The organism is Paenibacillus selenitireducens (assembly GCF_002021565.1).
GTDB lineage: Bacteria > Bacillota > Bacilli > Paenibacillales > Paenibacillaceae > Paenibacillus_K > Paenibacillus_K selenitireducens.
The window spans coordinates 403,699-506,289 of sequence record NZ_MSZX01000005.1; the positions used below are offsets into that span (position 1 = coordinate 403,699).

Below are 102,591 nucleotides of genomic sequence, written 5' to 3' on the forward strand. Positions count from 1 at the left end.
TCGCATCAATCCGCGTTGAATTTTGCCTCCTTATTGTATATGCTGCCGCTAAGTATTGCGATGTCATTAACGATATTAATAGGTTTTGAGGTTGGAGCCAAACGATATGAAGACGCGAAGAAATATGCGAGATTAGGGATCATTACGGCGATCGGTTTGGCATGTGTGTGTGCGGTGTTCCTCGTGATGTTCCGTACCAACGTAGCCGGATTGTATACCATTGATCCAACGGTCAAAACAATGACTGAAACGTTCCTGATCTATGCGATATTCTTCCAACTATCGGATGCCATCGCCGCTCCCATCCAAGGTACGCTGCGTGGATATAAAGATGTTAATAGTGTCTTTATCATTGCCTTGTGCTCATATTGGGTCATTGGGTTACCGGTAGGATTTGTCCTTGCTAGATTCACAAGTCTAGAGGCTTATGGATTCTGGATTGGTCTAATAACTGGCTTAGCACTTGGAGCCATTGCGCTATTCATTCGTCTAGGAATGATCGAACGTAAGGTGAAGCGCGGGATTGTACCATCTAATTAATGCGTGGAAAATAGGAAGTCTACCTTCGGATAGAAGGTAGACTTCTTTTGTGCTTTCTGGACTCCGCAATCTGCAAGATGACACCAATAGTTGATGTCGATCGTCTACATATCGGTTAAAGGATTCGAAGCATCTTGCTCCAGATAGAGATACTTAGCCTGTTCGTTGTAAGCGAACAATTCGGCATATCTCCCCCAATCAATGATGATATCTAACTGATGTTCAGCTTCTTCTGATCCGTAATGTTTCTCAAAAACTTCAAGGAAAAATTCACGCGCCATTTTGTTGTTCGACTTGGATTCCAGAATCCAAGTGATTTTCTCCATCATTGGCACATGCGTGACAACTTGGGTTCGGAATATTTCTTTACGATCCAGCACACGGGCTATCGCAAATTCCGCGCCTGTATCTGTTAAGGCAATATCACCATGGTGAATCGTCGCAAATCCAAGCATTTGAGCCGCCTCTACAATAGGTAAGAAATCCTCCAACGTAAGGTTTAATTGCTCGGCTAATTTATAGAGATCAACGCTGTTCCCAAGGTCTTCAATCAATTCGATGAAACCCGTTAATGCCCCTGCATAAACTTCAGGCACCTTCTCCATCTTTCGTTTCTGCTCCTCGATGTGCTCCTGCTGTTGGGGTTCCCGTTTCTTCGTGAGAATCGAATAGATCCGATCGACTAACGAAGAGAAGGCTGAGTCTTGTTTATCGCGCCAGTGCGGCATGCGAATGGAAATATCCGCAGTAACGCATGCGGGGTCTCGTGATAGAATAATCGCACGATCGGACATATATACAGCTTCTTCGATACTGTGTGTAACCATAATGATCGCTTTCGTTGGGATTTTTTTCTCGGTCCATAACTCGAGCAAATCTCGTTTCAGGTTTTCTGCTGTTAGGACGTCCAACGCGGAGAAGGGTTCATCCATCAGCAGGATATCAGGTTCCATGACGAGCGCGCGCCCGATCCCAACACGTTGTTTCATACCGCCTGACAATTCCTTCGGATAGGCACCCTCAAATCCGTCAAGACCTACCATGTCGATGATCGAGAGCGCTTTACGCATTTTCTCAGCTTCCGTCCATGGTTTGTTTTCTAGTCCTAACTTGACGTTCTCAAGCACCGTGAGCCAAGGGAATAGGGCAAAGGACTGGAATACCATACCTACCCCCGGGTTCGTTCCTTCAATTGTCTGCCCGTTATACAAGACTTTTCCTCGAGTAGGAGGGATTAGACCAGCGATAATCCGCAACAGCGTCGATTTTCCTGACCCTGAGGGTCCAAGGATCGATACGAATTCACCTTCATGGATGTTAAGATCGATATCTTCTAAGACATTCATATGTGTTCCATTCGGTAGATCATAACCCTTGCAAATTTGTTGTAGTTTGATCAATGTATTTTTCATCGTGCTGCACCTCAATCTAATTTGAATTTTTTCTCCGAAATCGCGTATAATTTGCGCCACATCAACCGGTTTAGGACAACAACCATGATACACATGACGATAATTCCCCAGATAATCTGCGGCCAATCTCCATGCGTCGTTGCTTGGGCGATATAAGAACCTAGGCCAGGAGCCTCTAGAACGTCGGTTTTCCACGAGACAATCTCCGAAACAATACTTGCATTCCATGCCCCGCCACTAGCGGTGATGCACCCTGTAATGAGGAAGGGGAAAATGCTGGGTAAAATTAACTTTTTCCAATATTGCCATCGTGTTAAGCCTAGAATGGTCGAAGCTTCCTTCAAATCGGATGGAATGGCCATGGCACCGGCTATGACGTTGAATAAGATATACCATTGTGTGCCTAACATCATTAATGGAATCGATCCGATATTCATGGAAATGCCGAATTTAAGATATAGAATGATAAACAATGGGAAAGCCATGTTCGCTGGGAATGAAGCTAGTACTTGAATAATGGGTTGGGCAATCCGTGAAAATTTGGGATTCAAACCGATCATCACGCCCACAGGTACGGTCCATATCACCGCAAGTAGGGTGGATACGAATACACGGAAAGCTGTAAGGAGACCGAGTACTAGGACATCAAGCAATTCATGCCAACTGAGTTGAACAATTTCATAGACCGCTTGATAGACATAGATGGATACGAACCCCAGTACGATTGCCCAAATCAACCACGTAATGCCTTTGGACACGATAGCCGGTGGTTGTGGCCAATGAATCGTTCTACTCTTTTTTTGAATTTTTATCTTCGTATCATGGAGGAAGGTGCTTATTTGCTGCTGAATATATTGAATGAAGTGAGCTCGCTTCAAAATATTGAACGCCCATGATTTCGGCACTTCATTCGCTTCCGTCTGTTCGTTCTTAAACTTCTGCGACCAAGCGACAATGGGACGCCAGAATAGCTGGTCGACAAGGATGATCATGATGATCATTGTTATAATCGAATAGATTATAGCGGGAATATTTCCGTGATCCGCGGCCATTGCCATATACGAGCCGATTCCCGGTAATTGGATATCCTGATTCAGAACACTGATGGATTCACTCGCTGCAAGAAAGAACCAACCGCCTCCAAAGGACATCATGCTGTTCCACACAAGTCCGATCATGGAGTACGGCACTTCAAGTTTAGTGAAACGAGACCAGCCGCTGAGGCGTTGAATGTCCGCGGCTTCGGCGAGAGGACGGGGAATGGATTTTACAGCGTGATAAAAACTGAATGTCATATTCCATACTTGCCCGGTAAAAATAGCGAAGATCGAGGCGAACTCTACACCGAGAAGACTGCCTGGAAATAATGCCATAAACATTAAGACAGTAGCCGAGAGGAAACCAAGTACCGGCACAGATTGTAGAATATCAATTGCGGGAATCATGATCTTCTCAGCTGTACGATTATAGGCCGCTATGCGACCATAAATAAAGGTGAACAATAGGGAAGCGCCAAAAGCTATGAACATGCGGAGTAAGGAGCGTCCAGCATAATAGGGCAGCATGGATGGATCGAGACTAATGCTTGGTTCATGCTGCGCAGTGAAAGGGACTTGCATCCCTTCGCCAAAATGAGCAGTTAAATATAAGACAGATAATAAGACGAGTATGACCGTAATATCGGCCCAACCAAATTTTTGTTTGTTACTCATTGGGATAAATCCGTTCCATTTCATCGTAAAAACCTCCTTTTAAGCATAAAAAAAGCTCTCCTCTGCTTGAGGAGAGCGTGATGATTCCATCGTCAAATCATCCGATATGTATCTTGGCATAACAAATCAAGCCCATAGGGAAATAAAGCCCTGGATTTGGATGTTGATACACTGTAGGCATACCGTTCGATGGGAATACACTTTTCCTAGAAAGCACAGTTTCATCTAATTCATTCCATTGTCGTATTCGATCCCTACTACTGTCCATTTCCAGTATCCCCCCTTTGTACATACATATGAAAGCCCCCAGGGTTTGGTCCCAGGGGGCATACGTTCGCAGCGAAAAAAACGATTCCCCCTAGTCCAGTTTTAGCACTATGCAACGTAAAGAGTGAAAAGTTCATTCTCTTAGCCACCTTATGAAAAGCCTTAATCCGACAATTCCTGGTCTACCCATTGGTATCTTTCGATATTTCTGGGCAGTGGCCTATGTTTGCATAGGAGCCTCACCTAACGAGGACATATTCATGTTCGAACACATCTTAACGTGAAACGCAAAGAATTGTCAACCTCATCCCGCACTTTTTCAGAAAAATCTTTGAAAATAACGCATTAATGGGGTTAAATAAATTGCGTGAAATACATATTTCATGCAATTTGCGTTTAAATAGCCTAATCTAGTATGATTATAGGCAATGATATGAATAGTTAACGGAGTAAATTGACTTTTGTGGGGGGATATTGGGTGTTAACGACACAACATGAAATCATAGATACCTATGACATGGAAGTTGAGCTGTTCTCGATATGGATGAAAAATCAAGGGATGACCAAAGCGACACAGCAAGCTTACTTGAGTGATACAAGAAGCTTCTTGCATATGATCTATCCGAATGAAATTGCGAAGCTTGGCAAAATCGATGTGATGCGGTTTTTGTCTGACCGCCGTGAACGTGGAGCAGGAGATGAAGCGAGGAATCGTAAATTGTCATCCTTGCGGGCTTTTTTCAAAGCCTTGAACGAAATGGAACATATCCAGATTAATCCAGCAGCTCTGATTGCCAAATCCAAACAAGAAAAAAATCGGATCCCGACCTATTTGGAGGAAGATCAATTAGAATCCTTCTTCCAATCCATTGCAGGAAAGTATCAGCATCGGAATATGGCGATCTTATTGCTTATGGCGTTTGCGGGTCTACGGGTGGGAGAAATTCACCGCATGAATATCCAAGATTTGCATCAAGACGGATCTATACATATTTTGGGTAAAGGGCGGAAATGGCGGGTCATCCCGCTTCCGGAATCCATGCATCAGGTGCTGATCCGATCCCTGGATGAACGTATAGAGCCGAAGCAAAGCAAGGAGCAGGGGTTTTTCATTTCCCAGTTCGGAAGAAGGTTGTCAGTCCGCATGATTCAGACCGTGGCGGATCAGACGTTTGAGGTCTTGCAGCAGAAGATGCCTGCTTTGAATGGGCTGAAGTTGTCGAGTCATAAGTTGCGGCATTCCTTTGCAACGATGCAAATTCGGAGTGGAACGGATATACGAACATTGCAAGAGCTGCTAGGCCATTCCAGTATTGAAACGACGCAAATCTATACGCATATTGATAACAAACAGATGAAAATGGCGATGGACAAAGTGTCCAGTAAGATTCCTTTGAGCATCAGTTCTCGTAATTAGTGTACATAATAATTATTATGTTAACAAAATAATAGTTATGTAGGCTGAAATACGAATCAATGGGACCGACATTACGAGAAAATGAAGTTGATGTGCATGTCTCGGTGAAGATATTGCATGGGTTAGGCAAGGTTCACTAAATTTTTCCTACCCATCTAGAAAACATTATGCTATATTGTAAATAACTTAATACGCAATGCACTAGGGGAGCCCGTACGGGCTGAGACGGAAGTTTCCGGACCCTTCGAACCTGATCTGGATCATACCAGCGTAGGGAAGTGTTGAGAATGGCTTCATCGTGATGGATGATTTATTTATGGAGCTTGAACAACCACTTTTCTATGGGAAAGTGGTTTTTTTGCGTTGCGGAATGGAGATGTGGATGTGCGTGAATTACATGTCATTTCAACTGGAGATATGCCATTAGCCCAGTTCACCCGTATTGCGGCTGCGATTCATCCAGATGTGCATGCGATTCATATTCGCGAAAAACGGCGTACCGCTAGGGAACTAAGGGATTGCGTTCAGGAACTTCTGCATCGCGGCATACCTGCACACAAAATTTACGTGAATGATCGCTTGGATGTCGCTTGGGCAACAAGGATCGGTGGCGTTCATTTAGCTCACCACAGTCTCCCTGTTAAGGAAGTCGCTGCGCTGTCGCATGCGTTGCGCATTGGTTGTTCCGTCCATTCTGTAGCAGAGGCGAAGCAAGCGGCAAACGACGGTGCGGATTATATGTTCTATGGACATATTTATGACAGTCCATCCAAGCCAGGCATTCCTTCCCGCGGGTTAGCACAGCTTCAAGCGGTTGCTAACGTTGTCTCCATCCCTGTCATTGCGATCGGTGGGATTCAACCGGAAAAGGTCACGGAAATCCTTCAACACGGTGCGCAAGGCATCGCCGTCCTCAGTGGCGTAATGAAAGCTCATGATCCTGTGGGGCGTGTGCGTCAATATGCCGAAAAGTTAAACGAAAGAAGGTAGATATATGCAACGTACGGTTGATGTGGTCATCATCGGTGCTGGCGTGATCGGTTGTTCTATCGCGTATCAATTAGCCCGGAGAGGCATATCTACACGGGTATACGACAAGAATCAGATCGGTGCAGAAGCTTCAAGCGCAGCTGCGGGCATGTTAGCGGCCCAAGCCGAATTTATGGATTCACGGCCATTATTTGATTTAGCTCGTCAGAGCCGATCTTTATTCCCAGCTTTAGCAGAAGAATTAAAGGCATGCAGCGGCGTTGATATCGGGTTCGTCCATCACGGGTTGTTACGTGTGGCTCGAACTCCTGAAGACGTCTTGACCTACCAGAACATGGCGTCGCAGCATGTGGGGTTAGGAGAGGAAGCCCAGTGGCTATCGCCGGAACAAGCGCTTGAACTGGAGTCAGGATTATCTCCATCCATTCACGGGGCATTGTACTTTCCGCAGGATGGTCAAGTCTATGCATCCCAATTAACGCTAGCCTATGCGCAAGCTGCTGCATCATATGGTGCCGTATTTCAGGAATTTGCTGAGGTGCAGGAGATCATCGAAGATCATGGTTGTGTCACCGGGGTCCGCTTGCAGGGTGAGGTGATTCCATGCAGCAATGTCATCGTAGCCTCCAGCATGTGGACCCAAGAGCTGCTCAGCAAAAATGGACTGCATGTTCCATTGTTTCCTGTGAAGGGCGAATGTATCGCGGTAAAATCCATGAAGCCATTATTGCGCCGTACAATTTATACCGACGGTTGTTATCTGGTGCCTAAATCGAATGGCGAGATCTTCATCGGCGCCACCGTACATCCTCACTCGTATGATCGCAAGGTAAGCATCGGAGGCATCGCTGCCTTGATTCAAGCGGCTGAAGAATTGATCCCTTCGATTCGATCGGCAGAGTTCAGTCGTGCGTGGAGCGGGTTGAGACCGCAGACCCCTAGCGGATTGCCTTACTTAGGGGAGCATCCGATGTTGAAGCATGCATTTATTGCTTCAGGACATTATCGGAACGGCATCTTGTTAAGTCCGATAACAGGCATGTTAATGGCGGATCTCATCGAAGGAAAGCCACCTGCCGCGGATCTTACACCTTTTGCCATTCCAGCTCTTCCGAAGCAACAAAGGGTTAAAGAAGAACTCATTACTGGGGTGTAGAGACATGAAGTATATCGTGAATGGTCAATCGGTGGAGGTTCCCGATCGTATTGTGACGGTTCGTCATTTGCTGGAGCATTTTGGATTATCGAACAAAATCGTGGTTGTAGAAGTGGAGCATCACATTGTAGATAAGGATCTCTATGCGAGTTATACATTGCAAGAAGGCGTTCGTATTGAGCTTGTACATTTTGTAGGTGGAGGGTGATGAAAGATGTCTAATTTTCCAAACAGTCAAAAGGTTTATGTAAAGGGTTCCCGTGAGGATATTCAAGTTCCCATGCGCGAGATCACGTTAAGTCCGACAGAAAACGCCCAAGGGGTTGAGATCAACGAGCCGATTCGTGTCTATGATACAAGCGGACCTTATACCGATGAAGCCATACATACGAATTATGAACAAGGACTTGCACCGAATCGACTTCCTTGGATTATCGAACGTGGTGATGTGGAGTTCTATGAGGGGCGTGACGTGAAACCGGAGGATAATGGATTGCGCTCTATGGAGTCCAAGGAACAGGCGGCGATTTTTCCCGGGCTGAATCGGCGGCCGCTGCGGGCGAACCCTGGCGCGAATGTCACGCAGATGCACTATGCACGACGCGGTATCATCACATCCGAGATGGAGTATATTGCGATTCGCGAAAATGTATCAGCAGAATTCGTCCGGAGCGAAGTGGCAAGCGGGAGAGCGATTATCCCTTCAAATATCAATCATCCGGAGAGCGAACCGATGATTATCGGGCGGAATTTCTTGGTGAAAATCAACGCCAATATCGGAAATTCCGCGGTATCCTCTTCGATTGACGAAGAAGTGGAGAAAATGACTTGGGCTACGCGCTGGGGTGCGGATACCGTCATGGATCTATCCACTGGGAAGAACATCCATACCACGCGTGAATGGATCATTCGTAACTCGCCTGTGCCGATTGGCACTGTCCCATTGTATCAAGCTTTGGAGAAAGTAAACGGCAAAGCGGAAGATCTGTCCTGGGAAGTGTATCGCGATACCTTGATTGAACAAGCGGAGCAAGGCGTCAGTTATTTCACGATTCATGCGGGTGTATTACTGCGTTACATCCCGCTCACGGCGAATCGGCTAACGGGTATCGTGTCTCGAGGCGGCTCGATCATGGCAGCGTGGTGCCTTGCCCATCATGAAGAGAATTTCTTGTACACGCATTTCGAAGAAATCTGCGAGATCATGAAGACGTACGATGTGGCTTTCTCCTTGGGGGATGGACTACGTCCGGGCAGTATCCAAGATGCGAATGACGAATCACAGTTCGCGGAGCTGGATACGTTGGGCGAACTGACGAAGATCGCATGGAAGCATGATGTCCAAGTGATGATCGAAGGTCCTGGGCATGTCCCGATGCATATGATCAAAGAAAACGTGGATCGTCAAATGGAAATTTGCCAAGAGGCGCCATTCTATACGCTCGGTCCATTAACAACAGATATTGCGCCAGGTTATGACCATATTACGTCTGCGATCGGCGCGGCGATGATTGGTTGGTTCGGCACGGCCATGCTCTGTTATGTGACACCGAAGGAGCACTTGGGGTTGCCCAATAAAAACGATGTTCGCGAAGGCGTGATCGCTTATAAAATCGCGGCACATGCCGCAGATCTCGCGAAAGGCCACCCTGGGGCGCAAGAGCGCGATAATGCATTATCCAAAGCACGATTTGAATTCCGTTGGCGTGATCAGTTTCATTTGTCCTTAGATCCAGAACGGGCATTGGAGTATCATGACGAGACCTTGCCTGCGGAAGGTGCGAAGACAGCACACTTCTGCTCGATGTGCGGACCGAAGTTCTGCAGTATGCGCATTACACAAGATATTCGTGACTACGCTGCGAAGGGCTTGCAGGAGAAATCCGATGAATTCAAAGCGTCGGGCAGTAAAATCTATCAATAATAACGTCAATTTTTCAATTTACCAGAAGGATGGAGGGAACGTTGCATGTTACGCATTGGACCGCATTCATTTCAATCCCGATTATTACTGGGTACCGGTAAGTTTCCAAATTTTGAAATCCAGAAAGAAGCAGTGCAGATTTCGGAGACGGAAATTTTAACGTTCGCTGTGCGGCGTATGAACATTTTTGAACCGCATCAGCCGAATTTTTTAGAAATGCTTGATTTGGAGAAATACACGCTGCTTCCCAATACTGCAGGTGCATCAACGGCAGAGGAAGCTGTACGCATTGCTAGACTAGCCAAAGCTTCAGGGTTATGTGATATGATAAAAGTGGAAGTGATTGGAGACCCATTGACCTTATTGCCTGATCCGCTAGAAACGGTGAAAGCTTGCGAAATCTTGCTGGAAGAAGGCTTTATCGTGTTGCCTTACATCTCAGATGATGTATTGCTAGCCAAGCGGCTTCAGCAATTGGGCGTGCATGCGGTGATGCCGGGAGCTTCGCCTATAGGTTCGGGTCAAGGGATATTGAATCCCTTGCATTTAAGCTTTATCATTGAGCAAGCCACGGTACCTGTCATCGTCGATGCAGGTATCGGAAGTCCGTCCCATGCCGCATATGCCATGGAGTTAGGCGCGGACGGTGTCTTATTAAATACGGCGGTCTCTGGCGCGAAGCATCCGGTACAGATGGCTCAGGCAATGAATTTAGCCATTGAAGCGGGAAGATTAGGTTATGAAGCGGGTCGAATCCCTGCCAAACGATATGCGACGGCCAGCAGCCCCACTGAAGGAATGGTTACCACATGAATGAAGAACACAGCGAGCATGCATCTAATGAAAGATATTCAAGACAAGCACGATTCAAGCCGATAGGCTGGACCGGTCAACAGCAGCTTGCTCGCAAGCATGTTCTTATCGTAGGAGCTGGCGCACTCGGAAGTGCAAGCGCAGAAGCATTGGTGAGAGCCGGTGTCGGTCAAGTTACACTCGTGGATCGTGATTATGTAGAATGGAGCAATCTGCAGCGGCAGCAGCTCTACACGGAAGATGATGTTCGGGAACACCTGCCCAAGGCCATCGCTGTCCAGCAGCATTTGCAGCAGATCAATAGCGAAGTGAAGATTCATGCCCATGTACTTGATGTCCGAGGGGATGAGTTGGAATCCTTAATCCCCGGTGTCGATGTGATCCTGGATGCGTGCGATAATTTCGATACACGATTCGTAATCAATGATGCAGCTCAGAAACATCGGATCCCTTGGATTTATGGCGCATGTGTCGGAAGTTATGGTATCTCGTATACGATATTGCCGGGAGACACGCCTTGCCTTAGCTGCATGATGGAAATAATCCCTGGCGGTGGCGAAAGCTGTGATATCGATGGAATCATTGCCCCTGCGGTGCAAATGGTTGTCGCGAATCAGACGGCTGAAGCGCTGAAGATTTTGACAGGGCATATGGACGCATTACACCGCAAATTGATCTCATTTGATCTGTGGGCCAATCAATTCTCGCGAATCGATATTCAAGCAATGAAGAAGGAGACATGCACATCCTGTGGGCCGCATGCCACGTATCCTTTTTTACATCGCCATGAAACGGTGACGCAGGAAAAAGCTGCTGTATTATGTGGACGGGATACCGTACATATACGGCCTCATACCTCCATGAAGCTGAATATGACAGAACTCGTAGACAGGATTCGTTCGAACCACCAAAGGCGTATCCAAGTGGAAGCATCCAATTCTTTTCTACTAAGCGCAATTATGGAAGATTTACGGATTGTTTTATTTGCGGATGGTAGAGCGCTGGTACACGGCACAAGTGAAGTGCCTCAGGCCGCGTCTGTCTATAAACAACTTCTAGCGATGGCGTAATGCTCAGGTTTATCTAAGACTCTTCGATCTCTTGAAATGGGAGATGACGAAGAGTCTTCTTGTTTTGGAAGGATTTCGGATGGAACGAATCTATCAAAGCTGATATACTAGTTGAATGTATTCTGCACCTATCAAAATTATTGTGGTTTTTAGTAGAAAAGGAGGGATATGGTGAATACGAGAAGAGTTACTGTCCCCATATTCTTTTGGGCCTTTATCTGTGCTTTTCTGAAATTAGGCTTGCTTCGTTACTTTTATTTTCATGGCATGACGATTCGAGAATTGGCGACAGATGCATTTGCTGCTTTAGCGATCGTAGGGATTTTTGAGCTAGTATTCCCAGGACGCTCGAAGCGATATGCCTATTGGATATTGGGCTTCGTGATGTCGTTCATGTTATTTGCTTCAACGCTGTATTTTGACCACTTTGGTTACGTTCCCACATATACCGCGTTAACGGCGCTCCATCAAGTTGCACAAATCGGGGATAGCGTGAAATCGACAATCCGTCCCATTTATTATGTGTATTTCTTGGATGTGGTCATCATGTTCGTTATTTGGCTGCTGCGTATTCGGAAGAAACCGAACCGTACAGCAACAACGCGAGCTTGGAAGATTGGCATCGCCGTTGTGACGGTTATGAGTCTTTTCCTATCCGGAAGAACGATTCTCGTGCACCAATCGATTGACAATGAGCTTGTCAAAGCCGAGACGATGGGGTATCTCAATTATCAAGTAGCAGCCGGATTAAAGGCGCGCGAAGAGAATAAAGCCGTTGCAGATGGCAGCTTGCAAGAGACGGTGAAGAAGATCCAAGATCTACAATCTACGTTCGCTTATCAAGATCAAGCAGCAAGCACGGGTAAACCGGTGCAGCCCGTTTATTTCGGCCAAGCCAAAGGCAAAAATTTGATCGTGATTCAGATGGAAGCTTTTCAGAATTTCCCGATCAATTTAAAGATTAATAATCAGGAAGTAACGCCTGTACTCAACAACTTAGCAAAAGAAGGCTTATATTTCCCAAATGTGTATCAGCAAATTGGTCAAGGGAATACATCGGACGCGGAGTTCATGTCGAATACCTCGATTTATCCTACCGGCACAATTGCCATGTCAACGGGGTACGGAGATCGGGAGCTTCCGAGCTTACCGCGATTGCTTCAGAAGAATAATTACGTGGCGAATACGTTCCATGTGAACGACGTGAAATTCTGGGATCGGATTCGGTTATATCCTGCCCTAAATTTTGATCATTATTATGACAAGCCGTTCTATACGAACGATCATTTTAATGAGTTTGGCGCATCGGACAAAGAATTATATCGAGTGGGTATGGAGAAATTGTCCGAATTGGATGCGAAAAATCAGCCGTTCTATGCGCAGTTTGTCACGGTGTCAAGCCACTTTCCATTTGCCGTACCAGATCAGGCCAAAACCTTGAATTTGCCAGAGAGTATGCAAGGGAAGCAGATTGGTGAATACCTCCACGCCGTTCATTATACGGATTATGCGATTGGAACCTTAATCGATCAATTAAAGGCAAAAGGCATGTGGGACAATACGGTTATGGTTCTGTATGGAGATCACTTCGGTCTGCAGCCGCAGGACAATGATCCTACAGAATTAAGCAATGAATTAGGCATCAAATACAATGAACATATCAGCCGATTCAATATTCCTCTTTTGATCCACGTACCTGGGTTAAAGGAAGGCAAAGTCGTTGATCGTGTCGGCGGACAGCTAGATATTATGCCTACGGTAGCGAACCTTATGGGAATTTCATTGAAGGATGAGCATTTTACCGCCTTTGGTCATGATCTCTTAAATATTGATCACAATGTGTTCGGTATGCGGTATTATATGCCGACAGGAACCTTCTTCACCGATGATATTCTGTTCATTCCTGGCAAAGGGTTTGAGGATGGCAAGGCGATTTCCTTAAAAACCTTCGAGCCTATTGCGGATATCACGCCATTTAAGAAGGACTATGACTACGTCATGAACTATATGAAATTATCGGATGAATACGTGAAGCTGCTGCCCAAACGTTCTCCATAGAAGAGGGTTATCAGCATGAAGATATTCACGATACGAAAGTTAACGGTTGAGGATGCTGATACCCTATGGGCGCTTCGCTTACAATCGATTCGTGAGCATCCTACGATGTTCTTCTCCTCTTATGAAGAGATGACGGATCGTAAGCTCGATGAGTTCAAGAAGACGTATCCCGCTTCGGAGGATCAGTTTATCCTTGGCGCATGGGGAGAATCCGAGCAATTGATAGGAATGGTCGGTTTTCGCAAAGCACCCGTATCCAAGAACATCATGAACCATGGAAATCTATGGGGATTGTACGTTCAAGCATCTTATCAGAATTTAGGAATCGGCAAGCAGTTGATTGAGGCGATGTTAGATGCGTTACAAGAAATGAAAGATCTAACTGCGGTCACGCTTGGCGTCATGTCGCATAATGAAGCGGCCATCCATGTATATCAGCAGTTCGGATTTGAATTGTATGATGTGGAAAAAGATGCATTCACTTATAAAGGACAATCCTATGATCATCAACTGATGATTCGCTGGATGTCATGAAATCCTCTGGAGCTAAGGCTTCAGGGGATTTTTTTATGCTAATAGTAACAATTTTACAATCATATTACATTTGTTCATACAAAGAACCTGTGAAATCTCCATGTTAGCAAGATATGTCCAATAGGAATCTTCAGGTCTGCTCGCTACGATAAATCATGGGAAGGCTTTCATGAATCCCTAGGAAAGGAGGTTATCGATAAGAACGTATCGTTAGTGATCTACATAAAAACAATCCATTGAAAACAGGAGGATTATTCATTAATGACATTAAATTCTATCCGAAGTCAAGCTTGGATGATTGCACTTCTCACTGTTTTATCGTTGTTCCCCTTATCCTCATTTGCAGCTGCAGCAGGGGATGAAGATGTTACGGAGCAGCAGTTGAAGGATAACGACTACATTCTTTATTTCGTCAATGCGGGTGATCCAACACCGAATACGCTCGAAGGTACGGATAAAATGGGGTTGTATAACAGCGTGACAGAGCAAGTATTCGGTCCTGATGGCGTAACGGGTAAGAGGTGGGGGCTGGAAACGACGACGAGTAAAACTAGTGTATCCGATCCAACGAACAAAAAAGGATCTCTTCGGTATTACTCGGGCGAACAAGTGAGAGATAAGGCCCTTGCTTACAAATTTGAGCTCCCGACATCCGGTGATTATGATGTTACCATTGGTTTTAAAAATCCATGGAGTGGCCGAAGCGTTAATATTCTTTTAGAAGGTAACAATGTGTCTGGTGGTGATTATGACATTGGCAGTTATAATGTGGAAAAAGAAGTTACCTACCGTAACATTCGTGTGGACGACGGCATGTTAAACGTTCGCATCCAAGGACCGGCAACCGCAGCGCTAACGAACTATAATGATCCATTAGTGAATTATCTGTTGGTGCGCAAAAGTGTCATCCTGCCGATTTCAGTACTCGAAGCAAAGATTGCGGTCGCCCAAGCTGAAGCGAACAATCCGAAGTATACCCAATATAGTGTAGATCAACTGAAAAAGGTGATTTCGACCGCGCAAACTCTTGTTAAGCAGGTGAACGAAGAAGGAAAAGATATTGCCCAGCTTCAATCCGAACTCCGTGAAGCAATGGATGAATTGGATGCGGCAATGGCGGGGCTAATCTTAGCAACGTCATATGATTCATTTACGCCGGGATCGGTGTGGACGGATACGAGTGGAGCTCCGATTCAAGCGCATGGCGGCGGGATTCTCTATGATGCAGCATCGAAAACCTATTTTTGGTACGGGGAAGATAAAACAAATGGATACCTTCCCGCAAGAGGGGTTCGCGTCTATTCCTCGACAGATCTCTATAATTGGAAGGATGAAGGTCTTGCGCTGACGGCCATCGAATCCATGGATCAATTTGATTCTGACCCGCTTATTGCTGAGTTGTACGCGGGTAGAACGGATCGAGCTGATATTTTTAATGATATCGGTACACAGCGAATCATCGAACGACCTAAGGTCATTTATAATGACAAAACCAAGAAATACGTTATGTGGATGCATACCGATGGTCCCTCCGAAACTTCCAATGCCAATTATGCGAAGGCTGAAGCGGGTTATGCACTAAGCGATTCGCCTACAGGCCCGTTCGTCTATCAAGTTAGCCATCGTATGGATCGCGTTCCGCCGGGAGCGGATTACGACGGTCAACCCAATCAACCGGGGATGGCTAGGGACATGAATCTGTTCAAGGATGATGATGGGACGGCCTATCTCATCTATTCCAGCGAAGAGAACATGACGATCTATATTTCGAAACTTAATGAAGCTTACACCGATGTGGTCGGATGGCATAAGGACGGCAACGAAGCGAGAGATACGACGTACAAAGCAGAATACGGCAAGGATTATATCCGGGTGTTCCCTGGAGCACAGCGCGAAGCACCTGCAATGTTCAAATATCAAGGCAAATATTATCTCATTACGTCGGGAGCAACAGGATGGGCACCTAACCGCGCAGCGTATACGGTTGCCGACAATATCTTCGGCGAATGGAAGGCGATGCGCGATCCTTCCGTGGGGTCACAAGCTTCCACGACGTTCGATTCTCAAAGTACGTATGTTATTCCAGTCGATCCTGCTAAGGGGAAATTCATTTTCATGGGGGATCGCTGGAAATCCAGTGATTTGAAGGATTCAAGATACATTTGGTTGCCGATTGAATTCGGGCAGCAGGATGAGATTCTGTTGAAATGGTATGATACATGGAATCTAGGACTTCTTGATGGGATGGGCAAAATAACCGTTAATACGAAGTTACCTGAGAAGGTAGCTGTCGGCGAAACGCCAGCCTTACCGAATATGCTATCGGTTACTCAAGCAGATGGTACCGTACTCAGTACGCCTGTGAGTTGGACGATCAAAGCTTCTGATTTTGATAAACCAGGTACGGTATTTGTCACAGGGCTCTTAACCGAATTAGGCAGAAAAGAAATTCGTACATCGATTCACGTCATTCCGGAACATGTCCAATATTTGGTTCATGCGGGCGGCGCGGCAACCGCGGACTATAAGTTATGGTCATCCTATATGCAAGATTCGCTTGTGAATAAGCAAGCAATTGATCAAAAGTATGATCCTGCGCAAGGCCATACCTGGGGTTACATGGGAAATGGTACAAATACATCAGGCGGAGCAGATGGCAATATGTTCAGCTCATTACGATATTTGCTCTCAAATTCAGGAGATGACATCACCTATACATTCGATACAATCGATAACGGTCATTACACCGTCTACTTAGGGATGTACGATCCTTGGTATCAATATACCAAAGGAACTCGCAAAGCCAATATCCTGATAAATGGGGATATCAAAACCAGCGGATATGCCTTCACGGATGCGTATGATGTTTTGTCCTACAAGAATATGAATGTCACGACAGGGAAACTCGATATTACAGTGAGGAGAGCCGTACCCTCTAGTCCAGATCCTCAAATAAGTTGGATTATGATTGTAGATGAGGATGCAGCGACAAGAGAGGGCGCACGGATCACAGGCCCCGCTTCCATAAGTCCCGAAAGTGAATTGGAATTGATCTACGGGATGGCCAATGTCGCTACAAGCGTGTATGCGCACGAAGTTATGGTGAATTATGACCCTGCGAAGCTGAAATATGTGGATGCTGCTCCCGCGATAGAAGGCTTCCAGATCGTTGCAAGTTCTGAGGCGACAGCGGGGAAAGTTCGCTTGATTCAAGCAAGAACAGACCCAGACCAGATGATCACAGGGTCGATGGATGTAGTTAAGCTGCATTTTCAAGTGAAGTCTGCGACAGAGAGTGTATCTACCTCGGTCTATGCCACGGATGCAATGATCGCAGATGCGGCGGGAAATGAGGCTTCATTGAAGTCATTATCAACATATAATGTCCATATCAATGTACCTGTCGTAGATAAATCTAGTCTTCGAGCAACCATTGCCCAGGCGGAAGGCTTGAAACAAGCTGCTAAAATCAGCGATAAGAGATGGGGGTATTACCCACAAGCTGCCATAGACGCCTTCGCGACGGCGATCCAATCTGCAATACGTGTGGAGAATTTATCTTCGGCATCGCAAGCGCAGGTGGATCAGGCAGTAGACAGTATGCAAGCAGCGATTCACGTCTTCAAAGCATCCATCAATACAAAAGCAAGCATTGGCGATTTAGCCTTGATTGCGGCACGTTATGGCGCAACATCTGCTGCTAGTGATTGGTCAGATCTCCAGATGTATGATTTCAATCAGGATGGGAAATTGGATATTGTAGACCTTTCGGCGATGGCACAGCAAATTATGGGGCAATAAAGAAATTAGAAAGAAAAACGACGATTATAGAAAAGGCTTTTGGCGGGCTTCCCTGATGGAATATCCGCCAAAAGTCTTTCTTTTGTTGCAGGAGACTCATCCTTAGGTACGTAAGTAGCGGCAAATATCGATCCAAAATGACGAAGAAGGTACACCTCTTGTCCAATCGGAGCGGAACGCATCGAATCTTGCGCTCGCCTGGGAAATAATTTAATTATTTCCTTAGCTTCATCATCCCCGCATGCTTCAGAGATACTTTGATATCGACTTGATCGAGCATGTCTAGGCTTAATGGGATACCCTGGCCTTGTTGATGACTTTTCCAATAGTTCACATGTTGGCGGTAAATCTCTTTGCGAATGGAAAATAAATCTACGTTTTTCTGAACACCGTCACGGAACGTGGTTTGAACTTCTTTGCGAATTTTTTGTTCAGCAAGCTTCTCCATTTGGTGTGGCAGCATATCTGTCAGCGTTTCATCAATAGAACCATCTATGTTCAAGCGCAGCGTGATCTTTGGGCGTTGCCCTTGTATCTTCACGATGATCTTACTAGCGGGCACGTTCAGAGACAGCATGGCCACAGGCTTCTGATGCGGTTCGATTTGAAGCGCGGTGTGTATAACATTCTGGAAGTTCCACCGCAGTCCCGTGATATCTTTTTTGCCCCACCATCCATGGAAATGGTTTTTTTCGATCGCAAAGATGCCATCCATTTCATATTGATCCGTCGGTTTGGTATCTTCAAACCATTGATGATGATTGATCGAAATGGAGGGAAGCAAGAGCGTGGATCCTGGTCGTAGCAAATGAATGAACATTTCCCTTAAAGAGATGGGATGAATATAAGATTGCTGAGTATAGACATCTTGCGGTTGATGGAGGATGGAATTTAACGGTGATAAATTGAACGCATTGGGTGCTGCGAACAGTTCTTTCATATTGCTCCGCGTGCCGAACACCCAAGGCGTAAATCGAATCTCGTGATATCGCAGCATCGTATCGATCATTTTCCGGAGATCTTGTTTCATAGATCGCTCATGGAAGACAATGGCGCCAATATGTTCCCAAATGATGGGCAGCTGTGAAGCGGTATAAATATCATTCACAGCCGCGTCTAGCGTAACTCCTTCACCCCGGCCTAGCCATACGGGAACATGTTCTTTAGATTTGGTCGTATCTTGTCTGGCGACATTCGTAAAATCCAGGGATTGTGAATAGACAATATATTTGTTATCTACATAATCGATACCGAGCGCCGCAACATAGTTAATATCTTGAATGTTTTTCTTGTCCCAGCATCCTGTCAAGGCAATAGTCAGAAACAAGAAAAGGCATATCATGAACAAGCTTTTTACCTGTTTCGCGTACATCATTGCTCATCTCCTTGCCGTGTCTCGTCCATAGGATGAATATAATGCGGACGTTTACTATTTTGAAAAGGTGGCAACGCCGCAATCGATTTGACCATATCGCGGAAGGACGGCGGTGAGATGGGGGATAGATAGGGAATGCCAAAGGATTCCAAAGTGGACAGGTACAGCAAAATTCCTAGCATGGAGATGAAGAATCCAAACATGCCAAAAAAATTAGCCATCAGAAGTACTCCAAATTTAAGAATACTTACGGTTCCGCTTAAGGATTGATTTACCAATGTGAATGTAGCAACCGCATTGACGGCCGCAACGACTAACATCGTTGGCGAACCCAGCCCAGCTCGGATGGCTGCATCTCCCACGATTAATCCCCCTACGACAGCGACGGTTTGTCCGACGGCTCTGGGCAAGCGAGCCCCTGCTTCACGGAAAATCTCGAACAGTCCCAACATCAGGATTAACTCCATGGCTGCAGTGAACGGAAGCCCTAATCGAGCATTCGTCACGGTGGCGAGCATCGGCAGTGGAAGTTGTTCTACGTTGAAAGAACATAATGCTAACCAGAATCCAGGAATGAAAATGGAAATGATCAGCCCTATCACACGCATCAATCGTTGAAATGTCACGAAGAAATACGGAAAATGGACATCTTCCGGTGACTTAAGCTCCAATAAAAGTTCGGATGGGCCAATCAATACCATCGGGACGGTGTCCACGATAATCGAGAATCTCCCGCGAACCAAAGCCTGTACGACATAATCCGGTCTCCCGATATAATCTAACAATGGGAATAAGGAGTATTTCGAATCCCCGATGGCTTCTCCTAGCTGAGAACTGCTCACGATCGAATCTAAATTAATTTGGGATAAGCGCTGTTTCACGGTTTCGATCATGTTTTTGTTCGCGACATCCTCCAAATACAATAAGGCAATATTGGTCTGCGAGCGTTTCCCCATGATGCTTTTTTCAATTTTAAGCGATTCTGTCTTAAGACGTTTGCGAACCAATGCGATGTTGGTCGTGAGGCTCTCCGTAAACCCGTCTTTCGGCCCTTTAATCGAAATTTCGGTACTGGATTCTTCCGGTACTCGATTTGGGGCATCCGAGATATCAAGCGTATAGAATAGATTCACTTGAGGCTGGCAAATAAGCAAATAGCCATTGAAAACCTTCATAATCGCCTCATGGATTCCTTTGGAGGCATCCATCAAGTCCACAGCCAGAAGCGGGTTGTGCTCCAGCTCTTCCATCGCAGGATTGACGTGCAGCATTTCATTGATTTTAGGAATAATGAACTGATTGATTTGTTTGTGATCTGTCACACCATCACACCATACAAGGCAGATTTCCATGACGGATACAGGCGTACCGTATTCAAGCGTATGGTATTGAATATCCGCGCATAGGGATAAGCGTTCTTTCAGATTGGCATAGGTTAACGGCAGACCGGAAGTCGGATTTAGCTTATCTAATGGATCTTCCTGACTAGTTGCTTGGTTGGTCATGCGATTTGATCCTCCTGTTAGCCTGGTGAATCCACGTCAACAGACACATGATGAAAGACAAAACAATGATACTTATCGTGATGGTTGGATAATAGAGGGTATACAGCCACTTCATGAACAACATGTCACTCATACTGAACTGTACGGCAAGAATCAGAGCGATGGAAACCGATACGCAAAAAATGAATTTCGGGCGTTTGCCTCGGATGGGTGTCAGATCATATACGAAAAATATCGCGAGAGAGATACGGATAAATGCGCCTGACAACCACTGATAAATGGATAGAAAATCTAAATGGTTAATGTACTTGCCAATCGTGACAAGCCGCCATTGTTCAAAGACCGGAAATCGAAGGTCGGTCGCAATTTCACGCCCAAAGTTCGCGATGGAGCCAAGATAAGGACCTATGGTCAAACCAGCAAGGCATATAGCCAAAATTGCTAAGCCTTTATAGCTCACTTTCGTGGAGAGATGATGTTGCAGTAACAGGAACATGAACAATTCAACCATACCAGCCCCAGGGTAGACGATACCTTTTAAGATCGGGTAGAATCCATTCTCGAATAGGGGTGTGATTAAGCTGTAATCCTTATATTGAAAGTTCAACCCCATCACAAAATAACCGAGAATAATCACGATAGGCAGTAAAGCACCTGCACATATAGCAATTGATCGAATCCCGGCAAGTGCTGATAAGGAACATAATAAAGTCAGGATGGAGGCTAGCATAAATACGGGTGTTCTGGTCAAATAAGATGTCATGGTCCAATTCGTCGTATCTTTTAAGGTAACGAAAGCGATGGAGAATAAATACAAGATGAGAATCCCGACAATGACCCAAGCGATGAAGGAACCCGATTGTTCTTTCAGCCATAAATAGATGGGTCTCGTTCCTTTTCTATTTAGGACATAAAGCAAGGTGGGTATCCACAGTAAAGCAATACAAAGGACCAACAGGATACTCATCCATCCATCATTTCCAGTACACTGGAGAAGCAGCGGGATAATGTTAACATGGTTAAGTAATCCGGTAGATAAAATAAGGATCATACAGGCTTGGAAAAAGGTTATGGATTTTGTGCCAGCTTTCATAGGAAACTCCTAACATTGCAAGATAATGTTAATTTGCACCAACAGGTGTGAAATCATTCCCATGGGAAGGCTGTGCAAGCCAATCATCTTGAAATTCCATTGCAAGCGATTACGAGCGGATGATATGATCGAGATGACGAGGTGGAGAAAATAGCCAAGGGGGAGTATGGTATGATGGAGTACTTGAACATTCACCATGTGAGTATCGCGGTACGTGATTTAACAAGAGCGAAACAATTTTACTCGGAGGTTCTACAGTTGCAAGAATTGACACGACCGCCGTTTCAATCCAAAGGTGCATGGTATGCGATCGGCGACCAACAACTTCATCTGATCGAATGTCCAGATGGCGAAGCGTTGCGCGAAGGTCCGATCAATTCGCAGGACAGCCATTTTGCGGTTTGGGTGAAGAGTTATCGAGATACAATTGCCTGGTTGGAACAGGCAGGTATTCCCTATGAAGCTCGTCCGGAGAGCGTTGCAGGATTTTCACAGATTTACATTTTGGACGTAGATCATCACATTATTGAGTTTGATGCGGCCTATCATTCATAATTTAAATGTTTCCGATGTCACAAAAATACATATAAAATGAAAATATCCTCGGGGGCTACACATTGATTTAGTTATAAAAATCCATATAGATTGTAGATAGGATGACAACAGGGGCGTGCATGAGCACGCTCTTTTTTTGATTGTTGCCATATCAATCCGAAATCTGATTCTGCTCTTTCGATCGTTCTTGTGCAGCAATATAGGCCTCCGGCATGAAGTCTGACTCTTTAATGTCAGTCGGAAGGTTGCCTGATTGTTCTTGAATCCAGTTACGCATAACCTGATTTATCTCAGCAGCCGCTTTCGTAGGTAGTTGATGTTTTACGTTCTGAATGAGGATCAACTTGAAATGGCGTAAACCTTGCTGGAGTATTTTGCGGTATCGTATAAAGCCTCGATCCTTATCACCGTACAGCAGCAACACAGGTGTGTTGATCTTGGAAAGCTGATTCGTACAGTTGTAGTTTAAGCTGAACTTGTAATATTCTTGAATATTTTGGGTGTTCCCACATTGCGAGTTATGCAACAGATTGCGAAATGTATGTGCGCTGTCTGCATTTCCCCAAGTAATACCAAGCATCAGTAAACGCATCAATGGTTGCCATCCAGACATCCCGATCGCGAGTCGAATTCGGTTCCTTAGGACGAAATCACTCGCCTCAGACATCGTACTTATCAGTATTCCGCCCCAAAAACGGTCCGAATGAGCAAGCATCGCTTCTAATGCAATGGAGCCGCCAGCGGAATAACCACATATAATTGCCTTTTCAATGTTCAGATGATCCAGCAACTGCTTCATATCTTCGGTTATCAGCGCATAGGAAAGCGGGATGTTGGAGGGCTGACTTCGACCATGCCCTCGGATATCGAAGGTAATGACCTGAAACTGATCTGACAGTTGCATTTGCTGATAGCTAAAATTAGCACTCGTGAGTAGCGGAGGATGAATAAACACGATCGGGATGCCCGTCCCATACGTTTCATAGTAGAGCATGGTTCCGTTGATAGATTCGAGTGGCAAGTGAAATCACTCCTTTTATGAGCATGAGTATCTCCCGATGAATAGGATGCGCTGTTTCGGAAATTCTAACCTGAAGAAGGAGGGGTTCTCATGAAAACTTTACGTGAGATTATGACCACAGACTATGTAACCGTGTCGTCTGAAGACGACATTTATCAAATCGCCGTCAAAATGGAGCAGAATAATATCGGCTTTATTCCGGTTGTAGACAACAAAAAATTAATGGGTGTCGTAACGGACCGTGACCTTGTGATTCGCGGTTATGCTGCAAAGAGACCTGGCTCTACGCCTGCCAAGGAAGTCATGACACAAAATATCGTTACCGTTTCCCCGGATACAACCGTCGAAGAAGCTGCAAATATGATGTCGAAGGAAATGATTCGTCGTCTGGCTGTCGTCGATCAGGGTGAGCTAGCCGGCGTCGTGGCGATCGGAGACCTAGCCGTTACAGATCAATTCGACAGCATCGCCAGTGATGCGCTAAGTGAAATTTCCCAGCATACCGATGTTGTACATCATTAATGAATATGAATTAATGTATCGAATGAAAATTAGGCATGCGTGAGTATGCTCAAAGTGTCGATAAAGTCCAGAGGACTTTTCGGCACTTTATTTTTTTGGTGGATCTCGTCTCGTAGAATTAAAATGTAACTCCTAATTACGAACTTTCGCTAAATAAACCGTGCGCACACGTCTGTTGATTTTGAGCAAAAGAAAACCGCCATCATTAGGCGGTTAGTTTGTTTAATAAGGCGTTCATTTTAATGATGCCACCATGACTCCACGATCTGATGTGCAACTTGCGGGTAATAACCTTTTCCAACTAGATAGGAGATAGCTGCAGCCTCTCTTAAAGCATGTTCGGTTGATATCGTTTGAGCTTCTCTCAAACCGTTTTGAACCCATGGTTCAACCATAGTTAATGTTTCCTGCATTATGCCCAGTCCATTTTTTGTTGAGCCCAAAATATCACATTATCGACATTAGGCCTAAAAGTACTATATCGTTATTATTAGATACCGAAACCGAAGCCAGAGCAAGCGCAAGCGACAATAACTAACAAGATGAACAATACAAGGATTGTACTTGTGCTTGTAAATAAACCTCCACGTAAATCGCCCATTTCAACACCTCCCTATTTTTGAGTACCAGTTATGTTATGAAGGTTGATCTCACTTTGTTTGGACGATTGTTACTGGATTATTTCACTATATTGAGATCAGATAACGTTGCCTTCTCAAATCGATTTTTTATTATGCATGGCTACTAAAGTAGTAATCGAATGATGAAATGTCACAAGAATTGATAGAAATTAGTTTAAAAGCCCCGGACCACTCCGAGGCTCTTTTCATTTCGATTTTCACATGATAGACATTAAGCCTTAAAGGCATGATCTGCATTATTAGATACCAAAACCACAGCAAGCGCAAGCGACGATTACTAACAAGATAAACAATACAAGGATTGTACCTGTGCTAGTAAATAAACCTCCACGAAAATCGCCCATTTGAGCACCTCCTTAATTTTTAGTACCCGATATGTTATGAAGGTTGCTCTCATTGTTTGGATGATTGTTACTAGTTATTTTCACTATATTGGAATGACTTACTGAAGTAAAAATCCTCGGAACGATGTAAACTGTAGTATGGGGCAGCCTTCTTTTTCAGAAATATCGCGAGCCGGTACGCCTACAGTTAATAAGATTTTTAATAGGCTGGTAACCATTGGCGCGATACGCTGCAATCCGCTAATTTCCACATGTTCTACTGTCAAGTGGTGCCCACTCAAGATTTGTTTGTATTGCATAGTTTATTGTACCTGGCCTTTTACCATGGCGAAGTTATTATAGCTAAACCACAAGTACGGTTGACGAACCTTGCTGCCTCAGATAAATCCAAACAATAAATAGAACGATTACAACTGCAAATAGTAGCAGTATGGCAGCGATAAAGGCTAGTTTATTTAACTCTCTGCTGGAGACTGGCGTTTTGAAATTTCTTTTTTTGTTATACAACGGTCGTTCCTCCTTTTAAAGAAAATGCTCGTGTTCATACTTGTATGATATGAAAAAGGAGATAATCTGATCAAAAATTAGGTTGTACCCTATTTCTTTTGAATTTGATAATTATCTAAAACCGTTTTTGAATCGTTTTAGAAAGAAGGATTTGCTGCATGAAAAAGCGAATGAAACTTCCGAAAAAAAACAAATTAACAATCGTTCAAGTGATTTCGAATTATCCAAGTGCACAGCCTGTGCCTTCCATTAAGGGTGGGACGGAGAAAATTGTGTTTGAACTGACGGAAGAATTGGTTAGACGAGGGCATAACGTGTATTTATTTGCGGCTTTGGGGAGTAGGAGCAAGGCCAATCTGATTACCTATCCTAAGGGGTTACGGCATAAAAGTATCGCTAGGTTTGTCACGCGTAAGACACCTATGGGAGCTGACATAATCCACGACCATACATTCCATTCTGCTATAGGCCAAACCATTCAGAGCATTCCAACGCTATGCACCTTTCATATCCCGGTCAAACGGCGCGTCAAATACCCGGTATACGTCAGTAAAAGTGCCCGCCAGCTTACGGGGAACAACAAAGGATTTTACGTATATAACGGGATTAATACGAGTGAATATGAATTCAGCACCGAGAAACATGGATATTTGTTGTTTATGGGTAGAATTATTCGCAATAAAGGTGTTTTGCATGCCATCGAAGTCGCTGAAAAGACCGGGAAAAAGTTGATTATCGCTGGACCCGTAAAAGCCCCGCATTTTTTTCGAAGAGAAGTGAAGCCGCGTATCCAGAAAAATGCGAATATTCAATATGTTGGACCCGTAGGTGGAAAACTGAAGCAGCAGCTGTTGAAGCATGCGGAATGTGTACTATTCCCGACATTATGGGATGAACCGTTCGGATTGGTTATGATAGAAAGTATGGCTTGCGGTACGCCTGTGTTGGCGCTCGGGAATGGTGCAGTGCCGGAAGTATTGTCCGGATTTCCTAATTTAATATGCAACACCGTGCATGATATGGTCGCAAAGGTTCGGAAGAAGAAGTATCCCACACCACATAAATTGAGAAAGTACGTCACGAAACGCTTTACCAACAAGAAGATGACGGACAGCTATATGGAAATTTATCAAGACATCATTCAAAGAGAAGCGGGTAATAGCAAACGGGGTTGATTACGATGTTTGTTAAACAGCTTATTAAAAATAAAGCTAAAAGAACAAATGCGGTTGCCTCTTAAGGGAGGGGGGACTGCATTTGTTTTTTTATACTAATTTTAGATCAAATCCTTTATCCAAGCGGTGACGATCAGCTTGTCCGAACTATATAGAAATATCTCATTAAAGTAGAGAAAGCCGATGCTTCGGATACGAATAACAACCAACAGGAACAAGATGCGGAAACTGCTGATGAATAATAGATGAATGTGGACAGGATAATACCCCAAAACGGGTGGTTTCCTGTCCTTTTTTAATAGCCATATGTGAATTATACGATTCCCTTATTACCAAATGTCGATTGATTCGAATCGTTCACATCAGAATCCCAGGTATTAGTAGCGCTGACAGCATTATTGTTCGTCATGAAATCTCCTGTATTAAACGACCCTGAACCGCCATAGGATTTGTTGGTGCTTTCTGGTGATACTTGTAATGTATCGCCAATAAGCACAACTCCAGATGATCCTACGCTTGAGATTTTAATATTTCCAACTATGGAAGGCATACGTAATACCACCTCTATTGGCAACCAAGATAATGCATCATATGTTGTCATTTGCCTAAGTGACACTTTTTAAATATGCAAGCTGAATATCTAAAATTATTTCTTCTGTATTCGCTGTTGTATCTGTTTGAATCTCGATTCACTCTCAATTAAGCAGTTTGAACCAATTTGAATAATCGAAGAAGTATCTACTCCCTTTATTTCTATATCCCTTACTTTTATGAATTTTGATTCGTTAACGATATTCATCTGTAAAGGAGTCAGTGCTATCGGTTCTGGAATTTCTTTAGAGAAAATCGGATAATCGTTAAAATCCCCTTCGGTTCCAAGATAGGTAGAACTCTCTTTTTGGAAAACGAGAGCTTTTGAATCAGGTGTCAGCCTTTGTGCATCTCCTACAATTAGAATGGCACTCGCCGAAATGCTGTCAACATGTAGCAGCTGAACGCATGAGATTCTTGCCATTTTATGATCTTGCTGGTACTGGAGCCGCTGGAGTGACGATTACCGATTCTGGGGGAGTATCCGAAATAGAAGAACATTTAATCACTTCAGTATCACCGACCATCAATACAGAAGAAGTGGACACACTTGTCACACGGATTGAAGTTACTTTGATTTCTTTATTAATGACTGTCATTTGTATCATAATGCTTAAGCTCCCTTCGGATCAGATTGAATCGTCCTGATATGCTGTTCAATCGCCATTTGAATGTCTCTTTTCACATGATCCAATATATGTTGTCTAGCCATTGACGCATCCTTAGCTGTCTCTTCATCCATTTGGTTGATATAATAATGAATTCTGTCATGTATTTGTTTTTTTAAATCACTTACCATGAGTTGTCGATACTCTTGATCTACATGTACTTGGTGTGTTTTCGTAAAGGAATCAATTGTATCCGGGACTTGATTTTGTAGATATTGGTCCATCATTTTAGATGTGGAATCATAAAGGTCGGATTGTTTATCCTTAGAATTGTGCACCCAACTACAACCATCTTTTGCCATATCCTCAATAGATTTCGCTCCATCCGGTGTAACCCCGATGACAAGTGTTCCGTTTAAATTTTCCATTTTTAGCATATCAAATCGATACTCGATTTTATCTATTGAAATTTGCTTTTGATTTCTGATCCCTGTCAACTCTTTTTTTAATTCTTCGAGGTTTGTTTCTAATTTATTTATCCGGTCTGTCTGCCAGTTGATATAAGTATGAAGTTGATGAAAATAATGGCTCCACTCATTTGAAGCTTGATTCATGGCGGGTTCCTCCTGAAAAATATTTGTTATTAACCTGGAGGTGGCAAAGGGACTAGAGGTTCTTCAGATTCACTCTCCGCGGCCTGAGGAGAACCACCTGTGTTGTACGAATTTGATAGTGGATTTATAACGCCAGTACTGCCAATCTGCAATATGGAAGAATTTGATATCGTGCCCACATGCAAGTTTTGAATTGTAATACTCTGGTGGACAATGAGATTCATACGATACCACCTACATTCCACGGTTTATTCCAGATTACACAACGTATGCAGGCAAATGCCTATTTGTTACGGCAACAATAGGTGAACACCTAAAGACTAAACTTACATACAATATAGAAAATATTAATTGGAGAGGTGACAAAGTTGAGTAAAACACCGAAAGATATGTTTGATTGGAAAAGTTTTGAAGAGTTTTTTGGTGGAAAATTACCTTTCATGGAAATGGAAAATGGAACTCCTTCGGAAAGTTGGGTCGAAAACTATGTACAAGGTGTATTGAAAAATATCCCAACAGCAACGAATAAAAACAACTTGATAAAACACGATATCTTTCAAACTCATAATTTTGTATTTATCAAAATCGCGATTCCTAAACATATCAGAATTAGGGATTTGCAGGTATCCGTAAGTCAGAACCAGATCAGGATTGAGGGACTTCCAGAAAATCAGCATCATATCATTAAACTCCCAGAAATCGTAAAGTCTCAAGAAAGCAAAGCTAAATTCAAAAACGGTATCCTGCAAATCAAAGTAAGAAAAAATAACGATGACCTGAAATTTCATGATGTGTATATAAGTTATGAATAAAGGTATTTGTTCATATAAAAGTCGATCATATGGATCGGCTTTTTCGGTTTGCGTAAAAGGTGCAGACGGAAGAGTCTCCTCATTATATTTTAAATAATACGGACAAATAGTTCTCCATATATATAGGAATAAGATACGGAGATATGGATTAAAAAGCAGCTTGAAATAAAAGGTGGTGACCATGATACGCCAGGCGGTTGGAAAAAGCGTTCCGAGAAAGGAAACATGGGAAAAAGTTACAGGGACCGCTAAATATGTGGATGATATCTCAAGCCCGGGGCTTCTTCATGCCAAAATAGCTGTAAGTCCTCATGCTCATGCCAAAATAAAATCGATTGATTTGTCAGAGGCCTGGAAAATACCGGGCGTACGAGCCGTCATTACCGGAGAATACTTCCCGGTTTTGACGGGTTCACCATTAGCAGACCGACCTCCAATTGCAATGGATACAGTGAGGTATTATGGCGAACCTGTCGCCCTCGTTGTAGCGGATCAGGAATATATAGCAGAGATGGCATCTCTCCGGATCAACGTAGAATATGAGCTTTTACCGGTCGTCCATTCTCCACTTGAAGCCTATCAGCAAGATGCTCCAATCATTCATCAACATCTTGCTGCGTACAAGCGGCACGAAGAGGTGTATCCGGAGCCGGGAACAAACATCGCTAACCGAACCAAAATACGCAAAGGGAATATGGACGAAGGATGGAAGAATAGCGATCATACCATTGAAATCCGTGTAACTTTACCGCAATCGGATCACGCCGCAATGGAATTAAGATGCAGTAAAGCGGAGATTTTACCAGACGGCAAAGTGATCATATACTCCACTTCACAGTCACCCTATGTCATCCGACGGGCCATCAGCCAATCTTTTCAAATTCCGCTTCATAAAGTCATAGTCCATACTCCTTTGGTTGGAGGGAGCTTTGGTGGGAAATCTGCCATCCAGATGGAATATCTTGTTTTTTTGGCATCCCGTGCCGTTGGTGGAAGGGCTGTAAAACTGGCTAATTCTAGGGAGTTGGATATGATCTCTTCACCGGTTCATATTGGGTTAGATGCCCGCATCAAGCTTGGCTGTACCCATGAAGGGAACATTGTAGCTGCAGAAATTCTACATCTGTTTGATGGCGGTGCTTACTCGGATCGGGGAGTGGTTATGAGCCGGGCGGCAGCCGTCGATTGCACGGGCCCTTATCGTATCGATAACGTTCATTGCGATTCATTATGCATGTATACGAATCACCCCTATTCCACTTCATTTCGAGGCTTCGGGCACCCAGAGTTGACGTTGGCTATCGAAAGAGCAATGGATTTATTGGCGGATCAAGTCCATCTAGACCCTTTGGAGATTCGTTCTCGTAATGCGATTGGACCGGGGGATACGACACCGACACAAACCATCCTGGATCGTAGTAATGTGGGCGATTTACCGAAGTGCATTGCAAAATTGAAAACATTAATTCATTGGGATGACCAACCCATCAAACAAATCGATGGCCACCTCATCAAGGCAAAAGGGATATGCTGTTTCTGGAAAAATTCGAATACGCCTACAGACGCCGGAGCGGGAGCCATTGTGATATTTAATCCCGACGGAAGCGTCAATTTACTTTGCGGTGCAGTGGAAATTGGCCAAGGCACGCGGACGGCGCTTACTCAATTGTTGGCCGAACGGTTACGAATGGATGACCGGATGATTCAGATTTCTACGGGCGTGAATACCGAAACCGATCCCCAGCATTGGAAAACAGTGGCGAGCCGCAGCATGTTTTTAGTGGGCAATGCGGTTCTGAAGGCGGCTGATGATGCCATCGAACAGCTGAAAAATACAGCTTCAATTGTGCTCGGCTTCTCGCCAGCCGAGTTGAATGTCGGAGGAGGAAGGGTTTACTTCAAAAATCGTCCCGATATCGGAATAGAAGTTGAAAAACTCGTGAGTGGATACAAGTTCCCGAATGGAAATACAATCGGAGGCCAGGTGATCGGACGCGGTAGCTATGCGATGCCTAATTTAACACTGCTGGATCCTGAAACCGGTAAAGGGAATCCCGGTCCGGAGTGGACCGTAGGCGCACAGGCGGTAGAAGTGGAATTGAATACAAGGGAGTACACGTATAAAATCGTCAAAGCAGCGACGGTCATGGATGCTGGCAAGGTGATTAATCCAGAATTCGCCCGGAGCCAGGTCACAGGAGGCATGAGCATGGGGTTGAGTTTTGCTAGCCGTGAGGCTTTCCTGTTCGATCAAAGCGGCAGCATATTAAATACGCAACTTCGAACGTATAAGCTGATTCGGTATGGGGAACAACCGGAGTACTTGGTTGATTTCATCGAGACGCCATATTTGGAAGGGCCTTACGGATTACGCGGGATCGGTGAGCATGGCGTGATTGGCATGCCTGCAGCGCTCGCGAACAGCTTGTCGACTGCCGTTGGCGTGGCTATTAATCAGCTCCCTATAACGCCGGAATTGATCTGGAGGGCGGTTCATGATTCCGTTTGATTTTGAGTATTATAAACCTTCGTCCATTCTGGAGGCTGTGGAATTATTCCGGCATCTGCTTGCGCAAGGGAAGAACCCGGTGTATTTCTCCGGTGGAACGGAAATCATCACATGGGCCCGAATGAACGCCATTCATCCGGGAGCAGTAATTGATTTGAAATCGATTCCAGAGTGCAACGTCATGACTTTCCAGGAGAATAACCTCGTGATTGGATCTTGCGTCACGTTATCGGTTTTATCCGCGGTGAACCCCTTCCCGCTGCTCAGCGAAACGGTGATAGATGCCGCCGACCAAACGGCTCGCAATAAAATTACGATAGGGGGGAACATTTGCGGCAAAATATATTATAGGGAGGCCGTACTCCCGCTGCTGCTCACGAACAGTCGCATAGTCATAGCCGGACGAAGAGGCATGAAAGAGGTTTCGATTCATAAAGTTTTCTTCCAACAGATGAGATTGGAGAGCGGAGAATTTCTTGTGCAAATCATTACAGACCGTGGATATTTATCATTGCCGTTTGTTCATTTTAAAAAGCGGCAGATCGGTAATGTTGGCTATCCTCTCGTAACGTTGGCTGCACTGAAGAAAGATCATCAGATACGCACAGCGTATAGCGGCGTCTGCGCATTTCCTTTTCGCTCTATTGAAATCGAACAAGTGTTGAACGATCCCGCGTTATCCCGAGAGGAAAAAATAGAACAAGCAATCGTTAAGCTTCCGGCTCCAGTTCTGACGAATGCGGAAGGATCTGCCGATTATCGGAAATTCGTGCTTAAACAAACGATGTCTGAAGCCTTAAGCATGTTGGAAGGAGGGTAAAGAATGCCATCATACGTTCCTTCTTCGTATCCGATAGGTTTGCAAGTTAACGGCGAATGGAGAACGATCCGTGTCCGGGCTGCGGATACCCTATTATATGTTCTGCGAGAAAGTCTCGGACTAACAGGAAGCAAATCCGGCTGCGACAATGGCGATTGCGGAACTTGTACGATCTTAGTCAACGGACTGCCGATCAAATCGTGTATCATGCTCGCCGTGGAAGCTGATGGGCAGCATGTCACAACGATCGAAGGTTTGATCCATTCCCCGGTGCTGCAAGCCTTTGTTCAAAAACAGGCGTTCCAATGCGGTTACTGCACGCCCGGCTTTATTGTGAACTGTCATGGTTTGTTGAGTATTCATCCGGATGCAAATGAAGAAACGATCCGAATTTGGTTAGAATCCAATATTTGCAGGTGCATGTCCTATGAAGAAATTCATGAAGCAGTGAAGACCGTCTTTACGCCAAAAAACGCTGCGAAACCGACAGCCAACGGGAGTTGAAGGAGGAGGCCCGACTTGGAAGAAATTCATCGTATTCTGGAAGCTCTTCAATGTAACGACCAACGAAGCGTGCTTGCAACGATTATCCATGTGGAAGGGAGCGCCTACCTTAAAGAAGGTGCTTCCATGCTGTTTCTTGAGGACGGTTCACAAATCGGGCTACTAAGTGCAGGCTGCTTAGAGGCGGATCTTGCGGAACGTGTACCAGAAATATTGGAAACAGGCAAAGCCTGCGGTTTTGTATTCGATATGCAATCGTTGGACCCGATATCCTGGGGAGATGAATCAGGGTGCGGCGGTGTTATTCATGTGACCATGGAGCCCGTAGATGACGTATTTTTGAATCATTTATGTGCTTTAAAGGATTATCTGGATCATCAAATGAAGGTCATGATCATCAAAAAAATCAGCGCGGATCGATCGGTTTCCGATTATGCTTTCGTGGCTGAGAATCGACAGCTATTCGGAGCGTGGAGGGGAGGAATATCACAAGCTCTATTGGATTGGACAACGTCTAAGGAATCGCGAAGGAGCGGAATAAAGGTTATCTCCTCCATGCAAGAGCATGTCTTCGTCCATACCTATGATCCTAAACCGCGTTTGGTGATTTTTGGTGCGGGACAGGATGCGAGACCGCTTGCTGCATTTGCGGCAGCTACCGGTTTTTCCGTTATCGTCTCCGATTGGAGACCTGTTTTATGTGATCGATATTATTTTCCCGATGCGGATACTCTTCTGTTAGGGTTTCCTGAGGAGTCGGTAAACATGATAGATTTTACTTCTTCCGATTACGCAGTTGTGATGACCCATCATTTTAGGCGAGATCAGCAGCTGATTCGCTTTCTATCTGAGCGGCAGCTTTGCTATCTTGGCGTTTTGGGTTCGAAACATAGAACGGCACGCTTACTTAACGGCAATCCGATGCCGGTGAATTTGCACGCTCCTGTAGGAATCGCGATTGGGGCGGAAGGGCCAGTGGAAATCGCAGTGAGCATTCTCGCAGATTTAATACATACCTATCGAATAAATAAGAAGCGAGAAGCTGTTACCCATGAGGCAGAATAGCATCCATGGCATCTATTTAGCGGCTGGCCAAAGCACCCGAATGGGTTCGGATAAACTCCAATTGCCGCTAACGGGTTATTGGAAATCTTGAATGACTTGTTCGGCGTTCATATATAAAGCAAGCGGGTACTGATAGTTCTCCAAATGAGAAGGTGTTTTCATTTGCAGGGCGATAGCATCCGGTACAAAGGTGCTGTTGTCCGGATCATCTAATGTTTTTTTCCATCCCTTAATAAGCACTGCTAACGTGTTCAAATGATCAGCCCAAATCCGTTGTTCCTCTTTCGTAAAAGAGCTGCTGTCGGACCATTCCATTAAAACTCGTATCATGTCTGAAAGATTCGCATAGCCTAACCGAAGTTGATCCATTTGTCGGGTCACCTGATTTAAAGCTTTGCGTTTTTTTTGAGCAAGCAGGTTGTATTGCAAACTTTGGTTCGCTTTTTCTAATTCGGTTGTCGCTTGATGAAGTTCTTGGAACAAGGTTTGCAATTCTGCTTGCAACGTCTGAGCTACACTCGACGAACAACCGTGTTCTACCCATTGTGCAGTGTTATAAAAATGATTGGTCAAATGATCCGCGAAATGGATCATCTTTTTTTTGGCCTTATTCATGGAATCGGGGGGGAGTATCAGCATATGGATCAGAACCGCAACAGCAGCACCGATCATGGTATCGCGAATACGATCAATTGGATAGCTGGGCATCTTGCTCTGAAAGTACATAACCAATAAAATGCTGATAGCAATTTGGATCATAACGGCATGATCCCATTTCAAAAGCATAACGATAGCGGATCCAAGTAACAGCATAAGACCGATACTCCACCCGTTTAAGCCGATATAGGGTGCGATGGATGCAGTCAGCAAGACGCCGGCAATCGTACCTAGAATGCGCTGCCATGCAAATTGGATAGATTTGCTGACTGTGGCCTGGATGGACAATATGACTGTAAGCGGAGCCAAGTAAGGGTGGTTGGATCCTGCCCATTTGGCGATCTCCCACGATAGAGCTGAAGCTAATGGAATTTTCCACACTGCCCCATTATTATTGATGAAAATCATGATTTTACTTTTCAACTTATATAACCCCACTTTATGATCGTTCTAATTATTGTTGCCGCGGATAGAATCCGTTAATCAGTCCGTGACGAACTTAAGATCGTCAAATTTTTAGTTGGTATTACCTTTACAACAAAATTTTCCCAAAAATCGAAACCATACTTTATTTTTCAAAAGTATTAGATTATAATTATTATTGTAAAGTTGTTTATAGGCAAAAAAATTGAATGAAGTAAAAACGAGAACAATTCTCATTTCACATGCTGCTCCTTACCAGGAGCAGCATGTGCTGTTTTAAGGGTATTAATAATGGAATTCATTCTCAATGAGGAGGCGTATTTATTATGAGTTCATCAATTCATATGCCAGATGGCTGCGTCAAACAACAGGATATTCAACGTTCCAAAACAACAGACAAAGACAGAAAAGAATGGTTTGCCCGTTATGGGGAAGGTTTGGCAGCTATAGCAAGTGGAGTATTCATTGCCGTTGCATGGGGGATTGGAGGGGGTTCTCATCTTTGGTCGGTTTTCTTCTATTTGATCGCCTTTGCTGTGGGGGGATATGTGAAGGCCAAAGAAGGCTTGCACACGCTTATTGCAGATCGTGACCTGGATGTCAATTTGCTGATGCTCATCGCGGCGATTGGTGCAGCCAGTATAGGGTATTGGACAGAAGGTGCGGTACTTATTTTTATCTTTTCGCTCAGCGGAGCATTGGAAACCTATACCATGGATCGGAGCAGCCGCGATATATCCTCATTGATGGATTTGAAGCCTGAGACTGGTGTGCGATTCAATGATGGAGTAGAGACGACCGTTGCTATCGAAGATTTGATGGTTGGGGATATCGTGTTGGTCAAACCCGGAGAACGAATTCCGTCTGATGGTGTCGTGCTTGAAGGTTCTTCAGCCGTCAATCAATCTTCCATTACGGGCGAATCGGTTCCGGTGGACAAAAATGCAGGGGATGACGTGTTTGCTGGAACGTTGAACGGCCAAGGGGCTTTGTTCATTGAAGTAAGTCAATTAAGTGAATCCACATTGTTCGCGAAAATCATCCGTCTGGTTCAAGTAGCTCAAAGCGAGAAGCCTGCTTCTCAACTGTTTATGGAGAGGTTCGAACGCATCTATGCGAGGTCCATCATTTTGATTTCCTTGCTACTCATCGTTATTCCACCTTTTGTATTCCAAGCGTCATGGGATCAAACCTTTTACAAAGCGATGGTATTTTTAGTCGTCGCATCTCCCTGTGCACTCGTCGCTTCCATTATGCCAGCCATGCTATCAGCTATATCCACCTGCGCGAGAAAGGGACTCCTTTTTAAGGGAGGTGCACATCTTGAAAATCTTGCATCGATCAAGGCAATTGCATTTGACAAGACTGGAACGCTGACATCTGGCAAACCTGTTGTCACGAATATCCTTTCATTCCAAGGATTTGACGAAACCGAAATGCTGAGAATTGCAGCATCGATGGAGTGTTTGTCTGAGCACCCGTTAGCCAAAGCAATCGTGCTTGAAGCTCAGCTGCAGGGGCTGACACTTGATCGCCCATCTGATTTTCGTACACTTACGGGTTGGGGAATTCAAGCGCAATGGGAGGGAGACTTGTGGAAAATAGGCAAACCAGCATTACTGGATGATCGGTTTCGGACTGAAGAATTATCGGCAGTGATTGACAGATTGGAACATGAGGGGAAGACCGTAACGGTGATGCACAATTCACAGGGAGCTGTCGGTGTGATCGCTTTACGTGACAAAATCCGCTCCGAGGCAAAACATGCGGTCGCCATGCTTAAAGGGTTAGGTGTTCAAGTAGCCATGTTAACAGGAGATCAGACTCAAACAGCACATGCAATTGCGAAAGAACTGGAGATTGAATTGGTTTATGCCGATTTATTGCCAGAAGATAAGGTGAGTCGGATCAAGGAACTGAAGCAAGCTTACGGTAGTATTGCTATGGTAGGTGATGGCGTTAATGACGCTCCAGCTTTGGCAACGGCTACCGTGGGGATTGCGATGGGGGCAGGAAGCGACGCAGCGCTTGAAACAGCCGATCTCGTGTTAATGAATGATGATACAAGAAAGATTGCTGCAGCAATTGAACTTGGAAAACGAACAAAAACGGTCATCAAACAAAATATTCTTTTTGCGATGACGGTTATCATCCTGTTAATTGCAGCAAATTTTATTCAAGGTATTGCGCTTCCCTTAGGTGTGGTTGGGCATGAAGGAAGTACAATCCTAGTCATTCTTAACGCATTAAGACTATTGCATGAACGAGGCATTAACCGTCCTAGACGAGTAGGCGAATCATCATGTACTGACCAAGGATAAACGCATTAACCGGTTGTCTTTTGAGGTGCAAATTATCTACGATCAGTCAGGTTCGACCATTTCATAAACTCAATTAGACTTATTTTCATTATAAAATCATACCCTTTACCTGGTCCTTTCGGTTTAATAACGACTGCTCCCATATAAGGAATATCACCTAACGCTTCTCCAGTAGGAAAGCTGTGTCCAACAATGATAAAGTTGGTTCCTCGAGGAGGTTGCTTTTCAATGAGTTTTGAAAAAATTGAAAGGATATTTTGTTTTTGTTCATTGGTAATTTGAGTTTGGCTTAGCTTTGCGATATTTTGCAAAGATGGTTCTATTACTACGTTTTGCCTTCCAAATGCAATTTCGGCTGTTTCACGAGCACGACAATAGGGACTCGAAATAACTGGAAAATAAACTGGAATATTCATTTTGATAAAAATTTCCCCTAACAAGCTAGCCTGCTTTTTTCCATTCAAGCTTAGATTCCTTTGTGTATTACAATTATTTAGGTCTACAAAAGGTTGGTCTTCTCCGATTGTTGCCTCGCCATGACGAAAATACAGGATATATCCGCCTTTTTGAATATCATTAAAAATGGAGGAATCAACTGGATCAGGTGCTCTGACAGCACCCGCATAACCTGCTGAAATCCAAAGCCATAAGACGATGCTAACAATCAATATCATTATTTTTTTAGAAAGCATATGTACCATCCTTCCAAACCGATATGTTCATTATATTGCTTGAAATATTTATTAATATTCCAAATGATGAGCTTTAACTTGATCGTGGTAACGTGACATTTTCAACGAATTTACTAGAAACGACACCAAAATGCCCGAGGAACTCCGATGATTCTGATACCGAATTATGGAAATTCTGCAACTATTCTTATTTCCGAACGTCTATTGTTCGTTGAGCTATCATTCGGACTGGAGGACATATCCATGCAAGACGGAGATCAAATATATATCCCGCTGAATGGCGCCAACGAGGAGGACCGGGATTCCATCAATACGGTTTGCGATATTTTGAAGCAATTCGCTGCCAAGGGCGTTGAAGAGACATTGCCCACCGTATCCCTCGTGACGTTCTTCCATGGGATGGAAATCAGTTTTGTGGAAGGCGAGTATATCTCTATCTATAGAGCTGTCGGGGCCAAATTGGCTCTCGGTTCAGGGGAAGGAGGCAATACGGTCGTTTTGAACGATCTCCAAGCCGTCCAGGATTTTGAGCGTCTTAAAGTACTTCCTACCAAGTTGACCATCCGTCCCAACCCGGCACACTTTGGAGAAACGCTGCATTTCATAGGGAACAACGGGGATCCCGGGGAATCGACACCATTCATCGTATCTTGGGCGCCGATCGTCGACCACTATTCCAGTTCGGACACTGATCCATCGTAGATCATCTATACCGGAACGACAAAGTATGGCCGCTATGATGTCCAATTCGCGATGCCGGTTTACGGCAAAGCATCAGACGGTACCCTGAAGCCGATTCTACCGGGAAGAGGGATAATTAACATTTCGGGCAGCACCAGGGGAGGGGCAGGCAGCTCCTTCATCGAACTTCTGCCGGCGAACAAAATGAGATAGGGGGAATATTTTAAATTCGATATCGTACATTTGAGACACATGGTTTTATTTAGATTTGTTATACCGAGCTTGTGTCGACGAATATGGCGGAAAGGAATGTAAGTTATTGATGAAAAGTACAGTAGTAGGAACGATCGTTGTATTATTTACCGTTTCCTTGCTGGTTGGTTGTAATGATGCAAAAAAAACGGAAGCTGCAGAGTTGAAATTAGAGGGGAACTGGAAGCTTGTTGCCGGTTCCCAATCGCCAGCTTGCTTTTCCGAGATGAAATTTTTGAACAATCCATATTCCAAAAGGAGCCCTATATCTGCTCATGAAACAACGGACAACTTTACCCAAATATGGTTCGGTGATTACGAGAAAGAAGGAAACGATATTCGGGTTATATTGCACGAGCCCAAAGCAGAGCCTTTCATTATGGCCGCCGACCGCAACGGAAACGAATTAAAGCTTCAATACGAATGGAAATCAGCAGATTTAGTCTGCTCGTACCAGCCTGATTAAAAGGTATAAGAAGATTTTTAATTGGAGGTAAGTTGATGATACGAAGATCTATCTTTATATTTGTAACATTAATCGTAATCCTTGCTGGTTGTAGTAATGAACCGGAAAAGAATTCCTCAAAAATTCAGAACCCAACAGATTCAAATCAAAGTAATGAACCAGAAAAGAATAGTAATGAACCAGAAAAGAATAGTAATGAACCAGAAAAGAATACTTCAAAAATCCAGACCCCATCCGATTCAAATCAACGTAAACCTCAAACCCCCTTAACAGATGAACAAATATTAATGAAACCTCCAGGACGATTTGCGGGTTCTAACTTCGATGAACAGAAAGTTCAGGCGGTTCTGGATGAATTATCAACCGATTTGACAGCTGATCAATATGAGGAAGAACTACTCCTCCTATTGGCTGAAGACTATCGCCCTTACGTGTCCACTTTCCTTAATTTTGAATCCGAAGTTACAGTGAATAATCCACGACCTAATGAAAAGGTTACATTACCCTCAAGTAGGAAGCTACATATTTCAATCTTACTTGATGCCAGCGGCAGCATGAAAGCAACGATTAATGGAAAATCAAAAATGGATTCTGCAAAAGAAGCTATTCAGAGCTTCACGGATAAATTACCCAAAAATGCAGAAGTATCTTTACGGGTTTATGGACATAAAGGAACAGGAAGTCAGAAAGATAAACAAGTATCCTGTAACAGTACAGAAGAAATCTTTCATGGTCAAGGTGAGCAGACAAATCAAATAAAAACGGTACTTCAAGATATAAAACCAGCCGGATGGACACCAATTGCAAATGCTCTAAAATCTGTAAAACAAGATATTAATCCTGAGACAACCGATTCGATTGTATATGTGGTAAGTGACGGAATTGAAACATGTGGAGGTAATCCAGCACAGATTGCAAAAGAACTCCATCAATCAAAAGTTAAGACAATTGTGAATATTATTGGTTTTGATGTGGATAAAGAAGGACAAAAACTGCTTCGACAGGTTGCTGCATCTGGTGGTGGAGAATTTACTTTCGTTGATAATGACGAAGCACTGAAAAATTATCTGAATAAAACGTATGATAAATTACGAGGCGAGTGGACGATATGGAAAGAAAAAGGAGAAGGGCAGGCAAATATACAAAAAGAACAGAAACAGGGAACAATCAATAGCACTCAAGAAACAATGCAAGGTCTCGCGAACAAAGAAAATTCTAATCTGCTAGCAGCCCTTAAGTATCTAAAAACTAAAAAAGAGGATGATTTCCCCCATAGCGAGCTGTTAAAAAAGATTACTGAACGTAAGAATTTCGCATGGAATTATGCTCGCGATACAGGGAAGCGTTTGTACGCCGAAGTTTCTAAAAGTGGAAATCAGGTTTATGACGATATAAAGGATGAAGGAAATAAGAATATCGATGATTTGACTAATAAGAAAAATAATTAGCGGCTGAAGCGGAATGACTCGGTCATGCTTTTGAAAATGACGTGAACTGTCGCTTAAGGAGTTTACCAATCTCTCGCCAAGCAGGCGAGACGACCTGCTGGCGAAGAAATTGGATTAATTTCAATTCTATATTCCATATTTGAATGTGATTTTGTCCACGGCGATGAATGCTTGATTCAAGCTGTAATGAAGGAAGCGGAAGAGAAAATGGAGTGGCATCTTCAAAAAACGAAATTGGTGGACCTAGCCCAAAAGCAAATAAAAGTTTCACTTAATTATAGATATAAACAGTCTGTAATATCCGATTAATAGAAGATGAGCGCCATGATTTATCACAATAAATAGCCAAGGAGGCTTATTAATAAATGAGCAAAACACAAAAAGTTATGTCGGATAACCCAAATCAGGCGGATCTTTGGCAGAACTACAGCGATTCGCCGGAAAAACGGCAGAAGCTCCAGCGACGGACGTTGTTCATCGTCGTCCTTGCGCAAATTTTAGGCGGCGCGGGGCTTGCAGCAGGCGTCACCATTGGAGCGCTACTGGCACAAGACATGCTGGGGACGGACAGCTTTGCTGGCGTTCCCGCTGCACTCTTTACGCTTGGCTCGGCGGCTGCGGCACTTTTGATCGGACGGCTTTCACAACGTTTCGGCCGTCGCATGGGACTGGCGACAGGCTTCCTGACTGGCGGGATTGGCGCAGTCGGTGTCGTGCTTGCAGCCGTCATGTCGAGTATTCCGCTACTGTTTGTTTCATTGTTTATCTATGGTGCAGGCACAGCTTCCAACTTGCAGGCGCGGTATGCGGGCACCGATTTGGCCAAACCAACCCAGCGGGCAAAAGCGATCAGTATTATTATGACGTCTACCACGTTTGGGGCGGTTGCTGGTCCAAATCTAGTGGAGGTGATGGGACATTTTGCAGTTTCTATCGGTGTTCCCCCTTTGGCGGGGCCGTTCCTACTTGCAGCGGCCGCTTTTATTCTTGCAGGTTTGGTGCTCCTGGCTTTTCTCCGTCCCGATCCTTTCCTTGTGGCTAAAGCCATTGCACGGGCACAGCTTGCGAATCAACAGTCTGGTGTGGAAGAGGAGCAGCCACAGGTAAACAATAACCGCCGAAAAATTGTGGTTGGGGCGGCGGTCATGATTTTAACTCACGTCGTTATGGTCGCCATTATGACCATGACCCCGGTTCACATGAAGCATCACGGGCATGCATTAGGGGATGTCGGGCTAGTCATCGGTATTCATATCGCGGCCATGTATCTGCCTTCGTTTATAACTGGGATTTTAGTAGATAAGTGGGGAAGGACGGTTATGGCTTATTCCTCGGGCGTCACACTGCTATTATCTGGGCTAATGGCTGCCTGGGTACCGGCCGATTCCATGGTGCTTCTCATTATTGCGCTGGCGCTGCTTGGTCTTGGTTGGAACTTCGGCTTGATTAGTGGGACTGCGATCATCGTGGATGCATCGGCAGTGGCTACTCGTGCCAAAACGCAAGGGTCAATTGACGTTTTGATTGCTTTGACTGGCGCATCGGGCGGCGCACTGTCCGGTATGGTGGTTGCAAATTTCAGCTATGCCAGCCTCTCATTAGCCGGAGGGATTTTGTCCTTACTGCTAATCCCGGTGGTGATCTGGTCTCGCCGTCGACCAAGTGCTGGACAACGAAAGGAGAACCTGTCATTTGGACATCAAAAGTCAGTTGATAGGGACGTCTAGGTTTCGTGCAATTGATATGAAAGAGCTTGTTTGGGAAGCTGTGAATAATGCAGCGCATATCCAAGAGGCGATAGCAATATATATGCATACTATAGCAAATGAACTTGACTCAAACTCGCTAACGAAAAGATTAAGGGAAACTATTTTTCTAGAAATCAATTGAAAGGGGGCTTCATGTATGTCACAAAACGTCATTCCCAGAGTTGCTGTACGCAGTACGGCTTTCGGAGTTCTCTTCATGGCGTTTTTCGGTACTTTGTGGGCGGGGATTGGAATTGGCGGACTACAGGGATGGGGGTTCCTCTGGCTTTTGATCCTATCTCTAATGATCGGCATCATGCTTCTTATTGGCGGAATGATATTGATAAAGGCATCCAGGGGATTATCGAATGAGATGTCGGAAGCGGATGCCCGTCGCTCGAAGCGAGTGGGTATGTGGTTCAGTGTTATTTACGGTCTAGAAGGCGCGTTGATCGGTGCTGCAAGCGCAATCTGCGACGCAACCAATCACTTTGATTTGTTTTTTCCTGTGATGGGCCTTATTGTCGGCGCTCATTTCTTTCCTCTTGCGCATCTTTTCCGGGTCAGGACCCATTATATTGCGGGTTCGCTCCTGTGCCTGCTTGCGGCAATCACTTTGCTTATGGTGCCCGCGAGAGTTACCCTAGGGCATCATCAAATTGTGGCATGGTGGACATCTGTCGGCTTTGGCTCAGCCCTGATATTATGGGGAACAGGGGCAGCAGTTTGGCTTACAGGCCTTAGGCTACTGAAAAGGGCCCGGAATGGATTCAAATGAATTCATATCGAATCGCAAGGCGGAGACGACCCCGATTTGTTGTTGGGGTTTGTCTCCTTTTTTGTATTCATTTTTGCTCATGGTTCCGAGGTTTCCCGGTTTTTTATCGACATAATCATCAAGATTTGAGACCAGAGCCTTTTGCCACATTTTGTAAAAATGCCTATAATACTAGTATCCCGCGAGAAATAGGTTAGGTACATGTTGCGAGGTGTTACTCTATAACCTCCACTCCGATCGATCGGTGACCATGGTTTTCATGAACTCATTAATTACTCATGGCCAGACTGTCGTCAAGGGAGACGTCCCGCTCGCACGAGGTCGGCTTTTAAAGGAGGGGACCGTAGTGAATACGATCTGGTCCATTCGAACCGGGATTCGGGATTTCCTTGAGGCCATTTATCGAGCTTGCCAATCATGGATTGAGAAGTATCCGTTTATTAAAACGGTGTATACGATTTTTTCCTGGTTGTCGCTAATCATGTTTGTTTTAAGCTTGTTTTTCGTTAAAGAATCGCGTACCATGGTGGTTCAATATTTATGGTCGTTTTATGTGCTGCTGCAATTTTGGTTTCTGTGCCGAAGCAAAACGATGCCGTGGAAGTCAATCGTTCCGTTCGTACTGGCAGGCGTTTTTCTTGTCGTACCGTTCACGACACTTACGGTAAATGCTCTCCACGTGCTTTTCGGCGGAAAAACTTCCGACACTTGGTCCATTGCCGTGATCACGCCGATTTTCGAAGAGTTATGGAAGCTGCTTCCGCTCGGCATATTCCTGCTGTTCTCGCGTCGAGCTTCCGCTTTGAGCTTGAGCGACTACACGCTCATCGGCGCGGCGACCGGCGTCGGCTTCCAACTGATGGAGGAGCTTTCCCGAAGGTGGTTGAATCCCGGCAAGTTCGGCTACAGCTATACATGGCTGGGCGGCGAAACGATCCATTGGGACTTTTTCTCGCTGTTTCCCGGGCATTTCGAAGAAAGTATGTTTCCGACGCTGATGACTGTCGGTCATCCCGTACATACCGCCATGATCGCGCTTGCGTGCGGAATTGCCTACCGGCTGCGGTCAAGACTGACGAAATGGGTTGTTCTGTTCCCGGCAATTATTTTGCTTTGGTCCATCCTGGATCACGCGGCTTATAACGGTCAGCACCAGTTGCCGGGTTGGGTGTTCCGGCTTCATGATTGGACCGGCAGCGGTTATAAAACTCAACCAGTCTTCCTGTTGATGTTGGCCGCATCGCTTTTTGCCGATTACTGGTCGCTGAACAAAATACGGAACCGCCTTCCGACGCTGCCGAACGAGCCGCTTCTGAATCCGTTTACCGAACTGTGGAATATGATCCGCTCTCTTTGTCTCGACCGGGGGAAATTTATATATTGGATTGGCTTTTACCGGGAGCGACGGGAGCTTGGATTTCATTTTCTTTATGGAAATGATGAAGCGGCCGGTAGACAGGAGCCTGTCCAGGATCGGGTGAAAGCTCTTTATCAAGCGCTAACCGGACTCATTGTGATTCTGCTCGTGGTCGGTATGTTCGCAGGCATCGGGGCACACACGAGCGGAGGAGAACCGGCATGTTTCGCCTGCATGTTCGACTCGCTGCAAGATTGGTGGGATCGGCTGGATTGGTATGAACAGGGTGCGATCCTGCTCGGGGCCCTTGCCTTGTCACTGCTGTTCGTCGGATTCTGGCCGGCTTTAGGCATCGCGATGACAGCGGCGAGCACCGCCGGGAGCGGACATGAGATTGCCGGTTATATCCGCGATCCGAAGAAGCTGCTGACTCCCGAAAATGCGCTTTCTGTCGCTATAAACATTGCGCTTAACCGAATCCCGTTTGGTAAAGTGCTAAAATGGGTGGGGAGTAAAGGGCATCACTATGTGCGTAAGATTCTGGATAAGCTTGGTTCCAGGAAGCCGGACATCCACGTTCCGGATAAACCGAAACCTCCGAAGAATGACGGTCCGGGTAAGCATCAGGAAGATCCCACGAAGCCGGATGATAATCCCAAGAAGCCGGATGACAATCCCAAAAAGCCGGATGACAATCCCAAAAAGTCGGATGACGATCCCAAGAAGTCGGATGACAATCCCAAAAAGTCAGATGATAATCCCAAGAAGCAGGATGACAATCCCAAGAAGTCGGAAGACGATACGCCGAATAAGGATAAAGCCGATGAGGGGACGGAACAAGATAAGACCATTGGCAACATGGTTAAGGTTAAAGATAAAACGGTATATACGAATCCAGCTGGAAATAAACTTACTTGGGTTGATCAACCTCCGAAAAATATTAATAGAGATATTAACCATTTTTTAAATAGTAAAGACGTTGGTAAAGCAACTGAGGCTAAGGTTGCGGACTTTTTAAGAAAAGAAAGCGAAGTCACTGGGTATGCCCAAAAAGTTCTGAAGAGTACTGGTGAAGCTGCCGGTGATTTAGACGTCGTTACAAAAGATGCGATTATTGAAGTCAAAGCATCCATTAGATCGGTAAAAGTAGATCAATTGAATAAATTTACTGATCCAACTCATGATTTATTTTTTAATCCGGAGAATAAAAAGGTTATTTTGTATATTGATAAGCCTTTGAGTAATTTAAGATACGAACAACAAGCCATGCTGGAAACCATAAAATCTAAAGGTGTTACGATCGTTAACTCACTAGAGAAACTGAAGGAGGTTTTAAAATAAGATGGGGACTTCTGCTTTTATCTTAATGAACCAAAAAAAGTATACACCAGAACGTCTTTTAGCTGATTCCATCATCTCTGCTTTCCATGCGGATGTTATGCTGAATTTTCATAACAGTAAAAATTATGCCAGCAATGGACAATTCCTTTCTACGACATTGAATATTAGCGATAAGAATGTACGAGAAAGTAATGATTCGTTTATACTTTATGTAGATGCATTGGATAATCCACATCTTGATTTTCTTTATTATGAGGATTTGGGTTTAGATTCCAATCTTAAACTGTATCAAGTAGGAACTATCGAAGACGTTTATGGTGTTGAAGAGTTAGTATTTCGCTTTGTATATCATTATCTCAAATCTAATCCTGACAACTATTTTTGGGTTGCGGATTATGATTGGGTTTACAGTTGGGAAGACATGCAAAAACTAAAATCTCTACCATTTGACTCAGAATGGTGTTATAAAAATCCGAAATTAAGTTTTGGATAATCATTTTAAGTAAATCGGAGTTTTTCGAATCAAACACTTGATAAACTTTCTAAGTCTTATTCCAACTTGAACGATAAGGAGGAATGAGCCTTTTTTGTGCGCCCAAAATCAAAAACAATGGAACAACTCAATATGACTATTGGGACATATTCATGTGACAGTCATACATCTGACGAATATATTTCGCTTGTTCATGGGTACACATTGGCATTTGCATGATGAGTAAAAGTAGGCATAATTTGATTTTTTGCTGGAACGATTATCATCGGCTGAATATAAGAGGGGCGAGTTGCATATTGCTATTTAGAGCCGAACGGTTCGATCAGCATACTTAAAAAGCGAGGTATCAAAAAACAACATTAGAGGATTTCAAGTCATTCGTGATGGGGAAGTATTGTGGGATGAGATTAAAGACTTAGGGTATGATGAATTATGGCTAAAGAAGCAGCTTTTATCACAATGTGTTTCAAATTACGATGAGGTTTTATTAGCCGAGTGGTTGGTAGTATTTGCATAAAATATATTTGCGTCAATTATAAAAGAATTATGCAATTAGAAACTCTAAACTAAAGAAAAATCAACAAGGTCATTCATAAACACAAATAACGATGAGAATATACAGATTAGGATATAAAAACAGTAGTTAATAAAATGGTTTACGAGTGAAATGATAAATATAAGCAAGGAGTATGGCATAGCCGTACATTATGCAACTAGTTTAAGTTCAACGGACAGATCGGGTTTGACTTTTATTTAACCAATACTTATTCACAAAACCCGTATTTTGTACATATGTATTAAAGTTTGTATTAGCCCTTATTCTATAAGGGTTTTTGAATGAATTGTCGGATGACAAGAACATACATCGTTTCCCGCGGCTCCCCTGTTTTAATGGATTTTTTGATAATTAAAAAACCACCTTTCTGTTGTTTAGTTGTCTTTAAACGGCTAACCCACATGTATTGTTACGCTCGCTATCCCGCCCGTTAGTTTAACTCTGATAATAAGTTAGCATCATCTTTTATGGGATAGTTACCTCATGTGTCCAGTGTTGAATCAAGCGAAAGTGCACGAAATTCAATCTAATTGAAAATCATCCTTCTCAACTTATGTCGTCGACCTTCACATTTTGTTGTTGCCCTTCGCCATAAATCACTTAAATAAAACCTCCCATAAGAGCTTTGAATTCTAGTTTTTTCTCTTATGGAAGGATATAATCTCGATGAACTATATTCTAACGTCTCTCATTCACGTGTGATCATGATTATGGCAAGCCTGGTACGATGATGACACTTAATTTTTGAACAGAATTTCGCCCACCTGTGTGGAAATGTTGAGCGTTGCACTTTCGGATTGAGCCTTACCAACATATCCATGGAGTTCTTTGGAAACAAACTTTGTGGTATTTGTTGCTTTTTCAAGAGTAACCTGATTATCGATAGTTCCTATTTTTGTTGATAGATTTACATATAGAGGTGCTGGTTGATCAGGTAGAGCGAATTCGACGCTACCAACGTTAGTAGATATTTTACTGCTTTCCATACCAATTACATCCGTTACAGTAATGTCGCCGGCACTGCTGCTCACATTTAAGTGTTGGACCGACAATTCTGACTCAACGGATATGTTGCCAATTTTATTATCTATCTTAAGGGATTTGAATTCTTTATACGGAAGACGAATCGTTAAAGAGGGCAATGGCCCCGTATTTATGATCTTTTGTTTATTTTCAAGTATAATCTGTAATGTTCCATCTTGGATCGATGTAGTCACGTTGGTATCCATTCCTTGTGAATTGCCCTTGGATAATTCCAATTCTGCTTGATTGATTTGTTTGTCGCCTATGACTGTAACTATAGCAGCGTTACTCTGAATTTTTAGGGAATGAATGTTAGTTACATCTATTTGAGAAATATCCCCTTTTACTGCATTCGAGACATTTCTAATCTCCGATGTTTCTGAATTTACATTTGTGTTTGTCGATATAGAAGAGTTTTGCTGGAACAAACTTGGTGTACTAGTGACGGAGGATTCTTTCGTACATCCGGCGAGACCGATACTGGCAGCGGCCAGGAGAATCATAGCTAACTTCATATTGCTGTTCAAACGTTTATCTTCCTTTCTTCTGCATTAGATGTGTTGACTAACCAGTTATTGGGAATAATCATTGGAATCGCGTAAAAATATCAAATATACTCTACCAAGTTAACGAATATCGATTTGATCAATTTTTCGAATCGCGATGTATCCAACCGCTATCCCAATCGTGGCTAGCAGAATCGTAGATTTCGCCTTTCTTCATATTCATATTGACATTCGAGACGACTTCCTGCCCTTGAAAAGCCTTGGTCAATCGAATCGTTCGTACTATATGCTCCATACTCTTTTCTCCTCTCGCTCTCTCATAACTATATCTTACAGGACGTAATCTTCTTTTTTCTTACTTTACTCTTACGATTTTCTTAAGCTGACTCTATGTGCGATGATGCTCATGAAAAACTTTTTCAATTGAACGGTAAACACCGTTAACTCATAAGGCTTGCTGTCCCCGGCCCCATATATCCACATAGATAGAAGATTCATCTTCCCGGAGCGTCAAACCGAGCTGCTTGCCGTGATTGCCATATTGAATGCTGTTCGAGATCAGATTGTTCAGCACGAATCGTCGTGCCGCAAGGTTCATTCATGAGAATTCGGGTCATCGGCATATTTTGATCCCCGGACTCCAGCTTAGCCAAATCGAAGAAATCATGAATGATCACCAACATCTCTCGGGTTTTGATATACACTTTGCCCAGCAGACGTTCGCGCTCCTCTGCATGTATCGCCGGAACGAGATGAAGCATCTCAATATAACCCAGTATATTGTCATACACCATATACACAATATTTATGTAATAGAAAAATAAGTTGTATTTCTAAGCCTTTGTCTCGAGTATTTCTATCTCTGCCATTCGTAATATTTTCATTTAACATGATTTGTTCGTTCCAACGCTTTGCAATATCGCCTCCTGGAATATTTAGTCTTAAAAATTAAAAAAACAGCGATGATTGCCGCTGTTCAAAAACATATGTGTTCTTTGCTCAAGTAACGACCCACGAAGCTGATTTTAGCCTCTCTCAGACCACGAGCCAATTTTTGAAGATCGTTCAAACTATCCTGCCCGTTAGTTTAACTCTGATAATAAGTTAGCATCATCTTTTATGAGATAGTTACCTCGTTCTTGTCACCCGACATTGCTTTCTTTTATAGTTACCTTACACAATCCATATCTCCCACTAAAAAACTTCAAGTCTATGATATTAATCCAGATTTTTCTTTTGATTGATAAAATAAAACGGACACTCATATTGGTGTCCGTTCTTAGATGCTAGTTTAATGACCATATCAGCTAGTTCAGATTTAGTAAGTTTCATGTACCTTCTTTTCAATCTATCTAAATCACGATCTACCTTTATATTTTTAAATATTACAAGAGCATCGTTTGAAATATCAGTTGAAGTCATTTTCTTTGAATAGGTTTGTTTTTGGCTCTTATGAAATTTATTTCCTTTCGCTCTTCATAAATCGGTTTAAGCCAATCCTTTTCCAGAGGGGGAAATTCATTTCCTTATTTTGTCAAAATGATGAAACCTAAACTTAAGCATCTCGTTTACGGTAAAATACAATAGCTACTGTAATAAAGATCAGTGTCCATAACATTGAAATACCTGTCCCTTGCATTGGTGTAAGGACATTTATTTCATCAGAGGAAGGCGGCATATACATATAATATCCTGCCGTATCCGGAAAATAATTTTTAATACTAGGTAGAAAATCTCTCGACAATGGACTGACAATGAAATAATAACTAAGCAGTACCACTATAGCAGGAGTGGTTCGTCTTAATAAAGCACCTATAGCTGCACTGAGAAGTGTGGTTAATGTTAGATAGCCTGTTGCACCTACTAATGTTTTTATCATTGTGTCTATTTCAATCACTACTGCTGTGTCTCTCATCCTAATAAAAGCATATAGTACACCTGATGCAGCAATAATAAACGCCGCGGGAATGGTTATGATTGCCAATGCCAAATACTTCGTGGATAGTTGAAGTCCACGCCAAGGTACCGTAGTTAATGTCGTTCGAATCTGTCCACCGGTATACTCCGAACAAGTAGCTAAGATCCCAAGAATAATGAACCCTGCTTGAAGATATCCCATAGAAGCAAGCCCTATTTTCAGTATACTTTGTGTCCCTGCTGCCCCTTGTAGACCAGCCGAAGTAAAAGCTGCGGCTAAAAGTAAATTAAGAATGAATGTAACTATAAGAGTGAGCCATGTCAATGGTAATGTAACTAATTTATCCAGTTCAGCACGAAGGATTTGTGTTATCTTTCTACTAGAAGGGACACTCATGATGCAACGTCCCTCCTATGGAATACAATAGCTGCAGCAATGAAAAGAACGACTACCCAGGCAAACATGACTAAGCCGCCTGTGAACGGGGTGAGAAATCTATCGCTCGTAAACATAAACATTTCAGCGCCAGCCCGATCCGGTAAGTATAACGCTAACTTTGTAACCTTAGAAAGCAGGAAACTGAATGATACAACGGATGTATTTATGATGAGCACAGCAAGCGGAATAATGCCATTCTTAGTTAGAACAGTAATCCCAAATGCTAAAAGAGCAGTGAATGTCCAGTACAAAACTGCACCGATCAGTTTTAACCAATCAAATGCAGGGGTATATTCACCAAGAACAAGATGCGTGGCTGACAAAGTTGTGATAATAGCAACAACACTAAGCAGTATGCTGATCACTGTCACAGCGCCTGCTTTTGCCAGCAAAAAATGAAGCCGGGATGAAACAACCGTTAAACTTGTTGTAATCTGTTGTCCTCCACCAGATTCACTGCTCTCTGCCAAATACTCGCTGCTGACAGCAAGTACACCAAGTATAATGACACCTTGCACGCCAAGAGCTAATCCAATATAGCCAACTTCCGGTAGCCGTGTGCTAACTCCAGCTATAATCTCCTCTTTTTGTGCTATACTGTCCATGGAAGCAATGAACACTGGGGCAAATGCTCCAATAAGAAAGGCAAGCCAAATGCCCGGCAGGGAGAACAATTTAGATAGTTCCGCGTTGAATGCTCTCATACAACATCACCTGTATGTTCAGATGTCAGGGCAAAAAAGGCGTCCTCCAGTGTGTGATGGTTACCTGTTACTTCTTCCAATGTTCCATCTGCAACGATTTTTCCATGCTTAATAATCACCACATCATCAACAGTCTCTGCAAGCTCACCCATTAGATGACTGGATAGTAACACCGTGTTTCCAGACTGAGCACGTTCACGTAAAAATGTCCGAATCCACCGAATTCCTTCTGGGTCGAGCCCGTTTACGGGTTCATCTAAAACCAATATTTTTGGATCACCAAGTAGTGCAGCTGCTATTCCAAGTCTTCTCCCCATACCAAGGGAATAATTCCCGACTCTTTTCCCAGCTGCATTAGTAAGACCTACTATTTCCAGAACTTCCTCGACACGTGAGCGAGACAATCCTGCGGCACGAGCAATCCAACGCAAGTGTGCCCGTCCTGTTCGCATACGATGAGCACCAAATCCATCAAGCGCGGCACCTACTGTTGCTAGAGGATTATGTAATTCTGCGAATGGCTTACCATTAATTAGTGCACTCCCTGAGGTGGCACGATCTAATCCTAGCAGGATGCGCAATGTAGAACTTTTTCCTGCCCCATTTGGACCTAAAAAACCAGTTACTCTACCTGGTCTAGCTTTAAAACTGATACCTGATAAGATCTCTTGATTTCCGCGATGTTTAACTAAGTTATTAATTGTTAGCAACCATAACACTCCCTTTCTGTTATGGTTCCAATTATAAAGAAGCAAAGTTACATCTCGGTTATCATGCTGTTTACTTCTGGGTTAACTTTAGGTTAAGCTCTACCAATAGCTACTCTTGTGCCATTATCATTTGATGTAAAGTCAGCTTTCAGCTTCATTTTTTTCAACATATAATTACAAGTCGATAAACCAATCCCCGCCCCACGCTCATAGGAAGAGTTATCCATACCTGGACCTCTGTCTGCAACAATGATTTGTTCTTTTTCTACATCAACCACAATATTTACATATTTCCCCTCTGCTGCATGGCGAAGAATATTCTGAAATAAATTATCCAGAACCCGTGTCATCCATTTAGGATCTGCTTCCCAATAAAAAGTCTCCTCTGCCGGTAAATCAACATCGAGCTGGATTTCTTTTTCTTCAAATACAGGATACCACGCAGCAACAGATGCTCTTACTAAACGTCCAATATCTGTTGAAGTGGGTCGAAAAGGATGTTTCCCTGATGTAAGCAATGTGTAGGACAGTAAATCATCCATTAGATCTCCGACTCTTGTAATCGTATGGTTCATCTCTGTTAATGAGTTTTGTCCTTCTAAACTTACTGATTCTTTATTTAATCTGGTTACATGTCCTCTCAATATGGTAAGTGGCGTTCGTAAATCGTGAGATAAATTCGCAATGAGCCGATGTCGTAACAATTCTTCTTCATATTCCCGCTTGCGACTGTCTTCAAGCTGCTGGATCATCCAATTAAAAGAACTTCCCAACTGGTCTATTTCATCCATACGATCACTTTGGACAGAAATTGGTTTAGGAAAGGAGTTATGATTAGCTGAAAATGACATAACTTCCTGTAAGCCGGTGAGACGTTTACGAAGTCTCAAGAAGAACAGCCAAGACATTACAACAAATGCGACAATAATAAAACCAAATAAAAGTAGTGTAACGTAAAATAGATTTAACGTATTCAGATCTTCTCTATTGATAGAATCCCCATTGTTAGAAAACCCAAAGAACGCGGAGATGAAAATAAGCAAAATTGGAGGAAAAAAGATAAATAGAAAATGTCCTTTTAGAAAACGACGAAATAATGATCTATTCTGTTTCATAGTATCACCCGATAGCCTATTCCCTTCAACGTTTCAATAATCTCTGGGGAATCCGGATGACGTTCCAACTTTTGACGCAAACGATGGATATGCACCATTATTGTTTTATCACCAGTGATATAAGTTTCTTGCCAAATTGCTTCATAAATTTGTTCTTTTGGTAAAACTTGATTAGGGTGGCGTAAGAAGTACATTAAAATTTGATGTTGTTTCCCTGTCAGTATAATTTCTTCTCCTGTGCGTTTGTCATACACCATTTGGATTTCTGGATCTACTTCAATATGATCACCTAATGAAATGCGTCCGGAATGTGTTCCGCCACTTCGACGGATTAATACTTCTAATCTTGCAACTAATTCATCCGTATGAAATGGTTTCGTTAAATAGTCATCAGCAAATTGTAAACCATCTACCTTATCATCTATCGATGTTCGAGCAGATAACAGCAAAATAGGAACAGCAGGTGCTGCCTTTTTTAATCGTTTCCCCACAGTAAATCCGTCTAAACCGGGTAACATGATATCCAAAATAACGATTTCATGCTGATTTACTTCTTTTTCGGCTCCTTCACCAGAAAGCAGCCACTGAACTGAAAATCCTCGCTGTTCCAATTCTTCTTTTACCCAACTGCCTATTTTCTCATTATCTTCAATATATAATACGTTTCTTTTCAAGTAACATCCCTCTCTCTAAGTTGAGTTCACTATTAGACAGATTAACACAATCTAAGAAATGGTTTCCAGTTAAGATAATTTTATCGTTCGTTAATAGTGTTTCATAAAAAAGAGGCCCGTCTAATTGATTGGCTCTATCCTACTCGTTAGTTTAACTCCGATAATCAGTTTGCATCATCTTTTATGGGATAGCTACCTCATGAGTTCAGAATTGATGAACTTGTAACTGGCTGCCGCAGCTATCATAATATTGCGTCAGAGAATTATAATGGAATTTTGTTGGCTTGTAGGGTAATCGTAGAGTAAGAAAAAAGCAAGGCAAAAAAACCGCTTAGCCATGCTGCTAAACGGTCCATTATGCTACATCTGAATCGACTCGATCATCTCCACTACAGCCTTCTGCCACGTGTCCTTCTCATCGGCTGGCGCGCTAAACTTAATCTCAAGAAATGCTCCGTCTAATTCCGCCCAACCGACGAGACGGTACGTGTCACCCTTCTGGGATGGAATGATAACTTCATTAACCGCAATATGCTTCCCATGCACGAGCATCGTCTCGTCCTTCAACCACTCTAGCTTTTCACCTTCACCGTCTTGTTCGAGGATGCCTTTCATTTTCAATCGTCCCCTATCGATGTCAGCATCGGTCACCCTTTGCTCTGGATCATGCCACATCTCGAGCTTAACTTTTTTATCGCTATCCGTATAGACGAGCTTCGCGTTCGATGTCTCTTTCGATTGTACTGCGAGCCCATCGGGGAGCTTCAGTGACATCAAATTCGAGAACACGTGGATGATTCCTTGCTCAGCAGCCTCATTGTTCGTATTGTTATTTTCTTTTTCTTCTTTCCCTTGTTCCTGTTGCTCATGCTGCACAATCAATGCGGCCTCTTTGCTCTCACCAGCATCCTTCTCATTGTTGCCTGGGAAACGACAAGCAGAAATGCTTGCGACTACCGTGATAAACAATAACAACATCCATTTTCTCATCTTGTTTCCTTCCTTATCTCTTCGAATTTACCATCTACTCATTTAAATACGTCGTCACACGGTTCGCGACCAAATCCGCAACCGCTTGCGCTGATTTCTGACCGCTAAAGTAAGCCTTCGCTTCTTCTTCGATGATGGTCTGAATCTTTGAATTATTCTGTTGCGGCGTGACGGCATGGTTCACCATCTGCTTGATCATGTCGATGTCTTTCTTCTCAACCGGGATCGCGGAACCCATTGGCGACTCGATCGTGCCTTTGTCCTCAAGATCCTTGAACGTCTTCTCGTTTACCTTTTTATTGACAGAGAAGCCTTGCAGTCCAGGCATCGTCTGGATCTCCTCGGACAATAAGAACTTCATGAAATCCCACGCTTCCGCCTGTACTTTCGAATTTCGATTCATCCCTAAGTTCTTATGCATCACGAAGGTGCCTCCAACCTGTTGCCCCGCAGCGAGCGGCTTATGATAGATTCTCCCTTGCTCGTAGAACATCGCTGGCCCAACGAAATAATCTTCTGGGGATAAGATCAAGGAAGGTGCGAAGAAATAATCGCCCGCGTTCACTTCTCCATCCGTAACTACCTTATCCGTATACATCGTCTTCACTTGTTCCATTAATCCAACGAATGCGTCGGCATCAAAGCTAACAGGGCGCTTCTCTTCATGGACAATGCGAGCATAATTATCGACGAACAGATTGTTCAACATCTGCTCGGGCGGCGTATTCCCCATCGAATACGTATGCCCGCCGGATGCTGCCAGTCGTTTGCCCACCGTTGTGAACTCCCCCCATGTCCATGTGCTGTCATCGAATTTTACGCCGGATTGCTCAATGGCCATTGCATCACCCATAAGACTGTCTAAGAAGAACCGTAGAGGCAACGAATAAAGACCTCCTCTCATCTTGGCCCCGTCCAAGATGTTCATCTCATACGAATTGGCATCAAAGTCAGGATCCTGCTTCATCAATTCGCTCAAGTTCACTAGTGCTTGCTTGTCTACGTATTTCCCAACCGGCAGACCGCTCACATCCAAGGCAATCAAATCGGCCCCTTTACCGGACAATAGCTCTGTATTGGTGGTATTCACATATTTCTCGAGATCACCTTCTTGATTGGATCCTTCCCCTTGGCTGAATTCCTTGATTTGAATATCCACATCAGGATGCTTCTCTTCATACATCTTCTCTGCCTGGGAATACACAGGATCCGTCTGGAATACAGATAAGACAACGATTTTCTTCCCGTCTTGTCCCTGCTTCCTTTCTTGCTTCCCCCCACCAGCCTGTACGCCTGCGCATGCTGACAACATCATCGTTAAGGCAACGATTAAACCGAGTACACCACTTTTTTTCATCCTTAACCTCTCCTCTCCAATCTCCATGCGATCGATGCGGCCCAGGGCGCATTAGACCCTTACGCGTTGACCTTCGGTTAGCGGCTCACTGCTCTCCGCAATGATGCGATCTTTCATGTATACCCCTTGTAACACCAAGGTTTCTTGACCATTCGTCCCTCCTAATTGGACGGGAGCCTTGCGAACGATAAAGGTATTACCTAGCGGCCCTTTACGCTCTTCGATGACAAGCACATAGCTGTTCTTCCCTTCCTGACGAATCGCTTGGTTCGATACGAGCATTCCGCCATCGGTCTTCTCCGATTGTGTCAATTCCACGCTCACGAGTTCATTCGCTTGAACATTCGGATGTTGGACCTTCACAACGACCCGTTGACCCGAAGCCGTCTGAGATGCATTCCCTCCCGATCCCTCTTGGAAGGAATCCCCCCCGTCAGCGCCTGTCACTGTACGAATGTCGGTAATAACTCCTTCAACCGGGACTCTTGCCCCCTCATGTTCGACTTGAACATTCATCTTCTCCTCGATACGTAATTTCTGCCCCAAGGCATCCGGGATGACAATCTCGAATTGGTAGCCTTTCTGCCTATTCGCAAGGCTGATATCTGGCCCGCCGCTCCCCGAAGGCAGCTGCGGCGTCGCACGCACCTGGGTCACAACACCGTCAAAAGGCGCGATGATACGTCTGCGATCACTCGCCTCCGACTGCATCGTGTTCACTTTGCGCTCCTGAACACCAATGGCTAGTCGCGCACGTTCTAACTCCCGCTTCGTGCGGCGCACCTGCATCTCGTCGTTATTTTGTACGGCTTCAATATAAGCATCTTGCAAGTCAACAAGCGTTAGCCGCTGCTGTGCAAGGCCCGCCTGTACATCCAGGATTTCCTGCGCAGCAGCAGGATTCTCATAGGTAATTAACGTCTGCCCCTTTGCTACGTGATCCCCCTCTTTCACATGAACCTTCTGAACGGACCATTCCGCCGTGTTCGATAAATCGATATGCTGACGGGGCATCAGCCGAGCCGTGCCACGCCACTCGGTGACTAACGCACCTTGCCTCCCTAGCTCTGTTCGTACCTTCGGTAGATTTAACGTTAGTAAGGTATTGCTTGATAGGGTAAGGAGAAGGAGCAAGCCGATGAATAGCCCGGAGATCCACACTATTTTTCGTTTTTTTCTTGCATCCTGCGCTTCTGTGAACCCTGTAGCCATCCGAACCCTCCTCTCATGAACTACCCCTTGATCCCTGACATTTGAACCCCTTCGATAAAATAAGACTCCGCATATAAAAACAGCAGAACCATGGGCGTCATATAAATCAGCGATGCGGCAAAACCGATGCCTTGGGCTTCTTTATGAATTCTAGATAAATAGAGCGATAATGGCTGCTTAAATGCATCCTCCAAGAAGATCAAGGGCTGCTCGACCATATTCCAATAATCAACGAACAGTAAGACGATCAGCGCCGCAATCCCCGGCTTCATCAAAGGCAGCATAATCCGATAGAAAATTCGGTAATGTCCGGCACCATCCATCTGAGCCGCTTCAATCAACGCATAGGGAATCGAGAGCATAAATTGTCTCATCATGAACACACCGAATGCCGCGAATATCCCTGGCAAAATAATCGCGCTAGCTGTATTCATCAATCCCAGCTTGTCAGCAATAATATAATTCGGAACCAAGGTCACTTGGAAAGGCATCAGCATCGTCATCAGGTAAACCCGAAACCAGCCTTCTCTCCCCTTGAACCGGAGCTTGGCAAAAGCGTACGCTGCCAGCGCACTTACAACCGTCTGTCCCACAATGATCGTTACGACCATCGCCACGGAGTTCCATAACATGAACAAATACGTCGGCGTCTCTAGCAATACGTTCCCGTACTGCTCGAAGGACAGCCAATCCGGGATGAGCTTCAGATTTACGAATACAGGTGGCTCCCCTTGCGTAATGTCTGGCATTTTACCTACCAGTCCGTAATTGCCGCGAATTTCTTGCTCCGTCATGAGTGAGTTTGTGAAAGTAATCACAATAGGCAGAAGCATCATAATCCCGATGCATGCCATCACCAGCGTGACCGATAGGTTCCAAATGAAACCCTTCTTCTTCATTTTTCCTCCTGTATCATTCCATAAATTGTGTATATCGCTTCTCTACCCGAAGCAGCATCGCCACGATGATAAAGATACTGATCACCATCAGTGTCGCAGCCGCAGATAGCTTCTGCACATCCATCGCGAGGAACATATTGTTCATATAATGCTGAAGTGTATAGATGCTGTCATGCGGGTAATCGCCTGCGATCAGGTACGTTTCTCGGAAAATTTTGAATGTATTCATAATCGACATTAGGATGACGAAGACCATCGTCGGTGTTAAATAGACAAGTGTAATCCCATAACATTGGCGCCACTTGCCCGCCCCTTCCAAATCCGCAGTTTCATAGTAATCTCGCGGGATGCCTTGCAGCCCTGCAAGGAAAAGAATAATGTTGTAGCCCATATGCTTCCAAAGGTAGAACATGGAGATCACACCTCTCGCCCAGGCCGATTTCATCCAGTCTACCTGCTCAAGCCCAGCATCATGCATCCAAGCGTTAAGGGATCCATTCCAATCAAAAAGCACTTGCCACACCATCACGACGGAGGCGACGGGCACAACCAACGGCAGAACATAAGCCATCCGTAGAAATTGACGCAGATAGAGATTCCGGTTCAGCACGAGTGCGATCCCGAGTGACAGCATAATCATCAGCGGGACATTCACCGCGGTGAACCAGAACGTATTCGAGACGGCTTTGCGGTAGGAATCGCTGCTTAGCAGCTCCCGATAATTTGAGAGTCCAACAAATGAGCCGCCAACCGTTCGGTCCAACACCGAGTAGACAAGCCCCATCCCGAACGGGATGAGATAGAATAGAGCAAAGCCGACAGCGCTTGGCAACAAGAACGTTACGGCCACCAACCCTTCTCTACGGCAGAGATGATTCCGCTTCATGACTTCTCCGAAGGGATGTATGCAACGCTTGTACTTCCTGCTTGGAGGTTCACTTGGAACATCGCCTTGCCATCCGCTGCACGCTTGTAGATGATGATGGCTTGATCTACGCCTTGCGCCTCATCCGCACGGACTCCCGCCACTTCTGGCTCATATCCTTCGGTGTGCACATCCAATTGCTTCAAGAATGTATTGGCCATTGCGATCGCTTCTGATTCCTGCAATTTCGATGGATGCTGCGCAAACGGCTCTATCCCAATCGTTTGAACAAAATGAATCTTGCCTGTATCCACATCGACATTGGCCACAACCTCTTTATGCGTCTCCGCGAATGTCTTTCCTTTCTCCATTAGAATGACATTCAATTGATGGATCCGCTCTCCTCCATGGATACCCTTGGCAATTTGTGCGCTCGCGATGTCGAAGTCCTTTGCCTCAGGAAACCCACGGTAAATACGCGCGAGCACTTCTTGCGCCGCCTTATTCTCGCTAATCTCATCCGCATATAAGTTCGTGGTGACATAATCCGAATCCTCATCTTTGGTGACGAAGCTGCGCACATCCTCCGTCCCGGATAGGTTGAGTAAGGCTCGAATCTGCGCCGCTACGACTGGCCCGGTATAGATGACAACGGGCGTGAGCAGTATAACCGCAAGCACACAAGCCACCATGCGAACTTTCAGTTTTGATTTTGCTTTATATTTTTCATTGCGATAACGCGTGTAAGAAGTTTCTTGAATGCGCTTCTGCATTTCGGATGGATTTTCCATTGCTTCCGCACAATCCTGTAACTTATCGCGCAGTTGTTGTTCAATGGACATAAAGTTCTTGCTCCTTTTCTGGTTCAAAATAGGGACTAAGCTCGCGAAGTTTTCCCAGTGCTGCGTGATGCCTAGATTTGACCGTGCCTACGGGAATGTCCAGCAATTCAGCGATTTCTTCGAGTGTATAGTCGTGATAGTAGCGCAGAATAATCACCGTACGAAGTTTGTAGGATAACTGGTGAACGATAGTCAACATCTCCTGATGGGTCTCGGCCTCAAGGACCTGACGATCCGAAAATAGATGCTCTTCCACTTCCAAGAGCCGCTTCTTCTCGAAGATTCGGAACCTCCTCCAACTTTTGGTTCGCCACTTCTGTATTTGCTTCAGCGCGATGCCATGCATCCAGAATCGGAAGGGACGTTTCGCATCATACTTGTCGATGGACCGCCACAGCTGGAAATATATCTCGTTCATAACATCTTCGATTTCATTTTTTTCCGTCATCAGAAAGACAGCGGAGCGATAAATTTCGGGGAATGACCATTCATAAATCACTTGAAACGCAGACGAATCCCCTTCCTTCATCCGTTCAATCCAATGCTCGATATTGATATCTTTCATGAAAAAAGGGCCCTCCTTAGTAAGCTTACAATCTATATTGCCTCGTTCACTCGAAAAGGTTCGATGGAAGCCTAAAAAAATTATGGTGATCCTAAACGGCCCCGTACTTTTTCAATAGAATATCTGATGCAGAGGTAATACTATAAGGAGGCAGCGGTCTATAAGATGCGGTAGGACATTGAAGTGTAAGTCATTGCTATACCTTCAAAAACAGTTCCAAGCTCGCTCTTATGACGTTTAGCACGAGGTCACTTCTGCTCTCCATGTTAGCTTAATAGATAACAACCGTGAAGTTAATGTCAGCAAAGCCTTTTTTTTACTACGATTTATTTGGGGGTTTAATTAGATATATCATGTACAGGTTGATAAGGTGTCCTCGGTACATCATCGTTTTACAAGCATTTTGCATCGTTCAATACTAAATTCCAAGAAATAAAAAAGCCGAATGGATCGTTCTCATCCACTCAGCTCATAGGGTTATTTTACAATAATTTCTATAACATCACTTACCGTTGTTCCACTTCCATTTATAAACTCTCCGCGATATTGATAAATGCCAGGAGCTTTCCCTGAAATTTGTGTAATGGCCGATTGAGCACTTGGTGTTTGTGAAGCTAAAGATTGCGTTTCAATAAGTTCGCCATTTTCATATAATCGATACTGTGCTGCGTTCGTGCCCCACCACATGTTAGCAGTAATGGTATAGTTCCCATCTTGATCCCAGTTGTCGCTGGACAACACAGGTTTGCCAGGATTCGCATCAGTCACGTTGACAGTGTGTGGATCACATGAAGTCGTTCCATACATATTCGATAACTCACATGTATACACATAGGTTCCATTCGGCTTTCCTTGAATAGGAATCAAGGAAGTCTGGGCAGCTGGCGAAACATCGGCCAGTGACTTCGTATGGATCAATTGGCCATTCTCGTATAACTTATACAGCGAGCCATTGTTTCCCCACCACATATTCATCGTAACCTCATAATTGCCATCATGTAAGCCTTTTGCAACACCGCTATTATTCGAAAGTGTCGGTTTACCTGGCACCCCATTTGCAGGCAGCGCCGGACTAACGGAATGCCGTTCGAACTTGACTGCATCAGCCCTCGTATAGATCATATCGGCAGGTAGAGTTGGTGGATCTACCGTTGTCGGAGTAACCCTGGTTAATCGAACATACTCGCTGCCGTCTCCAGTAAAGTCGAATGTTCCTAGATTAACCCAACCCGACGAGCCGACGGTTGCATCGATATACGTGACCTCAGTAACCGACTGATGCTTCACTTCCACTTTGACATCATTATCGTTTGCCGTCGTATGGACGAGCTTGTAGATGGAGACCGTATATTTCCCCTCTGGAAACTGGCCTTTCCACGTCGCTGATGATCCTTGAACTGTAGAGTAACGGGACTTAACACCAATTTTGTATCCGGCTAAATTGCTCTGGCTCCAAGACCCTTCTGTCGTATATAACCCCGTCGTATTTGTGCTGTCGACAATAACCGTTAGGTCCCTGATCTTTATTGTCAAAGGCGGTGTAGTTAAGGTCACTCCGTCAATCGTTACTGTGGCCCATACCTCAATGTGATCCGTTTCCCCATCGAGACTTAGGAGGGTCAACTTACCGCTGCTGTCCACTTCAGCGAGATCGGTTCGATCAACGAAATACTGCACGTTTGCCTGTGTCAGATCACCAATCAGACCGTTATCCAAATAGCCGGTTACGCTCAGTTGTGCGGTTTGAGTCATCTGCAGTTCGTCCCGATCCGATAGGATCACCGCAGACTCCAATTGCGGCATCTTGTTCGGGTCCACCCACATCATCGCATCGGCAACGACTCGTGACTTATTGGCCTTATTGGTTAATTCCACGTACCCACTACTTCCTGCTGCAAAAGGATAAGCACCCAGGTGCACCCAAGTCCCATTGGCCGCTGTCTCATCAACGGTAACCGTCTTGGAGCCCCCGCTATAATAAACGTTAAATGAGGCATTCGTTGCCCAATTCTCACTCGTAGCGGTTATTTGCGGAAGCTTGTAATACACACTGTAAGTAACACTTTCCGGCAGCTCAGGCCGCCATCTCATTTTGCTTGTCGCTGTGCCGGCTGTCGATTTGGCATACACATAGTTATCATAGTAATAGTCGTTAGCCGTTGTATCCCGTATCCAGACGCCCTCTGTCTCCGCCTCCGTATTATCCACTATGATAGATGAACCATCCTGCCAATCCGGTTGAACTGGCGCTGCCGTTACCTGATCAGGCAGATAGAGCGTTCGCTTGCGGGTCTGTTTCCCCTCCGATTCCACGTAATACGTGAAGCTTTGGGATAAATCGTTCACCCGTATCGACCATTCCATCGGATAAATTGTATCTGGGATCGTCGTATACGTCGCCCCGCCATCCAGGGAATAATGGATTGTCGCTGGTTTCGTCGTTTTGGCTTGCACATAAGCATCATAGGCCGTTTCGTCGGGCTTGACGATCAGCATGCCTTTAACCGCATCGATTGGACTGTGGATATCGAAGAAATAGCTTGCATCCGATGTATCAGCAGTTCTGACCTGGTGCAGCGGCACATCAATATTGAGTCCTTCTACAATGATAGCGGTTATTCCCTTGCTTGAAACCGTGGCTTGAATGATTCCGCCACGCATAATCGCTTGCTCTGGTGTGCCATTGTCGCGGATGATGGTTACGGTATAATCTTGTACCGGGTTGAACCCAATGATTTGCGCATTCAACTCGATCGGAGTCTGAACTTCAGCTGACGATTCGTTGCTTAACCCGATGTAGAATTTATTCCCGCTCTCTCCCGTTATCCAGTTCAATTGAGGATGGTTGGTTTGAATTATCCCCTTAGGCATCCAGAGCCAAACGTCGGAATTACCGTAAAAATGACCTGGTTTATTTCCATAGAGGTGATATTTGAACCATAAAAAATTAGTTTCAAATACAGAAGGAAATGTAATACTACCATTCGATTTCAACGATTGTTCGCTGATCAAATAATCCATCGTTTGCCCGAGCTGTCCCGGTATATGGTGATAATAGATGGATGTAGCCCCGCTTGGACCTTCCAGAGGGAAATTTGGCTCCAATTGACTAACGGCGAAGCCCTTATAGTAATAACCTGGATAGCTGGAATATCGTCCGATGACCGCATTATGAGCAATATCCTGCAGCAGTTTATCACCTGTATAGATCGACAATCTCAGCATGAATGGAGCTTCCTGAGCATTCATCCGATAATAGCCAGTTGTACTTCCCGCTTCAAACGTCAATCCATTGGGAGAAACAAGCCAACTATCCGCTTGTACGCCTCCGGCTACATCTTCTGGGAGCTTGATCCGAGGATATTGATATTTACCACTTTCCGGCCAATGGAACGACTCCGCGTAATTATACGTCTTCGGCTGCGGAATCGTAACGGTACCTTCAGTAACCGGACGAGCAACGAACATGGTCGCATACCGTTTGGCTTCCTTGTAAGCGGCATTTAAGTATTTGGGATCCTGCGTTTCCTCGTAAAGCTCCAAGATCTCCATCCACAGCTTGCTATAATAATAAATGAACTCATTTTTACTCACATTCACGGATGCAGGCGTATCAATATGCTGCATGATATAGCTGTTGGCTGCATCCTTGGCAGCCTGTAAATACTGCGCATCTCCCGTCATACGATACATCATCAGGGGCTGAATGACAGGACCCCGGTCTTTCTGGTCAGGATCACGCACGAGGTACTCTTCCTGTGCCAGCGCCCCAATTCCTGCCGAAGTACCCATCATCTGATTGACAGCGGCTACGCTTGAAAAATCAAACGGCAAGGTTGCCATTTTCCATAACGACGGCACACCGTATACTGGCTTCTGCGTCGGCGACCAACCTATACCATTTCGCGATAAGCCATACTGGACGGACGGCAATGCTCTCGTATCGTAAAGCTGGTCATCCCCAGTCAAATAGTAAGCCCCGAGAAGAACCGCATTCGAGCTTGTTCGAACGCTATCCTCGTTCTCGATATCAATAAAGCCCTTGGCACGGCTCCACCATCCGCTAGGTGACGGGACATAATTAACAGAGTCGTCCCCTTGCGGCTCAATCTTAAGCAGATCGATCATATTGAACATCGCGTCAGTAAGCGACTGATCAGCGACATTTTCTCGGTATGCCGAATATCCGTATTCATTGCGAAGAATATCCGTGTAGGACTCATACAGATTACTTTTTTGAGCGATTAGTCCCATATGAAATTGATAAGTGCTTTCTGCGGTCATTTGCGAATAAGTCCCTAATTGAGGAGCATACAAGATTGGCTGCACGCTGCCTTCGTTGTTGACAAGACTCATCCCAAGCCGTTGTTTTGTAACGCCTCCCGTCGGTTCAAATTCAACCGGAAGCTCTTCCGACGGTACAAATACGCCATACGTCAAAGCGTTCCCCGCGCCGTCATTCTTCTCAACCAGACTCATCGGAGCGCTCAGCTCCCTCAAACTTGTTGATTCCACTGTACCTACCATTTTTGCGTGTGACCTGAAACCATTTAACACTTCATTGACGCCAGAGATTAGCTCTGTTGTGAAGGACTGATATCCAATCACATAATTACCATCCCGGCGAGGTGTAAAGGCGAAGGAGACATCTGGTTTGTCCCCTGCCATGGACCAGTTCACTTGTAAATCGTATTCGCTTCCATGCGAAGAATCGGTTAATACCGCCGTGTGGCTGTCGGGAAAATGAATCCCGTCAAATGTAATCCAGCGTTTGTTCATCGTATCATAGTAATTGGTTCGACTCCCGGCATTCCCATCCAATAATACCCATTGCTCCTCAAGTCTTTCTGCCACATTATTTATCGGCACCCAGTTCCCCGTCTCCGTGCTCTTGTAGAACATATCACGAACGATGGATTGGCCTCCATCCCATGCAGCTTCATAGAAAGTCGCCTTATAGTTTGCATTCTCGATGCTGCCTTTTTCCGTGTAACTGAGATTCGCCAATGAACGGCTGCGTAGCGGAGGTAAAGGAGGAGCTTGCTGCCGGATATTCCCTTCAAACTTGACCGCATCGGCCCGAGTAATGATGGTGCCTGTCGTAGGTTGCATTCGAGTCAGCCTGACAAATTCGGTATCAGCACCACTGAAATCATACTCCCCCAAATCCACCCATCCGACAGAAGGGCCCGACGAGGGCCTCAGATCCATAAACATGACATCTGTAATTCCGTTGTGAACAATCTCAATCTTTACATTACTATCTGCCTTATCCGCCCAATCAAGCTTATAGAATGATATTCTCGCCGTTCCTGCTTCCAAGCGTGGATTCCAAGTGATGCTTCTTCCTACTGCATCTGTATATTTTGAACTGGAGTTATCATGCCCCTTCACCCCTGTACTTGTGGTCCAATTTGGAGCCGAATATCCGTTGGTCTCGTTACCCACATCAGGTGTCACAACATCATTGATCGTGATGCTCCCGTCATCGATGATAATCGTCTGATACGGTAAGGTCTCCGCATTAGCGGTCCTTATTCCGACTAGGCTAAAAGGAACTAATATCGTCACGATGAAAACGATTAAGAAAAACAGCTTCCTCTTTATCATCCAACTCACAGCCTCTCTTAAATTGATAACGCTTTCAAAATAATCATGCCCTCCTTTGTTCGAAGATCGTAAAGAAGCAATTAGCCTGATCCTTCTGGCTAATCCCGCTCCGTCGTTTTTAGCATAGCATGTCACATCACCATGAAATTTCTTTCATTTCAAGAATTTCTTATAAAATTTTAAGTAAAAAAGAAACCTACATCCTAACTAACCGCTCAACTGCAGTGAGATAGGATGTAGGTCTTCCAAGTGAACAAAGCTTAATGATCCATTATAATGGCGGCTGCACCAATAACAACTTCCCAATCTGGATCACTGTTTGATCATACCAATCTGGATGCTGCCGAACATGTTCCATACTTCGTTCATTGCCGCATGCCTCAAAGACGGCCGCTTTGTCTGTCTTCTCGGTATCGATTTCGAAGCGAACCGTATGTCTCCCATTCGGGAGCTCCGGCAAAAATACGTACTGATTTCGATTATGATCGTTGTGTGGTGTGAACCGATCGACAACAAAGGGTTCCCCACCATCTACCGATACCTTCAATCTGCCAGAATCAGGCCCCCCAATATCGAATAACCCGATATGGGTTCCCTCGAACTGCACCGTGATAGCCTCTCCAGGATCGACTGCTCGCCATAGGCCGGGGAACAACCAATTGTACTCGCGCACTAAAGCAAAATCATCGGGAGTCATATAAGACCATCCTGCGGAAAAATGAGTAAGACTATCCAGTGACAGCATGGTCGCATACTCCCAAGGATTAGCCGGGATTAACGGATTCTGAGGCAAGTGATGTTCCAACCTTCCCAGATGATCTCGAAGTTCGCTCATTTTCTCAAATGACCGGGTGATCGTATCCGTGTAAATCTGGTGTCCTTCGGGAATTGTCGGATGGATCGAATCATGCGTAAAAATAATGGCTCCGGGATTGGACTGGTCTGCCCTTGAGGTGAAAATGAGCTTTCCCTCGGACACCAAATGACTAACTGCTACGCCCAAATGAATTGAAGGAATACCGTAGTAATCGGCCACTTCCTCTTGCATGAGAGCCCCCTTCTGGTATTCCCCAGACTGAAATCCGACCACATCCCGCTCCTTCAGCGTATAAACGAACAGGATATCGGTAAACCGGCTGCGCTTGCGGATCTGACGGACAATTCCTTCGATCCGCGCCTTGGATTCGGGAACTCCGCCATCGTTACCCACAAATTCAACAAACACGAGATCAGGCTGATGACGCAGCACATCCATCTCCAAACGGGCGCAGCCGAGGTCCGATCCTGTCCCAGAAATGCCTGCATTCACAGAGCGGATATCCGCATTAGGATAATGCCCGCGAAGCCAATCCGCCGACATGACCCTGTATCCTTCCGAACGCGTATTACTGCCGCCAAAATAGACGATTGTTACTGGATCCCCATTTTCCAACTTAGGAATGACATTAGGCAGCCCTCTTCGAGGGAATAATTCCTTCATCACGACTTCACCTGACCTCACTTATCGTTTTAGGAGCAAACCATTTTACAGCAAACACTTCAAAATAAGGAGAACCATAAGTTGCGGAGAAATCAAACCGGATTCGGGTTACATCTTTCGCATCCACCTTATGTTTATTCAACGTAAGATAATTCCCACGGATTTTAATTTCACGCTCGGTTCCGTCTTCTAAGGTTAAGGTCACATCATAATCTTGGATAAGTGGCTCGATCGGATCGTCGAAATGCTCCAAATCCAACTGTGAATTGAAAACAAGATGGATTTCGTCTACATTTTTGGGGCTTGCAAAACAGAATTCCAACCATTCCTGTCCTTCCGTACGTTCAGAAATCCAGCCGTTCGGCAGACCATACGGTCTGGAGAAGCCGTTGACGACATTCTCGGGATTATACATATTTTGGGGTGGTAACAGATCCTTGAAGCAAATGCTCTTATTGAATTTCTTCAGCCTGGACGGCTCTTCCGGCCTATATTGGAAGCTGACCGCTCCTGTCATCTTCTCTTCATTGCCGTATACAGCAAGGCTCGCCGTACCTTCCAATACGATGTAGATTTTGTCGTCAGCCGGCTTCTTGCAGCCCAAGTCTAGCGTAATCCAGTCGTCATGACCGGCTGCAATAACCAAGCGGTAGTCTTTCATCTCACTGGTGGGAATGTAGTTTTCCTTCCGCTCCCCGCCAAGCAGCTTCACATGCAGCGTCTCCGAATGCTCAGACATATTTTTAATTTTGATCCGTACGCTTTCAGCCACGGATGTCTGAATCGGCAAGACCAAACATAACGCTTTCTCCAAGGAAATCTCTTCAGTTGGCTGAAGATTCTCATAGCTGCGCTGAGACGAAGCACGAATAGTCAATCCGTCAGCGAAGTAAGGATCCAATTCCTCTTGAAGCCCTACAATCGTTTGCCCGTCTCGAAGCAGCAGCGCCTGCAGCTCCCCCATATGAGCTTCCACTATGGCCGCGGGGTCTACCTCATATTTCAAGCATAACGAAGCAGCCGTTCCAACCGCCTGCCCCATACAACCGCAGGTTGCCATGACCCTGGTAGATCCGAAAGCCACATGGGTAGCACTAATGTTGCGACCAGCGAACATGAGATTAGGAATATTACGTGAATATAAACTGCGGAAAGGGATATTGTACAATCCAGGCACGAAATTCCATGCTGTAGCCGGCCCCTCATCGTAGATGCCCTTATTCGCATGTAAATCCATATACCATCCTCCGACGGATACAGCATCTTCGAAATGCGGCTTTGCTGTAAGATCGCTCTGAGACAACATGTGATCCCCAATAAACCGCCTCGACTCCCGCTTTCCCGGAATCGGACATACATAATCTAAGATGAGATTGTCTACATGATCAAATTCGCCGCTATTTTTGATATAATCCCAAATCCCGTACACCAATTTCCGCAGTTCCAATGCGATGTCTTCATTATTCTTGATAATATCCAGATGTCCGCCGTATTCCAGCCACCACAATCCGCCAAGTCCGTTAATTTTCCTTGGAAAAGACCGATGGTTTAAGCCTTTTCTGATGCTATCGAAAAAGGCCAACTTCGTAATATCATAAGCAAAGCCAGGCCTTTTGTAAGGAACGGAATACTCTACATCACGGGCTTGAAACAGGATCGTATCGCCCATGGTGTAATGGTCCGCGACTTCAGGGGCCAGCGCCTCCTTGTATTCATGCCTCGCTTCTCTCCCCCATCGGAAGTGAGCACCTGCTTGATATCCGACAACGCCATCTCCCGAGCAATCGATGTAGGTTCGGCTTTCAAAACGAAATTTTCTTTCGGAAGCCAATTGAAGGCCCTCCACCCATTTAATTCTGCCGTTCTCCATGCCCGTTTCATGCACGCATGTATTCAGAAATAGAGAAATGTTAGGCTCATCATAAACCATATCCAACAAGACCGTATCCGAAAGCGAAAGCATAAGCTTCTTGTTGTATAACGGATTATAGTGAAAAATCTTCAACTTGAGTTCTTCCACCAACCCGCCCTCGCGTGCATAATAGGATGGACTGTTTCCGAGATATGCCGATCCGTTGATATGAACCCTGACCTCGCTGCTCGCATTTCCTCCAAGAACCGGTCGATCATTAATAAGTGAAACCTGCAGCCCTTGGCGTGCGGCAGCAATGGCAGCGCATATCCCAGCAATACCTCCGCCTACGACGGTTACATCTGCTTTCATAAGCTCCATTTTGATAACCTCCATGATTAGATCCTTCTATCATGGTAATCCTTTTGATCCCTATTTTTTTACATGATTTCGCGAAAAAATCATACATTTTTTGCAACCTTATTTGGATTCTTACCGTGTCATTTTTATCCGATATTGCTTAGGCGTATCACCCGTATATTCTTTAAATAATTTACACAAATAACCTTCATTGACGATGCCCACTTCCTCGCACAATTCCAATAAAGAGTAATCCTGAACATGTAACAGCTCGAGAGCCAATTGAATTTTTTTACGGTTAATGTAGCTGATCACGCCTTCGTTCATTGTTTTTTTGAATAAGCTGCTAAAATACGATGGTGCTAAATTCACTTCCTCGGCAATCGCCTCGAGCGTTAATCGCTGTTTGAGGTTTTTCTCTATAAACTGCATGGCAAGCATGATTTCTGCACGATGTACAAGTTGGCCAGCGTGTACATATTCGAATGTGAAGTCAACAATATAGGCAAGCTGCTCCCGAAAAGCCATAAATTCGATCGGAAACTCTGCTACTTCCGTCGTCAACTTGTTCCCCGATTTAAACTTCAGCGTAATGTCTCTGTACAAGTCTCGAAGCATGGGTGCCATGATGGACTTTTGGATTTTATGGTTCGTAACAAATTGGTTCAAATCAGCAAATTCTTTCTCTATCTCTTCTTTGGAAACATTCCTTTTCACCCAAGCAAGAAAATCAGCCAGTTTCTGCTGAAAGTCCTCTTTTCTGTCATTATGGTATTGGAACCGATGCACGGGTGTTTTGACTACTTTCTCGGTATGATAATAGAAATCCTCACTCACATTTTTAGCTTCCGTGTACGCTTGTTTAATAGATTCCCAGCCTCGGTGTGGACCTCCAAAAGCGACGGATACCCTTTGATTCAAATATTGATGCAAATGAGAGATGATCTGCCCCCCCAATGACTGGCATGCATATTCCGTTTCCATATCACTGCGATTATTTTCCCAGGAAAGAAAGCCAATAAAACGATTATCGGATAGCTCCGCAGCTACACCTATGCCACCATTCATTACCGTTTCTTCGATGATATTCGTTATCGCATATTTCAAGATGTTTTGATCAGCCGCTGCGTACTCGTTACGGAAACTTTCATACAGATTCATTTCAACAATAAAGCAGCAATAGTTGGCTTGAAAGAAATGGAACTGCATGCGATTGGCAAAATCCGATGCCCGATGAGAAGGAATTTCGCCTCTGATCAGCTCGTTAAAAAATTGCTTGCGGACTCTATATTTATTTTCAAGCACGGATACGTTTAACGATTGAAATTCCGCTTCTTTTTTCTTAACCTCATTTAAAATCCCGGCTGCCTTATCTAAAGCTCGATTCAAATCCGCTTCCCTGAGCGGAACCTTAACAATGTACTCCAAAACGTTGGCTTGAATAGCTCTCTGCGCGTATTCAAAGGATGAATAGGCAGTCAATAGAATGTATTGGGTATGGGGAAGCTCTGGCTTTAGCTGCTCAATCATGGAAATTCCATCCATCCGCGGCATAACGATATCAGATATCACGATATCCGGCTTAAGCTTTACGATCTCCTCGATCCCATTCAGCCCGTTATTCGCTTTTCCCACTAAAAGAAATCGCCTATCCCTAAGGGAGAGCTCGTTAAAAAACAATTCCAATCTCTGAATGATTAGATCTTCATCATCCACAATGAAGCAGGTGTAGTTTCTCACCATCATGCATCTCCTTTATACAAGCCTGCTGGGAATAAAGCGCGAACTCGGGTTATTTCCTTAGGTATGCTTATGATTTGAAGCCCGAACTGTTCTCCGTAATGAAGTCTAATTCGACCATGAATATTTTTTAACCCGATTCTTTTCCTTTTCGCTTCCACATCACTCGGTTCTGATTCTAAAATATGCTTTATTTTATTCGCTGGAATTCCCTCGCCTTGATCAACGACTTCTATGATGACGATGCCGCCCTCTCTATACGCATGAATCGTAATAGGGCCTTCGATCCCCCCTCCGTTATAACCATGGAAGATACTATTCTCCACAAGGGGCTGCAGCAACATTCGAAAAACCGGAAAATCTAGTAACCCTGCTTCGATATGTTCAATCAATTGGAAGTTTCGGTTATAGCGGATGTTCTGGATCTCGATATAGTCCGATACATTTCGCAATTCCTGATGTAGTGTAACCTTCTCCGAAGCGTCTTCAATCCCGTATTCCAATAATGAAATGAGAGACCCGATCACCACATCTACTTTCTCTATTTGTCCGAGGCGTATAACATTGCTGATCGAACCAAGCGTGTTATATAGAAAATGAGGATTTATTTGAGACTGCAGCACTTGGATTTCCAGCTTCCGCTCAAGTTCATTATGAAGCTCCACTCGCCGAATCAGTTCCACAATTTGCTGCAGCATACGATCGAAGGCTCGGGAAAGATCACCAAACTCATCGTTTCGGTTAATCGTTATAGTCGTTGTGAGGATGCCTTGCTCCACCCGCTTCATTTTTGTTTTGAGCGCATAGAGTGGGGTCCTTATATATTTGGCAATAAAAAAAGAAATGAACAAGCTTAAGAGAAGACCTGCAGCTAGAAGCTCGAAATAATAGGTTTCCAATCGGGACAAAGCAGCTTTCAAGCGTGATTCATCGTTGATCGAGATGATGGTCCAGTTGAATTTCTCCATCGGTTTTTTCAGAAGGGTGACCGGAATGCCATCCTTGGTATGCAGTTGAAAGCTTGTTTCTGTCGTATCCAGAATTTGTTCCGCTGACGTTTCCCCGATTGAAAACGTATGATCTTGATTATTCAGTGGTCCTTTATTTTCAGAAAATCCGGCAATGATTTTACCCGATGCGGTGATCAGAGCCAGATTCATTTGTTCTTGTTTATTAATCTTGAACAAGGTTTCTTCCATGGCATTTAGATCCAAATCTACCGCAATGGCCATAGGAAATGGAGCGCCGTTCAGATATCGAACCATCGTAACGGTCCAGCCGGAATACTTAGATTTGTAAGGATTACTGACAAAGGTAGTCCGTCTATTCTTGTCAGCCGCTTCAAACAAAGGTTCTCTTTCCGATAAAGGTTCATCGAATATTCGAGTTGGTGTACTTCCACCTAAAATGGATAAATCGTTTTTGATCAAATAAATATTACTGACATAATTACTGTTGAGTTCATAGAGCTCTCTTAATTGCTTTTTAATCACTTCCGGATTGTCGATGTTGGCTTTTAACGATGTCTCGACCGAAAACAGGATCGTCTGGAAGGAGGAAAAATTAACCGTGAAATACTGATCAACCTTGTCAAGTATTTGGTTGGTGTAAAAAATATCATTGGCTCTTATTTCCTTTTGGACATAGCGATAAGACAATTGGCTGATCAAGACGATGCAGCTTAACACAAACGCAAACACGATAAAAAATAATTTTAAAGGCAAGCTGATTCTTCTTCGCATCCATCATCTTCCTTTTAATTCCGTATTAAACTAAGAATAGCATATGACAATAAAGAGAGGGGCTATGAATAGCCACTCTCTTCTTTTATTTTACTTGATGATACCGGCTTCTTTAAATTGCTTGATGGCTGTTTCCTTATATTTCTGCATGTCAAACTTGGTATCCAACGTTTGGAGGAAATTGTCCCAGTTGGAAAGAGGTTCTTTGCCCGTCATAAATTTGACTAAGCTTTCATTAATGAAACGTGTGCGGTCAGCTGCCAAGGTATCGCTGGGGTCTGCGGTCAATAAATTTCCGGGCAACGTTGGCCCCACATATTGCTGATTATTCGTGAAAGCTTCTGTTGTCTTAGGATTCTGGAAGCTGAAGTACTCCGCATCATCACCACGGCGCGGCATTCTATAATGATCGACCCATAGGTACTTTTCTTTCATTTCCTTCGATAATTCGGAGGTTTTATTTTTGATCTTGCCGTCTACCACATCCCAATGAATCCCTTTAATTCCGTATGCAAAATTCGGATAGGCTTCTTTGTCCGTAAAGAGATAATTCAGCATGGACAAGATCCGAATGATTTTGTCCTTATCCGCTTTCGCGGATATGGCCCATGAATTGCCTTGGAACGATTTTCTCTCTACAATTTGATCACCGTAAGGACCTTTCATTGGAGGAATGACGATCCATTCCGGCACCTCTCCACTGATTTCTTTCATTTTCTGCTGATAATCCGGTTCCAGCCTACGGGCATCTCTTATCATGAAGCCAACTTTACCCTTAAATAACTTTTGGTCCAACAAATCAGGCGTATTCATCGTCACCCAGTCGGGGTCTACCACATTGGCTTCCATCATTTTATGAATGTAAGCAAGTGCCTCTTTCATTTTGGGATCGATAAATAGGAAGATCGGTTGATTATCTTTCACTTCAATGGCCGAGGGAGGATTGACGCCAAACATCCACATCAAGCTATCGAATCCATAGGTTTGCAGATTGCCTTCTTTATTCATACCGCCGATGAATCCGTACGTATCGTTCTTGCCATTACCGTCTGGGTCTTTCTCTGTAAAGGCTTTCATAACTTCAAAGAGTTCATCAGGTGTCGTTGGCACTTCCATATTCAGCTTTTTCAGCCAATCATTGCGGATGAAGAAGCTTCGACTCATACCGTTTACATTATCATAACCTGGAACTCCAATCGTTTTTCCTTGATAGGACATCGCCTCCCAGGAGTCACTACTAAAACGCTTCTGCAATTCAGGAAATTGATCCAGATATGGTGTCAAATCCGCAAGGACGCCTTGGTCATAATATTGCGCGAGATCAGCCCGACTCTTCAAGAAGATCAAATCTGGAATATCCCCGCCTGCAATGAGCGTATTCAGTTTGGTTGTTGCTTGCCCAGCTTGAGGAATCATCATATCCAAGTCGATGTCCAATGCTTTTTCCAACATTTGGCGTTGAATATCTTCTTCACGTGGAGGTATCGGAGCGGCAGCATTGAAAGTACCTTGGTTAAACATCGTGATTTTCATTTTGTTCGTAGACTTACTAGCCTCGGATTGAGGACTGTTCGAAGCTGTCGGTTTAACTTCTTCTTGGTCCCCACATCCTGACAATAGCGTTCCCAGCCCAACGATAGTAGCCAGAACAAGTAATGAAATCTTATTACGTTGCATATTGACCTCTCCTTTAGCTTGTATATATATTATCACGGTGTCCCCGTAACAACCTAGATAAGAATTGCCTTTTAACCTTTAATCGAGCCCAAGAGCACACCCTTCGTAAAATGCTTCTGCATGAAGGGATAAACGATCAAAATCGGAACCGTCGTCACAACGACAGCGGCCATTTGCACAGCGAACTTGCTAACCGCCCCGGAATTGGCAATCGAATCCGCGCTTTGTGTTGCGACGTTAAGCAGAATGTTGCGCAAGACAACTTGAAGCGGCATTAAGCTCGAATCATTTAAGTAAACAATCGCATCGAAATAACTGTTCCAATGGCCCACGGCATAAAATAAGGAAATGGTGGCAAGAACGGGCAAGGAAAGGGGTAAAATGATCCTCCATAGCGACTGAAGTTCACTTGCGCCGTCTACCCTAGACGATTCCTCGATTTCAGCAGGCAATTGCTCGAAAAAGCCTTTAATGATCACCAGATTAAATGCACTAATCAGATGCGGAATAATCAATACCCAAGGACTATTTAGAAGTCCCATCGAGCGGACTAACAAATAAGTCGGAATTAACCCCCCACTGAACATCATGGTAAACACAATGAATATTAGAAACGGACTGCGTCCCGGCAAATATTTTTTGGATAACGGGTATGCCGCGATTACTGTAAAAAGCACATTTAACGCAGTGCCAACAATCGTTCGAAACAACGTAATTTTATACGCCTGCCCTATACCATGAGAAATGAATACTTCTTTATAGGCTACAAAGGTGAAGGATTCTGGTATAATTACAATCCCTCTTCTTAACACTTCTGATTCTGGTGTTACCGAAACAGCGACCACATATAAAAAGGGAAGCAAGCAAAGCAGTGATAGTAGAATAAGAATAGTATAAACGGCTGCTTGCCATACCTTTTCCCCGATCGTCAGCTTAATCATATCCCATACCACCTCACCAAATTTGCCCATCGAATTTTTTGGCGAGCTTATTCGCAGCCAACACTAAAATAAATCCGATAACAGCTTTAAACAACCCCACAGCAGTAGCCAAGCCAATCTTAAGACGCTCCAGCCCTTCACGGTATACCCATGTGTCGATAATATCGATCTTCTCTTGGTTAAAACTGTTGGCAAACATGAAGATTTGGTCAAAACCAGCGTCCAGGATGTGGCTCAATTTAAGAATCAGCATCAGAATAATGACTCCTCGAATGCCTGGTAATGTGACATGCCATAGCTGTCTCCATTTAGAAGCGCCATCAATTCGAGCCGCTTCATATAAGCTTGGATCAATACCTGCTAATGCGGCGAGGTACAGTATCGCTCCCCATCCAATGTCCTTCCATATTTCAGATGAGATGACCAGCAGTCTTCCCCAAGCAGGTTCCGTTAGGAAGGAGATGGGTTGAACACCATTTTCCTTCAAAATCATATTAATAAGGCCATCTCCTGGGGCTAATAATGCCACCATCAGTCCATAAACAATGACCCATGACAGAAAATGGGGCAAATACGTGATCGTTTGTACGATTTTCTTAAACCATTGGGTATAAACTTCATTGAGAAGCAAAGCTAGTACGATGGGAGCGGAGAAACCGAACAATAACTTATACAGCGATATAACAATCGTATTTCTCATGATGTCCCAGAAATAAACGCCGTTAATAAAATCTGTAAAATTTTTCAACCCCACCCATGGGCTATCCCATAGTCCCAACGCTAGGTTATAGTTTTTAAAAGCAATGATGATTCCCGCCATAGGAATGTATTTGAATACGGCAAAGTAAACTAATGCCGGGAACAAAAGAGCATACATGACTTTATACTTTTGTATCGTTCTTATCCATGACTTCCGCTTTTTGGAGCGGGGAATGGCGTCCGCTGCCAATTTCGCTTGCATATCCTCACCTCGTCTCTATTTATATTTGTATAATAGCATCCCCCTATTGGATAAATTTCTGTAATTTCAAGAATTTCTTATAAGATATTAAGTAAGTACAACCTTGGATAATTCCAATACAATAGGCATGAAAAAAACGGACAGAGTGATCGTCACCGTTTCTAGGCGATATCACTTGTCCGACAATTATTTTCATATTCAACTATCGTTTCCCGCTTATTCAATAGTAAAAGAAATCCGAACACCGTCGAATACATAACCACATATCAAGTGGCGTAAGAGGACAAGGGCTACCCGCCTTTCCTATTCGATTATTATGCCGCTCTTTTTTTGTTAACTAAAGTTCTTATTATCAATATTATAAATAGTGTGAGATAAGCATACCCCGTTTTTACATATAGTGAAGTAATTTCATACGAAGTCGTAGGTTTATCAAAAAATATAAAGTAACCCAAATATAAAACATACACAATTGCACATACCGTAATGATATCAACGATACGTTTTATGATTTTTATTGGCATACACTCACCTCCGCCAAATAATTGAACCTTTTTCCTAGGGTAATAAGTATTATTGTGGTGTTATAGATTTCTTTGTAGCTTTACTAAGTTCATCAACCACTGGTGATACACGATTAACAAAAAATGTAGCCAGGAATCCCAGCAGTAAGCAGCATGCCAAGATTGAGAAAGTGAGGATATAATTACTCGTTCGGAGCAGCTGAATGACTAGGATTGGTCCAATGGTAGCACCTAAATTCACTACAACCGTATAAATAGAAATCGCCGCACCTCTTGAGGCTCCCCCTAGTTCACCTACCAGTGAAACCAATGAAGGGATGGCGATTGCTATGCCGGATACAAATACGACGCTCATGACAATAATAAACACCATATTTGCACCAAATCCTAAGAGGATCAATCCGATAGCAGATAGGATTATGGCGCTTCTAAGTATCGGAATCACACTATATCGCTTAATCAGACCGCTAGAAAAAAGAGACATTAGCATCCCTAAGATCCCTACGGAACGCACATATAAAATCTGTTGATTCGTGAACCCGAAAAGAGAACTGCTTAAAAATTGCCCCAATGCAGTGTACATGCCCACAAAGGAAAGCAGCATGACTAATGCGATTACATAAGCAAACCATAGTGATCTTTGTGCAAGTGTCTTTCTCATTTGATTAAATGCATTCGCAATACTAGTGCCGTTCGGCGGGAGGTTTGGTATAAAGAATAACATCAGTAGTGTTAATAAAAAATAAATCGCCGCCAAAATGATGAACACATACTGCCAACCTAGATGAGAACTGACGTAGCTACTGTACACTTGCCCAATAATTCCAGCCATCAGAAAACTTGAACTCATGCAGCTAACTGCAAATACTCTTTTATTTTGCGGGAACAATTCCATCACATAGGGAAGCACTACGGGAGAGAATGTAGCTGCAGTCAAGCCTTGTATTCCTCTGAAAAGAATAACTGTGTACAAACTACTTTGAAACCCTAGAAAGATAGTAACAATCGTTAACGCAGCTAATCCCCAAAGCATGATTTTTTTTCGGCCAAAACGATCTGATAAGGGTCCAAACAATAAGCATCCAAAAGCAAAACAAAACGTAAACATGCTGCTTATCCATACAGTTTCCCCTTCTGAAACCGAAAATTCCTTTGAAAGTACGGGGATTAAAGGGATTGTAACATAGAAGCTTGACATAATTACCAATCCCGCAAAAAACAATATCAATATAATGAAAGCATTAGGTTGTGCTGTTTTATCTAACTTCTTCATTTTTTATCTCCTCTTAAAATTTAACTACTCAACTTAACGAAAGCCGCCGATTGTGCCGGCGGCTTTCGTTGGGAGTTTTAAGTTGTTTAATTATTTTTATCTGATATCAACCGCTTTAATTTATCAATGTGAACAGCCCCAATCATTTTTTCGATCGGTTCACCATTTTTAAAAAGAATCGTAGTTGGAAGGCTCATAATTCCATAATGAGCGGCAGTATTTGGATGTTCGTCTACATTGACTTTTAGCACCCTCACTACTTTGCTATACTCCTGATCGAACCTCTCGAGTATAGGTGCAAAAGAGCGGCAAGGACCGCACCAAGGCGCCCAAAAATTAACTAATGTAAAGCCTTCATTTTTCAAATCACTTTTAAAGGTTGTATCCGTAGAGTGACAAATCGTCATGTGTATCTTCCTCCATTTCATAATTTTTCACACATTTAAATAACAGCTTACTGTTCTGGATCCGAATACGGAGAGCCGCATCATTTTCAAACTTTCTACTACCAATGATGAATCGAACGGGATATCATCACCTCCTTAAAAACACGTTTGAAATCGAAAGGCTTTGGTACGTACATCCCCAATCCAACATTATGGAGATATTAAAGATATTTTATATCCGTAATTAGCCCGTCGAGGCACTCCGACGAACTGTAAAATCTTCTTCCGTCAAATCCATATTTACGCTCATAGCGGTTCGGCTGCCGTCCGCTGCAGCAAAAACCACTTGGGAAGGAGCCACGTACGAAGCATCTCCGGCGATATATAAACCAGGTATTGCGGACCTCCCCTTTCCGTCCGTTTTAATCCCGCCCGACGCCGTCATTTCACAGTCTAATCGTTCTGCGAACGGAAAGCTTTGCACAAATTTAGGAGTCACGAAGCCGCCAGTCCTCGGAATTTGAGCTCCGTCTGCAAAGCGAACATGTTCAAGCCGACCATTTTGGCCAATGAAAGCTGAAATAGGTTGCTCCATTACCACAATATCCATTGATTGAAGCTGCTTTTTGTGCTCATCTGACAGAGACGCCTTGCCGTTCGTACAGACAACCAAATTTTTGCTCCAATTGAGGAGCAGTTTGGCCTTATGAAATAGGTTTGGATATTCGGAAACAACAACAAGCGGTTGATCTTGAAGCTCCCAGCCATCGCAATATGGGCAATTGAACAAGCTTTTCCCGTAAAGCGGATAAAAGCCTTCAATATCTGGATATATCTCCTTTACGCCCGTTGCCAAAATTAGTTTTCGCGCTTGAAGGCGAAGGCCAGCAGAATCAACTAACTCAAATCCGAATTGGGTAGTATCAACGGAAACAACTTCGTTTTGAAGATGATCGACTGAAGGATAACTTTTAACCTCCTCAAGAGCAATTCTGCGGAATTCGGTCGGTGTTACGCCGTCTCTCGTAATAAAGCCGTGAGACGCATGTGTAACGGCATTTCTGGGTCGATTGTTGTCAATGATAGCCAAGCTTCTCCTTGCCCTTCCAAGGATGAGGGCTGCATTCAACCCGGCCGGTCCTCCACCAATAATGGCGCATTCGTAAATCATGACGCTCAACTCCTTAATATAGACTTTATAGACATATTATATCTATTATTGGACGAAAAATTTTTAATGTGTTGCAAATGGCTCAACCTTAAACCTACGTTTTCTTTTGGACCATATCTGTCAACTTCGTGTTTTTAAGATGGCTTTCCATTTTCTCTTCCGCTTCCTTCATTACAGCTTGAATCAAGCATTCTTCGCCGTGGACAAAATTACATTCAAACAAGGAGGCATTACCCTCAATAGCCTGGATAATATCCAAAAATGTAATATCATCTTTTTTGCGAGATAAGCGATATCCCCCATTGACTCCGGAAACAGATTCGATCATCCCTGCTTTTACGAGCCTCGTTAAAATTTTGGAAAGATAGGTTGGTGAAACACCTTGTATTTCTGCTAACTGCTGAACACCTATCGGCTTTACCGGAGAATTGTCAATGAGCGCGAGCATAGTGTGCAAAGCATAGTTTGTTGCTTTTGTAAATTTCACGGTATCACCTCAATAAAAGACTTATTGTATCTATAATATCCTCGATATCGCTAATGTGTCAAGGAAAATGCCAAGCAGATGTGATATAAGTCATTAAGAAAGTGACAAGTGCTTCTGACGGCTGCACGGATTAGAATGGTTCTAATTGTTCGATCATGAAGCCAAGAGCTGAAATTACAGCCGGATTGCCGTGATGTTTCCATCATAATTGCTTATTTTTAGTCGTGTTCTCAGTCTATGGAGTCGGGTGAAATCACATCCCATTTTCCAAACAATGTAAAACCCGCCGTTTTAGCCAGCAATGTAGATGCATGGTTATCGAGCTGACATCGGTACTGGGGTTCGTATCCCTGTTCATAGGCAAACTTGCAAATGGAACGCACCACTTTGCGGGCATGACCTTTTCCTCGAAATGGCGCCAGCGTCAATACGCCGAGATCCGCAATTTGCGTATCGTCCTCCCAAGGATACATGCTGGCGGCACAGACTAGGCGGTTTTTCTCAAAAGAGCCGAACACGGCCCAGTGATCCAATTCCACAGAAGCATCATCCAAGTCTTGTTCCGAAGCGGAGGACTCGAACTCGGAGAAAACCGCATCATCTTGCTCTGTTAACTGGTGCAAGTCACCTTCCAGATTTTCCTGCAGCAATACGTTCTTATCGGCCTCTGAGAAATAAAAAAGATAATCTGCGCCATGCAGCATGACTCCCGCTTCTTTTATTTTTCGGCGAAAGATCTCCTCAGACAGGTCTTGTCGTGGATAAAGGCCTACCTTATCGGCCATCGCAGGCGTCAGAACCGCCATAATTCGGCCGTCGGTGGTTTCCAGCACCATGACCCGACTGTCTTCATCCAGGTCTGGGTTGATTGCGACAGTAAGGACTTCATCGCTGTAGAGGACGTCTCCGTTCAAAAATTGTTCCCGCCAATAGTCAGTTATCGTTTGTGAAAATATAAGCATATTTTTTATTTTACTTTCCATGTAAGTTCACTCCCTTATTCTAAGTTATTGTAGCAGAGTATAACTCTGCGGCATCGACGAGGTAAGCCACTACGCGTTTGCCGATTTATATTGAATTGCAGCAACTATTGGCATAATTAATAATGCGACTAAGATACCTAGTATAGGTGCAAATTTTAATGTTTGAGCGGTATACATAACATAGATAAAAGGTGCCACTAAAATCGTTGTTACAATAGTCCAGCTAGCTATTACTATATAACGATAATTAGAAAGCATAACGCGTGGTTTTAATTGCGCTAATGTTATCCAAATCATTTGTATGCAAATAATAAAATGAATAGCTCTAATATGTTTACTAATCCAACGACTAATAAAAGCACTCAAAACTATCGTAATAAGCATAATAAGGATGAAAGCTACATAATCATAGTTGCCTAAAACGATTAAACCCTCATCGTCAATAACACCATCAAATACTATAGCTAAAATGTTTACTAAACCATAAAGTATTGCAGCAACTCCTATAAAGCTTGCCAGCATACTACCAAATGTTAGAGATGATGTTTTAACATTAAATACCTTTTTACGGATAAGTATAATTGTCGCAATGATCGTTAAACCAATTAGCAATGTCATTAACGGTAAAACCACTTCGTCTGAATATACAACTAAGACATTTTTCATTAGAGGGAAGTAAATGGCATCCCCTTGATTTTTCTCTAACGCTTCAAACTCTATTGTTGAAAGTTTAGCATATTTTTCAGCTAATGGTATGGCGTAAGCACCAAAGTGACGAATCGTATCTCTATCACTATTTTCATATGTATCTATATTCGCGTGATATGTTTCAACACCACCCATATTAGCAATATTATAGCCTAGCTTAGGTATGTGCTTTAATTCTGAAAAATCTGTAGCTACCGGAAGAGATACCGTATGACTAAATTCTTTTACCAATTGTGCATTATGATTTGTTGTTTCAAATAAAATGGGCACTCCTGTATTACCACGCGCCTCAAAGTTAATGATCATACGTGTCTTGTCAAAAATATCTTTGCGTTCTGTTAATGCTGTTGCCCCTAGCACACCTTCTTCTTCACCATCAGTAAAAACAAAATACAATGTATTTTCAGTGGGAGGAAGCTGACTCATCATACGAGCAGTTTCCATTAAAGTTACAACTCCATAACCATCGTCACCTGCGCCTGATGTTTCAGGTGTGGAATCATTAAATATTTCACGATATAGTCTTTAACTTTTTTATTAGCTTCTGAACCTACTGGATGTGGTACTTTGGCAATTATTTCTAAATGCTGCATTGCACGTTCTACCGAAAACTTCTCGTCATTAACATGGCTGCTCTCATAGGGGTTTGAAAATTGAGTAGAACTTACGGCTATTGTTATTAGCATCAAAATACTTGTAAATAATATTATTTTCCATTGTTTACGCATATAGTCTTCACTCCTTTCAAATGAACCGAATTGTCGGAAACTCAAAATGGGCTGCCTATTGGTCCTCTCCTTTTCACAAATCTAAGAACAGTTGGTACAAATTAAAAAACTAACCGAACGGTCAATAATATTTTATTCAAAACTAACCAGTCGGTCAATGATATTAAGTGTAAGTACACGTTACAATCACCCTGATGCGTCAAATGCCGAATATAACTTGTCCACGAGACCCCCCTCCTCCTTTGTGATATTCATGGAGTTCGAACAACCACAAAGAAGCCATTCCCTCAAGGGTATGGCTTCTTTGTGGTGTAGGTAGGAGTGAACTTCGCGCTCATTCAGGACAACGCACTCGCTTCTGTTCGAGCTCTGAAGTTGAGTTGATGTCGAATCTGAATTCGGGCATATTCATCGCTTAGTAATAGCGAGACGGCTTGCTCGCCAATTGCAGTCTGATGATAATCCACACTTGGGAAACCTAATATTTCACTTAATGGTGTATTCTCCTCGCCAATAATCTCGAAATCTTGTGGGTAACTGTACCCGTGCGTCTGGGCGGAAGCTATGATTCCTGCAGCGACTTCATCGCCATTCGTAAAAATCGCATCCGGGACGATCGAATTTCGAAACATGATGCCGCCAACCCTTTTCCCATCTTGAAAGTCGAAGCACTGGTCGAAAAACTGACTTTCATACGCTTCGGTGATGATTTCTTGATACGCCTGAATACGTAATCTAGTGCTAGGACTTGATTGCGAATCTCTTCCAGATGTGAAATGAATCCGCTTATAGCCTTTGTTCTTCAAATAAGTGAAGACTTCGATATACGCTGCAAATCGATCTGGGAATACAGACGGAACAAGTTCGATGGGGCAAGCATCGCAACATACGATTTTTCCCCACTCGGCCAAGGCTTTAATCTGCTCAGGATGAAGTGTATGCGAAGTGAGTAATAATCCATCGATCATTTTCTTTTTCAATAACGTTAGATAGCTACTCTCTATGACGTTCTCATAATACGAAGGCAACAAAAGAACTTGATAATGCAACTCATGCGCTTTCTTCAGAATGCCGTTAATGAGTTCATCATAACAAGAGTTATTGTTATACGGCACAATGACGCCAATGGTATTTGTCTTTCCTTTGCTTAGCTTCACCGCATTGCCATTTACCGAATAATTCAATTCCTTCATAACCGCCAAAACCTTTTCTTGCTTGTCCTTGGCTACATGAGGATACTCATTGAGAACGCGAGATACGGTTGCAATCGAGACACCTGCCATTCTAGCGACATCTTTGATATTCGCCATAGCTTCCCACTTTTTCACTGCATAATCGGAACCATTGTAACATGCCGATTTCTTTTTTAGAAATATGGTTTTGAATGCTTGACTTGAAAAGCGTTTCATATTTTACAATGAAAAAATCAGCAGGAAGAATCCTATTTCTAGAAGGAGGTTAAGGCATGAGAACCTTTGCGTTCGCTTCGTATTCATTGTATTTTCTAGCTGGACTTGTCATTACAACGATCGGTTCTGTGATGCCGCAATTGCTCGCTCACTATGGGCAATCTTATACGATTGGCGGGCAGATGGTATTCGTAAGTGCAGTCGGATTTATTGCAGGTGTGCCAATTTCGGCATGGCTCATGAACGTGTTGAAGAAGGAAAAATACGTACTCGCGCTCGCTGCGATTGTCATTGCGATTGCGCAGTTCAGTGTATGGTCACTTCCACCGTTCGGCTGGGTTGTGGCATTAAATTTCTTAAACAGTGTCGGTGCAGCAGCAATCGAGTGCGTTGTTGCGACATTAATGATGGAAGTATTCGTGGGCCGTCGAGCTGTGGTGATGAGTTATCTCGAGGTCTCGTTCGGGATCGGTGCGCTCTGTATGCCGCTCATCGCTAGTGTACTGATTGCGAATCAGGTTTGGCAGTATTCCTTCCTCGTGACGGCATGTCTTGGAATCATTATGGCGGTCATATGGTGCTTCATCTCTTTTGCCAAGGAGGGAACGGAAGTCGCGGAATCTTTGGATGCCGGCATTGCACCGCCGCCGATGTTCAAGACGAGGCAGATGAAGCGGTACATTCTCTTCGCATTCGTTTTTTTGATTTTCATGTACAGCGGGATTGAGGGAAGTTTGAATCATTTCATGTCCTCCATCTTCCTGAATCATTTAGAAGTTACCCCTTACTACGCCTCATTGAGTATTGGCTTGTTCTGGACAGCGATGGTGATTGGCAGGGCTGCTACAGGCTGGATTATTCGAAAAGTAAATTATGCGAGTTATTTGCGCTGGAGTATGTTCGGCACGCTCGTGGTGATCGTCATGTTTGCGTTATGGAGGGATGCTGTCGTCGCCTTTATCCTGGTCATCACGATGGGGTTAACGATGTCTGGTGTGTATTCGATCACGATGGTGTATGCGAATCATACGTTTCCCGGCATGACGCGTCTCGTGACCAGTCTGGTTACAGCTTTTGCCGGGTTCGGAGCCGCGGTCTTCCCTGCACTAATTGGATATTCGATGGACCATTCAGGCACGGTGTCTGCGGTGTGGTATATCGCTGGCTTTGCGGCAACCTATTTGATCATACTGCTGCTAGGTATCGGCAGATTCTACCGTAATCAAACGGCCGTGAACTTAAATTAATAAGGGGAGGAATTTAATATGGATGTACAAATCATTGCCGTAGACATGGATGGCACGTTTCTAAATGACCGCAAGGACTATAACCGAGATCGCTTTCTGAATCAGTATGCGCAGATGAAAAGAAAAGGCATTCGGTTTGTAGTGGCTAGTGGAAATCAATATTACCAGCTGCGGTCATTTTTCCCTGAAATTGAGCAAGAAATTGCTTTTGTTGCGGATAATGGCGCTTATATTATAGATGGGAAAGAGGAAGTGTTCACTGGTCGAATGTCTGATGAGACGATTGCAAAGACGCTGGAGCTTCTGAAACACTATCCATCCTCGAACATTGCAATATGCGGCAAACAAAGTGCTTATATGCGGCATGATGAATCAGATGACTATTATAACTATTCGAAACAATACTACCATCGATTACAGAGAGTAAAGAATCTAACGTCTATTGAGGATCAATTGTTTAAATTTGCCCTTCGTTTTCCACTTGAAGAACTGGATCAAGCACTTGCGAACTTGAAGCTTGAGTTAGCGGAGGAAGCTACGGCCGTATCGTGCGGTCATGGGGATGTGGATATTATTGTAACAGGCATTCACAAGGCGCACGGAATTCAGCTTCTTCAGCAAAGATGGCAGATTGCGGACAATAAGACGGCGGCTTTTGGAGATAGTGACAATGATGTCGAAATGCTAAGTCATGTAAATTATAGCTATGCGATGCAACACGCGAATGAACACGTGAAGAGGACGGCGAAATATCAGATCGGTTCGAATAATGCCGAAGCTGTGCTGGATGCGATAGACTTGCTATTAGATAAATAAAGACTCATGATCTCTCGATCGAAAACCTGAGATAAAAATAGCGAGAGTATAGTGAACGTGTCTGTCTACCAAGCCAATATAATACCCTAAACAAAGAAGGAAAGGCACCCTCGTGCCTTCCTTCTTCTTTTTTTCAATGCGGGTCCGATCGCAAAAATAAAGTAGCTTTCCCTTTTTCCTTTGCTTCACTCCTTTACAAACGGTCAACGGTTTGGGTTATGCTATAATATCTGAAGAAAATGTGACAACCATTCTAGGAGGAAAGTTAATGATAGATGGTAGAGAAAAAAAGGGAAATAAAACAAAAGAAACTTTATTACACGCTACAATCACTTTAATCGCAGAAAATGGACTAGAAGCATTAAGTGCCAACAGCATCGCAAAGAAGGCAAATGTTAGTAAAGCAAGCGTGTTTCATCACTTTGGTTCTATGGAGACAATGCAACAAGAAGCATTTATTTTTGCTAATGTGCTAATGAGTGAAGCGCTGGAACAAATTTATCAGGAAGCGAAGGAAACGGATTCTTTTGCGGAGATTATGCTCAAATATATTCTCTTCTTTATTGAAGAAAAAAATAAAGACTACTTAAATTTAATTAATGTTCAAATGCAATTTTTAGTGAAGGCTTCCTATGATACGGAGTTTGAAGAGCTTATCTATGGTAAAGACAGCGAGAAAACACCGTATGATTTCTTTGAGATTTTAGTGAATGATTTCTATGGTGATACGCTAGACGCGAATGACTTGGAGTTAGTGAATGATTTATTAGCAACTTATATAAATGGATTTGCAACATTTTTTATTTCTAAGGCAGACACAGAATGGCTTGTTGTATTATGGAAGGAAAATATTAAAATGATTGAAATCTACGTCCACTCATTAATTAAATCAAATTCATAATACATTTTCTAAAAATAGAAAATCCAACTTCGATATGCTATAACTATCCAAAAACCCCCTCGTCCTAAAGGCCAGAGCAGTCGGGTCTCAAAGAATCGGAGTGATACTCTTCCTTTAGTCTCAATAAAAAGGAGCAGCTGCCGTCGGCCAACTGCTCCCTGGTTCGTTGAACTACCGTTCCCCGTTAGTTCAATATAGGCAGAAAATCAAATCAATCTGATATTAATTTGGAATAGATATTGAGATCATTAAACTTTCCTTCTACTTTTCCATATTGTCTAAGTGTTCCTTCAAACGTAAAGTTGAGCTTTTGTAAAAGCTTTATAGAATTCACGTTTTCGGGGTCAACCTGTGCTTCGATTCGATTCAGCTTTAAAGATGTGAATGCGTGATCTAACAAAGAACAGATAGCTTCTGAAGCGTATCCTCTTCCCCAAAATGATTTAGCAATGTCATATCCAATTTCTGCTTTTTCATTTTCAAAATCAAAGGAATTATAACCACAAGAACCTATAATTTCATTGGACTCTTTTTTTATTATGGAGAAACGAATAGCCTTACTGTCTCGAGAAAGATCATCAAGAAGATTAATCATCTCTTTTGCTTTATTTTCATCAGTAAAACAACTAACATTCATAAATTTAGTAACATCTGGATCAGACCAAATTCTAAACAAACTAGACGAATCCGATACCTTCATTTTTCTCAAATGTAAACGTTCTGTGTGTATCTCTGTAATCAATACTTTTACCTCCATTATATTTTAATAGTTAGGTTTAAGATATTGATATCTGCGCATAATTCAGTCCCTTCATTTTTGAAGTTAGTATCATTATACAAGAGCTTATAGGATTTATCTACGATCGGCTTTTGTTGTTAAACTTTTCCGTTAGCTTATTTCACTGCTAATTTTGAAGCGGCTTCTTCAGCTTCTTTATAAGCTTTTTTTAATACTTCATCTCTGTCCAGTTTATCAGTACCTTGCACTCGAAGAATTTGATAATCTTCAATACCAAAAAAATTGAACATCGACTTCAAGTATTTATGCGAATATTCAACTTCGGTATACCAGTCATTATTGGTATAGATTGCCCCACTTCCTTGTATCACAAGCATACTTCTTCCATCTTTAAGAAGACCAACTGATCCCGTTTCTGTATATTTGAAGGTTTCCCTTGCAATCATAATATTATCCATATAATCCTTTAACTTTGATGGCACATTAAAGTTATGCACTGGATAAACAATTACATACTTGTTTGCACTTTTAAATTGTTTTAATACATCATTCATACGCTCTGTTACTTCTTGTTCTCGACTTGTTAGTTCTTGACCTGTTTTTAATTTTCCCCATGCACTTAAAACCGTTTGATCTAACATTGGTACTACGTCCTTGTACAAGTTAATTTGTTCAATAACTTCATCATTAGAATGCTTCTCTTTATAAATTTTCATAAAGTAATTAAATACATTTAGACTAAATGAAGATGTGGAATCGACTTCTGGATGTGCATTAATGACAAGCAGTTTGCTCATTGGATGTTTTCTCCTTTAAATTTAATTAACTTAATCTTAATTGTCTATTATATCAATCGTCGATAATATGAATCGTCGATTGATATAATAGACAATATAAAGGTTTCATAGCCTTTTGTCAAATTCTATAGGTTCTAAAGTTAGTTTTTGCTAATTTACAAAAAAACATTTAGGGAGTATAATGATTTTTTTGATAGCCTTTTTATAATGAAAGCAGGTGAGTCTATATGCAGTATAGTGTAATGGTTGAATATGCGTTGCATAGCCTTGTTTATTTAATAGACGTACCCGAAGAGGAAAGTATTGGAATAAAAGACCTTTCAGTATTTCAAGGGCTTTCAGAAACATATCTCTCAAAAGTTTTTGGTAAATTATCAAAGGCTGGTATCGTGAGTTCGACACCTGGTGTAAAAGGTGGTTATAAATTAGCTAAGTCCCCCGAAGAAATTTCTTTTTGGGATGTCATAGAAGCAGTTGAAGGAGTAAAACCTATTTTTCAATGTAAAAATGTTTTGAAAGATAATCTTATGCATCTAGATAAAGAATGCTCTTCCTGTGCATCCGCCAATTCTTCTTGTACGATTAACTTAACGATGCTTGAGGCAGAAGAATATATGCGTGAGTTTCTTCGTAATAAGACCCTTGCATGGTTAAATGATGAACTTAATCACGTTTTACCTGAAAAATTGCGGACAGATAGCCGAGAATACTTTATAAGAAAAAACTCCAACTAACTCAAAACCTAATTATTAATATAAACAAAGCCCTGAAAATCCTCTGCGAATTTTCAGGGCTTTATATATTTATTATCAGTTACCAACCTCGACATCCGAAATTTTCGGATTATCGGATAGGAAACATGAAATTCACTTTTTAAATTAACCAGAAGCTCCACTCTCCGCTTTACCACTATTTGTGATAAGGTTCTCCGCGCTGTCTGTAACGGCAAGTTCTAGTTCTTTGCGAACTCGGTTAGAGCTTAATTCTCTAGAATCTACTTGAAAACTTGTCCTGAAAAGGAGAAAGAGGCGCTTGAGTAGCGCCTCTTCACTTAGCAAATCATATCGACGGAAATCACATAGTAATGAGACTCCGCAGTCACCTCAAACCCTATCGACTGATAGAGGTATAAAGCATTTCTATTTTGAGTGACCACTCCAAGGCGAATCTGAAAACATTTCTGATCTAGCAAGATTTTAACTACCCCTGAAAGAATTTCACGGCCGTATCCTCTGCCTTGGCACGAAGGAAGCACACAAAAGTCATGTATAACCGCAGTATTCGTATCAATATAATTGACTCTGATCATCCCAACCGGAATCATGCTGTCCAAAGCAATGTAAGTAATCCGTTCCGGTTCCCTTGTACGTGTGAAATAATTCCTAGTCCAGGGCTCTGAATCGCCAAAGGCTTGTGATGAACATTTAACCATGAACTCTAAATCCTGATCTTCTTCTAATCGTACAACTAAACTGGAGTGACTTGATACAACCGTTTGTGCCCGATTGAAAACCATGGAGAATTCAGACGTTGCAAAGCTAGCCCCTAAATGCAGTATACAATCAATCCCTGATTCAGAATTTGAAGGTATTCTAAAGCGACAAGTTTGTATGCCATGTATTTGCATATCTGATGCGGCACGTTTCAGTAAGCCGTGGAATATACCTTGGCGACGAAAGTCCGGGTGAATCATTCCGTTAATATTAGCTTGAATGCCATCCGAAGTATACCAACTGAGAAATCCGATTAACTGGTTATCGATCTGGAAAAGAAATGCCTCATCTCCGTTTATCTCCTTAAGGCTTTCTATGCCCACCCTCAAACTTGACCTGTCGGATGTCTTGCAAAGGTGTTCTAATATTCGGATTTGATCAATCGAATGATTTGAGAAGTCCTTCATTTTACTAATTTGATATTCTTGCATCTGGTACCCTCATTAAGAAGGAAATACGCAGTTTATGGACGAGTAGGCGTTATCCTTCTAAATTCTGTCCACCTATTAATAGTTACCAATGGAACCGCCTCCTCAATAATGTATTTACCATATTTTATAGTAATGAAAATAAAAGTCAATGTCTTCACTCTAAACCAGGCTATATTTCAACAAACTTGCTGCCGTTATTTGTGATACGGTTCACCGCGCTCGATCTTAAACTATACTGCCCGTCAGCCAACGGTGTATCATCTGAAGTGGAATGCAATACTCTTGGACATGCCCCGTAACCACATCATAATGAGTGTGTCATATAGACTTTCTGCTTATATCTTTTTGAGACTCCGTACAAAAGCATTCACATTACCTAAGCAACAAGTCCCTTGGGGGTTGTTTACTTCACACCCACATCGCCCCGACTGGACATGAGACTTGATTTGGTCAGCAGGTTTTTGGTCGGTGCCAACGGCCTGAAGAAGCCGCTCTCTCGTCCAATCAAAGCAGTAACACACAGGCACATCTGCGCTCTGGTTTTTTTGGTACACTGGCACCTTTAGGTCATTCTCCACAAATGTTTGTGAATGGTTCCCGCTGAAGTAGACGATAGAGCAAGCAGGGTTAGAACAAAAAGCGTAAAAATTCTCGGATTCAATGGTTTCTAATGTCGACGCTTTAAGCAGGGACTTGAGTGTTAAGAGTTGCACGTTCTTGCCCTTTTCGCCGCAGAAAGGGCACTTCGTTTTTACAGCTTCTGTATTATTTGATGGTGCACAGCAATCCATTTGAAATCACTCCCTATGTCTATGAATTAACTATTTGTACTTCCTCAGATAATTATCGTACCGATTGGTAGAATAGTAAATCTACACTTTGCTAAACTGCCCGTTAGTTTAACAAAAATGGCATCTTTTCAACTTGCCTGCTGCCGATGAGATCATATCGGGAATCAAACAAAGTTCTTGTCATCAACTGTTAGATGTGTATAAATCATTGTTGTTTGTATAGATGAATGGCCTAATTGATCCCTTAGCTTAGGCACATCATTTTCGGATGACAAGAACGGACGAAATTGTCTATTAGTCTAGACTATGGACTAGGGCAATGAGTGTAAAAAAACAGTAGGACGCCTCTCATGCGCCCTACTTGTTCTTGTTAATATCCACCTTGAATTGGATTTACTTCAACGTGATTCCAAATTCCACGTTCGGCGCGCCAGCAAATACAATCGTACCGTTCTTCGGCAGCTGTACTTTGTTGTTGCCGCTCAAAAAGCTAAAGTTGATGCACTCTCCATTTTCATCATATACTGCGAATGTACTATTCGCGGGCAGCGTCACGGTCATCGTTTTCCCTGCTGCCCTTTGCGGGATCGTAAACCATTTCGCATGCCCATTCGCTTGCAGCGTAACTTTGGACGATTGGCCTGCAAAGAGCGGTTTTACATTTGACTCGTTCACGAATAGCATTTCGGCCTCTTCCATGTATTCATGGCCGCCCTCTGTATAGAAGCGGGCTTCACTTGTATCGCGGCCTGCCAACACGGGGATCTGGATCTGATGCGCCGCTGTGTTCGGACCTGTTATTTTTTTACCCTCCCAATAGCCAGGAAAATCTTCCTCACGAGTAATCTGGTTTATAGGGAGAGAGAAATACATCATAGAGTTGAATTTTTCATTCACAAGATAGTACTTGAAGCCATCCCGCTTCTTCCAAGCAGAGGCAGTTTCCTTGGATAGCTTGTTATCTTCTAACTTTTCAGCTGCATACTCAGACATCGCATCTTGCCCCAATCCAGGCTCCATGCGATATGAATTCCTTTTCAAATAGGTGCGTCCATTCTTCTCGGTTACAAAGCTGAGCTTGGAGGTACCATCTTTGTTGACAAAACTTCCATCCGCAGTGTACACATATTTTTCCTCTGGTTCGGGAGCTAAGAACAATTCCCCATTCTTCGAAATGTTTAGTTTGAAATGGCTACTGCTATCGCCGTAATATCCTGCTTGCTTCATCACCTCTTGCGGCATCTTGGCCTTAACAGGTTTGCCAAATGATTTGCCCGGCTTGACGGCCTTGATGACGCCCTTTTCTTTAAGCGCCGCTAGTAGCAATTCATTAGCTAGCAATCGATTTGTAGAGCTACGGCCGTCGGAGGACAACACAGCCGCTGCCATTTTCTGTTCAGGAAGCACGACTAGCACAGCATGCTGCAATAGCGTGTCGCCGGTTTTAGCCAAGCCCTTGATCCCATATTCGTTGAATGGATATAACTTCACACTATCCCAACCGAGGCCATAATTGAACATACTATCTACATCCCCCGGCCACATTCCTTTTTCATATTCCTCTTGCTCCATCGCTTTGACTGCCTTGGCTGAGAGAATCCCTTCGGTCTCTCCCATAAATAATTGGGAGAATCGCACCATGTCTTCTGCCGTAGAAGAGATGCCCCCCGTACCAATCATATTCTGCGATTCATTCGGAAGCTGTCCTTTATATGTAGGAAAATAAAGCCCTGCCCGCTTGATGTCTTCCCCTGGGTCTTGCGATGTCTTCGTATGATTTAACTGCAACGGCTTTGTAAAATGGTGATGTAGAAAGGCGGTAAAGCTCATGCCACTAACTCTTTCCACCAGAATCTCAGCCAGTGAAAAGCCGTCGTTGCAATATACTGAGAACGCACCTGGCTCCGCCTTTAAGCTCTGGCCGGATAATCGCTGCAACAATGTATCATGTTCATAGGTATTATTATCCTCGAATAAAAGATCATTGCTGTAAGTGGAACCTTGCAGGCCGGAGGAATGGTTCAATAGCATCCGGGTTGTAATCCGTTTGTACCGTTCATCCTTCATCTTAAATTCAGGGATATATTGGGTGATAGGCGTATCTAAATCGATCTTACCTTCGTCCACTAGCTTCATCACTGCAGCTGCCGTATACATTTTACTTACCGACCCAATACCGTATACAGTATCTTTGGTCAACGGCTATTTTCCTTGCATGTCGTTTTTACCGGTCTGACCCGACAAAATAAGGTTCCCATTATCAATCAGTGCATACTGCACGCTGTATGACCCATGGAACTTCGTCAAGATTTCCGCTTTCTCCGCCGAAATCTTCGTAAGTCCTGGTTGACTCGCTACTACTGAAGTCTTCTTGCTTGGAGCCGCTATCGATCCTGTTGGTAGAATCATAGGGAGTGACAATGTAACGGCTAGCACCCATGCGAGTTTATTTTTCACGTCATGACTTCCTCTCTCTAACTAGGTATGTGTTCAACAAATCCTAGTTTAGTTTTTTTAGGATCCGGGCGAAATTGTCTATAGTCTAGTTTTAGTTTGGACTAAAGTCCGGGGCAATCGGATCATATAGATGACAATCATTTTTGACAACAATATGATCCAATAAAATAAAAAAACCGCGATTTACGCGGATCATAATCGGATTATATTGTTGACATTCGACAGATGATGATAAATTACGTTTATCCTACACTCACATAGTAGTACGCAGTTCTTGGGAGTGACAAACCCAAAACAGTGAGACAATAAAAAGAATAAGGCGATGCCGCAAGGACATCACCTTCTAAGAAATCAGCCTCCGATATAAACCGCTTTTCCTCCGGCGAGTAGAAATTAGAATGTTACGCTTGTTCTGCCCAGTTAGCCGGATATGTTACATAGATAAATCGTGCATATTCTGGCACAGAAAATTGAATCTTACTTCCTTTTGGAATCAGGATCACTTCTCCTGGACCAGCTGACACCTTTGTACCATCAATGATAACATCCAGATGTCCCTCAATTACATAATCAATTTCATCATAGTTAAGTGTCCAGTCAAAGGTTGTTTCTTTCATCTCCATGATACCGCAGCCAAGTCTTGGACTTTCCTTTAGCGAAAAAAGATCTTTACAATAGACGATATCATTAGGATTGCCTGTATCGAGACGATCCTCTTCTGTTACTTTCATATTTGGCACTTTAACAGAAGTAATCCCTCCAGGACCTCTATGAACGTTCTGTTCAATAACATCAGCCCCTACTTTTTCCATGATAATTTTACGAACCATCTCTTCAATCATCTTTTTATCGATACTCATGAGTACCCTCCTCTATTTCTTAGGTGCAGTTTTTTAGAACCATTTTTCTTGCAATGAGCATAGCAACCATTACAGCTGTGATACACTTTTGAACATCGATTCTGTTCTCGGCTAAAAGGAGGTGTGAAACAAATTTCACTACGGTATATGACTTCTTTCTCTGTAATCACAATACGCGGAACGGAAAACGATGACGCCATATTCTGGTTTCTTCTGCCATTCCCTCATCTCCCATACCAGAGAATAAACACAAAGAGGCCTAAAGTTATACCGCTTCCTATCAAGTAGGAATGCTATAACCTTAAGCCTCTTTGCTTTAGTAAGACTACGCCTTTGTAGTCCTCTATTACATTTTAAACGTGAATGAAACTGTTGTTCCACACGCTGTAGATTCAAATTGCATGCTCCCTTTTAGTTTATCCTCTACATAGCTATTTACAATAGATAAACCTAAACTTTTTGTGAACATTCTTCAACGTTGAATCCTTTGCCATCATCTATTACTCAAATCGTGCAAAAGCCGTTGTTGGAACTCAACGGGAATCAAACGTTATTCATAAGAAATTAGATTTATATAGAAAAATTGGAAAAAAAATCTTTTTTAAAAAGGTTTTTTAAAACATCATAAAGAATTAATACATATCGAGTCTTTTATAATAGAAAGGGTGGCTATATTGAATTCTTTATCAGAATCAAATGATACATCGTCGGGTCTAAAGAAATATTTCGAATCCCGACCGTTAACATCATTTTTTATCATGGCATATCTATTCTCGTGGATTATATTAATCCCTTTTATCTTATCTCAATGGAATATTCTCCCTGATACGAAATGGTTTTCTATTTTCTTTGTTGCCAATGCATTCGTAGGTCCTATGCTTTCATCTTATATTATGATTCGGACTCTTGAAGGCAAGGAAGCATGGCGAAACATAGGAAAAAGCATCAGACAGGTAAGAGTCGGATTGAAATGGTATGTATTTTCCCTTTTGGTAATTCCTGCTATCGTGTTTTTGGGAATGGTACTATTAAACGGAGAGCTGCCTACTTTCCACGGTCTTACTTTTCAATTTTTTGTTACCTATCCCATTAATTTGATTGTGGTTTTCTTTGGTGGAGGACCTTTCCCTGAAGAAATCGGATGGAGAGGATTTGCTCTGCCACGGATGCAATCCCAATTTGGACCCTTAAAAGCAACGCTGCTCCTTGGTATTTTGTGGGCGTTTTGGCATCTACCGCATTTTTTAACGTCGGCACAAAAGGGCGGGCCTGGTTCTGACCTATCACTTCTCTATTTTAATTTGCCTAATTTTATCGTGCTGTGCTTAGCCACTTCGATTATTCTCACGTGGGTGTATAACTGCAATCAGGGCAACCTATTTATCGTCATGCTGGTTCATGCGAGCTTAAATACATTTAGCATCATACAGCCGTATCTTGCCAATTCAGTTCTGAAAAATTTAGATTTATCTGTCAGTATAGGATTAGGATTATTCGCTTTGATTATTCTGTTCTTAACACGCGGTAACCTTGGATATAAATATCCTTCCGAATTAGAATTCGGTAACAAAGAAAATATAAGTAAATAACATTTATTTATGGTTCCTGATTCAACAAAAGAAGAATATATAACAAAAATAGGTGATAGGAGGAAATATAAATCCGCCTCCGATATCATCCATCCGATTCTTTTAAAAGAAAATTCCCTTTAGTAATAAAGGGAGTTTTTTTAATGGTTTTTCGTATTGTGAGTAAATTCACTTAAACTATCAGGTGCTTTACAGATAATCCGGACCTGATTAATTGCTCTAGAAATGGCGCTCCTGATTCCATGTAAAATAAAAAAACCGCCTTTTCCCAATTGGGTTTGAAACAAGATGAATTTATAAATTCTATACAGTTAAATAAGGGAGCACAACACGGTGTTGTGCTCCCTCTTATTTCAGAGGAAAGTATTGGTGTTATACACCAATTCTCTTGAAAGTAAATAGCTGGACAATCATTCGATTAAAAACTTCTTAAATTCACTTTTAAGCCAATGCAGATTCTGAGGCAGTAGTCGTTGATCAACACTTATGCCTCCTCGCCCTTCTGCATGCGGAAAACATGGGCGATCGGAGCTTGCCCGTTCAATTCGCAATCTGGAAGCGTGATCGAGATTCCTTCTGGCGTACGCTCAACCTGCAGCAAGGCGTCGCTTCCAACAAGATCGATACCAGAAACGGGCTCCAAATGAGGAATATGAACCACCTTGGAGACGGCAACATCTGCGCTTTCATACAAGTACGTACAGTACACGGTATTACCTTTCGAAGTGAACGCGCAGGAACCGACAAAATATGGCCCGCACACGCGTGTGCCGTATACTGCCTCACCGTAAACCTTCATCCATGCGCCCAATTCCTTGATACTCTTGACAGCCCCGGCCGGCAATCTTCCGTCGGGCTGAGGACCTACGTTCAGCGCCAAATTACCGCCTTTTGATACGACTTCCATCAGCATGTGAACGAGCTCCCTCCCCGATTTATACTGGTCTTCGTATTTAAAGGCCCACTGTGTGCCCATTGTAATGCAGCTTTCCCACGGTACGTTCAGCGGATGCTGCGGAATCGCTTGCTCTGGCGTCACATAATTTTCGTAAGGCCCTCCGACTGTACGGTCCGCGGACAGCAGCCACGGCTGCGTCTGACGGGCGCGCTCGACGACCTCACCCAACCGAATGTCCTGCTTAACCTGGTCACTATCTTTTACCCAGCCCGCATCCAGCCACAAAATATCGATCCGGCCGTAACGGGTCATCAGCTCCATGATCTGCTCATGGGTGAAATCGACGAATTGCTCCCACAGCCACGGATATTCCTCGGAGGAGTACGAAGGCCCTCTCCACGTATCGCGGCCCCGCTCCATTCCTGGCGCCCAGTAATACGGCGTATGCCAATCTGCCTTAGAGAAATAAGCGGCAATCGCAAGCCCCTTGCTGCGGAAAGCATCAAACACATGCTTGCAAACGTCGGCATAGCGATGTGCATAAAACGGCGTTTCGGAGCCGGTAATCCGGTAATTCGTCGTATGCGTGTCCCACATGCAATATCCGTCGTGATGCTTTGTCGTAAAAATCAAATATTTGAACCCGCCTTCGGCGGCGATTTCCGCCCATAGCTCCGGCTGGAAGCGGAACGGATTGAACGTGTGGTTCAGGCCGAAATATTCGCGCTTCATCTCTTCGTAGTCGCTCGTCCAGTCGACATCTTTACGCGCCCAATCACCGTCTTCGTCACTGAGAATCCAGGAGGAATCGACCCCGATCTGCGAATAAGGTCCCCAATGCATCATCAGAGCCAATTTCTGATCCTTGAACCATTCCAATCTTTCCAGTGTAATTGGATTTTCCGGCTTCACCCAATTCGTCTCGCTGCTGTATCCGTGGACGCCTTCTTTCAGTTCCGGCGGATCTGCTTGCTCAAGTACCTTGATATCCATATCATTCATCGAATTGCCTCCTTCAGTTTCTCCTCGCCATATCGAAGTGAATTTAAAACGACGTCGATGACTCTCTTCAGATTCTTTTGATAAACGCCCTAATCCATATGAAATACTTCCTCCATGGTGGCCCACCATTCTCCTTCCGAAGCGGAATTAACGGGTTCCTGGCATGGATCTGTTAGTTTCCACCACGCTTGTGTGTTCGGATCAGCAGCCATGTTAGCCATATCCTTCTCGAAATCTTGTCCCGTGTATTCTAAATAACTAAAAAGATACCCATCTCGGTAGTATATAGAGTAATTTTGGACATTACTTTCTTTTAACCGATGTAATACTTCAGGCCATACTGCCGTGTGCAAAGCTTTGTATTCGGCTAACCTATCCATTTTCACCTTAATGCTCCATCCGTATCTTTTCATTGTCATCCCTCTTTTGGCGCAAATTTAAAAAAGTGGACAAACATAGCGGATTTGTCAGTATCCAATTTTCGGCATCGTACGACACTTCCGGGCCACCGAGTACGATGAGCAGCCCGGGTTTGACTTTCTTCAGCATGGAGATGACGGTATGCCAGCGGCTTTATTGTTTCTCCCTTTTCTCCTTAACGATTGTCGTGTACTCATCGTCCATTTTTCTTAAATACGTTTGAATGTCGCCGCTCGAATCCAAAAACTTTCGTATTTGGTCCCGAATATAATTTCCTCCGAAGAATAAGGTTTCAGGCCCGTACGGAGAATAAGCAGGTTCCGCGTCTTTTATCGAATAAACGCCCTTTAAATTCAAGTTCAGCTCCTGCAGTCCTTTCGCTGCGCCGAATTGTTCATGAATTTTCGTATCCGCTAGTGGGGAAGGAACCCCGATCCGAGTGAGTGTGAGCTGATTTTCATCCGACAAGATACATTCGATCACTTTAAAAGCTTGCTCCTTATGCTCGCTATGCTTATTAATAACCCAAGGGTATGCGAAGTTCGACGGTCCGACTCCCGGTTTATCCGGCCAGCTCGGAAAGCTGACCATATCAAAATTTAATCCTTCGATGGTCGTAAAAGAAGGCGTTCTATAAATATGTTCAACCTGCATCGCGACATTGCGGTTTTGGAAATAATCTTCGACATCCTTCTCGTAATTGCCCGGAATGCTCTGCATTCGCTTCAACAAATCGAAAAACTTGGCAAAAGCGGGGTTTTTGGAGAATTGGGTTTCGCCAGTCGCGGGATCGGTTCCGGTAGCTGACAGCTGGGCGAAGGCTTGTTCCATATTGAGAAAATTGATTCCGCGATACTTCACTCCATCCACCTCGGTCGTCAGCTTTTTCGCAAGATTGATGACTTCATCCCAGGTCATACCGTCAGTCGGATATTTGACGCCGAATTTATCGAAAATTTCTTTGTTGTAAAATAATCCAAATACCATATCTTCCGCGGGAAGCCCTAGTAATTGATTCTTTCCTTCCGGATCCCTGGCTCTGACCGCTTCGACGGTCCCCGCTCTGAACCTTGTCAAGTCATACCGGAATCTTTCGATCATGTCATCCAGTGGATAGGCCATATCCATTTCTTGAAGCACGTCAAGCCCGTCGTGCGCCAGCATGATATCGGGAAAGATGCCTTTGGCGTTCAATTCCTGCAAGGCCGTCGAGTTGACCAGCTGCTGCAGCAGCTCCAGTTTGATATTCGGGTATTTTTTGTACACCGTATCGGTAACTCTTTCTTTCAGCATGTCCTCGCCCCATGGAAGCATAATTTTCAAAGTAAGGTTTTCATCCATGTTTACGGCGGGTGCCTCCGGATTCTTTTCCAGGTCTTGCTCGTCTTCCGCCTTCTGCATATCGCCGCCATTATCCGTCTTCCCTGTTTCTTGCGATGCGCATGCGGCAAAAAGGAATAAGTTCAAAAGCATAACAATCACGACAATAAACCCTCTTTTATTTGCCATTCGGTATGACTCCCTTCGATTACCCTTTTATGAATGCAAGAAAATCAAAATCAAGCTTGCCATAACGAGCCTTGTTCATCGAACCGGTCAAGGAGTTGAAGCGATTTTGACTGTTTTCACCTCTTGTCAAAAGCGCTGCGGAATTTCCAATCTGCCCCGAAACGGTAAATGACAAAAGCGAATTCGGCGCTGGACGGGAAGTTCGTCGTGTTGAGAGCAAGCCCGCCAAGCCAGCCGGCGGGAAACCCTACGTCTATTCACAGGTACTGGCCTCATTTCCATCCGCCTTGCAGGTGTTATTCCTTTCTCGAACCGACCATCACCCCCTTTACAAAATGCTTTTGGATAAAAGGATTTAGAATTATGACCGGCTTGGGAGTTAACACGATTACTGTAAAACTCTATTGAGCAAAGCTGCTGCTTCTGCACGGGAAGTGATACCGCTCGGAACGAATTTGTTTGCATCGCGTCCATTAATCAAATGAAGTGCCGCCGCCGCTCTTACTGAATCAAGCGCCCAGGCTGCCACAGCGGATTCGTCAGTAAAGGAAGAAGCCGTATATTCGTTCAACTTGACGTCTTTCAAGATAACATACGCCCGCATCATCATGGTGACCATTTCTTCACGTGTGATTCTCGCATCGGGATTGAAAGTCGTTGTGCTTGTTCCATGAATAATGCCTGCTTTGACCGCTATGGAAACCGCTTCCTCGTACCAGGCACCCTTCGACACATCCGTAAATTTCGATTCGCCCACAGATGTCAGGTTCAACGCTTTGACAAGCATAGCCGTAAATTCGGCCCTTGTTATGGAACGCTCTGGCTCGAACATTGTCGCGTTAGTGCCGCCAATAATTTGCTTCGCCGCTAACTGTTCGATCGCATCGGCCGCCCAGTGTGTGGAATTAACATCAATAAATGATTTCTTGAATTCGAGCAACGCATATTTACCGAAATGGTGAATCTTGGCGACCCATTCTCCGTTAATAAATGTGCCTCCCACATATTCCAGCACACCATTGTCTGCCAAATAGTAAATGCCAGTCCGTTTCGGATTTAAGGAAGGATCCGCTTTGAATCGAATCGTCATCGGTTTGTCGTAGCTGCTCAAACTTGTCACTTTACCGTCTTTTCCGACAATCGATAAGCTAAAATGAATTACATTGCCAGAAAGTTTAATTTGTGCGTGTGTGGACGATTGCCCTATCGCTAGAAGATTTTTCGCATCGGGTTGGGATAAGGGAGTCATGATCAGCTCGATCGTACTGTTTTGTTTATCTATTGCTGACAATTTATCTGATAATGATTTAAGCAATTCAGCGGGTACTTCCAACGTGAATAGATCCGCTTGAATTACGAATTGATAATTTCCGAGCAGTTCGGCTGCATTAGCAGGAAGTACAATTTTCTCTTTATCTTTGGCTACGATCGTCACAACCCCATTGGAAGCTGGAGCGGTAAGGTCTTCCTTTTTCACGATAAGTGTATGAATATCGGTATTTCCATTGGCTGTACCACCACCAGTAGAAGGGATACTACTGTTCCCACGGTTACTATTCCCGCCACCCGTGTCCTTTGGCTTGAACGTAACATGGATCATATGGTCGGCGGTTATGTTGGCAA

The 102,591-nt window shown here is 43.6% G+C and carries 89 protein-coding genes, 4 pseudogenes and 2 riboswitches (1 of these 95 only partly in view); of the genes and pseudogenes, 33 read left to right on the top strand and 60 right to left on the bottom strand.

The window, feature by feature from the left end:
* On the top strand, positions 1 to 540 hold the final stretch of the coding sequence (locus BVG16_RS15130) for an MATE family efflux transporter (RefSeq protein ID WP_078499503.1). 825 nt of this gene lie to the left of the window's left edge; 540 of the gene's 1,365 nt are visible here — the last part of the coding sequence; the start codon falls outside the window, past its left edge; the stop codon is at positions 538 to 540.
* Positions 541 to 644: 104 nt separating this feature from the next.
* Here the strand turns inward: BVG16_RS15130 and BVG16_RS15135 are convergent, their stop codons facing one another.
* Positions 645 to 1,952, bottom strand: coding sequence for an ABC transporter ATP-binding protein (locus BVG16_RS15135; protein WP_078499504.1), 1,308 nt, complete (start codon positions 1,950 to 1,952; stop codon positions 645 to 647).
* Between the two features lie 11 nt (positions 1,953 to 1,963).
* Positions 1,964 to 3,688, bottom strand: coding sequence for an ABC transporter permease (locus BVG16_RS15140; protein WP_078499505.1), 1,725 nt, complete (start codon positions 3,686 to 3,688; stop codon positions 1,964 to 1,966).
* A gap of 323 nt (positions 3,689 to 4,011) precedes the next feature.
* A riboswitch (M-box (ykoK) riboswitch) is annotated at positions 4,012 to 4,189 on the bottom strand.
* A gap of 220 nt (positions 4,190 to 4,409) precedes the next feature.
* On the opposite strand from BVG16_RS15140, the gene BVG16_RS15145 reads away from it, so the two are divergent.
* From BVG16_RS15145 to BVG16_RS15190, 10 genes are all read left to right on the top strand, one after another.
* A complete protein-coding gene (locus tag BVG16_RS15145; RefSeq protein ID WP_078499506.1) occupies positions 4,410 to 5,348 on the top strand; it encodes a tyrosine-type recombinase/integrase in 939 nt (312 codons plus the stop codon).
* A gap of 193 nt (positions 5,349 to 5,541) precedes the next feature.
* Positions 5,542 to 5,642: riboswitch (TPP riboswitch) on the top strand.
* Between the two features lie 90 nt (positions 5,643 to 5,732).
* Positions 5,733 to 6,338 (top strand): thiamine phosphate synthase, encoded by a 606-nt coding sequence (locus tag BVG16_RS15150; protein WP_332888786.1) that lies wholly within the window; start codon positions 5,733 to 5,735, stop codon positions 6,336 to 6,338.
* Positions 6,339 to 6,342: 4 nt separating this feature from the next.
* Positions 6,343 to 7,494 carry a glycine oxidase ThiO gene (gene thiO / locus BVG16_RS15155; RefSeq protein WP_078499507.1) on the top strand — a complete coding sequence of 384 codons (1,152 nt, stop codon included), beginning with the start codon at positions 6,343 to 6,345 and terminating at the stop codon, positions 7,492 to 7,494.
* Between the two features lie 4 nt (positions 7,495 to 7,498).
* Entirely contained in the window at positions 7,499 to 7,702 is a 204-nt protein-coding gene (gene thiS, locus BVG16_RS15160; RefSeq protein WP_078499508.1) for a sulfur carrier protein ThiS, read from the top strand.
* Positions 7,703 to 7,708: 6 nt separating this feature from the next.
* The gene (thiC, locus tag BVG16_RS15165) at positions 7,709 to 9,418 is read left to right on the top strand and encodes a phosphomethylpyrimidine synthase ThiC (protein WP_078499509.1); all 1,710 of its coding nucleotides are present in this window, start codon (positions 7,709 to 7,711) and stop codon (positions 9,416 to 9,418) included.
* 45 nt (positions 9,419 to 9,463) lie between these two features.
* On the top strand, positions 9,464 to 10,231 hold the full coding sequence (locus BVG16_RS15170) for a thiazole synthase (protein ID WP_078499510.1): 768 nt from the start codon (positions 9,464 to 9,466) through the stop codon (positions 10,229 to 10,231).
* Positions 10,228 to 11,301, top strand: a complete 1,074-nt coding sequence (locus BVG16_RS15175; RefSeq protein WP_078499511.1) for a ThiF family adenylyltransferase — start codon at positions 10,228 to 10,230, stop codon at positions 11,299 to 11,301. The genes BVG16_RS15170 and BVG16_RS15175 overlap by 4 nt, the downstream gene beginning before the upstream one ends.
* A 168-nt stretch (positions 11,302 to 11,469) precedes the next feature.
* The gene (locus tag BVG16_RS15180) at positions 11,470 to 13,359 is read left to right on the top strand and encodes an LTA synthase family protein (protein WP_078499512.1); all 1,890 of its coding nucleotides are present in this window, start codon (positions 11,470 to 11,472) and stop codon (positions 13,357 to 13,359) included.
* Between the two features lie 15 nt (positions 13,360 to 13,374).
* Entirely contained in the window at positions 13,375 to 13,893 is a 519-nt protein-coding gene (locus tag BVG16_RS15185; protein ID WP_078499513.1) for a GNAT family N-acetyltransferase, read from the top strand.
* Positions 13,894 to 14,154: 261 nt separating this feature from the next.
* Complete coding sequence (locus tag BVG16_RS15190) at positions 14,155 to 17,694, top strand: family 43 glycosylhydrolase (RefSeq protein ID WP_144027393.1); 3,540 nt, start codon at positions 14,155 to 14,157, stop codon at positions 17,692 to 17,694.
* A gap of 214 nt (positions 17,695 to 17,908) precedes the next feature.
* Here BVG16_RS15190 and BVG16_RS15195 read toward each other — a convergent pair whose 3' ends face one another.
* The 3 genes from BVG16_RS15195 to BVG16_RS15205 are packed head-to-tail and all read right to left on the bottom strand — an operon-like array spanning position 17,909 to position 21,667.
* Positions 17,909 to 19,069, bottom strand: a complete 1,161-nt coding sequence (locus tag BVG16_RS15195) for a Ger(x)C family spore germination protein (protein WP_078499514.1) — start codon at positions 19,067 to 19,069, stop codon at positions 17,909 to 17,911.
* A complete protein-coding gene (locus BVG16_RS15200; RefSeq protein ID WP_078499515.1) occupies positions 19,066 to 20,574 on the bottom strand; it encodes a spore germination protein in 1,509 nt (502 codons plus the stop codon). Before BVG16_RS15200 ends, BVG16_RS15195 begins: the two co-directional genes overlap by 4 nt.
* Entirely contained in the window at positions 20,555 to 21,667 is a 1,113-nt protein-coding gene (locus BVG16_RS15205; RefSeq protein ID WP_078499516.1) for an endospore germination permease, read from the bottom strand. Before BVG16_RS15205 ends, BVG16_RS15200 begins: the two co-directional genes overlap by 20 nt.
* Positions 21,668 to 21,838: 171 nt before the next feature.
* Here BVG16_RS15205 and BVG16_RS15210 point away from each other — a divergent pair, with 171 nt between their 5' ends.
* Entirely contained in the window at positions 21,839 to 22,222 is a 384-nt protein-coding gene (locus BVG16_RS15210) for a VOC family protein (RefSeq protein ID WP_078499517.1), read from the top strand.
* A 151-nt stretch (positions 22,223 to 22,373) separates the two neighbouring features.
* On the opposite strand, the gene BVG16_RS15215 is transcribed toward BVG16_RS15210, so the two are convergent.
* On the bottom strand, positions 22,374 to 23,243 hold the full coding sequence (locus BVG16_RS15215; protein WP_198957472.1) for an alpha/beta fold hydrolase: 870 nt from the start codon (positions 23,241 to 23,243) through the stop codon (positions 22,374 to 22,376).
* 90 nt (positions 23,244 to 23,333) lie between these two features.
* On the opposite strand from BVG16_RS15215, the gene BVG16_RS15220 reads away from it, so the two are divergent.
* Entirely contained in the window at positions 23,334 to 23,765 is a 432-nt protein-coding gene (locus BVG16_RS15220) for a CBS domain-containing protein (protein ID WP_078499518.1), read from the top strand.
* Between the two features lie 239 nt (positions 23,766 to 24,004).
* On the opposite strand, the gene BVG16_RS33130 is transcribed toward BVG16_RS15220, so the two are convergent.
* From BVG16_RS33130 to BVG16_RS32830, 4 genes are all read right to left on the bottom strand, one after another.
* Positions 24,005 to 24,160 (bottom strand): hypothetical protein, encoded by a 156-nt coding sequence (locus BVG16_RS33130; RefSeq protein WP_198957480.1) that lies wholly within the window; start codon positions 24,158 to 24,160, stop codon positions 24,005 to 24,007.
* Between the two features lie 95 nt (positions 24,161 to 24,255).
* On the bottom strand, positions 24,256 to 24,366 hold the full coding sequence (yjcZ, locus tag BVG16_RS15225; protein ID WP_078499519.1) for a sporulation protein YjcZ: 111 nt from the start codon (positions 24,364 to 24,366) through the stop codon (positions 24,256 to 24,258).
* A gap of 279 nt (positions 24,367 to 24,645) precedes the next feature.
* Positions 24,646 to 24,750, bottom strand: coding sequence for a sporulation protein YjcZ (locus tag BVG16_RS33360; protein ID WP_078499520.1), 105 nt, complete (start codon positions 24,748 to 24,750; stop codon positions 24,646 to 24,648).
* Positions 24,751 to 24,848: 98 nt separating this feature from the next.
* Positions 24,849 to 25,016: a hypothetical protein gene (locus BVG16_RS32830; protein ID WP_158081704.1), complete on the bottom strand. Its 168-nt coding sequence runs from the start codon at positions 25,014 to 25,016 to the stop codon at positions 24,849 to 24,851.
* A gap of 399 nt (positions 25,017 to 25,415) precedes the next feature.
* On the opposite strand from BVG16_RS32830, the gene BVG16_RS15235 reads away from it, so the two are divergent.
* Positions 25,416 to 26,432: a glycosyltransferase gene (locus BVG16_RS15235; RefSeq protein ID WP_078499521.1), complete on the top strand. Its 1,017-nt coding sequence runs from the start codon at positions 25,416 to 25,418 to the stop codon at positions 26,430 to 26,432.
* Between the two features lie 313 nt (positions 26,433 to 26,745).
* Here the strand turns inward: BVG16_RS15235 and BVG16_RS15240 are convergent, their stop codons facing one another.
* The 5 genes from BVG16_RS15240 to BVG16_RS15260 form a co-directional block, all read right to left on the bottom strand.
* The gene (locus BVG16_RS15240) at positions 26,746 to 26,982 is read right to left on the bottom strand and encodes a spore germination protein (protein ID WP_078499522.1); all 237 of its coding nucleotides are present in this window, start codon (positions 26,980 to 26,982) and stop codon (positions 26,746 to 26,748) included.
* Between the two features lie 96 nt (positions 26,983 to 27,078).
* On the bottom strand, positions 27,079 to 27,447 hold the full coding sequence (locus BVG16_RS15245) for a spore germination protein GerPE (RefSeq protein ID WP_078499523.1): 369 nt from the start codon (positions 27,445 to 27,447) through the stop codon (positions 27,079 to 27,081).
* 1 nt (position 27,448) lies between these two features.
* Positions 27,449 to 27,622, bottom strand: a complete 174-nt coding sequence (locus BVG16_RS15250; protein WP_078499610.1) for a spore gernimation protein GerPD — start codon at positions 27,620 to 27,622, stop codon at positions 27,449 to 27,451.
* Positions 27,623 to 27,636: 14 nt separating this feature from the next.
* On the bottom strand, positions 27,637 to 28,245 hold the full coding sequence (gene gerPC, locus BVG16_RS15255; protein WP_078499524.1) for a spore germination protein GerPC: 609 nt from the start codon (positions 28,243 to 28,245) through the stop codon (positions 27,637 to 27,639).
* 29 nt (positions 28,246 to 28,274) lie between these two features.
* The gene (locus BVG16_RS15260; protein ID WP_078499525.1) at positions 28,275 to 28,469 is read right to left on the bottom strand and encodes a spore germination protein GerPB; all 195 of its coding nucleotides are present in this window, start codon (positions 28,467 to 28,469) and stop codon (positions 28,275 to 28,277) included.
* Positions 28,470 to 28,604: 135 nt separating this feature from the next.
* Here BVG16_RS15260 and BVG16_RS15265 point away from each other — a divergent pair, with 135 nt between their 5' ends.
* The 5 genes from BVG16_RS15265 (at position 28,605) to BVG16_RS15285 (ending at position 33,955) form a co-directional block, all read left to right on the top strand.
* Positions 28,605 to 29,057 (top strand): Hsp20/alpha crystallin family protein, encoded by a 453-nt coding sequence (locus BVG16_RS15265; RefSeq protein ID WP_233147046.1) that lies wholly within the window; start codon positions 28,605 to 28,607, stop codon positions 29,055 to 29,057.
* Between the two features lie 181 nt (positions 29,058 to 29,238).
* Positions 29,239 to 31,566 (top strand): xanthine dehydrogenase family protein molybdopterin-binding subunit, encoded by a 2,328-nt coding sequence (locus tag BVG16_RS15270; RefSeq protein WP_078499527.1) that lies wholly within the window; start codon positions 29,239 to 29,241, stop codon positions 31,564 to 31,566.
* Positions 31,553 to 32,386, top strand: coding sequence for an FAD binding domain-containing protein (locus tag BVG16_RS15275; protein WP_078499528.1), 834 nt, complete (start codon positions 31,553 to 31,555; stop codon positions 32,384 to 32,386). Before BVG16_RS15270 ends, BVG16_RS15275 begins: the two co-directional genes overlap by 14 nt.
* Before the next feature lie 3 nt (positions 32,387 to 32,389).
* Positions 32,390 to 32,890, top strand: a complete 501-nt coding sequence (locus BVG16_RS15280) for a (2Fe-2S)-binding protein (RefSeq protein WP_078499529.1) — start codon at positions 32,390 to 32,392, stop codon at positions 32,888 to 32,890.
* A 15-nt stretch (positions 32,891 to 32,905) separates the two neighbouring features.
* On the top strand, positions 32,906 to 33,955 hold the full coding sequence (locus tag BVG16_RS15285; protein WP_078499530.1) for an XdhC family protein: 1,050 nt from the start codon (positions 32,906 to 32,908) through the stop codon (positions 33,953 to 33,955).
* Between the two features lie 75 nt (positions 33,956 to 34,030).
* Here the strand turns inward: BVG16_RS15285 and BVG16_RS15290 are convergent, their stop codons facing one another.
* On the bottom strand, positions 34,031 to 35,035 hold the full coding sequence (locus BVG16_RS15290) for an FUSC family protein (protein WP_144027394.1): 1,005 nt from the start codon (positions 35,033 to 35,035) through the stop codon (positions 34,031 to 34,033).
* Between the two features lie 326 nt (positions 35,036 to 35,361).
* Here BVG16_RS15290 and BVG16_RS15295 point away from each other — a divergent pair, with 326 nt between their 5' ends.
* Complete coding sequence (locus tag BVG16_RS15295; RefSeq protein WP_078499531.1) at positions 35,362 to 37,356, top strand: heavy metal translocating P-type ATPase; 1,995 nt, start codon at positions 35,362 to 35,364, stop codon at positions 37,354 to 37,356.
* Between the two features lie 32 nt (positions 37,357 to 37,388).
* On the opposite strand, the gene BVG16_RS15300 is transcribed toward BVG16_RS15295, so the two are convergent.
* The gene (locus BVG16_RS15300; protein ID WP_198957473.1) at positions 37,389 to 38,048 is read right to left on the bottom strand and encodes a histidine phosphatase family protein; all 660 of its coding nucleotides are present in this window, start codon (positions 38,046 to 38,048) and stop codon (positions 37,389 to 37,391) included.
* A gap of 243 nt (positions 38,049 to 38,291) precedes the next feature.
* On the opposite strand from BVG16_RS15300, the gene BVG16_RS15305 reads away from it, so the two are divergent.
* The 8 genes from BVG16_RS15305 (at position 38,292) to BVG16_RS33855 (ending at position 47,129) form a co-directional block, all read left to right on the top strand.
* Positions 38,292 to 38,750, top strand: coding sequence for a hypothetical protein (locus BVG16_RS15305; protein WP_078499532.1), 459 nt, complete (start codon positions 38,292 to 38,294; stop codon positions 38,748 to 38,750).
* Between the two features lie 301 nt (positions 38,751 to 39,051).
* Entirely contained in the window at positions 39,052 to 39,447 is a 396-nt protein-coding gene (locus BVG16_RS15310; protein WP_078499533.1) for a hypothetical protein, read from the top strand.
* 35 nt (positions 39,448 to 39,482) lie between these two features.
* On the top strand, positions 39,483 to 40,895 hold the full coding sequence (locus BVG16_RS15315; protein WP_078499534.1) for a VWA domain-containing protein: 1,413 nt from the start codon (positions 39,483 to 39,485) through the stop codon (positions 40,893 to 40,895).
* Between the two features lie 365 nt (positions 40,896 to 41,260).
* Positions 41,261 to 42,622, top strand: a complete 1,362-nt coding sequence (locus BVG16_RS15320) for an MFS transporter (RefSeq protein ID WP_144027395.1) — start codon at positions 41,261 to 41,263, stop codon at positions 42,620 to 42,622.
* A 178-nt stretch (positions 42,623 to 42,800) separates the two neighbouring features.
* A complete protein-coding gene (locus tag BVG16_RS15330; RefSeq protein ID WP_078499536.1) occupies positions 42,801 to 43,421 on the top strand; it encodes a hypothetical protein in 621 nt (206 codons plus the stop codon).
* Between the two features lie 346 nt (positions 43,422 to 43,767).
* Entirely contained in the window at positions 43,768 to 46,119 is a 2,352-nt protein-coding gene (locus tag BVG16_RS15335; RefSeq protein ID WP_233147047.1) for a PrsW family intramembrane metalloprotease, read from the top strand.
* Between the two features lies 1 nt (position 46,120).
* On the top strand, positions 46,121 to 46,612 hold the full coding sequence (locus BVG16_RS15340; RefSeq protein ID WP_078499537.1) for a hypothetical protein: 492 nt from the start codon (positions 46,121 to 46,123) through the stop codon (positions 46,610 to 46,612).
* A gap of 394 nt (positions 46,613 to 47,006) precedes the next feature.
* Positions 47,007 to 47,129, top strand: a complete 123-nt coding sequence (locus tag BVG16_RS33855; RefSeq protein ID WP_408635339.1) for a hypothetical protein — start codon at positions 47,007 to 47,009, stop codon at positions 47,127 to 47,129.
* A 776-nt stretch (positions 47,130 to 47,905) separates the two neighbouring features.
* Here BVG16_RS33855 and BVG16_RS15350 read toward each other — a convergent pair.
* From BVG16_RS15350 to BVG16_RS15510, 32 genes and pseudogenes are all read right to left on the bottom strand, one after another.
* Positions 47,906 to 48,718: a DUF4097 family beta strand repeat-containing protein gene (locus BVG16_RS15350; RefSeq protein ID WP_078499538.1), complete on the bottom strand. Its 813-nt coding sequence runs from the start codon at positions 48,716 to 48,718 to the stop codon at positions 47,906 to 47,908.
* A gap of 118 nt (positions 48,719 to 48,836) precedes the next feature.
* Positions 48,837 to 48,992 carry a hypothetical protein gene (locus BVG16_RS34020; protein ID WP_408635340.1) on the bottom strand — a complete coding sequence of 52 codons (156 nt, stop codon included), beginning with the start codon at positions 48,990 to 48,992 and terminating at the stop codon, positions 48,837 to 48,839.
* A 199-nt stretch (positions 48,993 to 49,191) separates the two neighbouring features.
* Positions 49,192 to 49,458, bottom strand: coding sequence for a hypothetical protein (locus tag BVG16_RS33365; RefSeq protein WP_233147048.1), 267 nt, complete (start codon positions 49,456 to 49,458; stop codon positions 49,192 to 49,194).
* Positions 49,459 to 50,252: 794 nt separating this feature from the next.
* On the bottom strand, positions 50,253 to 51,011 hold the full coding sequence (locus tag BVG16_RS15370; RefSeq protein ID WP_078499540.1) for an ABC transporter permease: 759 nt from the start codon (positions 51,009 to 51,011) through the stop codon (positions 50,253 to 50,255).
* Positions 51,008 to 51,757 carry an ABC transporter permease gene (locus tag BVG16_RS15375; RefSeq protein WP_078499541.1) on the bottom strand — a complete coding sequence of 250 codons (750 nt, stop codon included), beginning with the start codon at positions 51,755 to 51,757 and terminating at the stop codon, positions 51,008 to 51,010. Before BVG16_RS15375 ends, BVG16_RS15370 begins: the two co-directional genes overlap by 4 nt.
* A complete protein-coding gene (locus tag BVG16_RS15380; RefSeq protein ID WP_078499542.1) occupies positions 51,754 to 52,467 on the bottom strand; it encodes an ABC transporter ATP-binding protein in 714 nt (237 codons plus the stop codon). Before BVG16_RS15380 ends, BVG16_RS15375 begins: the two co-directional genes overlap by 4 nt.
* Before the next feature lie 92 nt (positions 52,468 to 52,559).
* Positions 52,560 to 53,582 carry a sensor histidine kinase gene (locus tag BVG16_RS15385; protein ID WP_078499543.1) on the bottom strand — a complete coding sequence of 341 codons (1,023 nt, stop codon included), beginning with the start codon at positions 53,580 to 53,582 and terminating at the stop codon, positions 52,560 to 52,562.
* Positions 53,579 to 54,256 carry a response regulator transcription factor gene (locus BVG16_RS15390; RefSeq protein ID WP_078499544.1) on the bottom strand — a complete coding sequence of 226 codons (678 nt, stop codon included), beginning with the start codon at positions 54,254 to 54,256 and terminating at the stop codon, positions 53,579 to 53,581. The genes BVG16_RS15385 and BVG16_RS15390 overlap by 4 nt, the downstream gene beginning before the upstream one ends.
* 360 nt (positions 54,257 to 54,616) lie before the next feature.
* On the bottom strand, positions 54,617 to 55,246 hold the full coding sequence (locus BVG16_RS15395; RefSeq protein ID WP_078499545.1) for a hypothetical protein: 630 nt from the start codon (positions 55,244 to 55,246) through the stop codon (positions 54,617 to 54,619).
* 34 nt (positions 55,247 to 55,280) lie between these two features.
* Positions 55,281 to 56,603, bottom strand: a complete 1,323-nt coding sequence (locus BVG16_RS15400) for an ABC transporter substrate-binding protein (protein WP_078499546.1) — start codon at positions 56,601 to 56,603, stop codon at positions 55,281 to 55,283.
* Between the two features lie 51 nt (positions 56,604 to 56,654).
* Complete coding sequence (locus BVG16_RS15405) at positions 56,655 to 57,815, bottom strand: efflux RND transporter periplasmic adaptor subunit (RefSeq protein ID WP_078499547.1); 1,161 nt, start codon at positions 57,813 to 57,815, stop codon at positions 56,655 to 56,657.
* A gap of 20 nt (positions 57,816 to 57,835) precedes the next feature.
* Positions 57,836 to 58,714 carry a carbohydrate ABC transporter permease gene (locus BVG16_RS15410; RefSeq protein ID WP_078499548.1) on the bottom strand — a complete coding sequence of 293 codons (879 nt, stop codon included), beginning with the start codon at positions 58,712 to 58,714 and terminating at the stop codon, positions 57,836 to 57,838.
* Between the two features lie 13 nt (positions 58,715 to 58,727).
* Positions 58,728 to 59,600, bottom strand: a complete 873-nt coding sequence (locus tag BVG16_RS15415; protein WP_198957474.1) for a carbohydrate ABC transporter permease — start codon at positions 59,598 to 59,600, stop codon at positions 58,728 to 58,730.
* A complete protein-coding gene (locus tag BVG16_RS15420) occupies positions 59,597 to 60,421 on the bottom strand; it encodes a hypothetical protein (protein ID WP_078499549.1) in 825 nt (274 codons plus the stop codon). The genes BVG16_RS15415 and BVG16_RS15420 overlap by 4 nt, the downstream gene beginning before the upstream one ends.
* Complete coding sequence (locus tag BVG16_RS15425) at positions 60,411 to 60,986, bottom strand: sigma-70 family RNA polymerase sigma factor (protein WP_078499550.1); 576 nt, start codon at positions 60,984 to 60,986, stop codon at positions 60,411 to 60,413. Before BVG16_RS15425 ends, BVG16_RS15420 begins: the two co-directional genes overlap by 11 nt.
* Before the next feature lie 477 nt (positions 60,987 to 61,463).
* A pseudogene (locus BVG16_RS34190) lies at positions 61,464 to 62,036 on the bottom strand (chitinase N-terminal domain-containing protein); the annotation flags it as partial.
* A gap of 111 nt (positions 62,037 to 62,147) precedes the next feature.
* Positions 62,148 to 66,596, bottom strand: a pseudogene (locus BVG16_RS34025) (golvesin C-terminal-like domain-containing protein); the annotation flags it as partial.
* A gap of 271 nt (positions 66,597 to 66,867) precedes the next feature.
* Entirely contained in the window at positions 66,868 to 68,076 is a 1,209-nt protein-coding gene (locus BVG16_RS15435; RefSeq protein ID WP_078499552.1) for an SGNH/GDSL hydrolase family protein, read from the bottom strand.
* A gap of 7 nt (positions 68,077 to 68,083) precedes the next feature.
* Positions 68,084 to 70,309: an FAD-dependent oxidoreductase gene (locus tag BVG16_RS15440; RefSeq protein WP_078499553.1), complete on the bottom strand. Its 2,226-nt coding sequence runs from the start codon at positions 70,307 to 70,309 to the stop codon at positions 68,084 to 68,086.
* A gap of 111 nt (positions 70,310 to 70,420) precedes the next feature.
* A complete protein-coding gene (locus tag BVG16_RS15445) occupies positions 70,421 to 72,034 on the bottom strand; it encodes a response regulator (protein ID WP_332888787.1) in 1,614 nt (537 codons plus the stop codon).
* The gene (locus BVG16_RS15450) at positions 72,031 to 73,770 is read right to left on the bottom strand and encodes a sensor histidine kinase (RefSeq protein WP_078499555.1); all 1,740 of its coding nucleotides are present in this window, start codon (positions 73,768 to 73,770) and stop codon (positions 72,031 to 72,033) included. Before BVG16_RS15450 ends, BVG16_RS15445 begins: the two co-directional genes overlap by 4 nt.
* 90 nt (positions 73,771 to 73,860) lie before the next feature.
* Positions 73,861 to 75,447 carry an extracellular solute-binding protein gene (locus BVG16_RS15455; RefSeq protein ID WP_078499556.1) on the bottom strand — a complete coding sequence of 529 codons (1,587 nt, stop codon included), beginning with the start codon at positions 75,445 to 75,447 and terminating at the stop codon, positions 73,861 to 73,863.
* A 71-nt stretch (positions 75,448 to 75,518) separates the two neighbouring features.
* Positions 75,519 to 76,388 (bottom strand): carbohydrate ABC transporter permease, encoded by an 870-nt coding sequence (locus tag BVG16_RS15460; protein WP_078499557.1) that lies wholly within the window; start codon positions 76,386 to 76,388, stop codon positions 75,519 to 75,521.
* Positions 76,389 to 76,401: 13 nt separating this feature from the next.
* The gene (locus tag BVG16_RS15465; RefSeq protein WP_078499558.1) at positions 76,402 to 77,349 is read right to left on the bottom strand and encodes an ABC transporter permease; all 948 of its coding nucleotides are present in this window, start codon (positions 77,347 to 77,349) and stop codon (positions 76,402 to 76,404) included.
* 573 nt (positions 77,350 to 77,922) lie between these two features.
* Positions 77,923 to 79,146, bottom strand: a complete 1,224-nt coding sequence (locus tag BVG16_RS15475) for an MFS transporter (protein WP_078499560.1) — start codon at positions 79,144 to 79,146, stop codon at positions 77,923 to 77,925.
* Between the two features lie 86 nt (positions 79,147 to 79,232).
* The gene (gene trxA / locus BVG16_RS15480; RefSeq protein ID WP_078499561.1) at positions 79,233 to 79,553 is read right to left on the bottom strand and encodes a thioredoxin; all 321 of its coding nucleotides are present in this window, start codon (positions 79,551 to 79,553) and stop codon (positions 79,233 to 79,235) included.
* Between the two features lie 223 nt (positions 79,554 to 79,776).
* Positions 79,777 to 80,703, bottom strand: coding sequence for an NAD(P)/FAD-dependent oxidoreductase (locus tag BVG16_RS15485; protein ID WP_078499562.1), 927 nt, complete (start codon positions 80,701 to 80,703; stop codon positions 79,777 to 79,779).
* Between the two features lie 94 nt (positions 80,704 to 80,797).
* A complete protein-coding gene (locus tag BVG16_RS15490) occupies positions 80,798 to 81,190 on the bottom strand; it encodes an Rrf2 family transcriptional regulator (protein WP_078499563.1) in 393 nt (130 codons plus the stop codon).
* 230 nt (positions 81,191 to 81,420) lie between these two features.
* Positions 81,421 to 82,173 carry a GNAT family N-acetyltransferase gene (locus BVG16_RS15495; RefSeq protein WP_198957476.1) on the bottom strand — a complete coding sequence of 251 codons (753 nt, stop codon included), beginning with the start codon at positions 82,171 to 82,173 and terminating at the stop codon, positions 81,421 to 81,423.
* Between the two features lie 69 nt (positions 82,174 to 82,242).
* Positions 82,243 to 83,325, bottom strand: a complete 1,083-nt coding sequence (locus BVG16_RS15500) for a M28 family peptidase (protein ID WP_233147049.1) — start codon at positions 83,323 to 83,325, stop codon at positions 82,243 to 82,245.
* A gap of 5 nt (positions 83,326 to 83,330) precedes the next feature.
* Entirely contained in the window at positions 83,331 to 83,609 is a 279-nt protein-coding gene (locus BVG16_RS15505; protein WP_078499565.1) for a hypothetical protein, read from the bottom strand.
* A gap of 338 nt (positions 83,610 to 83,947) precedes the next feature.
* Positions 83,948 to 84,919 (bottom strand): LacI family DNA-binding transcriptional regulator, encoded by a 972-nt coding sequence (locus tag BVG16_RS15510; protein WP_158081705.1) that lies wholly within the window; start codon positions 84,917 to 84,919, stop codon positions 83,948 to 83,950.
* A 155-nt stretch (positions 84,920 to 85,074) separates the two neighbouring features.
* Between BVG16_RS15510 and BVG16_RS15515 the strand changes: the two genes are divergently transcribed.
* The 3 genes from BVG16_RS15515 to BVG16_RS15525 all read left to right on the top strand — a co-directional run bounded on the left by BVG16_RS15515 (position 85,075) and on the right by BVG16_RS15525 (position 87,982).
* Complete coding sequence (locus BVG16_RS15515; protein ID WP_078499567.1) at positions 85,075 to 86,265, top strand: MFS transporter; 1,191 nt, start codon at positions 85,075 to 85,077, stop codon at positions 86,263 to 86,265.
* Between the two features lie 18 nt (positions 86,266 to 86,283).
* Positions 86,284 to 87,081 carry a Cof-type HAD-IIB family hydrolase gene (locus tag BVG16_RS15520; protein ID WP_078499568.1) on the top strand — a complete coding sequence of 266 codons (798 nt, stop codon included), beginning with the start codon at positions 86,284 to 86,286 and terminating at the stop codon, positions 87,079 to 87,081.
* A gap of 268 nt (positions 87,082 to 87,349) precedes the next feature.
* On the top strand, positions 87,350 to 87,982 hold the full coding sequence (locus BVG16_RS15525) for a TetR/AcrR family transcriptional regulator (RefSeq protein ID WP_078499569.1): 633 nt from the start codon (positions 87,350 to 87,352) through the stop codon (positions 87,980 to 87,982).
* 211 nt (positions 87,983 to 88,193) lie between these two features.
* Here BVG16_RS15525 and BVG16_RS15530 read toward each other — a convergent pair whose 3' ends face one another.
* Positions 88,194 to 88,724, bottom strand: a complete 531-nt coding sequence (locus tag BVG16_RS15530; RefSeq protein ID WP_078499570.1) for a GNAT family N-acetyltransferase — start codon at positions 88,722 to 88,724, stop codon at positions 88,194 to 88,196.
* Positions 88,725 to 88,876: 152 nt separating this feature from the next.
* On the bottom strand, positions 88,877 to 89,518 hold the full coding sequence (locus BVG16_RS15535) for an FMN-dependent NADH-azoreductase (protein ID WP_078499571.1): 642 nt from the start codon (positions 89,516 to 89,518) through the stop codon (positions 88,877 to 88,879).
* Between the two features lie 227 nt (positions 89,519 to 89,745).
* Between BVG16_RS15535 and BVG16_RS15540 the strand changes: the two genes are divergently transcribed.
* Positions 89,746 to 90,252, top strand: coding sequence for an RrF2 family transcriptional regulator (locus BVG16_RS15540; protein WP_078499572.1), 507 nt, complete (start codon positions 89,746 to 89,748; stop codon positions 90,250 to 90,252).
* Between the two features lie 317 nt (positions 90,253 to 90,569).
* Here the strand turns inward: BVG16_RS15540 and BVG16_RS15545 are convergent, their stop codons facing one another.
* The 5 genes and pseudogenes from BVG16_RS15545 to BVG16_RS32475 form a co-directional block, all read right to left on the bottom strand.
* Positions 90,570 to 91,442 carry a GNAT family N-acetyltransferase gene (locus tag BVG16_RS15545; protein ID WP_078499573.1) on the bottom strand — a complete coding sequence of 291 codons (873 nt, stop codon included), beginning with the start codon at positions 91,440 to 91,442 and terminating at the stop codon, positions 90,570 to 90,572.
* 335 nt (positions 91,443 to 91,777) lie between these two features.
* Positions 91,778 to 92,233 carry a putative iron-sulfur cluster-binding metallochaperone gene (locus BVG16_RS15550; protein ID WP_078499574.1) on the bottom strand — a complete coding sequence of 152 codons (456 nt, stop codon included), beginning with the start codon at positions 92,231 to 92,233 and terminating at the stop codon, positions 91,778 to 91,780.
* Positions 92,234 to 92,626: 393 nt separating this feature from the next.
* Positions 92,627 to 94,690: pseudogene (locus tag BVG16_RS15555) on the bottom strand (serine hydrolase domain-containing protein).
* A 401-nt stretch (positions 94,691 to 95,091) separates the two neighbouring features.
* Positions 95,092 to 95,550, bottom strand: coding sequence for a cupin domain-containing protein (locus tag BVG16_RS15560; RefSeq protein WP_078499575.1), 459 nt, complete (start codon positions 95,548 to 95,550; stop codon positions 95,092 to 95,094).
* An 88-nt stretch (positions 95,551 to 95,638) separates the two neighbouring features.
* Positions 95,639 to 95,750: pseudogene (locus tag BVG16_RS32475) on the bottom strand (ethanolamine ammonia-lyase reactivating factor EutA); the annotation flags it as partial.
* 471 nt (positions 95,751 to 96,221) lie between these two features.
* On the opposite strand from BVG16_RS32475, the gene BVG16_RS15570 reads away from it, so the two are divergent.
* Positions 96,222 to 97,139, top strand: a complete 918-nt coding sequence (locus tag BVG16_RS15570) for a CPBP family intramembrane glutamic endopeptidase (RefSeq protein ID WP_078499616.1) — start codon at positions 96,222 to 96,224, stop codon at positions 97,137 to 97,139.
* A gap of 484 nt (positions 97,140 to 97,623) precedes the next feature.
* On the opposite strand, the gene BVG16_RS15575 is transcribed toward BVG16_RS15570, so the two are convergent.
* From BVG16_RS15575 to BVG16_RS15590, 4 genes are all read right to left on the bottom strand, one after another.
* On the bottom strand, positions 97,624 to 99,039 hold the full coding sequence (locus tag BVG16_RS15575; protein ID WP_144027396.1) for an alpha-L-fucosidase: 1,416 nt from the start codon (positions 99,037 to 99,039) through the stop codon (positions 97,624 to 97,626).
* 89 nt (positions 99,040 to 99,128) lie between these two features.
* On the bottom strand, positions 99,129 to 99,452 hold the full coding sequence (locus BVG16_RS15580; protein ID WP_078499577.1) for an L-rhamnose mutarotase: 324 nt from the start codon (positions 99,450 to 99,452) through the stop codon (positions 99,129 to 99,131).
* A gap of 160 nt (positions 99,453 to 99,612) precedes the next feature.
* On the bottom strand, positions 99,613 to 100,968 hold the full coding sequence (locus tag BVG16_RS15585; protein ID WP_078499578.1) for an ABC transporter substrate-binding protein: 1,356 nt from the start codon (positions 100,966 to 100,968) through the stop codon (positions 99,613 to 99,615).
* A 388-nt stretch (positions 100,969 to 101,356) separates the two neighbouring features.
* A partial coding sequence (locus BVG16_RS15590) for an S-layer homology domain-containing protein (RefSeq protein WP_144027397.1) occupies positions 101,357 to 102,591 on the bottom strand: 1,235 nt, incomplete at its 5' end.

Coding starts and splice junctions, on each gene's coding strand:
- BVG16_RS15135 (WP_078499504.1), bottom strand. CDS start 1,952: ATGAAAAATACATTGATCAAACTACAACAAATTTGCAAGGGTTATGAT.
- BVG16_RS15140 (WP_078499505.1), bottom strand. CDS start 3,688: ATGAAATGGAACGGATTTATCCCAATGAGTAACAAACAAAAATTTGGT.
- thiO (WP_078499507.1), top strand. CDS start 6,343: ATGCAACGTACGGTTGATGTGGTCATCATCGGTGCTGGCGTGATCGGT.
- thiS (WP_078499508.1), top strand. CDS start 7,499: ATGAAGTATATCGTGAATGGTCAATCGGTGGAGGTTCCCGATCGTATT.
- thiC (WP_078499509.1), top strand. CDS start 7,709: ATGTCTAATTTTCCAAACAGTCAAAAGGTTTATGTAAAGGGTTCCCGT.
- BVG16_RS15170 (WP_078499510.1), top strand. CDS start 9,464: ATGTTACGCATTGGACCGCATTCATTTCAATCCCGATTATTACTGGGT.
- BVG16_RS15175 (WP_078499511.1), top strand. CDS start 10,228: ATGAATGAAGAACACAGCGAGCATGCATCTAATGAAAGATATTCAAGA.
- BVG16_RS15180 (WP_078499512.1), top strand. CDS start 11,470: ATGGTGAATACGAGAAGAGTTACTGTCCCCATATTCTTTTGGGCCTTT.
- BVG16_RS15185 (WP_078499513.1), top strand. CDS start 13,375: ATGAAGATATTCACGATACGAAAGTTAACGGTTGAGGATGCTGATACC.
- BVG16_RS15190 (WP_144027393.1), top strand. CDS start 14,155: ATGACATTAAATTCTATCCGAAGTCAAGCTTGGATGATTGCACTTCTC.
- BVG16_RS15195 (WP_078499514.1), bottom strand. CDS start 19,069: ATGATGTACGCGAAACAGGTAAAAAGCTTGTTCATGATATGCCTTTTC.
- BVG16_RS15200 (WP_078499515.1), bottom strand. CDS start 20,574: ATGACCAACCAAGCAACTAGTCAGGAAGATCCATTAGATAAGCTAAAT.
- BVG16_RS15205 (WP_078499516.1), bottom strand. CDS start 21,667: ATGAAAGCTGGCACAAAATCCATAACCTTTTTCCAAGCCTGTATGATC.
- BVG16_RS15210 (WP_078499517.1), top strand. CDS start 21,839: ATGATGGAGTACTTGAACATTCACCATGTGAGTATCGCGGTACGTGAT.
- BVG16_RS15220 (WP_078499518.1), top strand. CDS start 23,334: ATGAAAACTTTACGTGAGATTATGACCACAGACTATGTAACCGTGTCG.
- BVG16_RS33130 (WP_198957480.1), bottom strand. CDS start 24,160: ATGGTTGAACCATGGGTTCAAAACGGTTTGAGAGAAGCTCAAACGATA.
- yjcZ (WP_078499519.1), bottom strand. CDS start 24,366: ATGGGCGATTTACGTGGAGGTTTATTTACAAGCACAAGTACAATCCTT.
- BVG16_RS33360 (WP_078499520.1), bottom strand. CDS start 24,750: ATGGGCGATTTTCGTGGAGGTTTATTTACTAGCACAGGTACAATCCTT.
- BVG16_RS15235 (WP_078499521.1), top strand. CDS start 25,416: ATGAAAAAGCGAATGAAACTTCCGAAAAAAAACAAATTAACAATCGTT.
- BVG16_RS15240 (WP_078499522.1), bottom strand. CDS start 26,982: ATGCCTTCCATAGTTGGAAATATTAAAATCTCAAGCGTAGGATCATCT.
- BVG16_RS15245 (WP_078499523.1), bottom strand. CDS start 27,447: ATGGCAAGAATCTCATGCGTTCAGCTGCTACATGTTGACAGCATTTCG.
- BVG16_RS15250 (WP_078499610.1), bottom strand. CDS start 27,622: ATGACAGTCATTAATAAAGAAATCAAAGTAACTTCAATCCGTGTGACA.
- gerPC (WP_078499524.1), bottom strand. CDS start 28,245: ATGAATCAAGCTTCAAATGAGTGGAGCCATTATTTTCATCAACTTCAT.
- BVG16_RS15260 (WP_078499525.1), bottom strand. CDS start 28,469: ATGAATCTCATTGTCCACCAGAGTATTACAATTCAAAACTTGCATGTG.
- BVG16_RS15270 (WP_078499527.1), top strand. CDS start 29,239: ATGATACGCCAGGCGGTTGGAAAAAGCGTTCCGAGAAAGGAAACATGG.
- BVG16_RS15275 (WP_078499528.1), top strand. CDS start 31,553: ATGATTCCGTTTGATTTTGAGTATTATAAACCTTCGTCCATTCTGGAG.
- BVG16_RS15280 (WP_078499529.1), top strand. CDS start 32,390: ATGCCATCATACGTTCCTTCTTCGTATCCGATAGGTTTGCAAGTTAAC.
- BVG16_RS15295 (WP_078499531.1), top strand. CDS start 35,362: ATGAGTTCATCAATTCATATGCCAGATGGCTGCGTCAAACAACAGGAT.
- BVG16_RS15300 (WP_198957473.1), bottom strand. CDS start 38,048: ATGCTTTCTAAAAAAATAATGATATTGATTGTTAGCATCGTCTTATGG.
- BVG16_RS15305 (WP_078499532.1), top strand. CDS start 38,292: ATGCAAGACGGAGATCAAATATATATCCCGCTGAATGGCGCCAACGAG.
- BVG16_RS15310 (WP_078499533.1), top strand. CDS start 39,052: ATGAAAAGTACAGTAGTAGGAACGATCGTTGTATTATTTACCGTTTCC.
- BVG16_RS15315 (WP_078499534.1), top strand. CDS start 39,483: ATGATACGAAGATCTATCTTTATATTTGTAACATTAATCGTAATCCTT.
- BVG16_RS15320 (WP_144027395.1), top strand. CDS start 41,261: ATGAGCAAAACACAAAAAGTTATGTCGGATAACCCAAATCAGGCGGAT.
- BVG16_RS15330 (WP_078499536.1), top strand. CDS start 42,801: ATGTCACAAAACGTCATTCCCAGAGTTGCTGTACGCAGTACGGCTTTC.
- BVG16_RS15340 (WP_078499537.1), top strand. CDS start 46,121: ATGGGGACTTCTGCTTTTATCTTAATGAACCAAAAAAAGTATACACCA.
- BVG16_RS34020 (WP_408635340.1), bottom strand. CDS start 48,992: ATGGAGCATATAGTACGAACGATTCGATTGACCAAGGCTTTTCAAGGG.
- BVG16_RS33365 (WP_233147048.1), bottom strand. CDS start 49,458: ATGCTTCATCTCGTTCCGGCGATACATGCAGAGGAGCGCGAACGTCTG.
- BVG16_RS15370 (WP_078499540.1), bottom strand. CDS start 51,011: ATGAGTGTCCCTTCTAGTAGAAAGATAACACAAATCCTTCGTGCTGAA.
- BVG16_RS15375 (WP_078499541.1), bottom strand. CDS start 51,757: ATGAGAGCATTCAACGCGGAACTATCTAAATTGTTCTCCCTGCCGGGC.
- BVG16_RS15385 (WP_078499543.1), bottom strand. CDS start 53,582: ATGAAACAGAATAGATCATTATTTCGTCGTTTTCTAAAAGGACATTTT.
- BVG16_RS15395 (WP_078499545.1), bottom strand. CDS start 55,246: ATGAGAAAATGGATGTTGTTATTGTTTATCACGGTAGTCGCAAGCATT.
- BVG16_RS15400 (WP_078499546.1), bottom strand. CDS start 56,603: ATGAAAAAAAGTGGTGTACTCGGTTTAATCGTTGCCTTAACGATGATG.
- BVG16_RS15405 (WP_078499547.1), bottom strand. CDS start 57,815: ATGGCTACAGGGTTCACAGAAGCGCAGGATGCAAGAAAAAAACGAAAA.
- BVG16_RS15410 (WP_078499548.1), bottom strand. CDS start 58,714: ATGAAGAAGAAGGGTTTCATTTGGAACCTATCGGTCACGCTGGTGATG.
- BVG16_RS15415 (WP_198957474.1), bottom strand. CDS start 59,600: ATGAAGCGGAATCATCTCTGCCGTAGAGAAGGGTTGGTGGCCGTAACG.
- BVG16_RS15420 (WP_078499549.1), bottom strand. CDS start 60,421: ATGTCCATTGAACAACAACTGCGCGATAAGTTACAGGATTGTGCGGAA.
- BVG16_RS15425 (WP_078499550.1), bottom strand. CDS start 60,986: ATGAAAGATATCAATATCGAGCATTGGATTGAACGGATGAAGGAAGGG.
- BVG16_RS15435 (WP_078499552.1), bottom strand. CDS start 68,076: ATGAAGGAATTATTCCCTCGAAGAGGGCTGCCTAATGTCATTCCTAAG.
- BVG16_RS15440 (WP_078499553.1), bottom strand. CDS start 70,309: ATGGAGCTTATGAAAGCAGATGTAACCGTCGTAGGCGGAGGTATTGCT.
- BVG16_RS15445 (WP_332888787.1), bottom strand. CDS start 72,034: ATGATGGTGAGAAACTACACCTGCTTCATTGTGGATGATGAAGATCTA.
- BVG16_RS15450 (WP_078499555.1), bottom strand. CDS start 73,770: ATGCGAAGAAGAATCAGCTTGCCTTTAAAATTATTTTTTATCGTGTTT.
- BVG16_RS15455 (WP_078499556.1), bottom strand. CDS start 75,447: ATGCAACGTAATAAGATTTCATTACTTGTTCTGGCTACTATCGTTGGG.
- BVG16_RS15460 (WP_078499557.1), bottom strand. CDS start 76,388: ATGATTAAGCTGACGATCGGGGAAAAGGTATGGCAAGCAGCCGTTTAT.
- BVG16_RS15465 (WP_078499558.1), bottom strand. CDS start 77,349: ATGCAAGCGAAATTGGCAGCGGACGCCATTCCCCGCTCCAAAAAGCGG.
- BVG16_RS15475 (WP_078499560.1), bottom strand. CDS start 79,146: ATGAAGAAGTTAGATAAAACAGCACAACCTAATGCTTTCATTATATTG.
- trxA (WP_078499561.1), bottom strand. CDS start 79,553: ATGACGATTTGTCACTCTACGGATACAACCTTTAAAAGTGATTTGAAA.
- BVG16_RS15485 (WP_078499562.1), bottom strand. CDS start 80,703: ATGATTTACGAATGCGCCATTATTGGTGGAGGACCGGCCGGGTTGAAT.
- BVG16_RS15495 (WP_198957476.1), bottom strand. CDS start 82,173: ATGGAAAGTAAAATAAAAAATATGCTTATATTTTCACAAACGATAACT.
- BVG16_RS15500 (WP_233147049.1), bottom strand. CDS start 83,325: ATGGAAACTGCTCGTATGATGAGTCAGCTTCCTCCCACTGAAAATACA.
- BVG16_RS15505 (WP_078499565.1), bottom strand. CDS start 83,609: ATGCGTAAACAATGGAAAATAATATTATTTACAAGTATTTTGATGCTA.
- BVG16_RS15510 (WP_158081705.1), bottom strand. CDS start 84,919: ATGGCGAATATCAAAGATGTCGCTAGAATGGCAGGTGTCTCGATTGCA.
- BVG16_RS15515 (WP_078499567.1), top strand. CDS start 85,075: ATGAGAACCTTTGCGTTCGCTTCGTATTCATTGTATTTTCTAGCTGGA.
- BVG16_RS15520 (WP_078499568.1), top strand. CDS start 86,284: ATGGATGTACAAATCATTGCCGTAGACATGGATGGCACGTTTCTAAAT.
- BVG16_RS15525 (WP_078499569.1), top strand. CDS start 87,350: ATGATAGATGGTAGAGAAAAAAAGGGAAATAAAACAAAAGAAACTTTA.
- BVG16_RS15535 (WP_078499571.1), bottom strand. CDS start 89,518: ATGAGCAAACTGCTTGTCATTAATGCACATCCAGAAGTCGATTCCACA.
- BVG16_RS15540 (WP_078499572.1), top strand. CDS start 89,746: ATGCAGTATAGTGTAATGGTTGAATATGCGTTGCATAGCCTTGTTTAT.
- BVG16_RS15545 (WP_078499573.1), bottom strand. CDS start 91,442: ATGCAAGAATATCAAATTAGTAAAATGAAGGACTTCTCAAATCATTCG.
- BVG16_RS15550 (WP_078499574.1), bottom strand. CDS start 92,233: ATGGATTGCTGTGCACCATCAAATAATACAGAAGCTGTAAAAACGAAG.
- BVG16_RS15560 (WP_078499575.1), bottom strand. CDS start 95,550: ATGAGTATCGATAAAAAGATGATTGAAGAGATGGTTCGTAAAATTATC.
- BVG16_RS15575 (WP_144027396.1), bottom strand. CDS start 99,039: ATGAATGATATGGATATCAAGGTACTTGAGCAAGCAGATCCGCCGGAA.
- BVG16_RS15580 (WP_078499577.1), bottom strand. CDS start 99,452: ATGAAAAGATACGGATGGAGCATTAAGGTGAAAATGGATAGGTTAGCC.
- BVG16_RS15585 (WP_078499578.1), bottom strand. CDS start 100,968: ATGGCAAATAAAAGAGGGTTTATTGTCGTGATTGTTATGCTTTTGAAC.